At 72.3% G+C, this 113,360-nt stretch carries 81 protein-coding genes and 1 pseudogene; 46 read left to right on the top strand and 36 right to left on the bottom strand.

Going from position 1 to position 113,360, the window contains the following annotated elements:
- From A4V12_RS38440 to A4V12_RS09530, 4 genes and pseudogenes are all read right to left on the bottom strand, one after another.
- A pseudogene (locus tag A4V12_RS38440) lies at positions 1 to 183 on the bottom strand (hypothetical protein); the annotation flags it as partial.
- Positions 184 to 936: 753 nt separating this feature from the next.
- Complete coding sequence (locus tag A4V12_RS09540) at positions 937 to 1,740, bottom strand: carbohydrate ABC transporter permease (protein ID WP_064068816.1); 804 nt, start codon at positions 1,738 to 1,740, stop codon at positions 937 to 939.
- The gene (locus A4V12_RS09535) at positions 1,740 to 2,927 is read right to left on the bottom strand and encodes a carbohydrate ABC transporter permease (RefSeq protein WP_350498005.1); all 1,188 of its coding nucleotides are present in this window, start codon (positions 2,925 to 2,927) and stop codon (positions 1,740 to 1,742) included. The genes A4V12_RS09540 and A4V12_RS09535 overlap by 1 nt, the downstream gene beginning before the upstream one ends.
- The gene (locus A4V12_RS09530; protein WP_064068815.1) at positions 2,924 to 4,189 is read right to left on the bottom strand and encodes an ABC transporter substrate-binding protein; all 1,266 of its coding nucleotides are present in this window, start codon (positions 4,187 to 4,189) and stop codon (positions 2,924 to 2,926) included. Before A4V12_RS09530 ends, A4V12_RS09535 begins: the two co-directional genes overlap by 4 nt.
- Before the next feature lie 330 nt (positions 4,190 to 4,519).
- On the opposite strand from A4V12_RS09530, the gene A4V12_RS09525 reads away from it, so the two are divergent.
- From A4V12_RS09525 to A4V12_RS09510, 4 genes are all read left to right on the top strand, one after another.
- Positions 4,520 to 4,918, top strand: coding sequence for a cell division protein SepF (locus A4V12_RS09525; protein WP_064068814.1), 399 nt, complete (start codon positions 4,520 to 4,522; stop codon positions 4,916 to 4,918).
- Positions 4,919 to 4,993: 75 nt separating this feature from the next.
- Positions 4,994 to 6,160, top strand: a complete 1,167-nt coding sequence (locus A4V12_RS09520; protein WP_064068813.1) for an AAA family ATPase — start codon at positions 4,994 to 4,996, stop codon at positions 6,158 to 6,160.
- Positions 6,157 to 6,537 carry a nucleotide pyrophosphohydrolase gene (locus A4V12_RS09515; protein ID WP_064068812.1) on the top strand — a complete coding sequence of 127 codons (381 nt, stop codon included), beginning with the start codon at positions 6,157 to 6,159 and terminating at the stop codon, positions 6,535 to 6,537. The genes A4V12_RS09520 and A4V12_RS09515 overlap by 4 nt, the downstream gene beginning before the upstream one ends.
- A 125-nt stretch (positions 6,538 to 6,662) precedes the next feature.
- A complete protein-coding gene (locus A4V12_RS09510) occupies positions 6,663 to 7,133 on the top strand; it encodes a DUF6099 family protein (protein WP_064068811.1) in 471 nt (156 codons plus the stop codon).
- Positions 7,134 to 7,295: 162 nt separating this feature from the next.
- Here A4V12_RS09510 and A4V12_RS09505 read toward each other — a convergent pair whose 3' ends face one another.
- A complete protein-coding gene (locus tag A4V12_RS09505) occupies positions 7,296 to 7,499 on the bottom strand; it encodes a hypothetical protein (RefSeq protein WP_064068810.1) in 204 nt (67 codons plus the stop codon).
- Between the two features lie 227 nt (positions 7,500 to 7,726).
- Here A4V12_RS09505 and A4V12_RS09500 point away from each other — a divergent pair, with 227 nt between their 5' ends.
- The 6 genes from A4V12_RS09500 to A4V12_RS09475 all read left to right on the top strand — a co-directional run bounded on the left by A4V12_RS09500 (position 7,727) and on the right by A4V12_RS09475 (position 17,059).
- The gene (locus tag A4V12_RS09500; protein WP_064068809.1) at positions 7,727 to 8,650 is read left to right on the top strand and encodes an LLM class F420-dependent oxidoreductase; all 924 of its coding nucleotides are present in this window, start codon (positions 7,727 to 7,729) and stop codon (positions 8,648 to 8,650) included.
- A gap of 66 nt (positions 8,651 to 8,716) precedes the next feature.
- Positions 8,717 to 10,180, top strand: a complete 1,464-nt coding sequence (locus tag A4V12_RS09495) for a 3' terminal RNA ribose 2'-O-methyltransferase Hen1 (RefSeq protein ID WP_064068808.1) — start codon at positions 8,717 to 8,719, stop codon at positions 10,178 to 10,180.
- The gene (locus A4V12_RS09490) at positions 10,177 to 12,783 is read left to right on the top strand and encodes a polynucleotide kinase-phosphatase (protein WP_064068807.1); all 2,607 of its coding nucleotides are present in this window, start codon (positions 10,177 to 10,179) and stop codon (positions 12,781 to 12,783) included. Before A4V12_RS09495 ends, A4V12_RS09490 begins: the two co-directional genes overlap by 4 nt.
- Before the next feature lie 193 nt (positions 12,784 to 12,976).
- Positions 12,977 to 14,215: an arginine deiminase gene (locus A4V12_RS09485; protein WP_064068806.1), complete on the top strand. Its 1,239-nt coding sequence runs from the start codon at positions 12,977 to 12,979 to the stop codon at positions 14,213 to 14,215.
- Between the two features lie 199 nt (positions 14,216 to 14,414).
- Positions 14,415 to 15,419, top strand: coding sequence for an ornithine carbamoyltransferase (gene argF / locus A4V12_RS09480; RefSeq protein WP_064068805.1), 1,005 nt, complete (start codon positions 14,415 to 14,417; stop codon positions 15,417 to 15,419).
- A gap of 158 nt (positions 15,420 to 15,577) precedes the next feature.
- Positions 15,578 to 17,059 carry an amino acid permease gene (locus A4V12_RS09475; RefSeq protein WP_064068804.1) on the top strand — a complete coding sequence of 494 codons (1,482 nt, stop codon included), beginning with the start codon at positions 15,578 to 15,580 and terminating at the stop codon, positions 17,057 to 17,059.
- Here the strand turns inward: A4V12_RS09475 and A4V12_RS09470 are convergent.
- Positions 17,031 to 17,453 carry an ATP-binding protein gene (locus tag A4V12_RS09470; RefSeq protein WP_064068803.1) on the bottom strand — a complete coding sequence of 141 codons (423 nt, stop codon included), beginning with the start codon at positions 17,451 to 17,453 and terminating at the stop codon, positions 17,031 to 17,033. The two genes, A4V12_RS09475 and A4V12_RS09470, sit on opposite strands and share 29 nt — an antisense overlap.
- Before the next feature lie 465 nt (positions 17,454 to 17,918).
- Here A4V12_RS09470 and A4V12_RS09465 point away from each other — a divergent pair, with 465 nt between their 5' ends.
- Together A4V12_RS09465 and A4V12_RS09460 are read left to right on the top strand one after the other, a co-directional pair.
- Complete coding sequence (locus A4V12_RS09465) at positions 17,919 to 18,746, top strand: enoyl-CoA hydratase family protein (protein ID WP_064068802.1); 828 nt, start codon at positions 17,919 to 17,921, stop codon at positions 18,744 to 18,746.
- A gap of 6 nt (positions 18,747 to 18,752) precedes the next feature.
- The gene (locus A4V12_RS09460; RefSeq protein WP_064068801.1) at positions 18,753 to 21,047 is read left to right on the top strand and encodes a bifunctional salicylyl-CoA 5-hydroxylase/oxidoreductase; all 2,295 of its coding nucleotides are present in this window, start codon (positions 18,753 to 18,755) and stop codon (positions 21,045 to 21,047) included.
- Here the strand turns inward: A4V12_RS09460 and A4V12_RS09455 are convergent.
- On the bottom strand, positions 21,025 to 21,843 hold the full coding sequence (locus A4V12_RS09455) for a PaaX family transcriptional regulator (protein WP_064068800.1): 819 nt from the start codon (positions 21,841 to 21,843) through the stop codon (positions 21,025 to 21,027). The two genes, A4V12_RS09460 and A4V12_RS09455, sit on opposite strands and share 23 nt — an antisense overlap.
- A gap of 4 nt (positions 21,844 to 21,847) precedes the next feature.
- The gene (locus A4V12_RS09450) at positions 21,848 to 23,485 is read right to left on the bottom strand and encodes an AMP-binding protein (protein ID WP_079136928.1); all 1,638 of its coding nucleotides are present in this window, start codon (positions 23,483 to 23,485) and stop codon (positions 21,848 to 21,850) included.
- Between the two features lie 97 nt (positions 23,486 to 23,582).
- Between A4V12_RS09450 and A4V12_RS09445 the strand changes: the two genes are divergently transcribed.
- The 10 genes from A4V12_RS09445 to A4V12_RS09400 all read left to right on the top strand — a co-directional run bounded on the left by A4V12_RS09445 (position 23,583) and on the right by A4V12_RS09400 (position 33,824).
- Positions 23,583 to 24,695 (top strand): acyl-CoA dehydrogenase family protein, encoded by a 1,113-nt coding sequence (locus A4V12_RS09445; protein WP_064068798.1) that lies wholly within the window; start codon positions 23,583 to 23,585, stop codon positions 24,693 to 24,695.
- The gene (locus A4V12_RS09440; protein WP_064068797.1) at positions 24,692 to 25,090 is read left to right on the top strand and encodes a RidA family protein; all 399 of its coding nucleotides are present in this window, start codon (positions 24,692 to 24,694) and stop codon (positions 25,088 to 25,090) included. The genes A4V12_RS09445 and A4V12_RS09440 overlap by 4 nt, the downstream gene beginning before the upstream one ends.
- A 29-nt stretch (positions 25,091 to 25,119) precedes the next feature.
- A complete protein-coding gene (locus A4V12_RS09435; RefSeq protein ID WP_064068796.1) occupies positions 25,120 to 25,779 on the top strand; it encodes a class I SAM-dependent methyltransferase in 660 nt (219 codons plus the stop codon).
- Between the two features lie 69 nt (positions 25,780 to 25,848).
- Positions 25,849 to 28,296: a collagenase gene (locus A4V12_RS09430; RefSeq protein WP_079136927.1), complete on the top strand. Its 2,448-nt coding sequence runs from the start codon at positions 25,849 to 25,851 to the stop codon at positions 28,294 to 28,296.
- Positions 28,297 to 28,370: 74 nt separating this feature from the next.
- Entirely contained in the window at positions 28,371 to 29,543 is a 1,173-nt protein-coding gene (locus A4V12_RS09425; RefSeq protein WP_064068795.1) for an NAD(P)/FAD-dependent oxidoreductase, read from the top strand.
- Positions 29,540 to 29,863 (top strand): (2Fe-2S)-binding protein, encoded by a 324-nt coding sequence (locus A4V12_RS09420; RefSeq protein WP_064068794.1) that lies wholly within the window; start codon positions 29,540 to 29,542, stop codon positions 29,861 to 29,863. The genes A4V12_RS09425 and A4V12_RS09420 overlap by 4 nt, the downstream gene beginning before the upstream one ends.
- Positions 29,853 to 31,220, top strand: coding sequence for an FAD-dependent oxidoreductase (locus tag A4V12_RS09415; protein WP_064068793.1), 1,368 nt, complete (start codon positions 29,853 to 29,855; stop codon positions 31,218 to 31,220). The genes A4V12_RS09420 and A4V12_RS09415 overlap by 11 nt, the downstream gene beginning before the upstream one ends.
- Complete coding sequence (locus A4V12_RS09410; RefSeq protein WP_064068792.1) at positions 31,217 to 32,113, top strand: dihydrodipicolinate synthase family protein; 897 nt, start codon at positions 31,217 to 31,219, stop codon at positions 32,111 to 32,113. Before A4V12_RS09415 ends, A4V12_RS09410 begins: the two co-directional genes overlap by 4 nt.
- Before the next feature lie 2 nt (positions 32,114 to 32,115).
- Positions 32,116 to 33,117, top strand: a complete 1,002-nt coding sequence (locus A4V12_RS09405) for a proline racemase family protein (RefSeq protein ID WP_064068791.1) — start codon at positions 32,116 to 32,118, stop codon at positions 33,115 to 33,117.
- 38 nt (positions 33,118 to 33,155) lie between these two features.
- Positions 33,156 to 33,824 (top strand): GntR family transcriptional regulator, encoded by a 669-nt coding sequence (locus A4V12_RS09400; RefSeq protein WP_064068790.1) that lies wholly within the window; start codon positions 33,156 to 33,158, stop codon positions 33,822 to 33,824.
- Between the two features lie 328 nt (positions 33,825 to 34,152).
- On the opposite strand, the gene A4V12_RS09395 is transcribed toward A4V12_RS09400, so the two are convergent.
- The 4 genes from A4V12_RS09395 to A4V12_RS09380 all read right to left on the bottom strand — a co-directional run bounded on the left by A4V12_RS09395 (position 34,153) and on the right by A4V12_RS09380 (position 45,326).
- A complete protein-coding gene (locus A4V12_RS09395) occupies positions 34,153 to 36,426 on the bottom strand; it encodes a UvrD-helicase domain-containing protein (RefSeq protein WP_064068789.1) in 2,274 nt (757 codons plus the stop codon).
- A complete protein-coding gene (locus tag A4V12_RS09390; protein WP_064068788.1) occupies positions 36,423 to 43,391 on the bottom strand; it encodes a DEAD/DEAH box helicase in 6,969 nt (2,322 codons plus the stop codon). The genes A4V12_RS09395 and A4V12_RS09390 overlap by 4 nt, the downstream gene beginning before the upstream one ends.
- A 79-nt stretch (positions 43,392 to 43,470) precedes the next feature.
- Positions 43,471 to 44,121, bottom strand: a complete 651-nt coding sequence (locus tag A4V12_RS09385; RefSeq protein WP_234372118.1) for a hypothetical protein — start codon at positions 44,119 to 44,121, stop codon at positions 43,471 to 43,473.
- Positions 44,118 to 45,326, bottom strand: a complete 1,209-nt coding sequence (locus A4V12_RS09380; RefSeq protein WP_064068787.1) for an AAA family ATPase — start codon at positions 45,324 to 45,326, stop codon at positions 44,118 to 44,120. Before A4V12_RS09380 ends, A4V12_RS09385 begins: the two co-directional genes overlap by 4 nt.
- A gap of 291 nt (positions 45,327 to 45,617) precedes the next feature.
- Here A4V12_RS09380 and A4V12_RS09375 point away from each other — a divergent pair, with 291 nt between their 5' ends.
- Positions 45,618 to 46,664 carry a beta family protein gene (locus A4V12_RS09375; protein ID WP_064068786.1) on the top strand — a complete coding sequence of 349 codons (1,047 nt, stop codon included), beginning with the start codon at positions 45,618 to 45,620 and terminating at the stop codon, positions 46,662 to 46,664.
- Between the two features lie 18 nt (positions 46,665 to 46,682).
- Here the strand turns inward: A4V12_RS09375 and A4V12_RS09370 are convergent, their stop codons facing one another.
- The 3 genes from A4V12_RS09370 to A4V12_RS09360 form a co-directional block, all read right to left on the bottom strand.
- Positions 46,683 to 50,558, bottom strand: coding sequence for a caspase, EACC1-associated type (locus A4V12_RS09370; RefSeq protein ID WP_064068785.1), 3,876 nt, complete (start codon positions 50,556 to 50,558; stop codon positions 46,683 to 46,685).
- Positions 50,555 to 50,980: an effector-associated constant component EACC1 gene (locus A4V12_RS09365; protein WP_064068784.1), complete on the bottom strand. Its 426-nt coding sequence runs from the start codon at positions 50,978 to 50,980 to the stop codon at positions 50,555 to 50,557. Before A4V12_RS09365 ends, A4V12_RS09370 begins: the two co-directional genes overlap by 4 nt.
- Before the next feature lie 104 nt (positions 50,981 to 51,084).
- Complete coding sequence (locus tag A4V12_RS09360; protein ID WP_064068783.1) at positions 51,085 to 51,525, bottom strand: ATP-binding protein; 441 nt, start codon at positions 51,523 to 51,525, stop codon at positions 51,085 to 51,087.
- A gap of 150 nt (positions 51,526 to 51,675) precedes the next feature.
- On the opposite strand from A4V12_RS09360, the gene A4V12_RS09355 reads away from it, so the two are divergent.
- Entirely contained in the window at positions 51,676 to 52,536 is an 861-nt protein-coding gene (locus A4V12_RS09355; protein WP_064068782.1) for a helix-turn-helix domain-containing protein, read from the top strand.
- Positions 52,533 to 52,736: a DUF397 domain-containing protein gene (locus A4V12_RS09350; RefSeq protein WP_064068781.1), complete on the top strand. Its 204-nt coding sequence runs from the start codon at positions 52,533 to 52,535 to the stop codon at positions 52,734 to 52,736. The genes A4V12_RS09355 and A4V12_RS09350 overlap by 4 nt, the downstream gene beginning before the upstream one ends.
- A 50-nt stretch (positions 52,737 to 52,786) precedes the next feature.
- Here the strand turns inward: A4V12_RS09350 and A4V12_RS09345 are convergent, their stop codons facing one another.
- From A4V12_RS09345 to A4V12_RS09330, 4 genes are all read right to left on the bottom strand, one after another.
- Positions 52,787 to 57,967, bottom strand: a complete 5,181-nt coding sequence (locus A4V12_RS09345) for a hypothetical protein (RefSeq protein WP_064068780.1) — start codon at positions 57,965 to 57,967, stop codon at positions 52,787 to 52,789.
- 13 nt (positions 57,968 to 57,980) lie between these two features.
- Positions 57,981 to 60,941 (bottom strand): DEAD/DEAH box helicase, encoded by a 2,961-nt coding sequence (locus A4V12_RS09340; RefSeq protein WP_064068779.1) that lies wholly within the window; start codon positions 60,939 to 60,941, stop codon positions 57,981 to 57,983.
- A gap of 83 nt (positions 60,942 to 61,024) precedes the next feature.
- Positions 61,025 to 62,314, bottom strand: a complete 1,290-nt coding sequence (locus tag A4V12_RS09335) for a serine/threonine-protein kinase (protein WP_064068778.1) — start codon at positions 62,312 to 62,314, stop codon at positions 61,025 to 61,027.
- 108 nt (positions 62,315 to 62,422) lie between these two features.
- Entirely contained in the window at positions 62,423 to 63,112 is a 690-nt protein-coding gene (locus tag A4V12_RS09330) for a hypothetical protein (RefSeq protein ID WP_064068777.1), read from the bottom strand.
- A 188-nt stretch (positions 63,113 to 63,300) separates the two neighbouring features.
- Here A4V12_RS09330 and A4V12_RS09325 point away from each other — a divergent pair, with 188 nt between their 5' ends.
- Together A4V12_RS09325 and A4V12_RS09320 are read left to right on the top strand one after the other, a co-directional pair.
- Complete coding sequence (locus tag A4V12_RS09325; protein ID WP_064068776.1) at positions 63,301 to 65,154, top strand: DUF4357 domain-containing protein; 1,854 nt, start codon at positions 63,301 to 63,303, stop codon at positions 65,152 to 65,154.
- On the top strand, positions 65,151 to 66,503 hold the full coding sequence (locus A4V12_RS09320) for an McrC family protein (protein ID WP_064068775.1): 1,353 nt from the start codon (positions 65,151 to 65,153) through the stop codon (positions 66,501 to 66,503). The genes A4V12_RS09325 and A4V12_RS09320 overlap by 4 nt, the downstream gene beginning before the upstream one ends.
- A 12-nt stretch (positions 66,504 to 66,515) precedes the next feature.
- On the opposite strand, the gene A4V12_RS09315 is transcribed toward A4V12_RS09320, so the two are convergent.
- Positions 66,516 to 68,045, bottom strand: coding sequence for a helix-turn-helix domain-containing protein (locus A4V12_RS09315; RefSeq protein ID WP_064068774.1), 1,530 nt, complete (start codon positions 68,043 to 68,045; stop codon positions 66,516 to 66,518).
- Positions 68,046 to 68,095: 50 nt separating this feature from the next.
- Entirely contained in the window at positions 68,096 to 68,452 is a 357-nt protein-coding gene (locus A4V12_RS09310; protein ID WP_064068773.1) for a VOC family protein, read from the bottom strand.
- 82 nt (positions 68,453 to 68,534) lie between these two features.
- Between A4V12_RS09310 and A4V12_RS09305 the strand changes: the two genes are divergently transcribed.
- Positions 68,535 to 68,966, top strand: coding sequence for a protein-tyrosine phosphatase family protein (locus A4V12_RS09305; protein WP_064068772.1), 432 nt, complete (start codon positions 68,535 to 68,537; stop codon positions 68,964 to 68,966).
- On the opposite strand, the gene A4V12_RS09300 is transcribed toward A4V12_RS09305, so the two are convergent.
- Positions 68,903 to 69,652, bottom strand: a complete 750-nt coding sequence (locus tag A4V12_RS09300; RefSeq protein WP_423563933.1) for a class I SAM-dependent methyltransferase — start codon at positions 69,650 to 69,652, stop codon at positions 68,903 to 68,905. The two genes, A4V12_RS09305 and A4V12_RS09300, sit on opposite strands and share 64 nt — an antisense overlap.
- 463 nt (positions 69,653 to 70,115) lie before the next feature.
- On the opposite strand from A4V12_RS09300, the gene acnA reads away from it, so the two are divergent.
- Positions 70,116 to 72,830 (top strand): aconitate hydratase AcnA, encoded by a 2,715-nt coding sequence (acnA, locus tag A4V12_RS09295; protein WP_064068771.1) that lies wholly within the window; start codon positions 70,116 to 70,118, stop codon positions 72,828 to 72,830.
- Between the two features lie 89 nt (positions 72,831 to 72,919).
- Here the strand turns inward: acnA and A4V12_RS09290 are convergent, their stop codons facing one another.
- Positions 72,920 to 76,756 (bottom strand): GH92 family glycosyl hydrolase, encoded by a 3,837-nt coding sequence (locus tag A4V12_RS09290; protein ID WP_064068770.1) that lies wholly within the window; start codon positions 76,754 to 76,756, stop codon positions 72,920 to 72,922.
- 418 nt (positions 76,757 to 77,174) lie between these two features.
- Between A4V12_RS09290 and ngcE the strand changes: the two genes are divergently transcribed.
- The 10 genes from ngcE (at position 77,175) to recQ (ending at position 91,514) form a co-directional block, all read left to right on the top strand.
- Positions 77,175 to 78,659 carry an N-acetylglucosamine/diacetylchitobiose ABC transporter substrate-binding protein gene (gene ngcE / locus A4V12_RS09285; protein WP_064068769.1) on the top strand — a complete coding sequence of 495 codons (1,485 nt, stop codon included), beginning with the start codon at positions 77,175 to 77,177 and terminating at the stop codon, positions 78,657 to 78,659.
- Positions 78,660 to 78,988: 329 nt separating this feature from the next.
- Entirely contained in the window at positions 78,989 to 79,912 is a 924-nt protein-coding gene (locus tag A4V12_RS09280; RefSeq protein ID WP_064068768.1) for a carbohydrate ABC transporter permease, read from the top strand.
- A gap of 13 nt (positions 79,913 to 79,925) precedes the next feature.
- Entirely contained in the window at positions 79,926 to 80,855 is a 930-nt protein-coding gene (locus tag A4V12_RS09275) for a carbohydrate ABC transporter permease (protein WP_064068767.1), read from the top strand.
- Between the two features lie 205 nt (positions 80,856 to 81,060).
- Entirely contained in the window at positions 81,061 to 82,260 is a 1,200-nt protein-coding gene (locus tag A4V12_RS09270) for an ROK family transcriptional regulator (protein WP_064068766.1), read from the top strand.
- 121 nt (positions 82,261 to 82,381) lie between these two features.
- Positions 82,382 to 83,482, top strand: a complete 1,101-nt coding sequence (locus A4V12_RS09265; protein ID WP_064068765.1) for a substrate-binding domain-containing protein — start codon at positions 82,382 to 82,384, stop codon at positions 83,480 to 83,482.
- 269 nt (positions 83,483 to 83,751) lie between these two features.
- Positions 83,752 to 84,546: an ATP-binding cassette domain-containing protein gene (locus tag A4V12_RS09260; protein WP_079136924.1), complete on the top strand. Its 795-nt coding sequence runs from the start codon at positions 83,752 to 83,754 to the stop codon at positions 84,544 to 84,546.
- Positions 84,543 to 85,826 (top strand): sugar ABC transporter permease, encoded by a 1,284-nt coding sequence (locus A4V12_RS09255; protein ID WP_064068763.1) that lies wholly within the window; start codon positions 84,543 to 84,545, stop codon positions 85,824 to 85,826. The genes A4V12_RS09260 and A4V12_RS09255 overlap by 4 nt, the downstream gene beginning before the upstream one ends.
- A 184-nt stretch (positions 85,827 to 86,010) precedes the next feature.
- Entirely contained in the window at positions 86,011 to 87,924 is a 1,914-nt protein-coding gene (gene dxs / locus A4V12_RS09250) for a 1-deoxy-D-xylulose-5-phosphate synthase (RefSeq protein WP_064068762.1), read from the top strand.
- 160 nt (positions 87,925 to 88,084) lie between these two features.
- Positions 88,085 to 89,596, top strand: coding sequence for an amino acid permease (locus A4V12_RS09245; protein ID WP_064068761.1), 1,512 nt, complete (start codon positions 88,085 to 88,087; stop codon positions 89,594 to 89,596).
- A 70-nt stretch (positions 89,597 to 89,666) separates the two neighbouring features.
- A complete protein-coding gene (gene recQ / locus A4V12_RS09240; protein ID WP_064068760.1) occupies positions 89,667 to 91,514 on the top strand; it encodes a DNA helicase RecQ in 1,848 nt (615 codons plus the stop codon).
- Between the two features lie 403 nt (positions 91,515 to 91,917).
- Here recQ and A4V12_RS09235 read toward each other — a convergent pair whose 3' ends face one another.
- The 5 genes from A4V12_RS09235 to A4V12_RS09215 all read right to left on the bottom strand — a co-directional run bounded on the left by A4V12_RS09235 (position 91,918) and on the right by A4V12_RS09215 (position 98,713).
- Positions 91,918 to 94,047, bottom strand: a complete 2,130-nt coding sequence (locus A4V12_RS09235) for a 3-hydroxyacyl-CoA dehydrogenase NAD-binding domain-containing protein (RefSeq protein WP_064068759.1) — start codon at positions 94,045 to 94,047, stop codon at positions 91,918 to 91,920.
- Entirely contained in the window at positions 94,044 to 95,258 is a 1,215-nt protein-coding gene (locus A4V12_RS09230) for a thiolase family protein (protein WP_064068758.1), read from the bottom strand. The genes A4V12_RS09235 and A4V12_RS09230 overlap by 4 nt, the downstream gene beginning before the upstream one ends.
- Before the next feature lie 297 nt (positions 95,259 to 95,555).
- On the bottom strand, positions 95,556 to 96,851 hold the full coding sequence (locus tag A4V12_RS09225) for an HRDC domain-containing protein (RefSeq protein WP_064068757.1): 1,296 nt from the start codon (positions 96,849 to 96,851) through the stop codon (positions 95,556 to 95,558).
- Between the two features lie 79 nt (positions 96,852 to 96,930).
- Positions 96,931 to 97,596, bottom strand: a complete 666-nt coding sequence (locus tag A4V12_RS09220; RefSeq protein ID WP_064068756.1) for a response regulator transcription factor — start codon at positions 97,594 to 97,596, stop codon at positions 96,931 to 96,933.
- Between the two features lie 442 nt (positions 97,597 to 98,038).
- Positions 98,039 to 98,713 carry a DUF3000 domain-containing protein gene (locus A4V12_RS09215; protein ID WP_064068755.1) on the bottom strand — a complete coding sequence of 225 codons (675 nt, stop codon included), beginning with the start codon at positions 98,711 to 98,713 and terminating at the stop codon, positions 98,039 to 98,041.
- A 91-nt stretch (positions 98,714 to 98,804) separates the two neighbouring features.
- On the opposite strand from A4V12_RS09215, the gene hemE reads away from it, so the two are divergent.
- A complete protein-coding gene (gene hemE / locus A4V12_RS09210; RefSeq protein WP_064068833.1) occupies positions 98,805 to 99,869 on the top strand; it encodes a uroporphyrinogen decarboxylase in 1,065 nt (354 codons plus the stop codon).
- A 107-nt stretch (positions 99,870 to 99,976) separates the two neighbouring features.
- Here the strand turns inward: hemE and A4V12_RS09205 are convergent, their stop codons facing one another.
- Both A4V12_RS09205 and A4V12_RS09200 read right to left on the bottom strand, forming a co-directional pair.
- Positions 99,977 to 101,374 (bottom strand): FAD-dependent oxidoreductase, encoded by a 1,398-nt coding sequence (locus A4V12_RS09205; RefSeq protein ID WP_064068832.1) that lies wholly within the window; start codon positions 101,372 to 101,374, stop codon positions 99,977 to 99,979.
- Between the two features lie 10 nt (positions 101,375 to 101,384).
- Positions 101,385 to 102,374 carry a DUF4349 domain-containing protein gene (locus A4V12_RS09200; protein ID WP_064068754.1) on the bottom strand — a complete coding sequence of 330 codons (990 nt, stop codon included), beginning with the start codon at positions 102,372 to 102,374 and terminating at the stop codon, positions 101,385 to 101,387.
- A 125-nt stretch (positions 102,375 to 102,499) separates the two neighbouring features.
- Between A4V12_RS09200 and hemG the strand changes: the two genes are divergently transcribed.
- Both hemG and hemQ read left to right on the top strand, forming a co-directional pair.
- On the top strand, positions 102,500 to 103,948 hold the full coding sequence (hemG, locus tag A4V12_RS09195) for a protoporphyrinogen oxidase (RefSeq protein ID WP_064068753.1): 1,449 nt from the start codon (positions 102,500 to 102,502) through the stop codon (positions 103,946 to 103,948).
- A 4-nt stretch (positions 103,949 to 103,952) separates the two neighbouring features.
- On the top strand, positions 103,953 to 104,666 hold the full coding sequence (gene hemQ / locus A4V12_RS09190) for a hydrogen peroxide-dependent heme synthase (protein WP_064068752.1): 714 nt from the start codon (positions 103,953 to 103,955) through the stop codon (positions 104,664 to 104,666).
- A gap of 177 nt (positions 104,667 to 104,843) precedes the next feature.
- Here hemQ and A4V12_RS09185 read toward each other — a convergent pair whose 3' ends face one another.
- The 5 genes from A4V12_RS09185 to A4V12_RS09165 all read right to left on the bottom strand — a co-directional run bounded on the left by A4V12_RS09185 (position 104,844) and on the right by A4V12_RS09165 (position 109,748).
- A complete protein-coding gene (locus tag A4V12_RS09185) occupies positions 104,844 to 105,620 on the bottom strand; it encodes a TIGR04222 domain-containing membrane protein (protein ID WP_064068751.1) in 777 nt (258 codons plus the stop codon).
- 80 nt (positions 105,621 to 105,700) lie between these two features.
- Positions 105,701 to 106,687, bottom strand: a complete 987-nt coding sequence (locus tag A4V12_RS09180) for a TIGR04222 domain-containing membrane protein (RefSeq protein WP_079136923.1) — start codon at positions 106,685 to 106,687, stop codon at positions 105,701 to 105,703.
- Positions 106,684 to 108,030 (bottom strand): DUF692 domain-containing protein, encoded by a 1,347-nt coding sequence (locus A4V12_RS09175; RefSeq protein ID WP_064068750.1) that lies wholly within the window; start codon positions 108,028 to 108,030, stop codon positions 106,684 to 106,686. Before A4V12_RS09175 ends, A4V12_RS09180 begins: the two co-directional genes overlap by 4 nt.
- 90 nt (positions 108,031 to 108,120) lie before the next feature.
- Positions 108,121 to 108,885: a DUF4142 domain-containing protein gene (locus A4V12_RS09170; protein WP_199831247.1), complete on the bottom strand. Its 765-nt coding sequence runs from the start codon at positions 108,883 to 108,885 to the stop codon at positions 108,121 to 108,123.
- Positions 108,886 to 109,007: 122 nt separating this feature from the next.
- Positions 109,008 to 109,748 (bottom strand): aminoacyl-tRNA hydrolase, encoded by a 741-nt coding sequence (locus tag A4V12_RS09165; protein ID WP_064068748.1) that lies wholly within the window; start codon positions 109,746 to 109,748, stop codon positions 109,008 to 109,010.
- Here A4V12_RS09165 and A4V12_RS09160 point away from each other — a divergent pair.
- Genes A4V12_RS09160 through A4V12_RS09145 form a run of 4 tightly spaced genes read left to right on the top strand, consistent with a single transcriptional unit; the run spans position 109,747 to position 112,230 of the window.
- Positions 109,747 to 110,424 (top strand): AIM24 family protein, encoded by a 678-nt coding sequence (locus tag A4V12_RS09160; protein WP_064068747.1) that lies wholly within the window; start codon positions 109,747 to 109,749, stop codon positions 110,422 to 110,424. The genes A4V12_RS09165 and A4V12_RS09160 overlap by 2 nt on opposite strands.
- Positions 110,421 to 111,359: an ATP-binding cassette domain-containing protein gene (locus tag A4V12_RS09155; RefSeq protein ID WP_064068830.1), complete on the top strand. Its 939-nt coding sequence runs from the start codon at positions 110,421 to 110,423 to the stop codon at positions 111,357 to 111,359. The genes A4V12_RS09160 and A4V12_RS09155 overlap by 4 nt, the downstream gene beginning before the upstream one ends.
- On the top strand, positions 111,356 to 112,024 hold the full coding sequence (locus tag A4V12_RS09150; protein WP_064068746.1) for a hypothetical protein: 669 nt from the start codon (positions 111,356 to 111,358) through the stop codon (positions 112,022 to 112,024). Before A4V12_RS09155 ends, A4V12_RS09150 begins: the two co-directional genes overlap by 4 nt.
- A 14-nt stretch (positions 112,025 to 112,038) precedes the next feature.
- Positions 112,039 to 112,230, top strand: coding sequence for a hypothetical protein (locus tag A4V12_RS09145; protein ID WP_064068745.1), 192 nt, complete (start codon positions 112,039 to 112,041; stop codon positions 112,228 to 112,230).
- On the opposite strand, the gene A4V12_RS09140 is transcribed toward A4V12_RS09145, so the two are convergent.
- Positions 112,227 to 113,258 (bottom strand): aldo/keto reductase, encoded by a 1,032-nt coding sequence (locus tag A4V12_RS09140; protein WP_064068744.1) that lies wholly within the window; start codon positions 113,256 to 113,258, stop codon positions 112,227 to 112,229. The two genes, A4V12_RS09145 and A4V12_RS09140, sit on opposite strands and share 4 nt — an antisense overlap.
- Between the last annotated feature and the right edge of the window lie 102 nt (positions 113,259 to 113,360).

Here is a 113,360-nt window from a genome sequence, read left to right as displayed (position 1 = left end):
GGCGTCGACACGCTGCGTGTCGGTCGTGCCGATCCCGGCCGCCGCGGCCGGTGCGGCCGGCGGAGCCGCCACGGCCGCATGCGGCGCGGCAACCGCCGTGACGGAAGCGAGCGCCGTCGCGGTCACAAACCCCCGGGTGACAGCCCTCCGCACACGAGCGGAGTTCACGTTGCTGATCTTCATGCTGCTTTCGGTCCCCCTGTTGGATCCCGCACGCGGTTCCCCACACGTGTCGGGTGGTCGGAGGCGCAGTCTTGGAGGTCGCTAAGGGGGAGTCAAAGTGGAATTGACACCTCCGTCCGCTGACTTGCTGGTTTGCCCGGTTCACGGGTGACATGGCGCCAATTTTTGACGGAAAGATCGCTTGCGACGCCGACGGAGATACTTGGGAGTAACTCGGAGGCTTGTATTCCGGATGGTGTCCGGCCAGGGGATGCGGCTTCGCGGGATGTGCCCGAGGGCTCGTGGGGCCGGGTTTCACGGGGGTTGTCGCGGCCTGCCGGCCGGTCGGGGTGCGCCGACAGGCGTCGGTGGGGGAGGTGTGAGGAAAAAATGTGGGCCGGTACACATCAATATCGGCCGCTCCGCGAGTGACGTATCATCCCGCGCTCTCGTCGGCCGTGAAACGCCCCCGAGTGCACGGCGACGAACCGGCGGGACGACGCACCGTCCGGCCGGCAGGGCGTCCCGTACCCATACGCGGACGGAGTCGGGGCGACCAGCCATCCGGGACGATGCCGTCCGGGGCGATGCCCTCCGGGCGCCGAGCGTCGTGGCCGGCGCGCTCGGGGAACGGCGGCCGGTCCGGCCCCGGACCGACCGCTGCCCCGGCCCGGTCCGGCCGCGCGCCCGGGCCCGTGCGGTGACGGGTCACCGGGCGGGCGGGCGTGCGGGCCGGTCGCGGCGCGGGGCGGCCGGTGGTGACGGTGCTGGTGGTCAGGACTTCAGGCCGCTGGTGGCGATGGAGTCGGTCAAGTAGCGCTGGAGCAGCCCGAAGACCAGCAGGCACGGGATGACGGTGATCGTGGCGCCGGCCATGATCTGGTTGATCGTCACGTTCTCGCCCTCCAGTGTGGCCAGCCCGACCGTGAGCGTCCGCATCGCCTCGGACTGGCCGATGACCAGGGGCCACAGGAAGTCGTTCCAGTGCCAGAGGAAGACGAACACCCCGAGAGTGGCGAGCACCGGCCGGATCAGCGGCAGCACCACCGTGGTGAAGACGCGCCACTCCGACGCCCCGTCGATCTTCGCCGCCTCGAACAGCTCGTCGGGCAGCTGGACGATGAACTGCCGCATCAGGAAGACCGCCTGCGAGTTCGCCAGCGTCGGCACGATCAGACCCCAGTACGTGTCCACGCCACCCATCTCGGAGACGAGGATGTAGTACGGGATGAGGGTGGCCTGGAACGGCACCATCAGGGTCGCCAGGAACGCCCAGAACAGCACCTCGCGCCCGGGGAAGCGCTTCTTGGCGAACGCGTACCCGGCCATCGACGCGAACAGCAGGATGAGCAGCACCGACACCAGCGAGTAGACGAGCGAGTTGAGCGCCCAGCGGGTGATGTCCGCGCTCTGCAGGACGTCGGTGAAGTTGCGCAGGGACGCCCGGGTGACGTCGAAGGCGCCCGGCAGCGTACGGCCGCCGGGTGGCGCGAACGCCACCAGCACCATGACCACGAAGGGGGTGACGGTCACGAACGCGACCAGGACCAGCAGGACCGGCAGCCTCAGCCGCGCCATCAGTCCTCCTCCCTTCCGATGAGCCGCCGCTGGATGAGCGAGAAGACGAGGACGATCAGGAAGAGCACCAGACCCAGCGCGCTCGCGTAGCCGAAGTCGAAGAACTTGAAGCCCGAGTCGTAGAGGAAGTACACGAGCGAGTAGCTGGCCCGCACCGGGCCGCCGGCCGTCATCACGTACATCGCGTCGAACACCTGGAAGGCCTGGATGGCCTCGATGACGAGGACGAAGAACAGGACGGGCCGCAACAGGGGCAGCGTCACCCAGCGGAAGCGCTGCCAGGCGCTCGCGCCGTCGATGGTGGCCGCTTCGGCGACCTCGCGCGGGATGGACTGGAGCCCGGCGAGGAGGATCAGCATCGAGTACCCGAAGCCCTTCCAGGCGGAGGCCGCGGCGATGGACGGCAGGACGAGGGACTCGTCGCCGAGGAAGTCGACCGGGCCGGCGCCGAGGACACCGAGGGCCGCGTTGATCAGTCCGTCCTCCACCTCGTAGATCCACTTCCAGATGACCGCGGCCAGCACGATGCTCGTGACGTACGGGAGGAAGAACAGGCCGCGGAAGAAGCCGCGCAGCCAGAGCGTGCGGTGCAGCAGCACGGCCGTGCCGAGGGCGAGCAGCACGGTCATCGGCACGTACAGCGCGGTGTAGACGGCGGTGACGCCGAGGCTCTCCCAGAACAGGTCGTCCTGGAGGAGCCGGGTGTAGTTGCCCGCGCCGATGAACGTCCACTCGCCGCTGAGCCGGTAGTCGGTGAGGGACAGGAACGCGGCACCCAGCGTGGGACCGAACCGGAACACCAGGAACAGCACGAGCATCGGCGCCACGAACGCCAGCCCCACCAGGGCCTCCCGCCGCCGCACGGGACTGCGCCGGCCACCCCCTCGCGCCCCGCCCGCCGGGCGGGCACCCGCGCCCGGCGGGGCACCGGGGCCGGCGACACCGCCGGGCGGGGCGCCCGGACGGGGGCGGCCGTCCACCGCGCCGGTGCCCGGCGGCGTCCCCGCCAGGGCGCCCGGCGCGGCCTCCGGCGCGGCGCCCGCCAGGGCTGCGGGTGCCGCGCCCGTGCCCGGCGGGGAACCGTCCGGCGTCGGGGGGCGCGCCGTGGCGCCCCGCCACGTGGGGGTGCCGGCCTTCGAGGGCTCCGGCTCGTCGGGGGACGCCTCGCGCGGCTCGACCTTGCTCAACGCTGCCGCGCCAGCAGGTCGTCGCCCTCCTTGGCCGCTGCCTCCAGCGCCTGCTCAGGAGTCTTCTTGCCGGTCAGCGCGGCCTGGATCTCCGGTGTGACGAGCGCCATCAGCTGGCGCGCCGCGGGGTGCGGCTCTCCTGGGAACGTGTGGGCCAGGGCCGCCTCGTACTCCTTCGCGAAGGCACTCTCGTGGGGGACCGAGACGTCCGTGCGCGGGGAGAAGAACCCGCCCGCCCTGCCCATGGACGCGATCTGCGCGGGCTCGGTCATGTAGGCGACGAACTTCTCCGCCCCCGCCAGGTTCTTCGTCCGCGCGTTGATCCCCAGGCCGCCCGGCATGCCGAAGCAGACCTGCTTCTTGGGCCCGGCGAGGGCGGGGCCGACGATCACATTGCCCTTGCCCCAGGTCTTCTCGGCGAGCGCCGCGTCGGAGGGCGTGTTGGTGTAACCCATCGCCACCTGCTCCTTGCCCAGCGCGTGGTCGGTGAACAGGTTGGCGTTGGTCAGCGCGGACCGGGGCACGGAGCCGCTCTTGTAGAGGTCGACGAGGAAGGTGAGCGCCTCGACGCCCTCCGGGCTGTTGAACGCGGTCTTCTTGCCGCTCTCGTCGAAGACCCGGCCCCCCGCCTGCCACAGCAGCGGATAGAAGCTCATGTTGAGGGAGGCCTCGTTGCTCGCCGAGTAGTCGAGGGTGGCGACGCCTGCCTGCTTCAGCTTCGGGGCTGCGGCCCTCAGGGCGTCCCAGGTGGTGGGAGGCTCCTTTATCCCCGCCTTGTCCAGCAGCTTCTTGTTGTAGAGCGTGCTGGTCACCGTGTGGTAGATCGGAGCCGCGTAGACCTTGCCGTCCTGGGTCATCGCCTCCAGGGCGGCGGGGCGGAACGCGCTCCGCGACTTCTCGATGGCCCGGTCGACCGGCTGCACGGCGCCGTTCGCCTGGAACTGGGGGATCTGGTCCGGGCCGAGCAGCACCACGTCGGGGCCCTTGCCGCTGCCGAAGGCGGTGGCCAGCTTCTGGTCCCGGTTCTCCCAGGGCAGCTGCTCGATGGTGAGATCGAGGTTCTTCTGGGCCGCTTCGAAGCCCTTCTCGATGCCGTCCCAGTACGCGGCATTGGCCTTCGGATCCATGATCACCGGATACATCCAGACGGTGACCTTGTTCGCTGCCGAACCGCTGTCGCCGCTGTTGCAGCCGGCCGCGGTGAGCGCGGTGAGAGTGAGGAGAGCGAGAGGAACGGTGGCGCGCTTGAACCCTGTCTTCATGCTGGGCCTCCGGAAGGCCTGTCAAAACCTGGACAGTTTCGGCCTGGGCCGAAAGTAGCTGGGCTGTTTTGCACTGTCAATGCTGCGCGGCCGCGCCGCCCATGGCCACCCGGCAGGCCACCGTGACGGCCCTGGGGAGAGCCACCCACTCGTTCGGACGACACGTCAGCTCGTTTGCACGTGACCGGAGAGGACGGAGCGTCAGATCGGGTACGCGCACCTCGCCGGTGCGTGCTCCCGGCGCCCCGTCCGGTCCGCGGCCGGCCGGTCGGCGCAGGTGGCGCCGTGTCGCAGTTGGGCCGAACGGGTGAGGGAGGCGAGGATAGGCGTATGAGTAGGTACGAGAGGTACGACGTCACCGACGAACAGTGGGAGGGCCTGGCGCAGGTCGTCCCGCTGCGGGGGCGCAACGAGTGGCCGTCCAGGGTCGACCACAGCACGATCCCCCAGGACTACGAGGCCGCCGAGCAGCGCCGCATGGTCGTCCTGCGGGTGCAGGTCTTCGCCGACGCCCGGGAGGTCGCCGAGTACCTGATCGCGCAGATCCCGGTACTGCTGGACCTGACCGCGGCCGACGCGGACGTCGCCAAGCGGATCCTGGACTTCAGCAGCGGTGTCGTCTTCGGTCTCGGCAGCGGGATGCACCGCGTCGACCGGAACGTCTTCCTGCTGGCCCCGGCCGGTACGGAGGTCGAGGGCGCCGCCGCCGCGGCGGTTCCGCATTCCTAGACGGGTTCCCTCATTCGTAGGAAGGCTGTTCGGGCGGAACGGTTCAGCACAAAACCGTCCTCATACGGTCCGAGCATGCACGCAACCCGCCCCGCCCCCGCCGCGGCGCCCACCCTCCCGCCCACCCGTCCCACCGTCACGGAACTGCGGCTGTCCGCATTCAAGGCACATCGCGGCGCCGCCTTCCGGCTCGCGCCGGTGACGCTCTTCGCGGGGGCGAGCGGCACCGGCAAATCGAGCGCGTTACAGGCGTACGAAGCACTCGCCCTGCTCGGCGCGGGCGCCACGCTCGACAGCGCCTTCCCCGATCCCGCCGGCTGCGTACCGGTACGCGCGGAGGCCGACGCGGAGGGGCGGCGCGGCTTCCGGATCGGCTGCACGGTGGACGGCCCGGCCGGGCCCGTGCGCCTCGACCTGGCCGTCCAGGCCGAGCCGGACCTGAGGGTCGTCGGCGAGCGGCTGACCGGCGGCGACGGGCGGACACTGCTCACCACGGCGCTGCGCGACCCCGGCCGCGGCACCGTGCAGGCCGAGTGGCACACCGCCGGCTCGGTGCCGGTCACCCGCGCCCCGCTCCCCGGCGACCGGCTCGGCACCGCGCTGCTGCCGCTGCGCGTGGCGGGCAAGACGGAGGGACAGCGCCATGTGCTGGCCGCCGCCGAGCAGGTCGTGGTGGCCCTGCGGTCCGTGTTCCCCTGCGACCCGCAGCCGCAGCGGATGCGGGCCCCCGTGGCCCCGGGCGACGGACGGCTGCGCCGCGGCTGCGACAACCTCGCCGAGGTCCTCCACCGCACGCGCACCGGCTGCCCGCGCCGCCACGCCCGGCTGGCCGCCGTCGCCCGAGCGGGCTGCGCGGGCCCGGTCAAGGACCTGGACGTCGAGGAGCTCGCCGACGGGACGGTCCGGGCGGTCCTCGGGCGCGGCACGGAAGCGGGGATGCCTGTCGGCGCGCTCGGCGAGGGCGAGCTGCGCTACCTGGCGCTCGCACTGGTGCTGCTCACCGGCCCCGGCGTGCTGGCCATGGACCCGGCGGCCGAGGTGCCCCACGCCATGCAGACGCTCACCGTGCTCGCCGACGGCCTCGACCGGGGCCTGGACCGGCGCCAGATCCGCGAACTGGCCGGTCTGGCGGCGCAGATCTGCGCCGACGGGCACATCCGGCTGGTGGGGACGGTCGGCGAGGCGGGAGCGAGGGCCGCCCGCGGGCGGGCCGGCGTGACGGTGGTAGACCTGAACCCGTGACGGAACCGGATGTGCAGGGATTGCAGCGCAGGCTCGCCGAGTTCGCGGCCTCGCGGGAGTGGCAGCCGTACCACACGCCGAAGAACCTGGCGGCGGCGCTGAGCGTGGAGGCGGCCGAACTGCTGGAGATCTTCCAGTGGTTGACGCCCGAGGAGGCCGCCCGGGTGATGGACGACCCGGACACGGCGCACCGGGTGGCGGACGAGGTGGCCGACGTCCTGGCCTATCTCCTCCAGTTCTGCGGCGCGCTGGGCGTCGATCCGCTGGCGGCGCTGTCCGCGAAGATCGACCGAAACGAGGCCCGGTTCCCCGTCGGACGCCCGCCGGGGCGGGCCGCCAGGGCGTCGAAGGAGCCCGATCGTCACTCTACGGAGTGATCGACTTATTCACACTGAGCTTCCTGTCCACAGATTTCCGAATTCCCCTGGCTTTTGGGTCGGTTCACCTTCACTCTGGGTAGTGAGTATATGGGCGGACAGTCGTACGAACGGGGGCGGCGTACATGGAAGCGGAGCGGCTCATCGCGACCGGCCGGCGCACCCTGGCGGACAGCCGGGTGGCGTCGGACATCGTGGAGGAGGCCTGGCAGGCGCAGATGCTCGCACAGGCGATCGGAAACCACCTGGCACTGACCGGACCGGCCGAGCTGAGGGGCGAGGCGCGGGAGCTCGCCGAGACGGGCAGCCGGGGCGGTGCGTGCCCGGCCCACCCGGCACGCGCACTGCGGCTCTCCGGCATCGGGAACGTGCGGGGCGCATTACTGGGCCTCGGGGCGCTGCTGGGGGAGGTCGGCATCGCCCTCGTCGGCGTCGCCTGCGCCACCGACGAGGAGGGCCTGTACTGGCAGTGCATCGAGGCCATCGACGCTGCGGACGAGGCCGGGGACCGGGTGCGCGTGATGCTCCGCCGCCTCGTGATCCGTGAACACGCCAGACCCCCCGACCCGGCGGACTCGGCAGCGGGCTCCTTCTGACCGTGGCACACGCGGGACCACGGGACCGGGACGGGACGGCACGGGCCGCGCGCCGCACCCCCGTGCCCTCGCGGCCCGCTCCACCGTGAGCCGCCCGCCGCCGCACCGGCCGCACCGGCCGCACCGGACGGCCCCACAGGGCGGCGGCAGGGGGAGCGGGGGTCAGAGGGCGGTGGGGCCGGGGCTCGGGACGGGGGGCGCGGGGGCGACCGGGTCGCAGGACGGGAGGCGGTCGGCCGAGGACTGCAGGTCGGCGTCGAGCTGGGTCAGGTCGGCCGAGAGCGCCGCCATCAACTCCTCCATCCGCCGCAGCAGGCCCTTCGGGTGCTCCGGTGCGGCCCCTTCGGGCACGGCTTCCTGGGACATGGCGGCCTCCTCGGCCCGGGCCCTTCCCGACGGGACAGGGCGACACGTGAGAACGACGCGCCGGCATCCGCCGCCGGCGCGCGGGCCGGGCGGTCCGGCTCCGCCCGAGCCAACGACGCGTGCGGGCCGGGAGTCACTGGCGGCGACGGCCCGAGGCGCCGGTTCCCCCAGGTTCACCCGGCCGGTGAGGAGAGGTTGACGATCACCCGACGGTGCAGGATGGAGGTATGGATCTTCGAATCTTCACCGAGCCCCAGCAAGGGGCCGACTACGACACCCTGCTGGCCGTCGCCAAGGCCACCGAGGACCTCGGCTTCGACGCCTTCTTCCGGTCGGACCACTACGTGCGGATGGGGTCGGGCGACGGGCTGCCCGGGCCGACGGACGCCTGGATCACCCTGGCCGGGCTCGCCCGGGAGACCAAGCGGATCCGGCTCGGCACCCTGATGACCGCCGCGACTTTCCGGCTGCCCGGGGTGCTGGCCATCCAGGTCGCCCAGGTCGACCGGATGTCCGGCGGGCGCGTCGAACTCGGTCTCGGTGCCGGCTGGTTCGAGGAGGAGCACAAGGCGTACGGCATCCCCTTCCCCGAGGAGAAGTTCGCCCGCCTGGAGGAGCAACTGGAGATCATCACGGGCCTGTGGGGCACGGAGACCGGGCGGACGTTCTCGTACGACGGGACGTTCTACCAGCTCACCGACTCACCCGCGCTGCCCAAGCCCGCCCGGGCCAAGGTGCCGGTCCTCATCGGCGGGCACGGGGCGAAGCGCACCCCGCGGCTGGCGGCACGGTACGCGGACGAGTTCAACATCCCGTTCGCCTCGCTGGAGGACAGCGAGCGGCAGTTCGGCCGGGTGCGGGCGGCCGCGGAGGCGGCCGGGCGCCGGGCGGACGACCTGGTGTACTCCAACGCGCTCGTCGTCTGCGTGGGCAAGGACGACACCGAGGTGGCCCGCCGCGCGGCGGCCATCGGACGGGAGGTGGAGGAACTCAAGGCGAACGGTCTGGCCGGCTCGCCCGGTGAAGTCGTCGACAAGATCGGCAGGTACGGGGCGCTCGGGTCCTCCCGCATCTACCTCCAGGTGCTCGACCTGGACGACCTCGACCACCTGGAGCTGATCTCCTCCCAGGTCATGTCCCAGCTCGGCTGAACCGGACCCCCGACCGGCGGGGAAAACCGCTGGTCGGGCCATGCCCGGCAGGCAATACTCGGACGTGTGTTCCTGACGATCAGTACGACCGGTAGCCCGCGACGTCCCGCCACCGACCTCGGATTCCTGCTGCACAAGCATCCCGACAAGGCGCAGGCGTTCTCCACCTCGCACGGCACGGCGCACGTCTTCTACCCGGAGGCGTCCGCCGAGCGCTGCACCGCGGCGCTGCTGCTGGAGGTGGACCCCGTCGCGCTGGTCCGGCGCGGCCGGGGCAAGGGCCGCGGCGGCGCACCCGACGCGGCGCTCGCCCAGTACGTCAACGACCGGCCGTACGCCGCCTCGTCGCTGCTGTCCGTCGCGATGAGCACGGTCTTCAAGAGCGCGCTGCGCGGCGTCTGCGCCGCCCTGCCCGAGCGGGCGGCAGAGCCGCTGCCGCTGCGGATCGAGATCCCGGCGCTGCCCGCGCGGGGCGGTGCCGACCTGGTGCGCGCGCTCTTCGGGCCGCTGGGCTGGACGACGGTCGACGCGGAGCCGGTGGTGCTGGACGAGCGGTTCCCGCAGTGGGGCGACTCGCGTTACGTACGGCTGGTGCTGGAGGGGGAGCTGCGGCTCGCCGACGCCCTGCGGCACCTGTACGTCCTGCTGCCCGTCCTCGACGACGCCAAGCACTACTGGGTGGCGCCCGACGAGGTCGACAAGCTGCTGCGGGCCGGCGAGGGCTGGCTGGCCGACCACCCCGAGCACAAGCTGATCACCAGCCGCTACCTGTCGCGCCGCTGGGGCCTGACCCGTGCGGCGATGGAGCGCCTGGAACTGGTCCGGCTCGCCGAGGCCGACGACCTGGACGTCGAGGACGTCGACAACGCCGTCGACGAGACCACCGACACGGACGACCGGCCGGTGCCGCTCGCCGAGCAGCGCCGTGAGGCGATCCTGCGGGTGCTGCGCGAGGCGGGGGCGAGCAGGGTGCTCGACCTGGGCTGTGGCCAGGGCCAGCTGGTGCAGGCGCTGCTGAAGGACGTCCGCTTCACCGACGTCGTGGGTGTCGACGTGTCCGTACGGGCGCTGACCGTCGCCGCGCGGCGGCTGCGGCTGGAGCGTATGGGGGAGCGGCAGGCCGGCCGGGTGAACCTGCTCCAGAGCTCCCTCACGTACACCGACAAGCGTCTGAAGGGCTATGACGCGGCCGTGCTCAGCGAGGTCGTCGAGCACCTCGACCTGCCGCGCCTGCCGGCACTGGAGTACGCGGTGTTCGGCTCGGCCCGGCCGGGGACGGTGGTCGTGACGACGCCGAACGTCGAGTACAACGTGCGCTGGGAGACGCTGCCCGCCGGGCACGTCCGCCACGGCGACCACCGCTTCGAGTGGACGCGCGAGGAGTTCTGCCGCTGGGCGCGGCAGGTGGGCGAGCGCCACGGGTACGGCGTGGAGTTCGTGCCCGTCGGGCCGGACGACCCGGAGGTCGGACCGCCCACGCAGATGGCCGTGTTCACCCTGGCCGCCGCAGACGAGGAGAAGGCCGCATGACCGAGACCGCGACCACGGGCAGCCGCAGGCTGCCGGTCACCGACCTGTCCCTCGTCGTCCTCATCGGCGCCACCGGCTCCGGCAAGTCGACGTTCGCGCGCAAGCACTTCAAGCCGACCGAGATCATCTCCTCGGACTTCTGCCGGGGGCTGGTCGCCGACGACGAGAACGACCAGAGCGCGAGCGGTGACGCCTTCGACGTCCTGCACTACATCGCCGGCAAGCGCCTGGCCGCCGGCCGGCTGACCGTCGTCGACGCGACCAGCGTCCAGCAGGAGAGCCGGCGGCAGCTGGTGCGGCTGGCCCGCGAGCACGACGTCCTGCCCATCGCGATCGTCCTCGACCTGCCCGAGGAGGTGTGCGCCGAGCGCAACGCCGCCCGGCCCGACCGGGCGCACCTGCCCCGCCACGTCATCCAGCGCCACCGCCGCGAGCTGCGGCGCTCGCTGCGCGGTCTGGAGCGGGAGGGCTTCCGCAAGGTGCACGTCCTGCGGAGCGTGGCGGAGGTGGAGTCCGCCGAGGTGGTCCTGGAGAAGCGGTTCAACGACCTGCGCCACCTCACCGGCCCCTTCGACATCATCGGTGACATCCACGGGTGCAGTCGTGAGCTGGAGGCCCTGCTCGCCAAGCTCGGTTACGTGGACGGGACGCACCCCGAGGGGCGTACGGCGGTCTTCGTCGGTGACCTCGTCGACCGGGGCCCGGACAGCCCCGGCGTCCTGCGCCGCGTCATGGGCATGGTCGCGTCCGGCGACGCGCTCTGCGTGCCCGGCAACCACGAGAACAAGCTGGGGCGCTGGCTCGCGGGCCGCAAGGTCCAGCCGACGCACGGGCTCGCCGAGACGATCGAGCAGCTGGAGGGCGAGAGCGAGGAGTTCCGCGCCCGGGTGCGGGAGTTCATCGACGGGCTCGTCAGCCACTACGTCCTCGACGGGGGCCGGCTCGTCGTCTGCCACGCCGGGCTCCCGGAGAAGTACCACGGCCGTACGTCCGGGCGGGTGCGGTCGCACGCCCTGTACGGCGACACCACCGGTGAGACCGACGAGTTCGGGCTGCCGGTGCGCTACCCGTGGGCTGAGGACTACCGGGGCCGCGCGGCGGTGGTGTACGGCCACACCCCGGTGCCGAACACCTCATGGATCAACAACACCATCTGCCTGGACACCGGCGCGGTGTTCGGCGGGAAGATGACCGCGCTGCGCTGGCCGGAGCGCGAACTCGTCGACGTACCCGCCGAGAAGGTCTGGTACGAGCCGGTCAGGCCGCTGGTCACGGAGGCGCCCGGCGGGCACCAGGGCCGGCCGCTCGATCTGGCGGACGTGCACGGGCGCCGGGTCGTCGAGACGCGGTACGCGGGCAACATCGGCGTGCGCGAGGAGAACGCGGCCGCCGCGCTGGAGGTCATGAGCCGGTTCGCGGTGGACCCGCGGATGCTGGCGTACCTGCCGCCGACGATGGCCCCCACGGCCACGTCCAGGGAGGACGGCTTCCTGGAGCACCCGGCGGAGGCGTTCGCGCAGTACCGCTCCGACGGGATCGAGCGGGTCGTGTGCGAGGAGAAGCACATGGGCTCGCGGGCGGTGGCGCTGGTGTGCCGGGACGCGGACGCGGCGCGGGAGCGGTTCGGGACGGACGGTCCGACGGGTGTCATCCACACGCGTACCGGGCGGCCGTTCTTCGACGACCCGGCGATGACGGAGCAGGTCCTGGACCGGCTGCGGGCGGCCATCGGGGCCGCCGGGCTCTGGGACGAGCCGGCGGCTTCCGGCGGTTCCTCCGACAGCGCCTCCACCAGCGCTTCCGGCAGCGCGTCGGGCACGGCCGACTGGCTGCTGCTGGACGGTGAGCTGATGCCGTGGTCGTTCAAGTCGTCCGGCCTGCTGCGCTCGCAGTACGCGGCGGTCGGCGCCGCCTCGGGCGCGGTGTTCCCGGGCGCGGTCGCGGCGCTGGAGGCGGCGGTGGGCCGGGGCGTCGACGTGGCCGGGCTGCTGGGGCGGCAGCGGGAGCGCGCGGCGGACGCGGCGGCGTTCACCGAGGCGTACCGGCGCTACTGCTGGGACACGGACGGGCTCGCGGGCGTGCGGTTCGCGCCGTTCCAGATCCTCGCCGCGCAGGGCCGCCTCCTGGCGGGCGTCCCGCACGACGAGCAGCTGGCGTGGCTGGACCGGCTGGTGGAGCACGATCCGACCGGGCTGCTCCAGGCCACGCGCCGGCTCGTCGTCGAGACGGGCGACGAGGCGTCGGTCCGTGCCGGTGTCGACTGGTGGCTGGAGCTGACGGGCGCGGGCGGCGAGGGCATGGTCGTCAAGCCGCTCCGGGCCCTGGCGCGCGACGGCAAGGGGCGGCTGGTGCAGCCGGGCATCAAGGTGCGCGGCCGGGAGTACCTGCGGATCATCTACGGTCCGGAGTACACGCGTCCGGAGAACCTGGTCCGGCTGCGCGAGCGCCACCTCGGCCACAAGCGGTCGCTCGCCCTGCGCGAGTACGCCCTCGGCCTGGAAGCCCTCGCCCGGCTCGCCGACGGCGAACCGCTGTGGCGCGTCCACGAGGCGGTCTTCGCCGTGCTGGCCCTGGAGTCGGAGCCGGTCGACCCGCGCCTCTGACGCCCCGAGGTGCCCCCGGTGGGGGCGCCCCGGCGTGGCCCGGCCGGTGCGCACCGGCCGGGCGCCGGCGCGTCCGTCCCCTTCGTCCGCTGCGCCCGGTTCGCGGGTCGGTGGCCGGGCGGGGGAGGCGGGAGTCGCGGGATGTCCGGTCGGTTCGTGGGTGAAGTGGGGCTTACGCGGTGAGGATGGAGGCATGGGATTCCATGTCGATTCCGAGACCGGGCGGCTCCGCCGCGTCATCCTGCACCGGCCGGATCTGGAGCTGAAGCGGCTGACGCCCACCAACAAGGACGCGCTGCTCTTCGACGACGTGCTCTGGGTACGGCGGGCCCGGCAGGAGCACGACGGGTTCGCCGACGTGCTGCGCGACCGGGGCGTGGAGGTGCACCTCGTCGGCGACCTGCTGCGCGAGGCGCTGGAGATCCCGGCGGCCAGGAAGCTCGTCCTGGACCGGGTCTTCGACGAGAAGGAGTACGGCCCGCTCGCCACCGACCACATAAGGGCGGTGTTCGACGGCATGGACACCGGAGCGCTGGTGGAGGCGCTGATCGGCGGGATGACGAAGCGTGACTTCCTGGCCGGTCACTCCGAGCCGACGTCCGTCCGGTTCCATGTGATGGACCTGGACGACTTCCTGCTGCCGCCGCTGCCGAACCACCTCTTCACCCGCGACACCTCGGCCTGGATCTACGACGGCGTGTCCATCAACGCCATGCGCTGGCCCGCCAGGCAGCGCGAGACCGTCCACTTCGAGGCCATCTACAAGCACCATCCCCTCTTCACCGGCCCCGACGCCGGAACGTTCCACCACTGGTCGGAGGGGCAGGACGACTACCCGTCCACCATCGAGGGCGGTGACGTGCTGGTCATCGGCAACGGCGCGGTGCTGATCGGGATGAGCGAGCGCACCACGCCCCAGGCGGTGGAGATGCTGGCCCGCGGGCTGTTCGCCGCCGGCTCCGCCCACACCATCGTGGCGCTGGACATGCCGAAGAGCCGGGCGTTCATGCACCTGGACACGGTCATGACGATGGTCGCGCACGACACGTTCACCCAGTACGCGGGACTCGGCATGCTCCGCTCGTACACCATCGAACCGGGCGACGGGCACCGTGCGCTGAAGGTCACCGACCACCCGCCGCAGCACATGCACAGCGCCATCGCCGCGGCGCTCGGCCTCCCGGCGATCCGGGTGCTGACCGCGACGCAGGACGTGCACGCGGCGGAGCGCGAGCAGTGGGACGACGGGTGCAACGTCCTGGCGGTGGAGCCGGGCGTGGTCGTCGCGTACGAGCGCAACGTCACCACCAACACCCACCTGCGCAGGGAGGGCATCGAGGTGATCGAGATCCCGGGCAGCGAGCTGGGGCGGGGGCGCGGCGGCCCCCGCTGCATGAGCTGTCCGGTCGTGCGCGACGCCGCCCCCCGGTAGGCCGGGCCCGGGCGGGGTGGCGCCCGCCCGGGCGGCCCGCCTCGCGGACCACCGGCACTCCGACGGAGACTGGTCCCCCGGAGACGGGAGGCCGCTCGGGCGTCCCCCGGGCGGGAGGTCGCACAGGCGTCCGCATACAAATGTGGGTGCTCGTATAGACTTCCACGAGTCCCCGTATCCGGAACCCAGGAGCGCCCCCATGGCCACCGACCTCACCGGCCGCCACTTCCTCAAGGAGCTGGACTTCACCGCCGAGGAGTTCCGCAGCCTGATCGACCTGGCCGCCGAACTCAAGGCGGCCAAGAAGGCGGGCGCGGAGGTCCAGCGGCTGCGCGGCAGGAACATCGCCCTGATCTTCGAGAAGTCGTCGACCCGTACGCGCTGCGCGTTCGAGGTGGCCGCGGCCGACCAGGGGGCGTCCACCACCTACCTCGACGCCGCCGGGTCCCACATCGGCAAGAAGGAGTCCGCCAAGGACACCGCCCGCGTCCTCGGCCGGATGTTCGACGCCATCGAGTTCCGGGGGGACGCCCAGGCCACCGTGGAGGAGCTGGCTGCCCACGCCGGCGTGCCCGTGTACAACGGCCTCACCGACGACTGGCACCCCACCCAGATGCTCGCCGACGTGCTCACGATGACGGAGCACACCGACAAGCCGCTGGAGACGGTCGCGTTCGCCTACCTCGGCGACGGCCGCTACAACATGGGCAACTCCTACCTGGTCACCGGCGCGCTGCTCGGGATGGACGTCCGGATCGTGGCGCCGAGGGCCTACTGGCCGGCCGACGACGTCGTGGCGCGCGCCCGCGAGCTGGCCGCCACCAGTGGCGCACGGGTGACGCTCACCGAGGACATCGCCGAGGGCGTGCGGGGGGCCGACTTCGTCGCCACCGACGTGTGGGTCTCCATGGGCGAGCCGGCGGAGGTCTGGGACGAGCGCATCGCCGCCCTCGCCCCGTACGCCGTGACCATGGACGTGCTGCGCGCCACCGGGAACCCGGGGGTGAGGTTCCTGCACTGCCTGCCGGCCTTCCACGACCTGGGCACCGCCGTCGGCCGCGAGATCCACGAGCGCCACGGGCTGACCGAGCTGGAGGTCACGGACGAGGTCTTCGAGTCGGAGCACTCGGTCGTCTTCGACGAGGCCGAGAACCGGATGCACACGATCAAGGCCGTCATGGTCGCCACGCTCGGCGGCGCCTGACCCGCCGGGGATCCGCGGTGCGGCATGGCAATACGCCCGATGGGGTGAATATGCGGTGTGGCGGTTAATATCGGGACACATGGTGGGGTTCGGGCTCGCACGCTCGAACCCCGCTTCGTTTGTGCCCGCCCACCCGGCCCAGAGAAGAGAACCACCCCATGCGTCCCACCGGACCGCCGCGCCTCAAGAGCCCCGCCCAGCTGATCGCCGACTCCGGCTCGGACCTCGAGGGGCACGGCCTCAAGCGCACCATGGGCCTCTTCCAGCTCGTGTGCTTCGGCGTCGGCGCCATCGTCGGCACCGGCATCTTCGTCGGCCTGTCCGACAGCGTGGCCGAGGCCGGCCCCGCGGTCGTCATCTCGTTCCTGCTCGCCGCGATCACCTGTGTCTTCACGGCCTTCTCCTTCGCCGAGCTGGGCAGCGCGATCCCCGTCTCCGGCAGCTCGTACTCCTTCGCGTACGCCACGCTCGGCGAGCGGATCGCCTTCCTCGTCGGCTGGTGTCTGCTGCTGGAGTACGGCGTCTCCGTCTCGGCCGTCGCCGTCGGCTGGGGCGAGTACCTCAACGAACTCCTCGACAGCCTGGTCGGGTGGCAACTGCCCGCCGCGCTGTCCAGCCCGCCCGGCGACGGCGGCGTGGTCAACATCCCGGCCGTGGTCGTGATCGGCCTCGCCGCGGTGCTCCTGGTGCGGGGCATCCGGGAGAGCGCCCGTGCCACCGCCGTCATGGCCGTCGTGAAGATCGCCATCCTGGTCCTCTTCTGCGCCATCGCCCTGCGCGCCTACGACGGCGGCAACCTCGCGCCCTTCGCCACCCACGGCCTGGCCGGGGTCACCTCGGGAGCCTCGGTCGCGTTCTTCTCGTACATCGGCTTCGACGCGATCACCACGGCCGGTGAAGAGGTCAAGAACCCCCGCAGGAACATCCCCCTGGCGATCATGATCTGCATCGGCATCGTGACGCTGCTGTACTGCCTCGTCGCCGTCGCCGCCATCGGCGCGCTTTCCGCCGACGAGGTCGCCGACCAGCCGGCCGCGCTCTCGCTGATCGTCGACCGGGTGACCGAGTCGGCCGTGGGCGGCGGTGTCATCGCCTTCGGTGCCGTGGTCGCCATCGCCTCCGTCGTCCTGGCGGTGATGTACGGCCAGACCCGCATCCTGATGTCGATGTCCCGCGACGGACTGATCCCGCACGTCTTCGAGAAGGTGTCGCCGAAGACGGCCACCCCCGTGGCGAACACCTGGATCGTCGCCGCCGTCTTCGCCGTCCCGGCGGCCGTCGTCCCCCTCGACGTGGTGCTGAACCTGACCACCATCGGCACGCTCGCCGTCATGGTCGTGGTCAACATCGCGGTCGTCGCCCTGCGCCGCCGCTACCCGGGCACCCCGGGCGGCTTCCGGGTGCCGCTCTACCCGCTCAGCCCGGTGCTGGGCGTCGCCATGTGCCTGTACCTCATGTGGGGGACCGGCTGGACGACGTGGGTGCAGTTCGCCGTCTTCCTGGTCGTCGGTGCCCTGGTCTACGCGCTGTACGGACGCCGCAACTCGCGGCTGGCGGCCGGCCGTGGCGGCCCCGGCGGCCCCGGCGGTCCGGATGGGCCCGACGGGCCGGTCACGGGGTCTGCAGCCCCGGGAGCGTGAACCAGACCGCCTTGCCCCGGTCCGTCCGCCGGTGACCGCACGCCCCGCTGAGCGTACGGATCAGCAGCAGGCCCCGCCCGTGCTCCTGCCAGGGGTCGGGCGGGGTGTCGTGCTCCGGCACCAGGTCGCCGGGCGGCTCGGGATCCCGGTCGTGGACCTCGACCCGGCACCCGCTCGGCAGCCGGCGGACCACCAGCTCTATCGGACCCTTGCCCGCGGTGTGCTCCACCGCGTTGGCCACCAGCTCGGCCGTGAGCAGCTCGGCCGTGTCCCGGTACGCCGAGGCGTCCAGATCCGCGAGCGCCGTGCGTATCAGGGCACGGGCGATGGGCACCGCGGCCGTGGTGTGCGGCAGCGCGATGCGCCAGGAGGAGGGGCCGGATGCTTCGAGCAAGGCGGGGTCCGTTCGGGGAAGCCGGTTCCATTCGGGAGCAGGGAGGGGCGGGCGGGGGACGGGTGGCCGGCGGCGGCTCGCGGTCGCGGTACGGGTGAGCGGCCGGTCGGGGCGGGGGAGCGGTGGCCCGGCGCCACGGCCGGGCGCGGAGACCGGGAGGGTGACGGCGGGGGGGGGGGTACGGGGAGGAGCGGCCGGGGGGCGGGGGGGGGCGGGGAGCGGTGGAACGGGGAGGGCCCGGAGGGCTGCCCTCCACCTTACGTAGGGCCGCCCGCCGCACCAGAGGCCCCCACCCACCCTTCGGGAGACCTGTGCCACAGCTGGTACGGGACCCGCACCGGTCACGGACAGCTGTGACACGGTCACACTCGTCAGCGTATCGCGTCTGCGTGACGGAAGTCACGTACAAGTGATAGCTTCGGAGAGCAGGCATCTGCGCAGGCAGACCGAGGGAGGCCGCACCTCATGAGCCCGTTCTCCAGCTCCGCGTCCCGCACCGAGGAGTGGCGCCATGTGCGGCTCGCCCTCGACGACGGGGTCGCCACCGTCACCCTGGCCCGCCCCGCCAAGCTGAACGCCCTGACCTTCGGCGCCTACGCCGACCTGCGGGACCTGCTCGCGGAACTGTCCCGGGAGCGCGCCGTGCGCGCCCTGGTCCTCGCCGGCGAGGGGCGGGGGTTCTGCTCCGGCGGCGACGTCGACGACATCATCGGCGCCACCCTCGCCATGGACACCGCCGAGCTGCTCGACTTCAACCGGATGACCGGGCAGGTCGTCCGGGCGCTGCGCGAGGCGCCCTTCCCCGTGGTCGCCGCCGTGCACGGGGTGGCCGCCGGGGCCGGCGCGGTGCTCGCGCTCGCCGCCGACTTCCGGGTGGCCGACCCCTCCGCCCGCTTCGCGTTCCTCTTCACCAAGGTCGGCCTCTCCGGCGGCGACATGGGCGCCGCGTACCTCCTGCCGCGCGTCGTGGGTCTCGGCCACGCCACCCGGCTGCTGATGCTGGGCGAGCCCGTCCGCGCCCCCGAGGCCGAGCGCATCGGCCTGATCAGCGAACTGACCGAGGAGGGCGCCGCCGACGCCCGGGCCGCCGCGCTCGCCCGCCGGCTCGCCGACGGCCCGGCCCTCGCGTACGCGCAGACGAAGGCGCTGCTGACGGCGGAGCTGGACATGCCGCTCGCCGCCTCCGTCGAGCTCGACGCCGCCACCCAGGCCCTGCTCATGAACGGCGAGGACTACGCCGAGTTCCACGCCGCGTTCACCGAGAAGCGGCCGCCCAAGTGGCAGGGGCGGTGAGCCGCCGTGGGTGCTCCGCGTTCGCTCCGCGTGGCGGTCGTCGGGGGAGGGCCCGGCGGGCTGTACGCCGCCGCCCTGCTCAAGCGTCTCGACCCCACCCGTGAGGTCACCGTCTGGGAGCGCAACGCCCCCGACGACACCTTCGGCTTCGGCGTCGTCCTCTCCGACGAGACCCTCGGCGGCATCGAGCACGCCGACCCCGCGGTGTACGCCGCCCTCCAGGAGGAGTTCGTCCGCTGGGACGACATCGACATCGTCCACCGAGGCCGTGTCCTCACCTCCGGCGGGCACGGTTTCGCCGCGCTCGGCCGCCGCCGGCTGCTGGAGATCCTCCACGCCCGGTGCGCCGAGCTCGGCGTGACGCTCCGCTTCCGCACCGCGGCGCCGCCCGCCGCCGAACTGGCCGGCTCGTACGACCTGGTCGTCGCCGCCGACGGCGTGCACAGCGCGACCCGCGAGGCGCACGCCGACGTGTTCGCGCCCCACCTCACCACCCACCGCTGCCGCTACATCTGGCTCGCCGCCGACTTCGCCTTCGACGCGTTCCGCTTCGAGATCGCCGAGACGGAGCACGGCGTGATGCAGCTGCACGGCTACCCCTACGCGCAGGACGCCTCCACCGTCATCGTCGAGATGCGCGAGGAGGTCTGGCGGGCGGCCGGTTTCGACGAGACCGACGAGCAGGAGTCCGTCGCCCGCTGCGCCAAGATCTTCTCCGAGGCGCTCCGGGGCAGGCCGCTGGCCTCCAACCGCTCGTCGTGGACCGCCTTCCGTACCGTCGTCACCGACCGCTGGTCGCACGGGAACATCGTGCTCCTCGGCGACGCCGCCCACACCGCGCACTTCTCCATCGGGTCCGGCACCAAACTCGCCGTCGAGGACGCCCTGGCGCTCGCCGCCTGCGTCGAGGAGCAGCCCGGCCTCGGCCGCGCGCTCGCCGCGTACGAGGCCGAGCGCCGCCCCGTCGTGGAGTCCACCCAGCGGGCCGCCGCCGCCAGCCTGCGCTGGTTCGAGGACCTGGCGGACCACCTCGACCAGCCGCCCCGGCGGTTCGCCTTCAACCTGCTCACCCGCAGCCGCCGCGTCACCCACGACAACCTGCGGCTGCGCGACGCCCGCTTCACCGACGCCGTCGAACGGGACTTCGGCTGCCCGCCCGGCACGCCGCCGATGTTCACGCCCTTCCGGCTGCGCGGCCTGACCCTGCGCAACCGGGTCGTCGTCAGCCCCATGGACATGTACTCGGCCGTCGACGGCGTACCCGGCGACTTCCACCTCGTCCACCTCGGAGCCCGTGCCCTCGGCGGCGCCGGACTGGTCATGACCGAGATGGTCTGCGTCAGCCCCCGGGGCCGCATCACCCCGGGCTGCGCCGGCCTGTGGTCCCCCGCCCAGACGGCGGCCTGGCGCCGCGTCACCGACTTCGTCCACCAGCAGTCGCCGGGCACCGCCATCGGCGTCCAGCTCGGCCACTCCGGCCGCAAGGGCTCCACCAAGCGCATGTGGGAGGGCATCGACCAGCCCCTCGACTCCGGCAACTGGCCCCTGGTCGCCGCCTCACCGATCCCCTACCGCCCCGGCGTCAACCAGGTCCCGCACGAACTGCACCGGGCCGCGCTCACCGACATAAGGGAGCAGTTCGCCGCCGCCGCCCGGCGCGCCGCCCGCGCCGGCTTCGACCTGCTGGAACTGCACTGCGCCCACGGCTACCTGCTGTCCGGCTTCCTCTCCCCGCTCACCAACCGGCGCACCGACGCCTACGGGGGCTCCCTGACCGGACGGCTCCGCTTCCCGCTGGAGGTCTTCGACGCGGTACGGGCCGCCTGGCCCGGCGAGCGGCCCATGACCGTGCGCATCTCCGCCACCGACTGGGCGCCCGGCGGCACCACCCCCGACGAGGCCGTCGAGATCGCGCGCGCCTTCGCCGAGCACGGCGCCGACGCCATCGACGTCTCCACGGGCCAGGTCGTGCCCGGCGAACGGCCCGAGTACGGCCGCTCGTACCAGACGCCGTACGCCGACCGGATCCGCAACGCCCTCAAGGTGCCGGTCATCGCGGTCGGCGCGATCTCCTCCTGGGACGACGTGAACTCGCTGCTGCTGGCGGGCCGCGCCGACCTGTGCGCCCTGGGCCGCCCCCACCTGTACGACCCGCACTGGACCCTGCACGCCGCCGCCGAACAGGGCTACGAAGGACCCGGCGCCCCCTGGCCGGCCCCCTACCGGGCGGGCAGCAGGAAACCCCCCACGGGCCGCACCGACGCGCCCAGACCGCGCCTCAGCCTGGCGCCCCGCTCCTGACGAACGCCTCGCCCCTGTCCCGCAGCAGCCCGTGCAGGCCGCCGAAGACGGCCGCCGCCCGGCCGCCCGGCCAGCCCGCCGGGAGCAGGGCGGCCGGCAGGCCCGGGTCCGCGTAGGGCAGGCGGCGCCAGGAGTCCAGGGCCAGCAGGTAGTCGCGGTAGGCCTCCTCGGGGGACGGCTCGCGGGCCGCCCGGGCGCGCAGGACCGGCTCGTGCAGGTCGAGGAACTCCTCGTACAGCTTGGCGATCGCCGCCAGGTCCCACCACCGGCCCACCGCCTCCGCCGTCGCCGCGAAGCCGAGGTGCTCGCCCCGGAACAGGTCCACGTACGGGTCGAGCTGGAGCCGTTCGAGGGTGTGCCGGGTCTCCTCGTACAGCGTGCCGGGTGCGATCCACACCCCCGGCGCCGCCGTCCCGAAGCCCAGCCGGCCCAGCCGCGAGCGCAGCAGGTGCCGCTTGTGCCGCTCGGCCTCCGGCACCGAGAAGACGGCGAGCACCCAGCCGTCGTCCTCGTGCGGCTCGCCGGCCGCGTAGATCCGCCGGTCGCCGTCGTCGAGGAGCTGCCGGGCGTCCTCCGAGAGGGCGTACCCGGCGGCCCCGTCCGCCGTGCGGCGAGGCTCCAGCAGCCCGCGCCGCTTGAGCCGGGACACCGAGGAGCGCACGGACGGCGCGTCCACGCCCAGCACCGCCAGCAGCCGGATCAGCTCGGCCACCGGCAGCGGGGCGTTGTCGGCCGTCCGCCCGTACGCGCCGTACAGGGAGACGATCAGGGAACGCGGGGTGTGCTGCTCGGCCACGTGATCACTTTACGGGCGTGTCCCCGGGCGTGTCCTGGTCGCGCAGCCGGAACCGTTGCAGCTTGCCGGTGGCCGTGCGCGGGAGCGCGTCCAGGAACACGATCCGGCGCGGGCACTTGTATGGGACGAGACGGCCCTTCACGAAGGCGCGCAGGGCCTCGGCCGTGGTGTCGTCGCGGGGCAGGCCGTCCCGGAGCACCGCGTACGCCACGACCACCTGGCCGCGGACGTCGTCGGGGTGGCCCACCACCGCCGCCTCCAGCACGTCGGGGTGGGCGAGGAGGGCCTCCTCCACCTGGGGGCCGGCGATGTTGTAGCCGGCGGAGATGATCATGTCGTCCGCGCGGGCGACGTAGCGCAGGTGGCCGTCCGGTTCGCGTACGTAGGTGTCGCCCGTGATGTTCCAGCCGTGCCGGACGTACTCGCGCTGCCGCGGATCGGCCAGGTAGCGGCACCCGACCGGACCGCGCACCGCCAGGTACCCCTCCTGCCCGTCGGGGACGGGGGCACCGGAACCGTCCACCACGCGCGCGTGCCACCCGGGGACCGGCACCCCGGTGGTGCCGGGGCGGGCGGCGCCGTCGGCCGCCGAGACGAAGATGTGCAGCAGCTCGGTCGCGCCGATGCCGTTGATCAGGCGCAGTCCGGTCCGCTCGTACCAGGCCCGCCAGGTGGCGGCGGGCAGGTTCTCGCCCGCCGACACGCAGCGGCGCAGCGAGCCGGTGTCGTGCCCGTCGAGCTCGTCGAGCATCAGCCGGTAGGCGGTCGGGGCGGTGAACAGCACGGTCACCCGGTGCTCGGCCACGGCGGGCAGGAGCTGCGCGGGCCCGGCCTGCTCCAGGAGCAGCGCCGAGGCGCCCGCCCGCATCGGGAAGATCACCAGGCCGCCCAGCCCGAAGGTGAAGCCCAGGGGCGGGCTGCCCGCGAACAGGTCGTCCGGCCCGGGCCGCAGCACGTGCGCGGAGAACGTGTCGGCGACGGCCAGCACGTCGCGGTGGAAGTGCATGCACCCCTTGGGCCGCCCGGTGGTGCCGGAGGTGAACGCGATCAGCGCCACGTCGTCGGCCGCCGTGGCGACCGCCTCGTACGCGCCGGGGCGCCGGGCCGCGAGGCGCAGCAGGTCGTCGGGCGCGTCCCCGCCGTACGCGGTGACCCGCAGCCCCGGTACCTCCGCCTTCACCAGGTCGTCCACCGCCCGGACGTCGCACAGGGCGTGGCCGACGCGGGCCATCTCGCACATGACGGCCAGTTCCGGAGCGCGCGCCCCGGCCAGGACGGTGACCGCGACCCCGCCCGCCTTCATCACCGCCAGCCAGCAGGCGGCCAGCCACGGCGTGGTGGGACCGCGCAGCAGCACCCGGTTGCCGGGGACGACGCCCAGGTCCCGGGTGAGCGCGTGGGCGATCCCGTCGACGCGGGTGCGCAGCTCGCCGTACGTCCAGACGCGCCCGGCGCCGTCGCGGAAGACCGGCCGGTCCGCGCCGAACCGGTCCACCGTGCGGTCCAGCAGTTCCGCCCCGCAGTTGAGCCGGTCGGGGTAGCGCAGTTCCGGCAGGTCGAAGAGGAGTTCCGGCCACTGCTCGCGCGGTGGCAGGTGGTCCCGGGCGAAGGTGTCACGATGCGCCGATGGCGTGAGCTCCATGGTTCGCCCCCTTGTCGTGGTGGGAACGCTCATCGAGCGTATCGTTCATGTGACGACAGTCAACGGCCCGCGATAGATGACTTCCGAGGGGGCATGAATGCCCGTATTCTCACTCGATCCGGCCCAGACCGCCTGGTGTGCCGAGCTGCGCGCCCTGGGCGCCGAACGGCTGCGGCCGCTCGCCGAGAAGGGCGCGCCGGGGCACGTCGACCGGCCGCTCGTCGCCGCTCTCGGCGAACTCGGCCTGATCGGGCGGCTCTTCGGCGCGGGCGCCCTCGACCTGTGCCTGATGCGCGAGTCCCTCGCCCAGACCTGTACGGAGGCGGAGACGGCCCTCGCCCTCCAGGGGCTCGGCGCCCACCCGGTCGCCGCGTTCGGGACCGCGGGGCAGCGGGCGCGCTGGCTCCCGGAGGTGACGGAGGGACGGGCGGTCGCCGCCTTCGCGCTCAGCGAGCCGGACGCGGGCTCGGACGCGGCGGCGCTCGCCCTGGAGGCGGTGCCGGACGGCGAGGGCTGGCTGCTGGCCGGGGAGAAGCGCTGGATCTCCAACGCCCCCGAGGCCGACTTCTACACCGTCTTCGCCCGCACCACCCCGGGCGCCGGGGCGCGGGGCGTCACGGCCTTCCTGGTCCCGGCCGACCGGCCGGGCCTGACCGGCAGCCCCCTGGACATGCTGTCCCCGCACCCGATCGGCAGCCTGCTGTTCGACGGCGTCCCGGTCGGCCCGGCCGACGTCCTCGGGGAGGTGGACCGGGGCTTCCGCGTGGCGATGACCACCCTCAACCTCTTCCGGCCCAGTGTCGGCGCGTTCGCGGTGGGCATGGCCCAGGCGGCCCTGGAGGCCACGCTCGCCCACACGGCCGGCCGGGCCGCCTTCGGCGGCGTGCTCAAGGACCTCCAGGCCGTATCGCACCGGGTCGCCGAGATGGCGACCCGCACGGAGGCCGCCCGCCTGCTGGTGTACGCGGCGGCGGCGGCGTACGACGCGGGCGCCACCGACGTGCCCAAGCGGGCGGCCATGGCCAAGCTGCTCGCCACCGAGACCGCCCAGTACGTCGTGGACGCCGCCGTCCAGCTCCACGGCGCCCGGGCCCTGCAGCGCGGACACCTGCTGGAGCACCTCTACCGGGAGGTGCGCGCGCCCCGCATCTACGAGGGCGCGACCGAGGTCCAGCGCACCGTCATCGCGAAGGAGCTGTACGCCTCATGAGCCTCGAACGCCTCAATCCGGCCGAACTGTCCCCGCCCTCGGGGTTCTCGCACGCCGTCACCGCCACCGGTTCCCGCTTCGTCTTCCTCGCCGGGCAGACCGCCCTGGACGGTGACGGGCGGGTGGTGGGGGAGACCCTGCCGGACCAGTTCGAGACGGCGCTCGGCAACCTGCTGACCGCGCTCAAGGCCGCCGGCGGCACCCCCGCCGACCTCGCCCGCGTCACCGTGTACGCCACGGACGTCGGCGACTACCGGGCGCACGCCGCCGAACTGGGCCGGGTCTGGCGCCGGCTGGCGGGCCGCGCCTACCCGGCGATGGCGGTGATCGGCGCCGCCCGCCTCTGGGACGAACGGGCGCTGGTGGAGCTGGACGGGTTCGCCGTCCTGGACTGACTGTCAGTGCCCCCTGGCAGCATCGGGGCATGACCGACGACCGCACGCCGATCGCCGCCTACTGGGACGCCGCCGCCGCGTCCTTCGACGACGAGCCCGACCATGGCCTGCGCGCCGCCCCGACGCGGGCCGCCTGGGCCGCGGCTCTGCGGTCGTGGCTGCCGGCCGGGCCGCTCGACGTCCTCGACGTGGGCTGCGGCACCGGGTCGCTGTCCCTGCTGCTCGCCGAGGAGGGGCACCGGGTGACCGGTGTGGACCTGGCCCCGCGGATGGTCGGGCGGGCCCGCGCCAAGCTCGCGGCCGCCGGGCGGGCGGGGCGGTTCCTGGTCGGCGACGCCATGGAACCGCCGACGGGGGAGACGCGGTTCGGAGCGGTGCTCTGCCGCCACCTGGTGTGGACGCTGCCCGACCCGGAGGCCGCCCTGCGCGGCTGGGTGGCACGGCTGCGCCCGGGCGGCCGGCTGGTGATGGTCGAGGGGCGGTGGCGCGAGGCCGGGGAGCGGGGCGTGCCGTACGCGGCCGGTGCGGAGGCCCTGCCGTGGAGTGGTGGCGTCGGGGCCGGGGAGCTGGCGGCGGCGGTGCGTCCGCTGGTCGGCGGTGAGGTGCGCGTCGAACGGCTGGACGGCCGGGCGGAGTTGTGGGGCGCTCCGGTCGGCGACGAGCGGTACGTCCTGACGGCCGACGTGTGAGGCGCTGAGGAGGGCGGCACTCCGGTTCCCACGGGGACTGAAGGGTTGTCAGTGCAATGTCACATTACTATGTTGCACGTCACACGGCAGTGGCATGCACCCAACAAAAGCGCCGATCGTGCGCGCACCACTGGCCGTCCGTACCGCTGCAAGGACCATCCCCCACCTCCGACACAGGAGCCGCAGGTGTCCCAGCGATCCCCGGGCCGTCCCCGACGCCCCGTCCGCAGAGCCCTCCTCGCCGCAGCCGTCGCCACCGCCACCCTGCTCGGGGCGGGCGTGTGCGCCGCGCCCGCCGCCGAGGCGTACGTGCCGCAGCAGCGCCCCGCCCCGGCCGGCACCACCACCGGCACCGGCGGGAGCACCCCGCACGACGAGGTCGAACGCCTCGCCACCGCACCGCGGTCCGCCCCGCGGGCCGCCCCCGCCCCCGGAGCGCTGAGCGGCCCCCGCGTCCCCGGCCCCCGGACGCCGACCGCCCCGGCGTCCGCGGCCGCGTGCGTCCTCGACGACGTCACCCGCCTCGGCCCGGAGCCGTTCGCCGACTTCCTCGCCGACCCGGCCGTCACCGCCGACGGCTGCCTGCGCGGCCTCATCTGGACCTGGGACGCCCGCCTCGCCCCCGTGATGTCCGACGCGCACGTCCAGGCCGTCTCCCGCCGCATATCCGCCCTCGCCGCCGGCCACGACGGCAGGAACGGCAGCCACCTGCTGGAGATGCTCACCTACTTGCACGCGGTGGCGTACCACGACTTCTCCCGCGGCGAGATCGACGTCACCGACCCGCCCACCACCGAGGCCATGCGCCGCGCCGTCCACGCCTTCGGCACCGCCCGCCGCTCCTTCGACGCGACCCGCACCAACGCCGAGTCCCTGCGCGAGGCCCTCTACGCGGGCAGCGCCCCGGGACTGCGCCACTCCCAGCTCGACCTCGTGCGCCGGGTGCTGGCCACCATGGACCGGTACCACACCACCACGTACAAGGACCCCGCCTGGGGAGGGGCCGCCCTCGCCGCGCTGTCCGTGAACTACCTGGGCGTCTACCCGGGCAACAAGGACACCGCCTTCCACACGCTCGTCGCCCGCAACACCGCGTACCGCGACGCCTTCCGGAAGTTCGCCGGGTACACCCACCTCAAGGGCACGCCCAACGAGTGGGTCGTGCGCGACGCCCTCGCCGAGTACGGGCGCTTCGGCCAGATCGCGCCCCTCACGTCCACGATCGTGCCCGACCTCGGCGCCCTGCTCGCCCCCGTCGTCCGCGACTTCGGCCGCGGCAGCGCGCCCTGGGCACGGCTCGCGTCCTGGCTGGACTTCTACGGGGCCTGCGAGCCGTACGCGGTCTGCAAGGACGACATCGTGCGGGAGATCTTCCCGCACGCGTACCGCTACGACAACGGGGCCATCAAGGTCCGCACCGGCCTCGACCGCGCCACCGTCGACCAGCTCTACTACGCGAGCAAGCAGGTCAGGGCCCAGTTCCACCGGGTGCTCGGCACCGAGCGGCCGCTCGCCGGCGACACCAACACCAGCCTGAACATCGTCCTGTACGCCTCCCGCGCGGACTACGAGAACTACCACCCGCTGCTGACCGGCATGGACACCGACAACGGCGGCATCTACATCGAGCGCGGCGCGACCTTCTACACCTACCAGCGCCGCGTCCCCCAGGACTCCTCGCTCACCCTGGAGGAGCTGTTCCGGCACGAGTACGTCCACTACCTCAACGGCCGGTTCGCGGTGCCCGGTTTCTTCGGCGAAGGGCCCTGGTACGAGCGCGACCGCACCACCGCCATGGACGAGGGCACGGCCGAGTTCTTCGACGGGGCCACCCGCGACGACGGGGTCGCCGCCCGCAGGTCGCTCGTCCGCAGCGTCATCGCCGACACCGCGAACGGCCGCCCGAGGATGAGCGTGGACCGGCTGCTGCACGCCACCTACGACGGGGACGGCTTCCGCTTCTACGCGTACGCGGGCACCTTCTTCACCTACCTGTGGGCCGAACGGCCCGCGCAGCTGCGGGAGATGTACCGGCACCTGAGGGCCGACGACCCGGCCGCCTTCGACGCCTGGCGCGACCGGCTCGGCTCGGACCCGGCCGTCCAGCGGGCCTACGACGCCTACCTGGACGCGCGCATCGCCGAGGTCGACGACCTGTTCGTACCGAACACCCGGTACACGCCCAACGACCGGCTGCGGGACGCCACCGCCGAGGCGGTGCGCTCCTCCTTCGCGGCCGCCACGGGGTCCGCCCCGGCCTGCGCCGACAACGGCGACACCTCCATGCGGCGGTTCGTCTGCACCGGCCGCGTCACCGCCCGCCTCACCGACGCCGCGAACCCCGACCGGGTCTTCCAGGACATGTCCGGGACGGTCGACCACTTCCTCCTCGACCGGTCCGCCCCCGCCTCCACCAACCTCGCCGACATGAACTGCTCCTTCGGTGAGGTGGAGATCTGGGCCGACCGGACCGCCGGCACCTCGGACTACACGTGCGAGGGTCCGCTGCGCAGCTGAACGGCCCCTGGAAGCGCGGGCATTGAGCTGACCGCGACCTGTACAGCGTCAGTAACATGTGAAATATTACTGACGTGCCCACGAGACACGTGAGTGATGTGCCGGACGCCGTGATCGTCGGAGCCGGAGTGGTCGGAGCGGCCTGCGCCTACTACGCGAGCCGCGCCGGCCTCACCGTCACCGTCGTCGACCGCGGCCCCGTCGCGGCCGGCACCACCGGTGCCGGAGAAGGCAACCTGCTCGTCTCCGACAAGGAGGCGGGCCCCGAGCTCGACCTCGCGCTGCTGTCCACCCGACTGTGGCGCGAGCTGGCCGGAACACTCCCACCGGAGACCGAGTACGAGCGCAAGGGCGGTCTCGTCGTCGCAACCGACGGGGCCGCCCTGACCGCACTGCGCGCCTTCGCCGAAGGCCAGACGAAGGCGGGCGTCGAGGCGTACGAGATCCCCGCCGACGGCCTCGGCGACCTCGAACCCCACCTCGCGCCCGGCCTCGCCGGCGCCTTCCACTACCCCGAGGACGCCCAGGTCCAGCCCGCCATGGCCGCCGCCCAACTCCTGCGCGCCGCACGGGCCGACGTCAGGCTCGGCCAGGAGGTCACGGCCGTGCTCACCGACCGGGGCGGCGCCGTCCGCGGCGTACGCACCAGCCACGGAGACCTCCACGCCCCCGCCGTCGTCAACGCCACCGGCACCTGGGGCAAGGCCCTCGCCCGACTGGCCGGCGTCCACCTGCCCGTGCTGCCCCGGCGCGGCTTCGTCCTCGTCACCGAACCCCTGCCGCCCCGCCTGGTGCGCCACAAGGTGTACGCGGCGGACTACATCGCCGGCGTCGCCAGCGGCTCGGCCGGCCTGCGGTCCTCCGCCGTCGTCGAGGGCACCCCCGCCGGGACCGTCCTGATCGGCGCCACCCGCGAGCGCGTCGGCTTCGACCGGACGCTGTCCACCGAGGCGCTGCGCCGGCTCGCGGCCCGGGCCGTCGACCTCTTCCCGGTCCTCGCCGGCGTACGGGCCATCCGTGCCTACCACGGCTTCCGCCCCTACCTGCCCGACCACCTCCCGGCCATCGGCCCCGACCCGCGCGTCCCGGGCCTGTACCACGCGTGCGGCCACGAGGGCGCGGGCATCGGCCTCGCCCCGGCGACCGGACTGCTCGTCGCCGCCGCGCTGTGCGACGACCCCCCGCCCCTGGACCCGGAACCGTTCCGCCCCGACCGCTTCGACGACACGGAAGGAGCCGCCTCGTGAGCAGCCGCACGCCCCGCGCCCGTCGCACGCCCCGCGCACCCCGTACGCCCGCCCCGGTACCGTTCACGTTCACCTTCGACGGCCGGCCCGTCACCGCCCTGCCGGGCCAGTCCGTCGCCGCCGCCCTGTGGAGCGCCGGCATCCTCGCCTGGCGCACCACCCGGCACGGCGGCGCCCCGCGCGGCGCGTTCTGCGGCATCGGCACCTGCTACGACTGCCTGGCCACCGTCAACGGCCGCCCCAACCGGCGCGCCTGCCTGCTGCCCGCCCGGCCCGGCGACGCGGTCACCACCCAGGAGGGCACCGGCCATGACCGCTGACCTCGCCGTCGTGGGCGCCGGGCCCGCCGGGCTCACGGCCGCCGCGACCGCCGCCCGGCTCGGGCTGGACGTCACGCTGCTGGACGCGGCACAGCGGCCCGGCGGCCAGCTGTACCGGCACCCGGCGGGCGGCCCCGTGCCGCGACCGGTCCGCCGCCTGGTCCGCCGGCTGGACCGCGTCACGCACCTGCCCCACCACCACGTCTGGACCGTCGTCCGGGACGGCGACACCTGGCTCCTGCACGCCGTCGCGGGCCCCGACGAGGCCCCCGCCGCCGTCCGCGCCCGCGCGGTGCTCCTCGCCACCGGCGCGTACGAACGCCAACTGCCCTTCCCCGGCTGGACGCTGCCCGGAGTCGTCGGGGCGGGCGGCGCCCAGGCCATGCTCAAGGGCGGGCTCGCCCTCCCCGGCACCGGAGCGCCGCCGGCCGGGACGGGGCCCGGGGCCGGGGGCCGGATCGTCGTCGCCGGCAGCGGACCCCTGCTCCTCGCCGTCGCCACCACCCTCGCCGCCGCCGGCGCCCGTGTCCCCGTCCTCGTCGAGGCGTCCGGCCCCGCCGCGTACGCCCGCCACGCCGCCGCCCTCGCCCGCAACCCGGCCAAGCTCTTCCAGGGCGCCCTGTACGGCGGCGCCCTGCTGCACCGCACCACCCGCCTCCTCACCCGCCACGCCGTCACCGCCGCCCACGGCACCACCCGCCTGGAGGCCGTCACCGTCACCCGCCTCGACCCCGACTGGCGCCCCGTCCCCGGCACCGGCCGCCGCGTCCCCTGCGACGCCCTCGCGGTCGGCCACGGCCTCGTCCCGCAACTGGAACTCGCCACCGGACTGGGCTGCGCCACCCGCCGCACCCCCGACGGCACCCCCGCCGTGGAGGTCGACGCCGAGCAGCGCACCTCCGTACCGGGCCTCTGGGCGGCCGGCGAGACCTGCGGTGTCGGCGGCGCCGAACTCGCCTCCGCAGAGGGGGAGATCGCCGCCCTCTCCGTCGCCGGGCGCCGCCCACCCGCGGCCGCCGCCCGCCGCCGCGCCCGCCTGCGGGCCTTCGCCGACGCCCTGGCCGCCGCCCACCGGCCCGGCCCCGGCTGGACCGACTGGCTGGACGGTGCCACCGAGGTGTGCCGCTGCGAGGAGGTCACCGCCGCCCGGATCCGCGCAGCCGTCACCGACCTGGGCGCCCGGGACGCCCGGAGCGTCAAACTGCTCACCCGCGCCGGAATGGGGTGGTGCCAGGGCCGCACGTGCGGCCCCGCCGTCGCCCGCCTCGCGGGCCGGGACCCGGCGCCCGACCGGCGCCCGCTGTCCTGCCCCGTACCGCTCAGTCAGCTGGCACAACCACCGGGAGCCGAGAAATGAACCAGCGTCCCCACCCCTGGCACGGCGTCATGGTCGCCACCGCCCTGCCGCTGCGCGACGACCTCACCGTCGACTACGACGCGTACGCCGAGCACGTCGCCCGGCTCGTCGCGGCGGGCTGCGACGGAGTCGTCCCCAACGGCTCGCTCGGCGAGTACCAGACCCTCACCGACGACGAGCGCGCCCGCGTCGTGCGCGTCGCCGTCGAAGCGGCGGGCGACGGGGCCCGGGTGATGCCCGGCGTCGCCGCGTACGGCAGCGCCGAGGCCCGCCGGTGGGCCGAGCAGGCCGCGGAGGCCGGCTGCGGGTCCGTCCTGCTGCTGCCGCCCAACGCGTACCGCGCCGACGCCGCCGCCGTCCGCGCCCACTACGCCGAGGCGGCCCGCGCGGGCCTGCCGGTCGTCGCGTACAACAACCCTTTCGACACCAAGGTCGACCTGCTCCCCGAACTGCTCGCCCAGCTGCACGCGGACGGCAGCGTCGTGGCCGTCAAGGAGTTCAGCGGGGACGTGCGCCGCGCGTACGAGATCGCCGAACTCGCCCCGGACCTCGACCTGCTGATCGGCGCCGACGACGTGCTGCTGGAGCTCGCCCTGGCCGGCGCCGCCGGCTGGATCGCCGGCTACCCCAACGCCCTGCCCGCCGCCTCCGTCGCCCTCTACCGGGCCGCGGTCGCCCACGACCTGGACACCGCCCTGCCCCTCTACCGGGCCCTGCACCCGCTGCTGCGGTGGGACTCCAGGCCCGAGTTCGTGCAGGCGATCAAACTCTCCATGGACATCGCGGGTTTCCGCGGCGGGCCGTGCCGCCCGCCCCGTACGCCCCTCACCGACGCGCGGGCCGCCGCCGTCCGCGCCGCCACGGAGAAGGCGCTCGCGGAGGGGCTCGCCTGACCATGCGCACCCGCCACGTCCACCACGCCGTCGACTCGCACACGGAAGGCATGCCGACCCGCGTCATCACCGGCGGGATCGGCACCGTCCCGGGCGCCACCATGGCCGAACGGCGCCGCCACTTCGCCGACCACCTCGACCACGTACGCACCCTGCTGATGTACGAGCCGCGCGGCCACGCCGCCATGAGCGGCGCCATCCTGCAGCCGCCGACCCGGCCCGACGCCGACTTCGGCGTCCTGTTCATCGAGGTGTCCGGACTGCTGCCGATGTGCGGGCACGGCACCATCGGCGTCGCCACCGTCCTGGTCGAGACCGGCATGGTGCCCGTCACCGAGCCGGTCACCACCGTCCGCCTGGACACCCCGGCCGGACTGGTCCGCGCCGACGTCCGGGTGATGGACGGCGCGGCGACGTCCGTCACCCTCACCAACGTGCCCGCCTTCGCCGTCGCCCTCGACCGCACCGCCGACGTCCCGGGCCTCGGCGAGGTCGCCTACGACCTGGCGTACGGCGGGAACTTCTACGCCTTCGTCGAACTGGACGCCCTCGGGCTGCCCTTCGACCGGTCGCGCAAGGACGACCTGCTGGCGGCGGGGCTCGCCGTCATGGACGCCATCAACGCCACCGACCGCCCCGTCCACCCCGAGGACCCCGGCATCGGGGGCGTCAAACACGTCTACCTCGCCGCCCCCGGATCAGACGCCACCCGCTCCCGGCACGCCATGGCCATCCACCCCGGCTGGTTCGACCGCTCGCCGTGCGGCACCGGCACCTCGGCCCGCATGGCCCAGCTCCACGCCCGCGGACTGCTGCCGCTCGACCGCGACTTCGTCAACGAGTCCTTCATCGGTACGCGGTTCACGGGCCGCCTCACCGGCACGACGACGGTCGGCGGCCTGCCCGCCGTCGTCCCCGCCATCACCGGCCGCGCCTGGATCACCGGGACCGCGCAGTACTTCCTCGACCCGGACGACCCCTTCCCCGCGGGCTTCCTCCTCTGATCCCCTACGATCCCTGACGACCCCCGGGAGGCAGCGCCATGGCCGGCCAGCACCTGAAGAACCTCATCACCAGCCAGGAACGCCTGCGCGACCAGGTGGCGCACGCCCTGCGCGCCGCGCTGATCGCGGGGGAGCTGCAGCCCGGCACGGTCTACTCCGCCCCGGCCCTCGCCGCCGATTTCGGCATCTCCGCGACGCCCGTACGGGAGGCGATGCTCGACCTGGCGGGCGAGGGCCTGGTCGAGCCGGTGCGCAACAAGGGCTTCCGGATCACCGAGGTCAGCGAGCGGGACCTCGACCAGTACACCGAACTGCGCGCGCTCATCGAGGTGCCCACCATCGGCGCCATCACCGCCTCGGCCGACCGGGAGCGGCTGGAGGAACTGCGGCCGGTCGCCGAGGAGATCGTCACCAGCGCGCGCGAGCACGACCTCATCCGCTACCTCGACGCCGACCGGCGCTTCCACCTCACCCTGCTGGCCCTCTCCGGCAACGACCGGCTGGTGGAGACGGTCGGCGACCTCCGCAAGCGCGCCCGCCTGTACGGCCTGACGGCCCTGGCCGAGCGGGGCCTGCTCGTCGCCTCCGCACAGGAGCACCACGAACTGCTCGACCTGATGATCGCGGGCGACGCACCGGCGGCCGAGGCCTGCATGGCCCGCCACCTCGGCCACGTGCGCTCGCTGTGGGCGGACAGGAGCGAGTGAGCGCTCCGTCCGCCGGCCCCGGACCCGGGCGGCGGCCGGAGAACGCCACCGGCGACCCCGCCGTCCCGGACCCGTGACCGCCCCAGCGGCCGGCGCCCCGGAACGACGAGTGCCGGTCCGTACCGTTCCGTACCGGTTCCGGCTCAGATGTCGCGGAAAGGACTTGACAGTTCTTTGACCTGCCACGATCCATCTCCCTGAATGACTGACCTGGGCAGATCGTCTTTCGGCTGTTTCACGGTCGTGCCCGTTGAGGCGGCCGAAAGTCCCAGAGAAGTCCCAGAGGGCTTCCATCGGGCGTGTTCGTGGGCTCTCGCTCAGCCCCGCTCTACTTCCGTTGCGTCAGCCCGGGGCCCAGGAACGGACTGGGGTTGCCATGCCAGAAGACATCCACGCTGTCCCGAGCCCTGGTGGCCGCCACGAACAGCAGCGACCGGGCCCGCTGCATCTCGTGGCGGTACCGCACCGGATCGCTCGCCCGCAGCCGGCTCACCGCCTCGCGCGGCACCAGGCCGTCCGATACGCCCGCGATGATCATCCGCTGGTATTCAAGCCCCTTGAACCGGAACATCGTGCCGACGTGCACGCCGCCGTCGCCCTGCGGGCCGTCGGCACGGATCTCCACCGGCCGGATGCCGTGCGTGCCGAGCGTGTAGCCGATCTCGGCGGCCATCTGGTTCGTCGGCACGCAGATGGCGATCTGCTCGTGCGGAATGGCCAGATCGGGGTCGGCGTCCCAGTCCGCGATGAGGGCCGCGATGCCTTCCCGCTCGGCGGCCCAGTCCGGGTAGGAGTGCCCGGACGGCTGCCGTCCGCTGAGCACGGACCGGTAGCCCGCCAGTGTCTCCTTGTCGCCGTCGAGGTCGTCGTAGTCCGTCTCACCGAGCACGTCGAGCGCCGAGCGGAGGATCTGCCGCGTCGTGCGGTAGCTCAGGCTCAGCTTCGACGACCGGCCCCGGATGTTGACACCCAGGCTGCCCAGCGTCACCTGGTTCTTGTAGATGCGCTGATGGGTGTCACCGACCAGGAACAGGTCGTCCGCCTCCCGGGGGGTCATCGCGCGCAGCATCTTCCAGTGCGCCGGGCGCAGGTCCTGGGCCTCGTCCACCACGACGTGCCGGTACCGGTAGCGCAGCCAGCCGCCGGAGCCGTCCGCGACGTGGATGTTGTCAAGGCCGCCGGCCTCTTCCCGCTGCCGTGCGAGGGAGAGGATCCGCTGTTCACGGCCCATTTCCAGCCGGGCGGCGCGCTCGGCGACCTGGTCCCAGGTCTGGCGTCCGAGCCGGTCCAGGCGCTGGGTGAAGCGTTCCGCGAGCTGCCAGATCTCGGCGCGCTCCCCCCGGGTGACGTTCCGGCCGCGGCCGGCCCGCCGGGCGCGGAAGTAGTCGGTGCGCGTGGCGACGGCCTGCCCCAGGATCACCTGGGTCCATTCATCGTGCAGGAACTCGGGGTCCCAGCCTTCCTCGCCCAGCTCGTCGAGCAGCGCCCGCCATTCCCGTACGGCCTGGCTGTCGTCCATCACTTGCTTGCCGCTGCCCGGTTCGGCCTCGCGTACGATGCGCAGCGCCAGTTGGTCGACGTGGCTGACCTCGACCCGGGCCAGCAGTTCCTCGCCGCCCAGTTCCAGCAGACGCGAGCGCAGGTCCGCGGCGAGGTTCTTGTTGTACGTGGTGAGGAGGACCGGCTTGTCGCGTCCGGGCGGCAGCTGCCGCACCAGATGACGCACCCGGTGCAGGGCGACGATGGTCTTGCCCGTGCCGGGACCGCCGCCGACCCGGGCCGGACCCGAGTAGCGCCGTTCCACGAGCTTGGCCTGGGTGGGGTGGAGGAAGACCTTCCAGCGGCTGAAGTCGCCGCCCTCCAGGGCCTCGCGGAGGGCCTCGTCGGAGGTGGTGACGACCGTGGCCGGGCGCTGCGCCGCGGCCTGGAAGTCATCGGGGTCGACCGGTGCGGCGACGGCGACGGGCGTCGTCACCTGGTCGAGGACCTCGTCGTACGACTTGCCGTCGACGAGGGCGAGCAGGACCTCGCCGGTGAGCTGGGGCGCGTACTCGACGAGGCCGAGGAGCTGGTCCTCGGTGGTGAGCGTCCGGATGACCGGGAGCAGCGGCTCGGCGACGCCGAGCTCCGACAGCTGGGCGTCGGTCCAGGCCGCGAAGAGCTCCTGCGGCTGGGCCGCTTCGGGCGCGGGAGCCTCGGGCGCGGTGGCTTCGGGTACGGCCGGCGCCGGGGCGGGCGGGGCGGGAAGCCGGCGGAGGACGCTCTCCTCCACGACCTCCAGGTCGACGTACTCGATACCACCCGTGACCTGGTTGACCTGCGCCGACAGCCGGTCGTGGACGTCCTTGCGGTGCTTGACGGAGACGATCAGCCAGTCGTCCTCGGCGAGCCGGATCAGCAGCGCCCGGTAGTCGTCGCTGACGCGCGCCGACCACAGCCGGCTGTCTCCCTTGAGCTGCTGGAGCTTGAGGCCGGTGGTGTGCGGGTTCGTCTTGAACTTGTGCTGGAAGTCGAAGAAGGCGCCCTTGACCGTACGGGGGAGCTTGAGGATCTCCTTGTCGGCCTTGTCGAGCAGGCGCAGCGTCACGCCCGAGGCGGTCATCGTGTGTGCTCCCCGTCACTGGTGCTGTCGTGGTTCGTGTCCAGGCCCCGCCCGAGCAGCCGGGCGGCGAGTTCGGCGGCGTCCCAGGCCGTCGCCGTACGGATGTCCCAGTCGGCCGCCGCGAAGGCCTTGTCCCGGTCAGCGGCCTCGTGGTCGGGTTCCGGGCCGTCGTCGCGGGCGGCGAGGACCACGCCGACGCGGGCTGCGGGCCAGGCAAGTTCGGCCTGCCAGCCCCGCTCGTCGAGCTCGTAACCGTCCTCGGGCGCCGGCACCCCGGCCTCCGCCAGGGCCAGGGCCAGCTCGGCCAGGCCCGCCTCGTCGGGATCGAGAAATTCGAGCACCGGGTCCCAGCCCGGGTCCCGTCCGGTCGCCGTCGCCGCGACCGGCTCGGCGGCCGCTGCTGTCACTCCGGCGGAGGCTCCGTCTGCGGCGACCGCGGCCGCCGGTGTGCCGTCCCGGACGGCGCCGACCTCGACCGCCGCCGCCTCGGCCGCGACCGGTGCCGACTCCTCCCGGGGGATCTCGGTCCGGGCGGACTGCAGCCATCCCTCGCCGCCGGTCACGGTCAGCGCTTCGGTGGCGAAGCCGTCGACGAGGCTCGTGGTGAGCTGGGCGCTGTCGCCGCCCGCGTGGTCCAGGAACTGCAGCACGTTGCTCCAGTACAACCAGGCCCGCCAGCGCCTCCGGTGGGCCCGCGCGTCGGCCATGGCTTCGGCACTGTCGTCGAGCACCGTCAGGCCCGTCCATACGGGCGGGGTGCGCCGGCCGTCCGCGGCGAGGACGAGGCGGCAGCCGGAGGCGTCGGTCCCGTACACCAGCCGGACCGGTCCCGCCGGACCCGTGACCGTCCCGCCGCCCAGCGCCGACAGCAGGGCCGGCCCGAGGCCGACCGTCCCGAGGGCGGCGGCGCGGACGCCGGCCGCGCCGACGAGTCCCGCGGCGGCGGCTTCGGCCCGCCGCTGCCAACGTGCGGCGTCGGGCGTCCGCAGATAGGCGAGCAGGAACCGGGCGGGGTTGACCCAGACGGCGTCGGACAGTTCGCCGGGCAGTCCTCCGCCGATGCGGCTGTAGTAGTCGCGTGCCCGGTTCTGCGCGTCCGCCGGGTAGGGCTGCCAGACCGGGTCGGCCGGGCCCGCCGCCGCGTATCCGGTGTCCCGTACGCGCTCTCGCCATTCCTTGACGTCGTCGTACGACAGCTGGAACACCCGCAGTCCCTCGCTGCGCAGACCGGTCCGCTTGGTGGCGTCGTCGGCCAGCCGGTTGTGCTCGGGGGTCGCGTGGTAGGCGTAGCCGTCGAGGTACACGGCGACGCGGGGGCCGGGCGCGTCGAGGCGTTCGAGGAGTATGTCGGGCCGGGTGCCGTCCAGCGCGCGCTGCTGCGAGACCCGCCAGCTCACGGTCGCCCCGTCGTCACCTGTCAGCCGCAGGTCGAGCGCGTACGTGCCGGCCGACGTGGTGTACGCGTCGGCGGTGGCGGCGGACTCGGCGAGCCTCGCCCACTCCTGGAGCGTCTCGATGAACAGGATCTCCAGATCGCTCTCGGCCTGCCGCTCCAGCGGGATGTGCCGGGTCGTCGCGACGGGTGAGGTCCGCCAGCGCGAACCGTCCTCGCCGAGGAGGTCCTCCAGCATCTGCCGCACCTCGTTGCGGCTGACCTTGTCGTAGTCGGCCGCCGGCACGCGCCGCAGCAGGCACTGGTGGCAGCCGTCGAGACCCTTCTCGCGGCACCCGCAGTCCTCGATGACGTCCCGCGCCTTGAGCAGCACGTCCCGGAAGCCGTCGGCGGACGCGAGCCGGTGCAGATAGCCGGTGCCTCCGGGGAGGCGGTCGTAGACCACGAGGAAGCGCCGCGGCCAGTCGGAGCCGTCGGCGCCCAGGTGGTCGGGCATCGTCGCCTCGGCGATGTCGATGTGATCGGGATCGCCGCCGTACTGGGCCGCGATGCCCGCGAACAGCGCCGCCGTGAACGACGCGAGGCGCTCCTTGGCGCGGGCCACGGACGCGGGCAGCAGGATGCGCACCGCCTCCGTGGTGAGCTCGTGCGCGAGCAGCAGCGGCACGTCCTCACCCTTGCCCTGCTGCTCGGCCGGTCCGGCCGCCGGGGTTTCCCTGGTCCGGCGGCGCGGACACCACAGCAGGTGGTGGGCGGCGGTCGCGGTGCTCGCCGCGCCGGAGTCCGTCAGCGCGTGCTGGGGCACGTCCACGACCGGACGGCCCTCGGCCGTCGCACCACCGCAACTGGTGCACACGTAGAAGGGGTTGAGCCGCACGTCCGCGCCGGCGAGCGGCACGGTGCTGCTGCCCTCCTCCCGGTCGAGCCCCAGGTTGAGCGTGCGGATCTTCGCGTGCCGGGTGAAGTCCACGCCGAAGACGGCCGTCTCGTGCCGCCACGACCCGGGGGTGATCCGCTCCGGGTCGACGTCGACCGTCGTCAGCACCGCGTAGTGCCGGCGGTCCCGCTCGTCGCGGTCGTCCCGCACCCGGGCGTCGTCCCGCTTGTCACGGGAGACGACGCGCCGCGGCTGGAGCACGTACTGCACGCAGCCCGCGTCGGCGATCTCCCGCCCCCCGCAGCGGGGACACGGGCTGGTGTCCTTCCTGGCGTCGTGCGTACGGACGTACCCGCACGCCGGGCAGAGCCGCCACTCGGCCCAGGCGCGGCGGTCCGGGGTGCCGACGTCGAGCGCGCGCACCACGTGCCGGTAGCCGTTGACGTAGAAGCTGTTCCCGGGGGCCAGTTCGGTCAGGGCGAGCTTACGGGAGCGTTCGTAGTCCCGCGTCTCGCTGCGGTACACCCGCTTGGCCGGGTCCCCCACGGGGTTCTCCGACCGGGTGTCCTCCTCGTCGTCCGGGGTCTCCGTCCAGTACAGCGTCGCTTCCAGCTGCGTGGTGGTGTCGGTGAGGCTGTAGTTCGGCAGCAGTCCGAGCTCCACCAGGGTGCCGTGCGCGCTCGACTGGCTGAGTTCCCGCAGCAGGTCCCCGGCGCTGCGCCGTTCGGCGAGCAGTTCCCGGCGTTCGCGGTCCTGGACGACGTCCGTGCGGACCAGGTGTTCGGCGGCCTCGTCGATCGCGGCGATCCTGCGCCGGAGCTCCTCGCGCCGGCCGGTCCAGTCCTCCTCCGCCTCCTGCAGCGCCCGGACGATGCCGCCGGTGGCGTACGCCCTGAGCTCGTCCGCCGCGTACGGCGACACACCACCGTCGGCATCGTCGCCACCCGGGAACAGGGCGAGGAACTCCTCGACCAGCGTGGCGCCGTGGGTCTGCGCGGCGTCCGCCAGATCCTGGCACCAGCCCGTGGTGCCGAACAACGCGGAGGACAACCGGGGCACGGGCGGCAGGAGTTCGCCGTCGGAGGTCCGCAGCCCGCCGCTCGCCGCGAGATCGAGGAGCCGGGCCGTGTACTGGCGGCGCAGGATCTCCACGGCCGACAGGTAACAGCCGGGAGGCAGGATTGTCCCCGCGATCATCTCCGACGGCTCGTCCAGGTAGTACAGGTCACGGGCGCGGCGCCCGCCGAAGGCGACCACCAGCGCGTTGCCCGTACGGCGTCCCGCACGGCCGGCCCGCTGCACGTAGTTGGCGGGACCCTTGGGCAGGGACCCGAGCAGCACGGCGGACAACTCGCCGATGTCGATGCCGAGTTCCAGAGTGGGCGTGCACGACAGCACGTTCGGGTCGGTGTAGTGCGTGCCCGCCTTGAAGCTGCGCTCGACGCGCTCGCGCTCGGGCCTGGTGAGCATGCCCGTGTGCTCCGCGGTGACCACGCGGAACGTCCCGCCGGTCAGGTAGAGCCGGCGGTAGTAGTCGCCGGTGTAGTCCCGCTCGCGGACCGCCGAGCCGAACCCGGATGCGCTGGACCCGCTGCGCGGCATGCCCGGCTGGGGCGGGGTCAGCAGTCCCTTGCACCGGTAGCGCGGGCACGGGTGCCCGTACCAGCGCGTGCGGCGCTCCGGCGCCACGACCTGCTGCCAGCCGCAGTCCTCGCAGCTGACGAACGCCTTGTTGACGACGGCGTCGTCGAGCAGTCGCGCCTCGATGTGCCCCGGCTGCAGTCCGTAGAGCCGCGTCTGCCGGTCCCGGGCGGTGCGCACCGCGACCACCCGTTCGTCGGCGAGGGCGGGCAGCAACCGCCGCAGGTACTCGGTGGCACCGGCGGCGTCCAGGCCGAGACAGCGGCGGGTCCAGTCCTGGTACCAGCCCAGCCGGCCGGTGATCGCGTCGAACTCCGACCTGTCCTTCTGCCCGTCCAGCAGGAAGCGGGGCGGCGCCACGCCTTCGGGGAACGCGGGCATGCCTTCAGGCCTGCGGCCGGAGATGAGGTACCGGTTGGTGCCGGCTTCCTTCATCCAGGTGTCGAGCCACCGGTGGTGCACCGCGCCCCGCAGCCGCAGGCGCTCCAGCAGGCCGCGGACGTAGGCGAGGTAGCGGTCGGGCGTGGGCAGTCCGCCGGTGACGAGGAGCTGGCCCGGGAGGGACAGGTGGATGTCGCGGGCGAGCGCCGTGACGCGCTCGGGCTCCGCGATGACCACTTCGGCCGCGGCGGTCCGCGTGAGCTCCAGGGTGCGGCCCATGCGGCTGCGCAGCCCGAACTCCATGACGGTGGCGAAGGCGAGACGCTCGCCGATCAGCTTCCACGTCCGCGCGTCACCGGTGCCGCGTCCCGACAGGAGCCGGTCGACGCCGGGCTCGTCGTGCAGGTCGGGCGGCACGACGGCGGCCAGCGCCTCGGGGTCGTCCACCGACTCCAGGACGTGCCCGATCAGGTCGTTGAGCGCGGTCGGCGCACCCGACTCGTCCAGGTTGTGGGCGAGCAGCGAGCGCAGCGAGAACTTGTACGAGGCGTTCGCGACGTATCCGGCCCGGTGGGCGGCGTCCTGCGTGGAGTCGTTGAAGAGCAGCGTCTTGCGCTCCTCCGGTACGAGCGCGATGTCGCCGCCCGTGAACAGCTGGGTGACGGTCGCCGAGGCGAGCGCCGCCTGCGCGGTGCCGAGGAAGCGGATGCTGTTGTCGGTGTGGCAGGCCGGGCAACGGTCGTCCTTGGCGGCCCGGTCGGCCGACTTCTTGTCGAGCACGGCAAGGGCGAACCAGGCGTCGATCAGGTCGCCCGCGTCCGACGGCGTCGGCAGCCGGTACGTGCCCTGCCCGCCGTCGAGGACCACCACCGACAGCGGGTCGACGCCGCCGCCGTCCGACGGCCGCGCACCGGTCAGCGCGTCCAGCGTCTGCTGCCGCTCGCCCTGTGTGGCGGCGATGAAGTAGCGCAGGCGCCGCTTGTCCCGGCCCACGGATGCCCGCCAGATCCGGTCCTGGGCCATGACCAGTCGCTGCGGGTCCGCCTCGGGGGACAGCGCGGCCCAGCCGGAACGGCCGCAGTTGCGGCAGTACACCGCGGGCAGATGCACCTCGGCGGGCCGGACCGCGGTGTCGGCCCCGGGCAGCGGCTGCGGCCGCGCGGAGGGCGACGGCCAGCCGGCGGACGAGCCGTCGGACTCCTCGTCGGTGACCGGAGCGGCGTGCAGCGCGGCCCGGCGCGCCGCGGTGCGGTCGTCCTCGTACCAGCGGAACTCCGGGGCCGCCCCCACGCCCCGCAGTACCCGGGTGACGGGCCGGACCCACAGGTGGGCCTCGATGTGCAGCAGCGGCCGGGGCCGGCGTTCGTCGGACTCCGGGTCGCGCGCTGCCGACAGCAGGGCGACGAACCGTGACAGCGCCTGGAGCACGAGCTGGGGGTTCTCCCGCGCGGTGCGCCCCCACGCGTACCCGAAGCGGGCCAGCCGGTCCCGCAGTCCCCACTCGTCCAGCGGCTCCCCGCCGAGCAGCGACAGCACGCCGTGGGTGAAGTCGTGGCGCTTGAGCAGCCGCCCGGTGCGGAAGGCGTCGAGGCCGGCGCGGCCGAGCAGCCGCTGCGCCAGCCCGTCCAGGTCCAGCAGATCGGGCTGGGCCTCCACACCGGGACCGCCCGAACAGGCGATGACCTCCTGCGGTGTCGGCGGCTCGGGCAGCTCGTAGTCCACGGCACCCGTGAACTCCTCGGCCGTCATCCGCTCCTCGCCGACCACCGCGTCCGCCGGGAACGGCATCCCGAACACCCGCGACGCCACGTCGAGGATGCCGCCCGCCTCCTTACCCGCGGTGTCCGCCGGGCCCTCGCCCAGGGTCGCCGAGGTCGCGACCGGGCAGATCGACCCGAGCGGCCGGCCCGGCCGTGCCGCACCGGTCGCCGCGGCCAGCCGCCGCAGCAGCATCGCCACGTCGGTGCCCTGCGCCCCGTCGTACGTGTGGAACTCGTCCAGCACGACGTACGTCAGGTCGGCGCCCTCCCACAGGGAACGGTCCTCGCCGCGCTGGAGCAGCAGGTCGAGCATCTTGTAGTTGGTGATCAGCACGTCCGGCGGCGACACGCGCATCTCCTCACGCCGGGTCATCACCCGGCGGAAGTCCGTGTCGGGCCGGTCGCCGATGTACAGACCGGCCGTCACCTGTGCCAGCTCGGGCCGCGCCAGGTAGTCGCCGATGCGGCCGGCCTGGTCGGTGGCGAGCGCGTTCATCGGGTACAGCAGGACGGCCTTGACGCCCCGGTTGCCGCGCGCCCGCTCGCGCCGGCAGTGGTCGAGCACCGGGATCAGGAACGACTCCGTCTTGCCGGAGCCCGTCCCGGTGGTCACCAGGGTCGGCCGGGCCGGACCATGCAGCGTGGACAGCCGCGCCCACGCCCGGGCCTGGTGCCGGTACGGGACGAAGCCGGGGAACCCGGTCGTCCACTCCAGCTCCCGCTGCCAGCCGCCGTCGGCCACATGGAACGGCGTCCGGATCCGGAGGTAGGGCCCCCGGAAGATCCCCGTCTCGGGATGCCCGAGGAAACGCTCCAGGGCACGCCGGGTGCCCTCGTCGGCGAGGGCGTACGTCGTCGTGAGGTACTGCGTCAGACTGCCGCGCAACTGGGCGGCGGCCATGGTGGGCTTCACGACGGTCCCCTCTGTCTTGCCGATGCCACGGTGATCCGTACCACCGTATAGAGCTTCCTGCGTTCCCGGTGAGCTGGGACTATGCCGCCTTGCGCCAGGCCGCGATGTCCTTCGCGAAGTCCAGGAAGGAGCGGTTGTTGCCGGGGGGCGTTTGAGACACGTGGCCGCCCTCGACGGCCTTCTCCATGATCTTGGGCGCGTGTGATTCCAGGTAGCCGGGCTTCGTGAGCTGCTTCTTGAGGTGTTCCTTGGTCTTCTCCAGTCTGGCGAGGTCGCGGCGACAGTCCGCCTCCCGGAGCTTCCAGCCGGGATGGAGTGCGGTGAAGGCCTTGGGAAACAGCATGAGCCAGGCCTCGATCTCGTAGGCGGCCAGGGCCAGAGCCGAGGGAGTGCCCTTGAAGACGCCGTCCATCTCCTCGCGGAGGCGACGGCGCAGAGTGTCGTAGGTGTCGTCGGCGACGCCGTCGAGGTCGGCATGTATCACGATGCCGGCGAGTTCCGCCGTGTCGGCGATACCCGCGGCGTGCTTCTTGATCTCCTGGAGTCGGGGGTGGAGCGTGGCATGGGCCCGAGCTAGGCGGATGGGCTTCTTCAGCATGCGCACTTCGGGGCACTCGCCCGGGTGCAGGGCGGGTACCAGGTGCTGGAGTACCTTGCGGTCGTAGTCTCCTTCTCCGGCCACCACGATGACCGAGCGGCGTCGACGGGACGGCTTGGAGCCGCGGCTCACAGGCCACCTCCCAGGGCCCCGGAGTACCAGAGCTCACCGATCGGTTCCCACTCGGCCTTCTCGATGATCCGCTGGATGTCCTTGGGGCGGCGCGCGGGGATGACCGAGGCGCCGCTGTCGCGGCGCTCGCAGACCACGAGCTCCTCCGGCTCCAGGTCGTTGAGGACGACGAGCGAATGGGTGGTCACCAGGAACTGGCCGCGGGTGCTCGCCTCGCGGAGCCGCCCGACGAGAAGACTCAGGGCGTGCGGGTGGATGCCGTGGTCGATTTCCTCGATACAGGTCAGCAGCGGCGGCTCCGGATCGTGGAAGATCGCCAACAGGCACAGGATGCGGACGGTGCCCCAGGACGCCTCGGCCAGGCGTGTGCGTCCGCGGAGGCCTTCTTCTTCCAGCTCAACCGCAATGCGGCCCGCTTCGCCCGGCACGTCCACGAGGTGGATGTCGCTGATCTGCGGTACCACCGTGCGGACATCCTCCAGGAGCATGTCCCAGGCTTCCCCGTGATCCTTGAGCGTCTTAAGGAAGTCGGCGAGGTTGGAGGCGTCGTTTTCCAGGCGGCGGCCGGATTCGGTGATCCCCCAAGGTTTGCGAGCGGCACGGACGTCGGGATCGAAGACGCGGATCTGCCGGATGTGACGAGTCAGAGCGCCGGCAGCTGCTGCGGAGGAGAGGAAGCCAGAAACTTCGCGAGGCTGGTGCAAGCCGGATGCCATGCGTCCGACACCCAGCGACAGGGGCGAGTTCTCGGGCCCCGACGGGTTTGTGAGGGTCACGCGGTCGCCCGCGTACTCAATCGAGGTGGGTGCTCCGGCCTCGGGGTGCTGGGTGAACCGCTCGCGCCGGTACATGGTATGGCTCTGACGGGACCTTTCCGGGAGCCGGGGCCGGTCGATCCTCAGCTCGTACCGGTCCGGCTCGTCTTCCGAGGCGAAGTCCGACCAGACACCCTCGATGGCGACCGATATCCGGGACACCGGCTTAGGTCCACCACGAAATGCCAGCACATCGAACCCGCCCTGGGCATTCAGCGCTGCTTCGATCCCCTCACGGGACACGTCACTGAGGAAATTCAATGCGTGCAGGACGTTCGACTTTCCCGCAGCATTGGGGCCGACCATGACGGTCAAGGGGCCCAGCGGAAGCTTCACGTCCGTCAGGGTGCGGAAGTTTCGGACCGTCAGTCCGAGAATCCGATGGTTCACAACGCGGGCCCAATCGTGGTGCAGCCGGGCGCAGCACGGCCGAGGTCGACAAGCGGTGCTACGGCAGACGCACGGTCATGAACGTGCAGACGCGATGGGGTTCGGCTGCCGAGCTTCACGAACAGTACCTCCCTGGTCACAGCGCTACCAGGTACTTGAGCGTTCCAGCCAGGAAGGCTGAAAAGGCGTCATTACGTGCGGCAGCGATGCGGCGGATCCTGAAGCACGAGCCGGAACAACGAAGAAAGGCGCGAGAGGAAGAGGACACGGGCAGAGCCGGAAGGAGCCGCCATGTCCGGACTGCTGTACGTTCCCGTCCTGCCGGCCAAGCAGCACGCCTGCCAGGCGTACCGGCAACTGATCCCGGCGGTGCACGCGGCCGTCGTGCCGCTGTGGAACCTTCCGCCCCGCGCGGGCACACATCCCGACGCACTCGCCGTGGGCGTACGGGACGACCTGTGGCGCGTGCGGAAGGCCCATCGCCATCATCCGGCCTGGGTCGACTGCCCGTTCGCCGACGAGGCGCAACAGTCGGCGCTGGCCGGGGCGCTGTCCGCGGACGCCGACGTGAGTCCGCTGCGCCCGGTGACGGGCCCCGACCGCTCTGAGACTCATCATGCCGCGATGCTGGAGCACGCCCGGTCCACGGGGAGCGGACTGGGCATCCGCCTCATGATGCCCGGCCACTGGGACGACGTGCCCCTTCCTGCCGTCCGCGACCTCATCGCCCGTGTCGACCCCGCCGTAGAGGCGGACCTCCTGCTCGACCTGGGCGCCGTCCCCGCCGACCGCACCGACGCCGCGAAGGAGACACGGCGCGCGCTCGACGCCCTGCTGCCGCTGTTCCCCTGGCGCACGGCGGCCGTCCTGGGCGGTGCCTTCCCCGACGTCACCGCCCGGCTCCTGGAGCCCGGCAGCGCGGTCGTACCACGCTTGGACTGGCGCGTGTGGACGGAAGTGCGAAGCAGCAGACGGGAGTTCGACTCCATCCTCGCGTACGGCGACTACGGCGCCGACTCCACGCGGGGCATCGCCCGCCCGCCCTCCACCGGCAAGGGAGGTCCGCCCTGGGGCGTGCTGCGGTACACCACCGACGAGTCGTACGTCCTTGTGAAGGTGCCGACGCGAGGCCCCGACCGGGCCGCCTCCGTCCGGGCTGCCGCGCGGGACATTCTTGCCCTGGCGGACTTCCGCGGTCCGGCGGCGAGCGCGGGCGAGACCTGGCTGCGCGACTGCGCACACGGGCACGGCCCCCAGGGCACCGGAAACGCCGGAGTCTGGCTGCGCGTCGGCAACATCCAGCACATGACGCACGTCGTCCGGAGCCTGCGGCCCTGACCCCGCCGGGGTGCGCGCTCAGGCGAAGAGCGGCTCCAGCGTCACGTCACCGGCCAGGATCCGCCACGCCGGCACCCGGACCGTCCGCGCCACCGGTCCGGGCTTCGCGCCGGAACCGCCGGACGGCAGCCCGGGCAGCAGGTCGCCGCGCGCGTGCGTCAGACGCAGATGGCGGGCCGGGTCCTGCCCGCGCTCGGGCCCGGTGTCGACGAGGACGGCGGTGTTGGCGCCGTCCACCGTGAACAGCAGGTCGACGACGTGCCCGCCGACCACCGCCTCGCGCTCCAGATCGGTCACACCACAGCGCCCGAGGAAGTCCTGGAGCCGGTCCGTGAGCTCCTCACGGACGGCGCTCCGGGGCCTCGCGCCGAAGCCCGCGCCGGGCCCGTCCGCCGACGCTCCCGTCCCCAGCACCTCCGACCGCCCCGCAAGGAGCGCCGGAAGCCCCGACTGCCCCTGCCAGAAGGCATGGCTGCCCACCGTGATCAGCTGCGACTTCGCGCGGGTGACGGCCACGTTCCACAGGTTGACCTGGCTCGACACCCAGTGCGTCGTACGGGGCGGGGTGTTGCCGGTGGCCACCGGGCTGAGGACCATGACGTCCCGCTGCCCACCCTGGAAGGCGTGCACCGTGCCGACCCGCACGCGGTCGTCCTCCGCCCACACCCGCGCCAGGGCGTCCTTCTGCGCGCGGAACGGCGTCACCACGCCCACCGTCGCGTCCTCGGGAAGCCGTGCGAGCAGCTCGTCCACCGTCTCCCGCACCCGGGCGGCCTCCGCCGCGTTCCGCGAGGACCGGCCGCCCGCGCCCAGCGCGGACGCGCCGTCCGGCACGTCGACCCAGCCGAGGGCAGGAGCAGGACCGCCTGACCCGACCGGATCGAGCGCCGGAACCTGCCTCCTGACGTCGGTGAGGACCTGCAACTGCCCCGCGTAGCAATGACCGTTGACGACATCGGCGATCGCCGGATGGCACCGGTAGTGCTCGTCGAGCAGCAGCGTCTCCTCGCCGTGCTGCGCCGCGGCGTGGTAAGCGGAGTACACGTGGTAAGCGAGCCGGTGATCCTCCAGCTGCGCCGCGCTCAGCCCGGCCCGCACGCGGGCCTGCCGCTCCTGCTGCGCCGTGATCCCGGGAATGTGCCCGAGCTGCATCGGGTCGCCGATGACCAGCGCCCGCTTGGCCCGGAACAGCAGCGGCAACACCGCCGGGATCGAGCACTGGCTGGCCTCGTCGATCACGACGAGGTCGAAGAGCTCCGGGACCAGTTCGAGCTGGCGCACCGAGTGCGTGCTGATGGCCCAGCCCTTCAGGTGCGCCATCAGATTGCGCTGGCTCTTCCAGAAGCCGGAGCGCCGGCGCAGGGCCTGGAGCCGCTGAGCCATCAGCGACCGCCCCCGGGCCATCGCCTCGGCGGACACGGCCCGGGCCAGCTCGCCCGAGACCTCCGACAGACCCGCCCGGCTCTCCAGCCGCGCCTGCTTCAGCGCCTCCTCGTCAAGGGCGAGATGCCCCGGTACGAGGCTCCTGAGCGCGCTTTCCACTCCGGCGGCCTCGGCGAGGGCGAGCAGCAGCTCGGGCGGTACGGGCCGTTCCGCGGCCCAGTCCGGCCACGCGCCCGTACCGCCCTCCCCGGCGGAGGCGACGAACGCGGACAGCGCCCGCCCCCTGCGCCACCGGCCGAAGGAGTACCAGCGGGCGACGACGGCCCTCCGCGCCCGGTCCTCCCAGGCGGCGAGCGCCGCGCTCCCGCCCTCGGACCACGCCCGCTCCAGCAGCTCCACCGGCAGCCCGAGCTCGTCCGCACGGCGCTCACGCTCCCGCAGCAGTTCCAGCAGCCGCGCCTCCTCGCCGACCAGCCGCGCCGCCTCGGCCTCGTGCACGGCGGCCCGAGCGTGCCGGTTCCTGAGGTCACCCGCCACGGTCGCCGCACCCCGTGCCGGGGCCTCGACCGGCTCGGCGAGCAGCCGCTCCAGCTTCGCGGCCTCGGCCTCCAGAGCCTCGGAGTTCCCCGTCCGCATGAGCAGCCCGGGGGAGATGGCGTCGCAGCGCTCGGCCACCACGTTCACGGCCTCGTTATTCGTGGAAGCGACGAGGACGGACTGCCCGGCGGCCACCGCGGTGGCGACCACCGCCGCCACCACCTCGCTCTTCCCGGTGCCGGGCGGCCCGGTGGAGACGGTGAGCGGCCGGGTCATCGCCGACGTGATCACCAGAGCCTGGCTCTCGTTGCACGGTCCGGGGGAGACCAGGACGGGCGGCGCGTCGCTCCCGCCCGGCCCGCCGTCGCCACCCCCGGTGAGGAGCGCGTCCAGGGCGGTGCCGGGGATCCGGTCGGCGCGCGTGGACATCTGGAGCAGGTTCTCCACGAGCCCTTCGGACGCGGCCCGCTCCAGACCCGAGGGCGTGAGGAGGACGGCGGCGTTGTGGGCGCCGGATCGCAGCGAGTCCATGACGGACCGCTCGCTGAGCGCGGACAGGTCGAGCGGTTCCAGCTCCGGGAGTTCGAGTCGCGTGAGGAGCTCACGCACCGCCTTCACCATCTGGGCGGCGTTGCCCTCCTGCCAGGCCGGCTGCCAGCGGCCGAGCAACTCGGCCGCCTCCTCGTCCTCCAGCAGCTCCGTCAGCACACCGCTGTGCAGCGTCGGCACCCCGCTCGGCCGCAGCCGGTCCCGCCCGTTCTCGTCAGGTGTCAGCTCCATCGGCTGGACCAGCAGCGGCGCGATGCGCACGGCGGCCCGCCGGCCGCCGTTACCGCCGCGCTCAGTCAGGGTCACGGCCGGGTACCCGTACCAGTACTCCTGCAGCCCGGCCTCGTCGACCTTCGCCCCGGTGCTCTTCGCCCTGGGCAGCCCACCGGGCGCGGGAAGACCGGACCCCAGTCCCGACTGGATCGTCTCCGCCCCCTGCCCCAGCAGGAAGTAGTCGGAGCCCCGGCCACTGTCCCGGTCGGGCAGCATCTTCGACTCGGCCTGCGCCCGCAGGCAGTGCGCGTAGTAGCGCAGCAGACGCTCCCGGTCGACGCCGTCCCGCGCGTCCTGCGCGACAAGGCCCCGGGCCTTCGACAGCGCCGAGGAGACCGGCAGACCGCCACCGCCTTCCGGCGCCGGCTCGGGGAGCCGGACGGACCGCGCCACCGAACGGGCCAGCGGCAGGGAATGCGTCGCACGGATGGTGGACTTCGTGGGCCGCTGCTCCTCGGGCACGCCGATGCGGACCATCTGCGCGGTCAGGTACTCGAACAGGTCGTCCGGCGTGATCCAGCCGCTGTCCTTGATCCGTCCGCTGCGCAGCCCCTCGACGATCTCCCCGGTGAACCGCGACGTGCCGAGCGAGGAACCGGCCGGAGCCAGTGCCGAGGCGGCCTGGAGGGCGTCCGAGGCGGTGATGAAGTACACACCGGTCGGCCGCAGCAGCGTGCTGGGCGCGGGCCGTTCGCCGCCGTCCGCCGCTCCCTTGGCCGTCCACCCCTGGACGACGGAACCGCTGGAGCAGCAGTCGAGCAGCACGACCTTCGAGGAGGCCCGGCACGACGTGAGCATCCGCTCCAGGAACTCGGCCGGCACGGCCGTACCCGGCAGGTCGTCCGGATCGGCGTCCCGGGTCAGGAAGTACAGCTGTCCGTCCGCCTCGCAGAACTCCCCGTGCCCGCTGAAGTAGAGCAGCGCCGTCTCGCTGGCCTGCCGTTCCTCCAGGAACGTCTCGACGGCGTGCAGCATCTCGGCGCGCGTCGGCTCCGCGACCATCGCGCAGTCGTTGTACATGCCGATCTCGGTGCTCTCCAGCACCGCCTGCATGTAGTGCAGGTCCGCCCGCACCGCGGGCAGGTCGTGGTACCGGGCGCTGTCGTACGTGGATACGCCGATGAGCATGGCGTACCGGTCGTTGTCACTCACGCCGCGCCCGGCCCGCCCTGCGCGCCGTCGCCCTCCGTGGGGCCGGAGTCTCCGTTGAGGAACCGCTCGATCTGCGCGTCGTCCGCGCGGGCCTGCTTCCCGGAGATCGTCAGCGTCGCCCCGTCGGGCCGCGTCACGACGATCGTCCGCTGCGGCACGCGCGCCAGCCACAGCTGAAGGGCGGCGGCGACCAGGGAGCCGCCGCCGAACACCAGACCGAGGAGCTCCGCGACCGGTCCGCCCTTGTCGGTGGTGGTGCCGGTGGCCGCGGGTCCGGCCGGAACGTCGAGCGCGGCCTGCGGGTCCGCCTCGGCGAGGGCGGCGAGCAACTCGCGGGCCTCGCGCCGCGCGCGCAGCGGATCTTCGTCGACGATGGAGATGCGGTAACCGGCGGCCGGGTCGGTGTGATGGGTGCTGCTCACGTGCGCTGTTCCCCCTTGGGCTCCCCCGTGCAGTGCACACACGGACGCACGACCCTAGCGACATGCACGGACAGACCGTCGGCCAATTTCCGAAAACCCGCTGGTCATTGGCGTGAAAGGTGCAGTTCGGCCCACACGGTCTTCCCCGGAGCGCCCACGCGCGGCGCCACCGCCCACCGACTCGCCAGCCGCGCCACCACGAGCAGCCCGCGCCCCGACTCGGCGTCCCCGGGCGGCTCGTGGGAGGACAGCAGCGGTACGCGCTCGGTACGGGTGTCGGTGACCTCGATACGCAGGGTGGCCGCCGAGTCGGTGAGCCGGAGATGGAAGTCCCGCCCGGGCACGTGCCCGTGACGTACGGCGTTGCCGGTCAGCTCGGCGGCGATCAGCGTCATCGTCTCGTTGGCGGTCGAGGTGTACGGGTGCCCCCAGCAGTCCAGACGGTGGGAGACGAACCGCCGGGCGAGGCGGGCACCGCGAGGTGAGGACGTGAAGCGCATCGCGAACTCAAGGGCGGTGGATGCGGGCGAAGTTTCGCTGTTCATGGGACACAGGCTGACGTCTGTCGCTTACGCTGAGTAAGGCCCGGCGTGCGTACAGGGGGCAGCGGTAGGCGCGGTGTCGGTGCCTGTAGGCGGCGCGGAGCGTGACGGCCGACGCGGAGCGGCGTTGGCCGGTGGAGGTGATGGCGGGCAATGAACGAATCCACCCGGCCGGCAGAGGACGAGGACCCGGTCGGCGACGCCGCCGCACCGGACCCGGGCTCGGGCATCCTGCGCGTCTTCGGCCGCCAGTTGAAACGGTTCCGGGTACGGGCCGGGGTGGAGCGGTCCGAGTTCGGGGCGCGGCTGGGGTACTCGGCGTCGACGATCGCGGCGTACGAACAGGGGCGGAGGGTCCCGCCGCCGCGCTTCATCGACCAGGCGGACGAGTTGCTCGACGCGGGCGAGGTCCTCAAGGAGATGAAGGAGGAGGTCGCGCGGGCGCAGTACCCGGCGTTCTTCCGGGACGCGGCGAAGTTGGAGGCGGAGGCGGTTGAGCTTCATGTGTACGACACGCATGTAGTCAACGGCCTCTTGCAGACCGAGGAGTGCGCCAGGGCGGTGTTCGGCATGTGGCGGCCGCTCCTCGACGAGTCGGTCATCACGGAGCGGATCGCAGCCCGATTGGCCAGGCAGCAGATCTTCTCCAGGCGCCCACACCCACATGTGAGCTTCGTGATCGAGGAGGCTGTGCTTCGCAAGCGGCTCGGCGGACGGGACGTTTGGCGAGGTCAGCTGGAGCACATCCTGCTGGTCAGCCAGTCGCGCAACATCGAGGTCCAAGTGATGCCGCTCGATCGCGAGGAACATGCGGGCCTCGCAGGGCCTTTCACCTTGATGGAGATGAAGGACGGACGCAGGATTGCCTACGCAGAAGTGCAGAGCGACAGCCGTCTGCACACCGAGCGGGGCAAGGTCCGTGAGCTGGAGGCTACGTATGGCAGCCTGCGTGCTCAGGCCCTCACACCGTGGGATTCGCAGGCCCTGATCGAGAAGTTGCTGGGAGACCAATGAACGCGAATAAGCCCGGGCATGAGAACGACACGCTTGCCTGGTTCAAGAGCAGCTACAGCGCCGGTGACGGTGGCCAGTGCGTCGAGGTGGCCGGGTGCCGGAGCTGTGTCCACGTCCGCGACTCGAAGGACACGGGCCGCCCTGGGCTCGTGGTCGGAACGTCCGCCTGGACGGCGTTCGTCGGCTTCGCACGCCGGTAGGACGACAACGTGGCTGCCCCGGACCTCGAAGGGTCCGGGGCAGCCGCATGTCATGCTGCGCTCTCCACGGCCGCCTTGCGCGCCGGAGGCGTCCAACGCCCGAGCTTGATCTCCTTGTCCAGCCGCGCCTGGAAGTGCGCGTGGGCGGCCCGCATCTCGGCTTCACGATCGGCCTTGCAGAAGGGCCCGACGTAGCCGGCGGGGGGCGGGGTGTTAGTGGGGTCGGCGAGGTGGGCTTCGAAGTCGAGCCAGTCCTGCTTGGTTTGACCGTGGCCGTAGGTGTTGTGGTTTTCGGCGATCTTGCGGCCGAGAGCGTCAAAGAAGGTGGCCGACTCGAAGTCGTAAAGCTGAGGGTAACGGGATTTGAAGATCGCAACGAGCTGGTCGGCGTTGATCCCAAGCCAGACGGCCACTAGCGCGTCCAGTTCAACGAGCGCGGCACGGCGTTCGTGCTCCGTGCGAAGTGGAGTGGTGTACTCCCAGGTCGGCCCAAGACCTGCGGAAAGGGGCTTAAGGCCCGACCACGCGGGGTTGGCCCAATCCTCGTAGCCTGCCCACCGAGGATCGAAGAGTTCCTCCCAGAGAGGAGCGTAGTGGGCGGTGATGACGTTGAGTCGGAGCGTACGGAGGAGTAGGGCGGAGGCCAGCGGATGGTGAATGGTGGGCGCGGGCATCTTTCGAGCCTCGCCGCTGTGCAGGTTCGAGCGACTTGTGATACGCAGCACGTAGTCAAGAGGCAGTGCGGCCCAGAAACCCGCATTGAGGGTGGTTAGAAGATTGCTGCCCAAAGTAGTTGAGTTGACTGCGTCAATGTGGGCAGGGCCGGGCGGCAGAATGGCCGCCTGCAAGCTGCGGCTTGTATTGAACGGGATCATGCGACGCCAAGCCAATCGGTAGTACGACGTGGAAGGTCTACCTCCCCAGGAGTCCTGGGCGTTGAGGTAAGCTTCCTCGCTCACATTCCGGACGAAGTTGGTTACCGGGATGTAGTCTTCGGGCGTCTCCGTTGGCACAACCAGATCCCAGTCCCTGTTGCTTCGGCATGGGATTCGCGGCTGTTTGTAGAACGGTAGCGCGGCGGCGAAGTGCGGTCCTTGGAGGATGACGTCCGAGATGGATGGCACGGTTCGATTCTCCCAGCGAATCAGACCATCCTTCTTCGCTCCAGACTCGTGATATCCACTCGTGATCAGAGGCTGGTGGTCGCCGAGGCTGTTGCTATAGCCAGCCAAGGCCTCGATGGCCCCTTGTTCACTACGCAACACGGGGTACAGCAGCGGAGTTTCTGCAGCTTGTCCCGCCGAGTCGGAAAGAGACCTCCAAGTGGCAAGCAGCTCCGTGTCGACATGAACCACACGCTCTCGATGCGGACGGATGTCCCATGAGCCCTTGTGCTTGATTCCTGGCGCCTCGCCGCTTCCGTCATGTGACAGTGAATCGGGAAGGATGTCGGCATCGCGCAGTTCACTCAGATGGAGGAAGTCGGGCTCACGGGAAGGGCCGTACACATGCATCGCGAATTCCTGAGACCGGGTGAGGTCATCGAACGCCCAGTTTGCGGAATTAACGAAATGAGCGTGCACGCGCAGATGCCGGTAAGCCGCCGCCCGGATAGCTCCTTCGCGCACCCCTCCGAAGTGGGTGTCTGGGTGGATCATCCCCGCGCTGCCGATGTGGGCGAGGTGTTGCCACACCCGCGCCATGAACGCGCGATACAGGTCACCCTGGGTTCCCACCAGCAGCGGATATGTAGCTGGACTGCCCAGCGTGGCGACGGTCCCAGCGTGAGCTGCCAACTCACCCAAAATGTACGCCTGGTTCTCTGCTGCGGCGCGTAGAACGTCGTCCTTACGCAGACGCCACTCGGCTGCTCCCGAGTTCTGCGTCAGCATGAACCAAGGCTCCAGCTCTGCCAGAGTCAAATCTTCCTGCCACTGTGGTCGAACCCACGGTGGATTCCCGACCTGCAAGTCAAACCCGCCCCGCCCCCCAAACACCTGGGCAAACTCCAACTCCCAATGGAAGAAGCCCTGCCGCTTGGCCACATCCCCCGCAACCCCCACCCACGGGAACCGCCCCTCCAGCCAATACGACCAGTCCATGCCCATCCAGCCGGGCAGCTCGTCCTCGTACCGCTCCAGTACGTCGAGCGAGTCGAAGGTGGGAACCAGCGACTCCGTCGGCACGTCGTGCGTCCCCAGCAGCGCCTCCGCGAAGTCCAGCCAGTCGTCCAGGTTCGCCAGCGGGATGACCTCGCGGCGCTGGCCCCCGAAGGACTGCTCGCCCTTCCGCGTACCCTTCCGCCGCTTGTCGATGTCGCCGCGCTTGACCTCCTTCACGGTGACGTTCCCGAGAAGGTCGACCTCCTCGTACGTACGGATCACGTCCGACGCCCCGGACTCCGCAACGGCCCCGCCCTGCCGTGCGGGCGGGACCTCCGCCCGCTGGTACCGCGCGTCGGTCCCGTCCAGCAGCCCAGCCTCCTGCACCGGCCAGAACCACAGCGCGCACCACGTGTCCATGAGCTTCTTCAGCCGCCAGTACGGGGTGTCCACCGCCGTGAGGTCGGCCAGCACCTTCTCCCGGGGCACGGCCTCCTTAGGCCGGCGCAGCCAACCCGGCTCCGCCTCCCACACGTCCACACGCCGCGAGATCTCCCGCTCGGAGATCGTCAGCCGCTGCACGACCAGGTCCCACAGGTACTCGGCCCGCCGAGCCAGGCCCTGGAGGCGGGCCGTCTGCTTGGCCGTCGGGGACTTCGTGACCGCCTTGCGCCACGCGCCGAGCGCCTTCGCGGCCTCCGGCGCCAGCGCCTTCGCCTCCTTCTCGGCGGCGACAGCGCCCCACTCCTTCGCCGGGAGGAGGAAGTGGTGCACCGCGCCCTCCGGCAGCGGGACGCCCGCCTGCGCGTCCGCCAGCGGGTAGCGTTCCGGCGTCGTGCCCAGCCAGCCGCCCTTCTTCAGGCGCTCGGGGCTGTACACCTCGCGTCGGCCGCCGATGAGGGAGTTGCCGCGCCGCAGGTGGAGGCCGAACCAGGGGGCCTCCATGCCGGGGTGCATGGTGTTGAGCCACAACGACACCTCGGCCAGCTCGACCGCCGTCTCGTTGAGGTCGACGCCGTACGAGTTGTGGAGGGCGATGTACGCCTTGGCCTTCTGGAGCTCGACGGCGTACTGCTCGGTGTCGATGGAGCGGCCGAGTTCCTTCTGCCGGCGCCGCAGGTACTCGGCGGCTACCTGGTTGATCGCCTCGTTGAGGAACGCGCCCGAGCCGAGGGCCGGTTCGCAGATCTTCCAGTCGAGCAGCTCGCGCGCCTTGGTCTCCGTGCCGTCTTGGTCCAGGCGGTGCTGGAGGGCCAGCTCCACCGTGACCTTGGTGAGGGACTCCGGGGTGTAGTAGGAGGCCGAGGTCTGGCGGTCGCGGCCGGAGAGCCGGTAGACGAACGAGCCGGGGGCGTACCGGACGCGCAGCTCCTCGCCCGTGTCGCGGTCCGGCCGCCGGACGAAGACCGTGTCCGGGTACTCGTCGGCCTTCGACTTGGGCACCAGCCAGGAGCCGTCCTTAGGGTCGCCGCCCTTGGCGACCTCGTACAGCTCCTCGCCCGCGATGAAGCCGGAGTACGACATCAGGCCCTCGTACACGGCGCCGAGCTGGTTGATGCCCAGCTGGGCGTACGAGATGAAGCCGCCGCGCTCGCCCTTCTTGCCCTTGGTGAGCATGAGCTTGTGCAGGACCTCGTACAGGGTGGCGTTGCGGAGCCGGGTGTCGAGGTAGCGGACGCGTTCGCCGCGGGCGAGGGCCTCGTCGGCGTCGTGACGGGGGTCGACGACGGCGTCCGCGCCGATCAGCTTGATCGAGTCCCGCTCGAAGAGCGTGGAGTGCAGGGGCTCGAAGCGCAGGCCCAGGTCCTCGCTGGTCTTCGCGCCGACCGAGCCGACGGCCTCGGCGCTCTCCGCCGCCTCCGCCGTCTCGCCGTGGGTGCGGCGCGGCCGGTAGCCGTCCTGGACCTTGCGGAACAGCAGGTCGAGCGATTCGTACAGGTAGAAGCCGCGGCGGGACTTCTCGTCGACGAGGTCGCGCTCCGCGACGAGTTCGCCGAGCCGGCCGAGGCCGTAGCCGAGCTGGTACTCGGGATAGTCGGACGGCAGGATGCCGAGCTCGGGGCGGGCCTCGGCGTACAGCAGGAACAGGATGCGGTACAGGTAGCGCAGCGACTCGCGGGTCAGCTGGCGGCCGAGCTCGGGGAGTTCGCCGATGTCCTGCGGCTGCACGCCCTGCTCGCGGAGGCGTTCCAGAACCTCGTTGGCGATCAGCTCGACGCTCAGGCGCAGGCCGTCGCGCAGGTCGCTGGAGACCCCCACCGCGTGCTTGGTGGACTTGCCGACGAGTTCGGCGAGCGGGTTCTCGCCGCCCTCCTCGGGGGTGCGGAGCGAGTCGGCGCCGAACAGCGCCGCGACGGTGTCGAGTTCGCCGCCCGGACGAGTGTCGTTGCGCTGGAGTGCGATGTCGAGGGAGACGGCGAGGTAGCGGCCCTCGCCCCACACCATCCGGTCGGCGAGGACGACGACGCCGCCGACGAGCAGCAGCACGTAGCGCGGGGCCTCGTCGCAGGCGAACAGGAACGAGGCCAGCTTGGAGCCGGTGGTCAGGCTGTTCGAGCCGTCGAGGACGACGGGGTCGAGCAGACGGCCCGGGCCGTCGGGGTCCAGGGCGGCGTCCGCCTCGGCGGCCCAGCCGCAGTCGACGGCGACGAGGCCCTTCTCGACGTGCGCGACGGTGATCTCGTGGCTCTGGCCCGCCCGCCAGACGGTGAGGTTGCCGGGCTTCGCGTCGTAGCCCAGTGCGCGCAGGACCTCGGCGTTCAGCGCGTGTACCCGCTCCCGCCAGGCGGGGGCGCCGTACGTCAGCGCGTCGTCTCCCGCGTCGGGCACGGAGGCGGTGCCCTCGGCGTCCTCAGGGAGGGCGAAGAAGGAGCGGGCACGGAAGTAGTTGCGGCGCAGTGCCCGGAGACCGGCCCGCGGAGTGACGGGCAGGGCCTGCTTGGTGTCCTCGCGCAGCATGTCGGGGCCCTCGGAGGGCGCCGCCTCTCCCGTACCGGCCGGGGGCTTCGCAGCCTCCTCCCGCTCCTTCCAGGTCTGGAGCAGGCCCGTCTTGAGGTCCTTGGGCAGTACCTCGGCGAGGTAGTGGGCCGAGAAGTAGTCGCCGCGGTTGACCAGGGAGTCGTACGTCATGACAGTGGCTCTCTCAGAGGGCGGCGGGCGTGGCGGACAGGGGCGCGGACGCGGCCGGTGGTGCGTCGGGGTCGGGCAGCAGCACCGCGAGCACGCGCAGCATCGGGCGCTGCCCGGTGGTCAGCAGGTCATCGGCGAGGTCGGTGAGCCGCCGCTTGGTGTGCTCGCCCGCCAGCGTGGGCTGCTCCCAGTCGCCGAGGCGCAGCTTGTGGCGCTCGATCGACTCGCGCAGCGGCCGGTCCCAGGCGTCCCGGTGCCGCTCCATGAAGGCCTCGGCGGCCTCCAGTACGGCGGGGATGGCGGCGGCCAACGGGGCGGGGTCCCGGTGACGGAGCTTGTTCGCCATCGTCGGGCCGACCCCGGAGCGGCGCAGCAGCGACACCATGTCGTCGTCCACGGCCCCGCTGCGCGTCACGCCCATCCACTTGACGACCGTCGGCCGGCCCAGGGCGTTCGAGTACACGCCCTGGACGAGATAGGTGGGCTCCGCCACCTCCGCCGTGATCATCGGCGCCTCCTGGCGCCCGAGCCGGACGAGGACCTTGTCCGTCAGCCACTCGACGACCGGGTGCAGGTCGGTCAGCAGCGAGATCTCCGGCCAGCTGGAGGTGGAACCCGCCTCGCGGGCCCGCTGGAGCGAGTGCTGGGCGAGCCGCCGATTGAAGGTGACCAACAGCCGCTCGCGCAACCGCTGTTCGCGCAGGTAGTCCACGGGCAGCGCCTTGAGGCGGTGGAGGAGGTCGGCCGGGGGACGGAAGGACAGCAGGCCCGACTGCTCGTCACGGTCGAGGTCCAGGCGGTCGCGGGCGTCCGGGTACACCTCGCGCAGCGCCTCGTCCAGGAAGTGGGCGGTTGAGTCGAAGAGGCGGGGGAGGACGGAGCCCGTGGCCACTTCCGTGCCGGTGGCGCCTCCGGCCGTCTCGGGGGCGGACTGCCCGTCGGTCTCCGCGTCCTCCGCCTTCGGCTCGTCACCGACCGAGCCGAAGAAGTCCGCCAGGAAGTCGTCCATGGCGTCCGTGCCGGCGTCCTCGCCGGACCGGCGCCTGTCGAGGGACTCGTCCACGGTCCTGCCGCGCAGCAGATCCTGGATGAGGGACTTCTCCTCGGCCTCCGCGCGGTAGAGGCCGGTGACGGCCTCCGCCGTGCCGAGCGAACGGTGCGCCTGGTCCTCGCGCTCAAGGAGCCGCTCGGAGACCAGGGTGTCGTCCTTCGCGCCCTCGGTGCCGCTGGTGAGGATCAGGGCGCGGAACTGCGGCGGGTGGGCCTGACCGTAGCGGTCGATGCGGCCGTTGCGCTGCTCGATGCGGATCAGCGACCACGGTACGTCGTAGTGGACCAGCTGGTGGCACTGGCGGTGCAGGTTGACGCCCTCGGAGGCCACGTCGCCCGTCAGCAGGATCCGTACCGGAGCGCCGGCCAGCCCGAACTCCTCCACGACCCGCATCTGCTGCTCGTCGGACAGGCCGCCGTGCATCACGCGCAGGCAGTCCTTCGCGGTCCGGCCCCGGAAGCCGAGGGCGGCGGGCAGGATGGTCGCCAGCCACTCCAGGGTCTGGACGCGCTCCGAGAAGACCACGACGCGGGTGTCGGAGGACGGGCCGACGCCGATGCCCTTCAGCTGTTCCACCAGCGCGGCGAACTTCGCCGAGTCCGCCTCCGTCAGGTCCGCGGCCAGTTCCGCGAGCCGGCGCAGGGCGGCGAGCTCCGCCGCCGTGGCGAGGGGGTCGTCCTTCTTCTCCAGGGTCTTGATACGGGCGCTCACGGTGGCCTTGAGCGCCGCGTGCGAGGAGAGGAAGGACTTGAGGAGCGTGTACGGGAAGAGCGGGACGGGGCTCACGGACGGGCTGCCGTCGCGCGGCAGCCAGACGGCCGCCAGCTCCTCGAAGATCCGCTCCTCGGCCGGGGTGGCCGGGCAGTGTACGGCCTGGGACGGGCCGCGGTCCGCCCACTGGCCCTTCATCTGCTCGCGGACCTCGGTGCTGACCTTCGTACGGCGGATGAAGAGATGCTCGATGTCCTCCGCCCGGTAGTTCTCCGGGTCGCGGATAGCCGCCGGGTCCAGCAGGGCGATCAGCTCGGCGAACGACCTCGCGTCGCCGTTGTGCGGCGTGGCGGAGGCGAGGATCAGGGCGTCGGTGCGCGGCGCCAGGGTCTGGGCGAGCTGGTTGCGCAGGGAGCCGCGGTTGATCAGGTTGTGCGACTCGTCGATGACGACCGCGTCCCAGCGGATCTGCTCCAGGTGGTGGCGGTACTGATCGGTGTTCTTCAACGTGTCGATCGAGACGATCACGCGCTTGAAGAACGTGAACGGATTCCGTCCCGCGGGGATCTCGCGCTGGATCCGCTCGATGCCCACCGAGTCCAGCCGGACCAGCGGAATGGCGAACCGTGTCCACAGCTCGTGCTGGAACTGCTCCAGGACGTGCTGCGGCGTGACGACGAGGATGCGCTCACCCCGGCCGCGCCGGATGAGCTCGGCGAGCGTCAGGCCGATCTCCAGCGTCTTGCCCAGGCCCACGACGTCCGCGATCAGCAGCCGGGGGCGCAGATTGGCGCCGGAGAGCGCGAGTTCGGCGGGGCGGCGCTGGTAGGGGAGCGGGTCCAGGAGGAAGGAGTCGGCGAGCGCGAGCCGCCGCTCGGACTGGGGCAGGGCCGTGCGGCGCAGCACGGCCTCCAGGAACAGCCGGGAGCGCCGGTAGGTGGGAGAGTCGTCCGCGATCAGGCGGGTGTCGCGCGGGTCGATGAGCTCGACGGTGTCCAGGCCGGTGAAGAACACGGCCTCCTGGTCCCGCACGAAGTCGGACACCCCGACCACCTCGACCCGGGTGCCGTCGTCGGTGGTCGGCACTGCGTTCCTGACCAGCCACACCTCGTCGCGTACGAGCACCTGCGCGCCCGCGGGGAACTGCTGCTCCTGCCCCGCCGCGACCGACGCGTCGCCGTGCTGCTCGGGGCTGGTCTGGACGGCGGTCACCCGTGTCCTCCTGTGGTGTTTCGTGACGGTTGTGGCAGGCCCCTCAGTATCGCGGGTCCGCCCGCATCGGGAGCCCGCCGGTGTCAGAACGCGGCCTGGGCCGCGTACACCTCGCGGAGCCGCTGTGCGGTGATCCGGGCCTGGGCGGAATGCAGCCGCTGCCCGGAGCGGCCGCGGGGGGCGCGGGGAGCGGCCGGCGGCGTGGACGACGGGCTGTCCGTGCCCGAGGCGGGTTCCGGGGCGGCGGGTGCGGACGAGGGCGCATCGCTTCCGGACGGCGGCGCGGGACGGTCGACGAGCGTAGGGGTCGGCTCGGGGACGGCCTGCTCGTCGGCGTCAGGAGCGGGGGCGGCCGGCGGGGTGGCGTCCGGGGAGAGCACCACGGTCGGCCCTGTCGACGGCGGCGTGCTCGGCCCGGGAACCGCCGGGGCCGCCGGGACGGTGGGCGGCAACGGGAGGGCGACCGTGGGCGGCAGGTTGTCCAGCGGATGCGAGGGAGCCGCCGTGTGCGTCGTGAGCCGGCGCCGTGCCTGGGCGACCTTGAAGCCCTGCGCCTCGATGACCGCCCGGCACTGCTGGACGACGTCGCTCAGCGCCGGCCGGTCCTCGGCCCGGTGCGCGAGCATCGCCGTCAGCAGGGGCACCAGCTCGTCGGGGACCCCCGACAGGTCGGGAGCCGTCCCCGGGTCGGTGACCTGATGGAAGAGGACGTGGATGTTCGCGGCCTGGTACGGCAGGTGCCCGGAGACGGCGAACAGCATCACGGCGCCGAGCGCGTGCACGTCGACCGCTGGCGTCAGCGGCCGGTCGCCCCTCGCCTGTTCGGGCGCCATGCACGCAGGTGTGCCGACCACGGTGTTGGGCGCGGTCAGGGACACGCTCGACTCGGCGAACACCGCGAGACCGAAGTCGATGACCTTCGGCCCGTTGGGGCCGAGCAGCACGTTCGCGGGCTTGAGGTCACGGTGCAGCAGACCCTGCTTGTGTACGGTGGCGAGCGCTTCGGCGAGCGTCGCCCCGAGGGAGGCGGCGAGCAGCGAGGGCAGCGGGCCGTGCAAGGCCACGTGCCGGCTCAGGTCGGGGCCCTCAACGTACTCGGTGGCCAGCCACGGCGGATCGGCCTCCGCGTCGGCGTCGAGCAGCGCCGCGATCCGCGCACCCCAGATCGTCTTGAGGATCTCCACTTCCTGGGCGAAGCGCTGCCGGGTCTCGGAGTCCACGACGGACGGCTTGATCACCTTGACGGCTGCGGGCTCCCCGCCGGGTGACTCGCCCAGGTACACCTGCCCCATGCCGCCGTGCCCGATGCGGCCGAGCAGCTCGTAGCCGCCCAGCTCGACGGGGTCATGCGGGCTGAGGGGAGCGATGTGCACGAGGGGCCTTTCTGCTCGTGAGCGTGAGGACGGAGCTGACATGTCCGGTCGCACCGCACACGTTATCCGGCCGGAGACCCGGTGCCGTACGGGCGCGGAGGCGGCCGGCTATCCGAGGTCCCGCCTGCGCTCCGCGAGGCACCGGACCCATAGTGCGTGGGCCCGGCGGGCCTCTTGCGCCGATTCCCGGGCGAAGGCCTCGTCGGCGAAACCCACGGCCGCGACCTTCTCCACCACGTGGACGAGGTGCGCGGCCACCTCACGCAGGCGCTCGGCGTGTGCCGCGCGCAGCCGTGGCGCCAGCTCCTCCTCGCGGGCGGCCAACGCCATCAGGTCGTCGAAACCCGCGTCGTCCGCATAGGCGGAAGGCAGAGCGGGCAGATCCGCTCCGGTGAGACGGCGCACCGCCGGCAGGGCGCGCTCGGCCGCCTCCTCCCGTCCGAGGACACGATGCAGCAGCTCTCGGGCCTGGTCGGTGCCGCGGACGCGAGCGGAGACCGCGTCCAGGGCGTCCAGCTCCGGGCCGATGCTCTGCTCGTCCTCCGCCGCGAGCAGGGCGCCCAGCCGAGCGGCGATTGCCTGGCCCGTGGCCGACGCGTCGTCGATGACGTCGTAGCAGGCGTCGAGCTCCTCGAAGGCGCGCTCCGCCGTGCGGATCGCGGCCGTCACCATGGCCAGGGTGTCACCGTCGAACCGGCCGACCGCCTGGGCGAGCTGCGCGGACGTCATGGACACCGCCGCCAGCAGGTCCTCGGTGTGCCGCTGCCTGGGCGGCCCGCTCGTCGTTCCGGTGCCCACCGTTCCCCTCTCGCCGTCCCGGTGCTCCGCTCCCGATCATGGGCTTCGGCCGCCGCGCACGGCAACGTGCGGCCGGATCTGTGCCGGTCAAGGCGTCGGAGTTGGCCGGAAATACGCGAAGCGCCGCCGAAACGAATCACGAGCGCCCCACAATGCACCCGGCCGTACCCTCCGACCCAAGGACACCGATGCTCGATTCGTACCCGGAGTTCCAGCTGCGCCTGCCGTACGGCGGCCCCGTGGCCAGAGGCCGGCTGCTCTCCGAGAGCGGGACCAACGGCAGCCAGAAGATGGTGGTGCTCGCGGGCTCCCCGGCGCGACCCGACGTCGTCCCGTCGTTCCCGGAGAAGACGCCTTCCTCGCACCGGCTGCGCGAACGGCTCGTCGCGGAAGGGGTGATACGCGAGACGTCCACGTGGCCGGGCAGGCTCGAAGTGGTCGAGGACGTGGAGTGCAATTCGCCCTCCGCGGCGGCGGAGATCCTCGTGGGCCGCAGCTCCAACGGGTGGATGGAGTGGAAGACCGAGGACGGCCGGCCGCTCGCCGACTTCCTCGGCCAGGTGTGGTCGGGTCCGAGCCGCGCCTGGCTGGTGCGGGGGCCGCACTCGGCCGGCCCCGACCTGTTCCGGCGCGCGTGGCTCCCCGAAGGCAGGGTGTTCCTGACCGCCGCCCACCTGCGTCCCGCCGCCACCCAGGGCATCAGCAAGGAACAGTTGCGCACCTTCGTCGACGAGGACTACGGGTCGACGGCGACGTACACCGAGAAGCCGCAGCTCGTCGAGGAGCTGCACGCCTTCCTCTCCCGGATGCGGCCGGGCGACACGGTGTGCGCACTCGCCGACGGTCGGCTCCACACCGGGGAGATCACCGGCAACGTCGAGCACCTCGTCGCCGACGACGGAAGCCACGTCCTCTGGCGCCCCGTGGAGTGGGGAGGCGACGGCTTCCCCCTGGACGAACTGCCGCAGGAACTGCGTCAGAAGCTCTCGTCGCGCCACGACGTGGTCGACCTCACCACCGTCAAGGCCGTCGTCGACGGCCTCGGGGTCAGCGACGAGGAGCTGGTGGAGGAGGCCCTGGCCGACGGCACCGGGATCAGCGCCGAGCCCCTGGCCGTCACCGCCCGCCGCGACGTGGAGCTGCCCGAGCCCACCGAGGAGCTGCGGAAGGAGCTCCACGTGCACCACCTCGAATGGCTGCAGGAGATCAGGCAACTGCTCCACGACGAGAAGCAGCTGATCTTCTACGGCCCTCCCGGGACGGGCAAGACTTTCCTCGCGCAGAGGCTCGCCGCGTTCTTCGGCGGCGGACCGGAACAGGTCGAACTGGTCCAGTTCCACCCGTCGTACTCCTACGAGGACTTCTTCGAGGGCTTCCGTCCCCGCGAGGACCCCGGCACGCGCGAGGTCGCCTTCCGGCTCACGGCCGGCCCCCTGCGCGAGTTCGCCGAGCTGGCCCGCAGGGAGGGCAACCGGCACATCCCGCACTTCCTGGTCATCGACGAGATCAACCGGGCCAACCTCGCCAAGGTCTTCGGCGAGCTGTACTTTCTCCTCGAATACCGCGACCGGTCAGTGCGGCTGACCTACTCGGACGAGGACTTCTTCCTGCCCCGCAACCTCTTCGTCATCGGCACCATGAACACGGCCGACCGCTCGATCGCCCTCGTCGACGCTGCGATGCGCCGGCGCTTCGCGTTCGTCGAGCTCTCCCCGCGCATCGATCCGACCCGAGGGATGCTGCGTTCCTGGCTGGAGTCAAAGGACAAGGACGCCGAACCCGCGGACCTGCTCGACGCCCTCAACGCCCGCATCGACGAACCCGACTTCAAGATCGGACCGTCGTACCTGATGAAGCCCGGCGTCTACCGCGAGGGCGGACTGGAACGGACCTGGCGGACCAAGATCCTCCCGCTCCTGGAGGAGCACCACTACGGCGAAGGCGTGGACATCGAGGACCGCTACGGCCTGCCGGCACTCCGCAGGGCGCTCGCCTCACGCACCACCTCGCCCGAACCGGGCGACGGGACCGACGCGCAGTGACCTCCGACGTCCCCCTCGTCGAACACGGACCCGCGCGTTCGGTTCGGCTCCCCGACGCCGTGGGCCGCGCACTGGCCGCGTCCAGGATCCTTGAAGAGGCCGGTCCGGACCCCTACGCCCCGGGCGCCTGGCGACTACGTGCCGGCAGCAGGGTAGGCGCCGTCACGCTCACCGTGCCCGGCGGCGAAGGCGTCACGGTGCGGATCACCCCCAAGGTGCCGATCGCCCGCCTGCTCTTCCTGCTCGGCTACAGCAGCGACCCCCGGGGCTGGCGGGACGGCGCCGTGGACCTTGCCGCGCACGACGACCTCCTCCCGGCGTTCGCGCACGCCGTCGAGCGCCAGATCGACCGCGCACTGCGGCAGGGCCTGCTCCAGGGCTACCGGACGGCCGAGGAGTCGTCCCCCGTCGTACGCGGCCGGCTCCGCGAGTCCGAACAGATCCGCCGCCGGTTCGGCATGCCCGTGCCTGCGGAGGTGACGTACGACGAATTCACCACGGACATCATCGAGAACCGCATCCTCCGCGCGGCTGTCGACCGGCTTCTGCGCCTCCCCGGTGTCCCCCGGACCGTACGTACGCGCCTGATGCACCAGCGGTCCCGGCTGGTGGACATCACACCGCTCACCCGGGGGCAGACACCACTCGGCTGGCATCCGACGCGGCTCAACACCCGCTATCACCCGGCACTCCACCTTTCCGAGGCGGTGCTGAGGGGATGGTCGGCCGAGCACCTGCCCGGGCAGCTGCGCATGAACGGCTTCCTGTTCGACATGAACGGCATCTACGAGGACTTCGTCTGTACGGCACTACGTGAGGCCATGCGCCCCTACGGTGGCAGAAGTGTCCTCCAGGCCCGGAACATCCACATGGACGAAGGGGATGCGATCCACCTGCGACCCGATTTTGTCTGGTACGGAGAGTCCGGCACCCCACTGATCGTCGCGGACGCCAAGTACAAGGCCCGCAGAAAACGCGGCTTTCCGAATGAGGACCTGTACCAAATGCTGGCCTACTGCACTGCCCTGGGGCTGCCGGAGGGGCACCTGGTGTACGCGAAGGGCAACGCTCCACGCATCAGCCACCGTGTGCGACATGCCGGTACGGTCCTCCACCAGCACGCCATTGACTTGGAACAGCATCCCGCGGGGTTGCTTGCCGAGATCGACGCGCTGGCTCGGCGCATGCTTCACGGCTCAGCAATGTCACGTCAGGGCAGCGCACCCTCTGAGATTTCCTTGAATACCCGAGCCCATCCCGAGCCAAAGCCCCAGACAAGTCCCACAGAAGCCGACGAATCCCCTCCTGGCTCGCATACATGCAGGTCGAGAGGGGATTGGTGGCGCTGAATCTGAGGCTGCTCAGATGTCGCGGAAGATCTCGATCTGCGCGCCCACCGAGTTGAGGCGCTCCGCCAGGTCCTCGTATCCGCGGTTGATGACGTAGACGTTGCGCAGCACGGACGTGCCCTCGGCGGCCATCATGGCGAGCAGGACGACCACCGCGGGCCGCAGCGCCGGCGGGCACATCATCTCGGCGGCGCGCCAGCGGGTGGGGCCCTCCACCAGGACGCGGTGCGGGTCCAGGAGCTGGAGCCGGCCGCCCAGGCGGTTGAGGTCGGTGAGGTAGATGGCGCGGTTGTCGTAGACCCAGTCGTGGATGAGGGTCTGTCCCTGGGCGGACGCGGCGATGGCCGCGAAGAACGGCACGTTGTCGATGTTCAGGCCGGGGAACGGCATCGGGTGGATCTTGTCGATCGGCGCCTCCAGCTTGGAGGGGCGGACGGTCAGGTCCACCAGCCGCGTGCGGCCGTTGTCCGCGGGGTACTCCGCGGTGCGGTCGTGGTCGAGGCCCATCTCCTCCAGGACCGCGAGCTCGATCTCCAGGAACTCGATCGGCACCCGGCGGATCGTCAGCTCCGACTCCGTGACGACCGCGGCGGCCAGCAGGCTCATGGCCTCGACCGGGTCCTCGGAGGGGGAGTAGTCGACGTCCACGTCGATGGAGGGGATGCCGTGCACGGTCAGCGTCGTCGTGCCGATGCCCTCCACCCGTACGCCCAGGGCCTCCAGGAAGAAGCACAGGTCCTGGACCATGTAGTTGGAGGAGGCGTTGCGGATGACGGTGACGCCGTCGTGGCGGGCGGCGGCCAGCAGCGCGTTCTCGGTCACGGTGTCGCCGCGCTCGGTCAGCACGATCGGCCGGTCCGGGGAGACCCGGCGGTCCACCTCGGCGTGGTAGAGCCCCTCGGTGGCCGTGATGTCCAGGCCGAAGCGGCGCAGCGCGATCATGTGCGGCTCGATCGTGCGCGTACCGAGGTCGCAGCCGCCCGCGTACGGGAGCTTGAACTGCCGCAGCCGGTGCAGCAGCGGGCCGAGGAACATGATGATGGACCGGGTGCGGCGGGCGGCGTCCGCGTCGATGGCGGCCATGTCGAGGTGCGCGGGCGGGACGATCTCCAGGTCCATCCCGTCGTTGATCCAACGGGTGCGCACCCCGATGGAGTTGAGGACCTCCAGGAGCCGGTACACCTCCTCGATCCGGGCGACCCGGCGCAGCGTCGTGCGACCCTTGTTGAGGAGGGACGCGCACAGCAGTGCCACGCACGCGTTCTTGCTCGTCTTGACGTCGATGGAGCCGGACAACCGGCGCCCGCCCACTACGCGGAGGTGCATGGGACCCGCGTACCCGAGTGACACGATTTCACTGTCGAGCGCCTCGCCGATCCGAGCGATCATCTCAAGGCTGATGTTCTGATTGCCGCGCTCGATGCGGTTGACCGCGCTCTGGCTGGTGGCCAGCGCTTCGGCGAGCTGCGTCTGCGTCCAGCCGCGGTGCTGCCGGGCGTCACGGATGAGCTTGCCGATGCGTACGAGGTAGTCGTCTGCCATGGGGGCAGGCTATCTCAGATATGAGATGCCCCACCGGGTGGGGTCCGCCGTCAGGGTGACAGCCCGTGCGCCGTGGGGTGGCGCGGCTCGTAGAGCGGCAGTTCACCACCGCTCGGCAGCCGCAGCGCCGCGAGGAGCCCCCACCCCTGATCGCTCACCGGCCGGGAGACCTCCGCCCCGCGCTCCGTCAACTTCCGCAGGGTGCCCTTGATGTCGTCGCACATCAGGAAGAACTCGTGGTGCGGCTCGCCGGACGTCGGGTGCACGGCGACCTCGGCGGGCGGCAGCCGGAAGACCAGCCAGCCCCGTCCGGCGTCGACGTGGTCGAAGCCCAGCACGTCCCTGACGAAGGCCCGGTCGGCCTCGGCGTCCTTGGTGTAGAGGATGACGTGCGCGCCACTGAACATGCTCCGATGCTCGGCGGCCCCGCCGGGCCCCGCAACACCGGTTCCGCCACCCGGGTGCGAGGGCGGCGGCTACCGTGGCCGGATGACCCCGACCTGGAGTGCTGACGCCCCGGGCGTGCTGACGTTCCCCTCCGGCCGCACGGTTCGCGGGCGCGGACTGCGGCGGCCGCTGCCCGCCGGTGAGGCGCCCGACTACGCGGTGTACCTGCTGGGCAGGAGGCCGCCGGAGGCGCCGTGGGAGTCCCGCTGGCTGCGCTGGCCGGACTTCCGGCTGCCCGCCGACCCCGAGGAGGCCCGGGCCGTGCTGCGCGAGGTGTGGGAGCGGGCCGGGGCCGAACGCGTCGAGGTCGCCTGCGGCGGCGGCCGCGGCAGGACCGGTACGGCCCTGGCGTGCCTGGCCGTCCTCGACGGCGTGCCGGCGGACGAGGCGGTGGGCTTCGTCCGGCGCCACTACGACCGCCGTGCCGTCGAGACGCCCTGGCAGCGCCGCTTCGTCCGCCGCTTCACCGGCTGACGCGCCGTCGGGCGTGGGCCGTCCGGCGGATGGTGCCACACCAGGGTCCAGCGCCAGAAGAGCCGGCGCCGCACCACGGCGCCGGGCAGGACCTCCCGCGCGCCGTGCGCGATCTCCCGGAAGGTCATGGTCGCCGGCCGGGTGGGGGCGGTCATCGCGACCGGCCGGGGCCTGGTGCGGCCCCTGCTCGGCACCAGGCCGACGGCGGCGTTGAGCGGCACGGCGAGGGCGCCGAGCAGGTGGTCCCCCGCGGTCCGCGCCCGGTGGAGGCCGACGACCACCAGGGTCCCGCCCGGGGCGAGGTGCCCGCGCAGGACGGTGAGAGCGTCGGTGAACGGCAGGTGGTGCAGGGTGGCGACGCAGGTGATGACGTCGTACGTGCCGGCCGGGACGCCGGTCAGGGCGTCCGCGACCGTGAACGTCACGGGCGCCGCCCCGGGCGCGGGGGCCTGCTCGCGCGCTCGGGCGGTGATTCCCGGGTCGGCGTCGATGCCGTGCACCCGTTCGGCGCGGGTGGCCAGCAGCCGGGCCAGGTCCCCGGCGCCGGAACCGACGTCCAGGGCGCTGCCGAAACGCCGGGGCAGCTGCCGCAGGATCCAGCGGTGGTAGTGGGCGTTGTGGTCCCAGGGGTGGGCGGCGTTGAAGCGGTCGAGGGCCGCCGACAGGCGGCGCGGGAGGGTCATCATGCCCGCAGCCCATCACTCCGGTGGCGGGGTCGTCATGCCCTCAGTCGTCACCCCGGTCACACATGCGCCATGCCCGCAGCCCATCACCCCCGCGGCGCGGTCGTCACGCGCCCAGCCCCTCACCCGCCGACCGGCCCCCTCCGGCCCGCCGCCCGGTCCGCTCCGGCCCAGCGTCCAGCCCCCTCGGGCCCCCGCCCCCCGGTTCTCCCCCCGGCCCGGCGCCCGCGCCCCCCGGCGTTTCCGCGGGCCGCGCCGCGCCCGGGCGGCGTACCGCCGGGCGTGCCTCGTCGCCGGGCGCGGTCATGTACTAGAGTTATCTCGACATCGAGATATCTGCCGAAAGACGCACCGCAGCCGCGCCAGCCGGTAAGGGTTACCTAACTAAGTCTTACCTTAGCGGATCGGCGAGGAGCCCACGCGGCAGGATGCGGTAAGAACGCGCACATTGATGAAGGAGACTGTCGTGTCGGCGAACAGCTTCGACGCCCGCAGCACGCTGCGCGTGGGCGACGAGTCGTACGAGATCTTCAGGCTGGACAAGGTCGAGGGCTCCGCGCGCCTCCCCTACAGCCTCAAGGTCCTCCTGGAGAACCTGCTCCGTACCGAGGACGGCGCGAACATCACCGCCGACCACATCCGGGCCCTGGGCGGCTGGGACTCCCAGGCCCAGCCGAGCCAGGAGATCCAGTTCACGCCCGCCCGCGTGATCATGCAGGACTTCACCGGTGTGCCGTGTGTCGTCGACCTCGCCACCATGCGCGAGGCCGTCAAGGAGCTCGGCGGCGACCCGGCGAAGATCAACCCGCTGGCCCCGGCCGAGCTGGTCATCGACCACTCCGTCATCGCCGACAAGTTCGGCACGGCGGAAGCCTTCGGCCAGAACGTCGAGCTGGAGTACGGCCGCAACAAGGAGCGCTACCAGTTCCTGCGCTGGGGCCAGACCGCCTTCGACGAGTTCAAGGTCGTCCCCCCGGGCACCGGCATCGTCCACCAGGTGAACATCGAGCACCTGGCCCGCACCGTCATGGTCCGGGGCGGCCAGGCGTACCCCGACACCCTCGTCGGCACCGACTCCCACACCACCATGGTCAACGGCCTCGGTGTGCTCGGCTGGGGCGTCGGCGGCATCGAGGCCGAGGCCGCCATGCTCGGCCAGCCGGTCTCCATGCTGATCCCGCGCGTCGTCGGCTTCAAGCTCACCGGCGAGCTGCCCACCGGCACCACCGCCACCGACCTGGTGCTCACCATCACCGAGATGCTGCGCAAGCACGGCGTCGTCGGCAAGTTCGTCGAGTTCTACGGTGAGGGCGTCGCCGCCACCTCCCTCGCGAACCGCGCCACCATCGGCAACATGTCGCCCGAGTTCGGCTCCACCGCCGCGATCTTCCCGATCGACGGCGAGACGCTGAACTACCTCAAGCTCACCGGCCGCTCCGAGCAGCAGGTCGCGCTCGTCGAGGCGTACGCCAAGGAGCAGGGCCTCTGGCTGGACCCGGCCGCCGAGCCGGACTTCTCCGAGAAGCTGGAGCTGGACCTCTCCACGGTCGTCCCCTCCATCGCCGGCCCCAAGCGCCCGCAGGACCGCATCGTCCTCGCCAACGCCGCCGAGCAGTTCAAGCAGGACGTCCGCAACTACGTCGACATGGTCGACGAGGCGGGCCAGGAGTCCTTCCCGGCCTCCGACGCCCCCGCCGTCACCGACGGCGTGCCGTCCAACCCGGTCACCGTCACCGCCGCCGACGGCTCCACGTACGAGATCGACCACGGCGCCGTCACCGTCGCCGCGATCACCTCCTGCACCAACACCTCGAACCCGTACGTCATGGTCGCCGCCGCGCTGGTGGCCAAGAAGGCGGTCGAGAAGGGCCTGACCCGCAAGCCGTGGGTCAAGACCACCCTCGCCCCGGGCTCCAAGGTCGTCACCGACTACTTCGACAAGGCGGGCCTGACCCCGTACCTCGACAAGGTCGGCTTCAACCTCGTCGGCTACGGCTGCACCACCTGCATCGGCAACTCCGGCCCGCTGCCGGAGGAGGTCTCCAAGGCCGTCAACGACCACGACCTCGCCGTCACGTCGGTCCTCTCCGGCAACCGCAACTTCGAGGGCCGGATCAACCCCGACGTCAAGATGAACTACCTGGCCTCCCCGCCGCTGGTCGTCGCGTACGCCATCGCGGGCTCCATGAAGGTGGACATCACCAAGGACGCCCTGGGCATCGACCAGGACGGCAACCCGGTGTACCTGAAGGACATCTGGCCCTCCGAGGCCGAGGTGAACGAGGTCGTCGCCGGCGCCATCGGCGAGGACATGTTCAACAAGTCCTACCAGGACGTCTTCGCCGGCGACGCCCAGTGGCAGGCGCTGCCGATCCCGACCGGCAACACCTTCGAGTGGGACCCGCAGTCCACCTACGTCCGCAAGCCCCCCTACTTCGAGGGCATGCAGATGGAGACGACCCCGGTCACCGACATCACCGGCGCCCGCGTGCTCGCCAAGCTGGGCGACTCGGTCACCACCGACCACATCTCCCCGGCCGGCGCCATCAAGGCCGACACCCCGGCCGGCAAGTACCTCACGGAGCACGGCGTCGAGCGCCGCGACTTCAACAGCTACGGCTCGCGCCGCGGCAACCACGAGGTCATGATCCGCGGCACGTTCGCCAACATCCGCCTGCGCAACCAGATCGCGCCGGGCACCGAGGGCGGCTACACCCGCGACTTCACCCGGGACGGCGGTCCGGTGTCGTTCATCTACGACGCCTCCCGCAACTACATCGACCAGGGCATCCCGCTGGTCGTGCTGGCCGGCAAGGAGTACGGCTCCGGCTCGTCCCGCGACTGGGCCGCCAAGGGCACCGCGCTCCTCGGCGTCAAGGCCGTCATCGCCGAGTCCTACGAGCGCATCCACCGCTCGAACCTCATCGGCATGGGCGTCCTGCCGCTGCAGTTCCCCGAGGGCGCGTCCGCCCAGTCGCTCGGCCTGACCGGCGAGGAGACCTTCTCCATCTCCGGCGTCACCGAGCTGAACGAGGGCACCACGCCCCGCACGGTGAAGGTCACCACCGACACCGGTGTCGAGTTCGACGCGGTCGTCCGCATCGACACCCCCGGCGAGGCGGACTACTACCGCAACGGCGGCATCATGCAGTACGTGCTGCGCAACCTGATCCGCAGCTAGGGATCAGCCGCACGGCACAAGGGCCGCACCCCGTCCGGACGACGGGGTGCGGCCCTTCCGCGTACTCACGGACACGGCACGTGCACGGCTCAGCGCAGCAGCTCCACCTCCGCCAGCGTCGACACCGCACTCGGCACCAGCCGGTAGCGCTCGTACGTCCCGGGCCGCGCCACCGTGAACACCCGCGTCTGCCGGTCCCAGGCGAACACCTCGCCGGACCGCCGGTCGAGGTCCTTCCAGACGGTGCCGTCCCGCGACCCCTGGAGCACCCACCCCGCGGGGGCGGACCCCCGCCCCGCCGAGGTCAGCGTGTACTGCACCGCCCGCGTACCGCCCGCCGGGACCGGCAGCTCCACGGCCTCCACCGACGCGGACGTCGCCGACGTGTCGTCGAACAGCTCGCCCGCACCCGCCAGCACGTCCCGGCGCGGCGCGGGCACCGCGTCGTCCCGGGTGATGGAGACGGGCGCCGCGTGCCGGCCCGTGCCCCACGCCGACGGCTCCGGGCCCATGTCGAACTCCAGCGTCCCGCCGCGCGCCACCACCGCGTGCGGCAGCGCGGTCGACGTCCAGCGCTTGCCGTTGACCTTCAGGCCCTGCACGTACACGTTCCGCGCGCTGTTCTCCGGGGCCCTGACCACCAGCGTGCGGCCGTTGTCCATGCGTACCGTCGCCCTGGTGAACAGCGGCGAGCCGATGGCGTACTCCCCACTGCCCATCACCAGCGGGTAGAAGCCCAGCGCCGAGAAGAGCCACCAGGCCGACTGCTCGCCGTTGTCCTCGTCGCCGTGGTAGCCCTGCCCGATCTCGCTGCCCGTGTACAGCCTCGACAGCACCTCGCGGACCTTCTCCTGGGTCTTCCACGGCTGCCCGGCAGCGTTGTACATGTACGGCACGTGGTGGGCCACCTGGTTGGAGTGGCCGTACATGCCCATCCGCACGTCCCGTGCCTCCGTCATCTCGTGGATGACGGAGCCGTAGGAGCCGACGAACTCCGGTGAGGCCGTCTCCGGCGTCGAGAAGTACGTGTCGAGCTTCTTCGCCAGACCCGCCCGGCCCCCGTACAGGTTCGCCAGGCCCCGGCTGTCCTGGGGAGCGGTGAAGGCGTAGCCCCAGCCGTTGGTCTCCGTGTAGTCGTGGCCCCACACCCGCGGGTCGTACGACGCCGACGGCACCCGCCACCCGCCCTTCGCGTCCCGCCCCTGGAAGAAGCCGGCCTCCCGGTCGAAGAGCGTGACGTACTGCCGCGCCCGGTTGAGGAAGTAGGCCGACTCCTCCTTGTACCGGGGCTTCCCGGTCCTCTTGAAGAGCGCGTCCGCCATCCTCGACAGGCCGTAGTCGTTGACGTACCCCTCCAACGACCAGGACAGGCCCTCGTGCGTCGCGGTGGAGGCGTAGCCGAGGAACGGCGACGTCTCCATGCCCTTGCGGCCGACGCCGGACGAGGGCGGCACGACCGTCGCGTTCTTCAGCGCCGCCTCGTACGCCGCCTCCGCGTCGAAGCCGACGCCCTTGACGTACGCGTCGGCGAACGCGACGTCGGAGGACGTGCCGGTCATCAGGTCCGCGTACCCCGGCGAGGACCAGCGGGAGATCCAGCCGCCGTCCTTGTACTGCTGCACGAAACCGTCGACCAGGCCGCCCGCCGCGCGCGGGGTGAGGAAGGAGTACGCGGGCCAGGTCGTCCGGTAGGTGTCCCAGAAGCCGTTGTTGACGTACACCCGGCCGTCGACGATCCTCGCGCCCGTCCGGGTCGGCGTGTCCGGGCCGGTCTGCGGCGAGAACGGGCTGGCGTACCGGTCGCGTCCGTCGACCTTCTCGAAGCCCGAGTTGGGGTAGAGGTAGAGCCGGTAGAGGTTGGAGTACAGGGTGACCAGCTGGTCGCGGGTGGCGCCCTCCACCGTCACCCGGCCGAGGATCCGGTCCCACGCGGCCTGCGCCCGTGCCCGGACCCGTTCGAAGGACGCGTCTTCCGGGATCTCCGCCGCCAGGTTCAGCTTCGCCTGCTCCACGCCGATCAGCGACGTCGCCATGCGCAGCGTCACGGTCCGGTCCGCGCCCGCGTCGAAGCGCAGGTGCCCCTTCACGCCGACCGACGCGGAGCCGGTGACCGGCGCGTCGAAGACGCCGTACACGAACATCCGGGTCGCGCCCGTCGACAGACCGCTCTTGACGTCCGAGAAGCCGGTGAAGGACCGGGTCGCCGGGTCGAGCGTGAGGCCGCCCTCGTCGGTGACGTTGTCGAAGACGACCGAGGCGTCCGCGCCCGGGTAGGTGAACCGCATGATCGCCGCGTGGTCGGTCGGGGTGATCTCGGCCCTGACGCCGCTCTCGAAGGTGACGCCGTAGTAGTGCGGCCTGGCCGTCTCCTTCTCGTGCCGGAACGGCAGCGCGCGGCGCACCCGGTCGGTCTCCGGCGTTCCCGCCGCGGCCGAGGGCAGCAGCTGGAAGGTCTGCCGGTCGCCCATCCACGGGCTGGGCTCGTGGCTGGCGCTGAACGCCTGGATCGTGGGGAGGTTGTCCGCGTTGTTGCCGCGCGCGTACTCGTACAGCCAGCTCTTGGACGCCGCGTTGGTCACCGGCGTCCAGAAGTTGAACCCGTGCGGCACGGCGGTCGCGGGGAAGGCGTTGCCGCGCGAGAAGGAGCCGCTGGAGTGGGTGCCGCGCACGGTCGAGGCCAGGTCGGAGGGGCGTGCGTGCCGGTCCGCCGGCGCCGCGCGGCCGATGGTGATGTCGTCGATCCAGCCCTGGAACACGGCCGGGCCCTTGGGGGAGTCGTACGCGACGAGGATCCGGTCCACCGTCCGCCCGGCCGCGACCGTCCCTATCCCCGCGGTCACCTGGTTCCACTGGTTGACGTAGAGCCGTTTCGCCGCCCCCTGCCCGCGCGGGGTGAGCGCCCCGCCGTGGCTGTCGACGGCCCCCAGGTCGCTGAGGTAGGTGCCGTCGGTGAACGCCAGGTCCACGGCGACGTTCGTGGCGGGGTAGTTCAAGTCCGTCTCCGGCATGGAGGGGAAGAGGCGGTACGACAGCTCGGTGTCCCGGCGCACGGGTGTGTGCACGTCGAAGACCTTGTTGTACGAGTACGCCCGGCCCTCCGGCCGGTGCGTGCCCGCGTACCGCAGCGCGCGGACACCGGTGAACCCGGCGTTCGCCCTGGCCGTGGGGGAGCCGCCGGGTCCGCGGTCGACGTGGGTGCGCATGTCGGGCGGGACGGGGGTGGAGGCGTCACCGTTCGAGAACTGGACGTCGGCGAGCTGGGTGATGCCCGGGGCGCCGTTGTTCCCGGTGATCTCCAGCCGGTAATGCGCGTACTCCGTTGAATTGTTGAAGTCGTACGTACGGGTTTCGAAGCGCTTTTCGAATGTCTGGCCCTCCCGGGTGTCCAGGACCGTCCACTCCGCACCGTCGGCCGAGCCCTTGAGCGTCCAGTTCCGGGGGTCGCGGGGGGCGTGGTCGTTCGCGGAAGTCAGCGCGTACGTCACGACCTTGACGGGTTCGTCCAGATCGAATTCGACCCAGGCGGTCGGGGTGAAAGTGAGCCATTTCGTGCTCGGCTGGAGGTCGACCAGGTTCTCCTTGGTCTCGCCCGCGCCGCCGTTCTCGCCGCTGGCGCGCACCGCGGTGACCTTGTCGGTGACGTTCCCCGGTATGCCCGCCGAGAAGGCGCCGTCGACGCCGGACGCCCGGCGCCGGCCGTCGGCGGTGACGTCGACGGTGCTGCGCCAGTCCGGTGGGCGCTCGTCCGGCTCGAACGACGACCGGAACTCCTGCTCGGCCGCGTCCGGTTGGCCGGGGCGGGCGAGTGCGGCGGCGGCCGGGGGCGCGGCCGCCGCGATCAGCGAGGCGGCCGCCACGAGGGCGGCCGTCCGGGGGAATCGTCGACGGGTTCCGGGTCGGGACGTTCTGGGCTGTCTGGGCTGCATCCCGCGTCCTGCCTCCTGCCGAAAGCGCGTTGGACAACGTTGTCAGGCAAAGTGCGCAGGAACCAGTAGGGAGGTAAGTGGCGTGCGGTGTCAAGGGTGTTGACGGTGCGGTAAGAGGCGATTCAGCCGTTCTGGCGAACGGTGTGGCCGGTGAATGCGCACCAGGGCTCATGGCATTTCCCCGAGGTCTCAACTCGGGAAAGACTGCTGACCAAAGTTGCTTTCGATCTTGCTCATGTGACGCGAAGTGGACTATACCTGTCGGCGTCCGAGTGGCATTCCGCCAGCCGGCGCCGCACGATCACCCAGCACCTGCACGACCCAGCAAATGACCGCGGTGGCGGGGCCCTTCGTCTCAGGCGAGCAGGACGGGCGACCGGTACACCGCCTGAGTCCTGGAGAAGGCGAGGACTTGAGCATGGGATCCACCTCCGCCCGCACCAACGAGGGCCCCGGCCGCGAGGGCCGCGAGGGCCACGACGAGGGCCTCGGTCGTCGCGACCTGATCAGGCGGTCCGCCGCGATCGGTCTGATCACCGTGCCGGCCATGGGGCTGCTGTCCGCCTGCGCCACCGGCGGTGGCGGCGGCAACGACAAGGAGACCAAGGCCCCCGGCGGCCCCAAGTCGGAGAAGAACCCGCTCGGTGTGGCCAAGGGCGCCGCGCTGGAGGCGTTCATCTTCAAGGGCGGCCTCGGCGACCAGTACGCCAAGGACGCCGAGGCCGACTACAAGGCCACCTACGGCGCCGACGTCAAGCACACCGGCACCCAGCAGGTCGGGCCCAAGCTCACCCCGCGCTTCGCGGGCGGCAACCCGCCGGACGTCATCGACAACTCCGGCGCCGACCACCTCGACATGAACAAGCTCTCCACCCAGGGCCAGCTCCAGGACCTCGCCGCGCTCCTCGACGCGCCCTCGCTGGACGACCCGGCGAAGAAGGTCCGCGACACGATCCACCCCAGCACCGTCGAGAAGGGCAAGCACGGCGACACCTTCGACGTGCTCTACTACGCCTTCACCATCTACGGCACCTGGTACTCGCAGAAGCTCCTCGCCGACAAGGGCTGGGCGTACCCCAAGACCCTCTCGGAGATGGTCACCCTCTGCGGCGAGATCAAGAAGGCCGGCATCGCCCCCTGGACGTACGCGGGCAAGTTCCCCTACTACGTGCACTTCAACCTCTTCGCCCAGATCGCCAAGATCGGCGGCATGGAGAAGTGGATCGCGATCGACAACCTGGAGCCGAACGCCTGGACCTCCAACGACGCGGTCAAGGAGGTCGTCGAGCACTACGAGGAGCTCGCCGCCAAGAAGTACTTCCTGGAGGGCAGCCAGGGCCTCACCCACATCCAGTCCCAGACCGCCTGGAACAAGGGCAAGGCCGTCTTCATCCCCAACGGCTCCTGGGTCGAGAACGAGGCGGCCCCCACCACGCCCGCCGACTTCGGCATGGCGGTCGGGGCCCTCTTCGACGGCACCGGCGACAAGATGCCGCACGGCACGCTGCGCGGTGAGCCGAGCGAGCCCTACATCGTCGCGAGCAAGGGCCGCAACCCGGCCGGCGGCATGGAGCTGCTGCGCATCATGCTCTCCAAGAAGCACGCGCAGAACTTCGCGACCAAGGTGAAGTCCCTGACCTGTGTCATGAACGCCACCGAGGGAATGACCCTCTCACCCGGTCTCGCCTCCGCCAGCAAGGCCTTCAAGGAGGCGGGGGACAACCTGATCAGCCTCCAGCTCCAGGAGTGGTACCCGGCGCTCACCGACGAGAAGATCGGCGGTCTGACCGGCCAGCTCCTCGCCGGCGAGCTGAAGGCCGCCGACTGGATCAGGAAGACCCAGGCCGAATGCGACAAGGTGGCCAAGGACGACGCGGTCACCAAGTTCAAGCGCACGATGTAGTCGCGTGACCGCGTGACCGCGTGACCGCGTGACCGCGTGACCGCGTGACCGCGGGACGGGTGACCGGTCGCCGCGTCACCGGTCACCGGGTGACAGGTGACCGCGCGGGACGGGTGGCCGCGCGGCACCCCGCCCCTCCCGCGGCAAGCCGTCGCGCGCCGGGCGACCGGGCGGGCACGGCCGCCCGACGGACGACCGGGCGACACGCGGCCGCGGGAGCCGTGACCGTACGACGTCCCACCGCACGATGCCTCATGGCACGGCGCACGCCGTGCCGGAACGCCTGACCTGACAGTTTCGCCGAACGAGGGGAAGGGCCGGGGAGCACCATGCAACACGGCAAATACCGATTCATCGTGGGCTTCCTGGCCCTGCCTCTGCTCATCTACGGCGTTTTCGTCATCTCGCCGTTCGTCCAGGCGTTCCAGATCTCGATGACCGACTGGTCCGGCCTGGTGGGGACCGCGGAGTTCGTCGGCCTCGACAACTTCGGCAAGCTCTGGGAGAGCGACGACTTCTGGAACGCGCTGCGCCACAACGTCTACATGCTGGCGTTCGTGCCGCTGGTGACCCTGGCGCTCGGGCTCTTCTTCGCCTTCATGCTCAATGTGGGCGGCCGCCGCCGGAAGAACGAAGTGGTCACCGGTGTCGCCGGCTCGAAGTTCTACAAGTTCGTGTTCTTCTTCCCCCAGGTCATCTCCATCACGATCATCGCCGTCATCTGGTTCAACATCTACAACCCGGACCCGGACGACGGCATGCTCAACAGCCTGCTGGGCGCGGTCGGGCTGGATTTCCTGCAGAACGCCTGGCTGGGGGAGAAGAGCCTCGCCCTGTGGTGCATCAGCGCGGTGATGGTCTGGGGGCACGTCGGCTTCTACGTGGTGCTGTTCTCCGCCGCGATGGCCTCCGTCCCGAGGGACATCTACGAGGCGGCCCTGCTGGACGGCGCCGGCCGCTTCCACACGTTCTTCCGGATCACCCTCCCGCTGCTGTGGGACACCGTCCAGACCGGCTGGGTGTACATGGGCATCATCGCCCTGGACGCCTTCGCGCTGGTCCAGATCATGTCGGTGAACATGGGCGGTCCGGACGGCGCGACCGACGTCATGCCGCTGCGGCTGTACCTGACGGCGTTCCGGGACAGCCAGTTCGGCTACGCCGCCGCCATGGGCGTCGCGATGCTCATCGTCACCATGACCTTCGCCGTGCTCACGATGCGCTTCGCGCGCCGTGAGCGGATCGAGTACTAGGGAGTCGGGCCGGATGACGACCGAAGAGATCGAGAAGGTCACCGAGCGGGGGCCCGCCGCGTCCGCCGGGGTCACCCGACGGCTCGGCCCGGCGACCGGCCGCCCCTCCGAGGCGAGCGTGCTCAACGTCTTCTCCCACGGCATCCTCGTGGTGTGGGCGCTGATGGTGGGCGTGCCGCTGCTGTGGGTGCTGTGGAGCGCCTTCAAGGACAGCAACGGCATCCTGACCGACCCGTGGGGCCTGCCGACCGTCCTGCACTGGGAGAACTGGTCGAACGCGTGGAACGACGCGAACATGGGCCAGTACTTCGTCAACACCGCCATCGTGGTCGGCGGGTCCGTCGTCGGCACGATGGTGCTGGGGTCGATGGCCGCGTACGTCCTGGCCCGGTTCACCTTCCCCGGCAACCGGTTCATCTACTACCTGTTCGTGGCCGGCATGTCCTTCCCCGTCTTCATGCTGGTCATTCCGCTCTTCTTCGTCCTGCGGGACTTCCCCGGCAGCTCGCTGCTGGCGACGTACCACGGGCTGATCCTCGTCTACATCGCGTACTCGCTGCCGTTCACCGTCTTCTTCATGACGGCGTTCTTCCGTACGCTGCCGACCTCCGTCGCCGAGGCGGCGATGATCGACGGCGCCTCGCACACGCGGACCTTCTTCCAGGTGATGGTGCCGATGGCCAAGCCGGGACTGATCAGCATCGGGATCTTCAACTTCCTGGGGCAGTGGAACCAGTACCTGCTGCCGATGGTGCTCAATCAGCAGGAGGACAAATACGTCCTCACCCAGGGGCTGGCGATGATCGCGCTGCAGCAGGGTTATGAGAACGACTGGGGTGCGCTGATGGCCGGCATGATGATCGCCATGCTGCCGGTGCTGATCGTGTACTCGATCTTCCAGCGGCAGGTGCAGTCCGGTCTGACGGCCGGGGCGCTGAAGTAATTCACATCACGAAACGAAACGGCCCGCCGGTGGAGCACCCGCTCCCGGCGGGCCGTTTCCTTGGGACTGGAGGCAAATATCCGATTCATCCGCATCTCATTCGCTCATCGGAGGCCTACAACGCTCAAGGTCTTGACGGGGGCCAACCCAAAAGGCTCAGCTTAGAGTTCACATGTTGGAGAAAACGGCAGGAGTGAGTGAGTCGATGGAGACTCCGGGGTCGCAGACATCTCTGCATCGGGCCAATCTCGAGCGGGTCGTGCGCGCGGTGCGCATGGCGGGTTCGCTCACCCAGGCGGAGATCGCCAGGAGCACCGGCCTGTCCGCCGCCACGGTCTCCAACATCGTCCGTGAGCTCAAGGACGGCGGCACCGTCGAGGTGACGCCCACCTCGGCGGGCGGCCGCCGGGCCCGCAGCGTCTCGCTCAGCGGGGACGCCGGGATCGTCATCGGGGTCGACTTCGGTCACACCCACCTGCGCGTCGCCGTCGGCAACCTGGCCCATCAGGTCCTCGCCGAGGAGTCGGAGCCGCTCGACGTCGACGCCTCGTCCGAGGAGGGCTTCGATCGGGCGGAAGCGCTGGTCAAACGGTTGATCGCGGCCACCGGGATCAGCCAGGACAAGGTCGTCGGCGTGGGGCTCGGTGTGCCGGGGCCCATCGACGTCTCCTCCGGGACCCTGGGCTCCACCGCGATCCTGCCGGGCTGGACGGGCATCAACCCCAGCGAGGAGCTCGCCGGCCGCCTCGGCGTCCCCGTGTACGTCGACAACGACGCCAACCTCGGCGCGCTCGGCGAGCTGGTCTGGGGCGGCGGGCGCGGGGTCCGGGACCTCGCGTACATCAAGGTCGCCAGCGGTGTCGGCGCCGGTCTGGTGATCGACGGGCAGATCTACCGGGGCCCGGGCGGCACCGCCGGGGAGATCGGGCACATCACGCTGGACGAGTCCGGTCCCGTCTGCCGCTGCGGCAACCGCGGCTGCCTGGAGACGTTCACCGCCGCCCGCTACGTCCTGCCGCTGCTCCAGCCCAGCCACGGGCCGGACCTGACCATGGAGCGCGTCGTCCAGCTGGCGCGCGAGGGCGACCCGGGCTGCCGCCGGGTGATCGGGGACGTGGGGCGGCACATCGGCAGCGGTGTGGCCAACCTGTGCAATCTCCTCAACCCCAGCCGCGTGGTCCTGGGCGGCGACCTGGCGGAGGCCGGGGAACTGGTCCTGGGGCCCATCCGCGACTCGGTCTCCCGGTACGCCATCCCCAGCGCCGCCCGCCAGCTGTCGGTGGCTCCCGGCGCCCTGGGGGGCCGTGCCGAGGTGCTCGGCGCCCTCGCGCTCGTGCTGAGTGAAATGGGGGATTCGACCCTGTTGGAGAGTGCCCTCACGCCGGTCACTCCTGCGTTCACTTAGATAACGGATGGCACCGTTGTCATCTCGTTGTCAATTTACTCCTTGACGACGACCCGGCGGCCGAGTTGACTTCCAGCCACCTCGGCCGCAACGTCGCGGCCTCGTCAGGGAGGCAACCCACATGAACGCAATGACGCGACGCATCGTCATAGGCACGGCAGCGGTGACGATGGCCGCTTCCCTCGCCGCTTGTGGCAAGGCGGGCGACGGTGACACCGCCGGCGGCGGCGGAGGCGACAGCAAGACCATCGGTCTGCTGCTGCCGGAGAACAAGACGACCCGCTACGAGACGTTCGACCGCCCGATCATCGAGGCGAAGATCAAGGAACTGTGCGGCGACTGCGAGGTCAAGTACAACAACGCCGCGCAGGACACCGAGACCCAGAAGAAGCAGTTCGACGCCCTCGTCACCCAGGGCGTCAAGGTCATCATCCTCGACTCGGTCGACTACAAGGCCACCAAGTCCTGGGTGCAGCAGGCCGAGAAGAAGGGCGTGAAGGTGGTCGCGTACGACCGCCTGGCCGAGGGCCCCATCGCCGCCTACGTCAGCTACGACAACGAGAAGATCGGCCGCCTTCAGGGCGAGGGCCTGGTCAAGGCGCTCGGCGCCAAGGCCAAGGACAGCAACGTCGTGATGATCAACGGCTCGCCGACCGACCCCAACGCCCCGCTGTTCAAGAAGGGCGCCCACAGCGTCCTGGACACCGGTGTCAAGAAGGTCGTCTACGAGCAGGACATCCCGGACTGGTCCCCGGACGAGGCCAACAAGAAGATGGGTGCCGCCATCGACTCCCTGGGCAAGGACGGCTTCCAGGGCGTCTACTCCGCCAACGACGGCATGGCCGGCGGCATCATCACCGCCCTGAAGAAGCAGGGCGTCAAGGTCCCGGTCGGCGGCCAGGACGCCGAGCTCGCCGGTCTCCAGCGCATCCTGACGGGCGACCAGGCCTTCACGATCTACAAGCAGATCAAGCCCGAGGCCGAGACCACCGCCGAGATCGCGGTCAAGCTCCTCAAGGGGGAGGACATCGCCTCCCTCACGCCGACCAAGGTCACCAGCCTCACCGGTGAGTTCAAGGACATCCCGGCCAAGCTGTACGACGCGCAGATCGTGACCAAGGAGAACATCGCCTCCACGATCATCGCCGACAAGGTCTACAAGGCCGCGGACATCTGCACGGCCGAGTACAAGGCCGCCTGCGCCGCCGCCGGCATCAAGTAACCCCCGGCCCCGGCCCACGGCCCCCGCGGCCACCCCGGACCGGTCCGGCGCCCGCCCCTCCACGCCCCGCAAGCGCGGGCGGGCGCCGGACTCACCACCCGGACCCCACCGGACCCACCGGACCCCCGGCCGCCGCGCCGGGCCCGCCCCGCGGGCACGCGCCCCGGCCCCGGTCCCGTCCGTGCCGGGTGGGCACCCGGCCCGGCCGGACCGGTCCCCCTCTTCTCGCTCCACGTACCACCATCCCCGCCGGACAGGCGGCGAAGGAGATGATTCACGTGTTCGCTACGCCCGTGTTGGCGTTGCGCGGAGTCTCCAAGCGGTTCGGCGCCGTCCAAGCGCTCACCGACGTAGACCTGGAGATCCACGCCGGTGAGGTCGTCGCCCTGGTCGGCGACAACGGCGCCGGCAAGTCGACGCTCGTCAAGACCATCTCGGGGGTTCACCCCATCGATGAAGGCGCCATCGAGTGGGAGGGCAACGAGGTCAGGATCCAGCGGCCGAACGACGCCCAGGACCTCGGAGTGGCGACCGTCTACCAGGACCTCGCCCTCTGCGACAACCTCGACGTCGTCGCCAACCTCTTCCTCGGCAGCGAGCTGAAGAGCCTCTCCGTCCTCGACGAGATCGCGATGGAGAAGCGCGCCAAGGAGCTGCTGGACACCCTGTCCATCCGCATCCCCAGCGTCCGCATCCCGGTCGCCGCCCTCTCCGGCGGTCAGCGCCAGGTCGTCGCCATCGCCCGCGCCCTCATCGGCGACCCCAAGATCGTCATCCTGGACGAGCCGACCGCCGCCCTCGGCGTCGAGCAGACTGCCCAGGTCCTCGACCTGGTCGAGCGGCTGCGCGAGCGCGGCCACGGCGTCATCCTCATCAGCCACAACATGGCCGACGTGCGCGCCGTCGCCGACAAGGTCGCCGTCCTGCGCCTGGGCCGCAACAACGGTGTCTTCAACGTCGCGGACACCAGCCACGAAGAGATCATCGCCGCGATCACCGGCGCCACGGACAACGCCGTGACCCGCCGCCAGGCGCGTACGGCCACGAAGGAGGACGCGAAGTGAGCGACCTCACCAAGACCCCCGCCCCGGACGCGGAGCAGTCCGCCGCCCCCATTCCGGCCGTCGACCCGCGCCTCCTCGTCCGCGAGGAGGGCCTCAAGGGCTACTGGACCGAGTTCACCCGCAAGGTGCGCGGCGGCGAGCTGGGCTCCCTGCCGGTGTTCATCGGCCTGATCGTCATCGCGATCGTCTTCCAGTCGCAGAACAGCAACTTCCTCTCCGCCAGCTCCGTCGCCAACATCGCCGTCTACACCTCCGGCCTCGGCATCATGGCGGTCGGCATCGTGTTCGTGCTGATCCTCGGCGAGATCGACCTGTCGGTCGGCTCCGTCGCCGGCGTCGGCGCCGCCGTGTGGGCGGTGCTCAACGTCAGCAACGGCATGAACGACTGGCTCGCCGTCGCCATCGCCGTCCTGTCCGGCCTCGCCCTCGGTCTCCTCCACGGCTTCTTCTTCGCCAAGATCGGCGTACCGGCGTTCGTCGTCACCCTCGCCGGCTTCCTCGGCTGGAGCGGCCTGCAGATCTGGCTCATGGGCCAGGAGGGCTCGATCAACGCCCCCACCGGCAGCGTCGTCGAGCACCTGACCGGCTACTACTTCGAGGACAAGGCCGCCGCGTACGGCCTCGCCCTGGTCGCCGTCCTCGCCTACGCGGCCTCGCTCCTGCTGGACAGCAAGCGCCGCAAGGCCGCCGCGCTCCCGGCCCGCCCGGTCAGCGAGATCGTGCTGCGCGCCGGCTTCGTCGCCGTCCTGTGCTTCGTCGTCGCCTACGTCCTCAACGAGCCGGCCGGCGCCCGTGGCCTGCCGCTCGCGCTGGTGCTCTTCCTCGCCGTCCTGGTCGTCGCCGACTTCGTCGCCCGCCGCACCACCTTCGGCCGGCAGGTCTTCGCGGTCGGCGGCAACGCCGAGGCGGCCCGCCGCGCCGGCATCAACGTCGACCGGGTCCGCATCCTGGTCTTCGGCCTCTCGGGCCTGCTCGCCGCCTTCGGCGGCCTCTTCGTGGCCAGCCTCTCCGGCGGCGCCACCAAGAGCCTGGGCGGCGGCAACACCCTGATGCTCGTCATCGCGGCGGCCGTCATCGGCGGCACCAGCCTCTTCGGCGGCCGCGGCAAGGTCTGGTCCGCGCTGCTGGGCATGATCGTGATCCAGTCGATCCAGCAGGGCCTCAACATGCTGGGCATGGCGTCCGAGATCCAGTACATGATCACCGGCGCGGTGCTCCTCGCCGCCGTGGTGATCGACTCGGTCTCCCGCCGTACCCAGAAGACCGCAGGCCGCGCGTAGGGTGAACCCCCGCGTGGTCATGTGACCACCGCAATGCCCGGCGCCCTCAACCGGCGCCGGGCATTGCTGCGTCTGAGCCAACGGCACGACGCGTTACGGACCGCCCGATGACCACCGTCGGGGGCGGAACATTAGACTCGACAAAATCGGCAGCTCGACCAGCTCAACACGCAAGGAGGCACGGGTGGCTCTGCTGACCCGTATCACGGGCCCGCGCGATCTCGACCGGCTCTCCCCGGAGCAGCTGGACCAGCTGGCCGCGGAGATCCGGTCCTTCCTGGTGGACGCCGTCTCCAAGACCGGCGGCCACCTCGGTCCCAACCTGGGCGTGGTCGAGCTGACCATCGCCCTGCACCGGGTCTTCGAGTCCCCCAAGGACAAGATCCTCTGGGACACCGGTCACCAGTCGTACGTCCACAAGCTGCTCACCGGCCGCCAGGACTTCTCGCGGCTCAAGATGAAGGGCGGCCTGTCCGGCTACCCGGCGCGGGCCGAGTCCGAGCACGACGTCATCGAGAACAGCCACGCCTCCACCGTCCTCGGCTGGGCCGACGGCCTGGCCAAGGCCAACGAGGTCCTCCGGCGCGACGACCACGTCGTCGCCGTCATCGGTGACGGCGCCCTCACCGGCGGCATGGCCTGGGAGGCGCTCAACAACATCGCCGAGGCCAAGGACCGGCCGCTCGTCATCGTCGTCAACGACAACGAGCGCTCCTACGCCCCGACGATCGGCGGCCTCGCCAACCACCTCGCCACGCTGCGCACCACCGACGGCTACGAGCGCTTCCTCGCCCGCACCAAGGAGATCCTCGACCGCACCCCGGTCGTCGGCAAGCCGCTGTACGAGACCCTGCACGGCGCCAAGAAGGGCCTGAAGGACTTCATCGCGCCGCAGGGCATGTTCGAGGACCTCGGCCTGAAGTACGTCGGCCCCATCGACGGCCACGACATCGAGGCCCTGGAGTCCGCGCTGACCCGCGCCAAGCGGTTCGGCGGACCGGTCATCGTGCACTGCCTCACCGAGAAGGGCCGCGGTTACCAGCCCGCCCTGGCCGACGAGGCCGACCGCTTCCACGCCGTCGGCAAGATCCACCCCGACACCGGCCTGCCGATCTCCTCCTCCGGCGCCGACTGGACCGGCGTCTTCGCCGACGAGATGGTCGAGCTCGGCCGTGAGCGCGAGGACATCGTCGCCATCACCGCCGCCATGCTCCAGCCGGTCGGCCTCGACAAGTTCGCCAAGGCCTTCCCCGACCGGGTGTACGACGTCGGCATCGCCGAGCAGCACGGCGCCGTCTCCGCGGCCGGCCTCGCCACCGGCGGCCTCCACCCCGTCTTCGCGGTGTACGCCACGTTCCTCAACCGCGCCTTCGACCAGGTCCTCATGGACGTCGCCCTGCACAAGTGCGGGGTGACCTTCGTCCTGGACCGGGCGGGCGTCACCGGCACCGACGGCGCCTCCCACAACGGCATGTGGGACATGTCGATCCTCCAGGTCGTCCCCGGCCTGCGGATCGCCGCCCCGCGCGACGCCGACCAGGTCCGCGCCCAGCTGCGCGAGGCCGTCGAGGTCGACGACGCGCCGACCGTCGTGCGCTACTCCAAGGGCGCGGTCGGCCCGGCCGTCGAGGCCGTGGGCCGCGTCGGCGGCATGGACGTCCTGCGCGAGGCGGGCACGGACACGCCCGACGTGCTGCTGGTCTCCGTCGGCGCGCTGGCACCCATGTGCCTGGAGATCGCCGGCCTGCTCGACCAGCAGGGCATCTCCACCACGGTCGTCGACCCGCGCTGGGTCAAGCCGGTCGACGAGGCCATGGCGCCGCTCGCCGACCGCCACCGCGTCGTCGTCACCGTCGAGGACAACGGCCGCGTCGGCGGCGTCGGCTGCGCCGTCGCCCAGGCCCTGCGCGACGCCGGCGTCGACGTACCGCTGCGCGACTTCGGCATCCCGCCGCGCTTCCTGGACCACGCCTCCCGCAAGGAGGTCCTGGCCGAGATCGGGCTGACCGCCCCGGACATCGCCCGCCAGGTCACCGGCCTCGTCTCCAAGCTGGACGGCCGGTACGAGCAGGCCGAGGTGCGGGCCGCCCGCGACTGACGCCACCGCCGCCACCCCGCGCATTGGGCCGGTCGGAGCACCCCGAGGGGTTTCCGGCCGGTCCTTTCGTGTGAATGGGCCTCCCTGGGCGGGCGCCGTCGCGCAGCCCTCTCGATCATGGGCGGTAGAGGCCGATGGCTACGGAGGTACGCCGGTGAGTATGGGCCAGCAGTCACGCGACACCGGGATGTTCCGGACAAAGAGCGTCGAGCAATCGATCCAGGACACCGAGGAGCCCGAACACGCACTCAAGAAGTCGCTCTCCGCCTGGGACCTGACGGTCTTCGGCGTCGGCGTCATCATCGGCACGGGCATCTTCGTCCTCACGGGCAAGGTCGCCAAGGAGAACGCCGGACCGGCGACCGCGCTGGCGTTCGTCGCCGCCGGCATCGTCTGCGCGCTGGCCGCCCTGTGCTACGCCGAATTCGCCTCCACGGTCCCCGTGGCCGGGTCGGCGTACACCTTCGCGTACGCCTCGCTCGGCGAGCTGCCGGCGTGGATCATCGGCTGGGACCTCGTCCTGGAGTTCGCCCTCGGCACCGCGGTCGTCGCCGTCGGCTGGTCCGGCTACGTACGGTCGCTGATGGACAACGTCGACTGGCACCTACCGGCGTGGCTCCAAGGACCGGACGCGGAGGGCGGCACCTTCGACATCCTCGCCTTCATCCTGGTCCTGGTGCTCACCGCCGTCCTCGTCGTCGGCATGAAGCTGTCGGCCCGCATCACCGCGCTCGTGGTGGCGATCAAGGTGACGGTCGTCATGATCGTGATCGTCGCGGGCCTGTTCTTCGTCGTGGGAGACAACTACTCGCCCTTCATCCCCAAGGCGGTGACCCCGGAGAGCTCCTCCGGCTGGGACGCCGCTCTGGTCTCGACGATCTTCGGATACGAGCCCACCAACTTCGGCGTCATGGGCATCTTCACCGCCGCGTCCGTCGTCTTCTTCGCCTTCATCGGCTTCGACGTCGTCGCCACCGCCGCCGAGGAGACCAAGCTGCCGCAACGCGACATGCCGCGCGGCATCCTCGGCTCGCTCCTCATCTGCACCGTGCTGTACGTGGCCGTCGCGCTGGTCGTGACCGGTATGCAGCACTACACCGAGCTGTCGACCAGCGCCCCGCTCGCCGACGCGTTCAAATCCGTCGGGCACCCCTTCTACGCCGGTGTCATCAGCTTCGGCGCGGCGGTCGGCCTCACCACCGTGTGCCTCATCCTGCTCCTCGGCCAGACCCGGGTGTTCTTCGCGATGAGCCGCGACGGGCTGCTGCCGCGGTTCTTCTCCGTCACGCACCCGAGGTTCCGCACCCCGTACCGCCCCACCATCCTGCTCGGCGTGATCATCGCCTTCGTCTCCGGCTTCACCAGCATCGACGAGCTGGCGACCCTGGTGAACATCGGCACCCTCTTCGCCTTCGTGGTCGTCGCGATCGGCGTGATCATCCTGCGCCGCACCCGCCCCGACCTGCACCGGGCCTTCCGCACCCCCTGGGTGCCGTTCGTCCCGATCCTGTCGGTCGCCGCCTCGCTGTGGCTGATGCTCAACCTGCCGAACGAGACGTGGTTCCGCTTCGCCGTCTGGATGGCGATCGGCATCGTCGTGTACTTCCTGTACGGGCGCTCCCACAGCCGCCTGGGCCGCCGCACGCGCTCCCTCGGCACCGAGGCCCCGTAGCCGTACCGCACCGCAGGCCGCCCCGTCCGCCGTTTGGGCCGTTCGGGGCGGCCGCTCGTAGAATCGGCGGATGACTTCCCCCGGCGACCACCTCGAGACCGACGACGCCCTGCGGGTGCTGGGCAAGGTCTTCGGCTACGACTCCTTCCGAGGACAGCAGCGGGAGATCATCGACCACGTGGTGGACGGCGGTGACGCCCTGGTCCTCATGCCGACCGGTGGCGGCAAGTCGCTCTGCTACCAGATCCCCGCGCTGGTGCGCCCGGGCGTCGGGGTCGTCATCTCCCCGCTGATCGCCCTCATGCAGGACCAGGTCGACGCGCTGCGGGCGGTCGGGGTGCGCGCCGGGTTCCTCAACTCCACCCAGGACCTGGACGAGCGCAGGATGGTGGAGGCCGAGTTCGCCGCCGGCGAGCTGGACCTGCTGTACCTGGCGCCGGAGCGGCTGCGGGTCGAGTCCACGCTCCAGCTGCTGGGGCGCGGCAGCATCTCGCTGTTCGCCATCGACGAGGCGCACTGCGTGGCCCAGTGGGGCCACGACTTCCGGCCGGACTACCTCCAGCTGTCCACGCTCCACGAGCGGTGGCCGGACGTGCCGCGCATCGCCCTGACGGCGACCGCCACGCGCGCCACCCACGCCGAGATCGCCTCCCGGCTGAACCTCGACGGCGCCCGGCACTTCGTGGCGAGCTTCGACCGCCCCAACATCCAGTACCGCATCGCCCCCAAGAACGAGCCCAAGCGGCAGCTGCTGGAGCTGATCCGCGGCGAGCACCCGGGCGACGCCGGCATCGTGTACTGCCTGTCGCGGGCGTCCGTCGAGAAGACGGCCGCGTTCCTGGTGGAGAACGGCGTCGACGCCGTCCCGTACCACGCGGGTCTCGACGCGGCGACTCGCGCCGCGAACCAGGCCCGGTTCCTGCGCGAGGACGGGCTCGTGGTGGTCGCGACGATCGCCTTCGGCATGGGCATCGACAAGCCCGACGTACGCTTCGTCGCCCACCTCGACCTGCCGAAGTCGGTGGAGGGCTACTACCAGGAGACCGGCCGCGCGGGGCGCGACGGGCTGCCGTCCACGGCGTGGCTGGCGTACGGGCTCCAGGACGTCGTCCAGCAGCGGAAGATGATCGACGGCTCGGAGGGCGACGCCGAGCACCGCCGCCGGCTCGCCGCCCACCTCGACGCCATGCTGGCGCTGTGCGAGACGGTCGAGTGCCGCCGGGTGCGGCTGCTGGCGTACTTCGGCCAGGAGTCCACCGCGTGCGGGAACTGCGACACCTGCCTGTCGCCGCCCAAGTCGTGGGACGGCACCATCGCCGCGCAGAAGCTGCTGTCGGCGATCGTCCGGCTGAAGCGGGAGCGCAACCAGAAGTTCGGCGCGGGCCAGATCATCGACATCCTGCTGGGCCGCAGGACCGCGAAGGTCATCCAGTTCGACCACGACGCGCTGAGCGTCTTCGGCATCGGCACCGAGCTGAACGAGTCGCAGTGGCGCGGTGTCGTGCGCCAGCTCCTCGCCCAAGGGCTCCTCGCGGTCGAGGGCGAGTACGGCACGCTCGTGCTGACCGACGCCGCCGCCGACGTCCTGGGCGGCCGCCGCGAGGTGCACCTGCGCAGCGAACCGGAGCGTGCGGCGCGGGCCGGCAGGTCCGGCACCGCCGCCAAGCGCGCCGCCGTCGCCGACCTGCCGGAGGAGGCCCTGCCGGTCTTCGAGCGGCTGCGTGCCTGGCGGGCGGCGACCGCCAAGGAGCAGGGCGTCCCGGCGTACGTCATCTTCCACGACGCGACGCTCCGCCAGATCGCCGCGGAACCGCCCGCGAGCCTCGCGGAGCTGGGCGGCGTCAGCGGCGTGGGCGAGAACAAGCTCGCCAAGTACGGCGAGTCCCTCCTCGCCGCCCTCGCGGAAGCCGAGGCCTGACCGTCTCGCGCCCACTCCCGTCGTGGGCAGTCGTCCCGCTGGGGCGGGACGGGTGGGCACAACGGGACAGGGGCGGCGCCCTTGCCCCGTTCACCCGCGGGGCGGTGCCTGTTCCCGGTTCGCGCCGGGTGCGGTTCGGTGGGCTGCCGGTGGGTGGGGGCGGTGCCCCTCCGGGCTCGCCTCCTCCGGGCCGGCGGCCTCGGGTTACGAGTGAGGGAGCCCCGCTGAAGCCGCCAACCCCTGCGGGGGCGACCCTGCACGGCCCCGCCCCGGCCGGACGCCGACTGCGGGTGGGGGTAGCGGCACGGGCCTGCTCCGGGCCGTCGTCCGGGTGCGGACCGTGGGCCCGGAAACGGCGGACGGGCCGCAGGGGGTGTCCCCCGCGGCCCGTCGCCCTGTGTGGTTACGCCGGGACGCTCGCCACGCCCTGCGCCAGGAAACGCTTGCCGTTCACGCGCTCCGACACGCCCTCGCGGTCCAGGTACGGCGTGATGCCGCCCAGGTGGAAGGGCCAGCCGGCGCCCGTGATCAGGCACAGGTCGATGTCCTGGGCCTCGGCGACGACGCCCTCGTCCAGCATCAGGCCGATCTCCTGCGCCACCGCGTCCAGGACACGGTCCCGCACCTGCTGCTCGGTCAGGACGGTGTCGCCCTGCTTCAGCAGCGCCGCGACCTCGGGGTCCAGCTCGGGCTTGCCCGAGTCGTAGACGTAGAAGCCGCGCTTGCCCGCCTTGACCACGGCGGCCAGGTTCGGGGAGACCGTGAAGCGGTCCGGGAAGGCGCGGTTCAGGGTCTCGGAGACGTGCAGACCGATCGCCGGGCCGACCAGCTCCAGCAGCACCAGCGGGGACATCGGCAGACCGAGCGGCTCGATGGCCTTCTCCGCGGTCTCGACCGGGGTGCCCTCGTCGATGACGTTCTGGATCTCGCCCATGAAGCGGGTGAGGATGCGGTTCACGACGAACGCCGGGGCGTCCTTCGTCAGAACGGCCGTCTTCTTCAGCTTCTTCGCCACGCCGAACGCGGTCGCCAGCGACGCGTCGTCGGTCTGCTCACCGCGGACGATCTCCAGCAGCGGCAGGATCGCGACCGGGTTGAAGAAGTGGAAGCCGACCACGCGCTCCGGGTGCTGGAGCTTGGAGGCCATCTCCGACACCGACAGCGAGGAGGTGTTGGTGGCGAGGATCGCGTGCGCCGGGGCGACCGCCTCGACCTCCGCGAACACCTTCTGCTTGACGCTCATCTCCTCGAACACGGCCTCGATGATGAAGTCCGCGTCCGCGAAGCCCTCGGCCTTGTCCAGGACGCCCGACACCAGGCCCTTGAGACGGTTGGCCTTGTCCTGGTTGATACGGCCCTTGCCGAGCAGCTTGTCGATCTCGCCGTGGACGTAGCCCACGCCCTTGTCGACGCGCTCCTGGTCGATGTCCGTCAGGACGACCGGCACCTCCAGGCGGCGCAGGAACAGCAGCGCCAGCTGCGAGGCCATCAGACCGGCGCCGACGACGCCGACCTTGGTGACCGGGCGGGCCAGGCTCTTGTCCGGCGCGCCGGCCGGGCGCTTGGCGCGCTTCTGCACCAGGTTGAAGGCGTAGATGCCGGACCGCAGCTCGCCGCCCATGATCAGGTCGGCGAGCGCCGTGTCCTCGGCGTCGAAGCCCTTCTGGAGGTCGCCGTCCTTGGCCGCCTCGATGATGTCCAGGGCGCGGTACGCGGCCGGGGCCGCACCGTGCACCTTGGAGTCGGCGATGAACCGGCCGCGGGCCACGGCCGCGTCCCAGCCCTCGCCGCGGTCGACCTCGGCGCGCTCGACCACGATCTCGCCCTTGAGGACGGACGCGGTCCACAGCAGCGACTGCTCCAGGAAGTCCGCGCCCTCGAAGATCGCGTCGGCGATCCCGAGCTCGTAGACCTGCTTGCCCTTGAGCTGCTTGTTCTGGTTGAGCGAGTTCTCGATGATCACCGTCACCGCGCGGTCGGCACCGATCAGGTTCGGCAGGACGGTGCAGCCGCCCCAGCCCGGGACCAGACCGAGGAAGACCTCGGGCAGCGAGAACGCCGGCAGGGCCGACGACACGGTGCGGTAGGTGCAGTGCAGACCGACCTCGACACCGCCGCCCATCGCCGCGCCGTTGTAGTACGCGAAGGTCGGCACGCCCAGCGACGACAGCCGCTTGAAGACGTCGTGGCCGCCCTTGCCGATGGCGAGCGCGTCCTCGTGGCGCTTCAGCAGCTCGACGCCCTTGAGGTCGGCGCCGACGGCGAAGATGAACGGCTTGCCGGTGATGCCGGCACCGACGATCGTGCCCTCGGCCGCCTCCTTCTCGACCTGGTCGATGGCGGTGTTGAGGTTCGCCAGGGACTGCGGGCCGAAGGTGGTCGGCTTGGTGTGGTCGAAGCCGTTGTCCAGCGTGATCAGCGCGAACCGGCCGGCCCCGAAGGGCAGGTCGAAGTGCCGTACGTGGGCGGTGGTGACGACCTCGTCCGGGAACAGCTCGGCCGCACCCTTCAGAAGCTCAGCGGTGGTGCTCACTTGCCCTCCCAGTGGGGGTTTTCCCAGATGACCGTGGCGCCCATGCCGAAGCCGACGCACATGGTGGTGAGGCCGTAACGGACCTCCGGCTGCTCCTCGAACTGCCGCGCCAGCTGCGTCATCAGACGGACGCCGGAGGAGGCGAGCGGGTGGCCGAAGGCGATGGCGCCGCCGTACTGGTTGACGCGCGCGTCGTCGTCGGCGATGCCGTAGTGGTCGAGGAAGGCCAGCACCTGGACGGCGAAGGCCTCGTTGATCTCGAAGAGGTTGATGTCCTCGATCGACAGGCCGGCCTTGGCGAGGGCCTTCTCGGTCGCGGGGATCGGGCCGTAGCCCATGACCTCCGGCTCGACGCCGGCGAAGGCGTACGAGACGAGGCGCATCTTGACCGGCAGGCCGTTCTCGCGGGCGAAGTCCTCGGACGCGATGATCGACGCGGTGGCGCCGTCGTTGAGGCCCGCGGCGTTGCCGGCGGTGACGTTGCCGTGGACGCGGAAGGGCGTCTTCAGGTTGGCCAGCGACTCCAGGGTCGTGCCCGGGCGCATCGGCTCGTCGGCGGTGACCAGGCCCCAGCCGGTCTCGCCGGCCTCCGGGTTGGTGCGGCGCACCGACACGGGCACCAGGTCGGCCTGGATCTTGCCGTTGGCGTACGCCTTGGCGGCCTTCTCCTGGGAGCGCACGGCGTACTCGTCGGCGCGCTGCTTGGTGATGTGCGGGTAGCGGTCGTGCAGGTTCTCGGCGGTCATGCCCATGAACAGGGCGGACTCGTCGACCAGCTTCTCGCTGACGAACCGCGGGTTCGGGTCGACGCCCTCACCCATGGGGTGGCGGCCCATGTGCTCGACGCCACCGGCGATGACGGCGTCGTACGCGCCGAAGGCGATGGAGCCGGCGACCGAGGTCACGGCGGTCAGCGCGCCCGCGCACATGCGGTCGATGGAGTAGCCGGGCACCGACTGCGGCAGGCCCGCCAGGATGCCGGCGGTGCGGCCGATGGTCAGGCCCTGGTCACCGATCTGCGTGGTCGCGGCGATGGCGACCTCGTCGATCTGCGCCGGGTCCAGACCGGGGTTGCGGCGCAGCAGCTCCCGGATGGCCTTCACGACGAGGTCGTCGGCGCGGGTCTCGTGGTAGATGCCCTTCGGGCCCGCCTTGCCGAACGGGGTGCGGACGCCGTCGACGAAGACGACGTCCCTGACGGTACGAGGCACGATGGCTCTCCTCCAGGTGCGGGATGGCACTGCACTGCTGCTGCACGCGGCTAAGCGCGCGCTTGTACGCCCCATGCTACTTACGGGTAACCAGACTGCACAGTCCCCCCGCCCGGAGCGTCGAACGTCACACCCCCGGTCGCCCCGCGTGGCGTACCCCGCCGCGGGCGCCCGGCCCGGCCCGGCCGGGACATGACGCCCCGGACCGCGCCGGCAGAACGGATCCCGATGCCCGGCCCCATAGGCCCCGGGTACGCGAGAGCCCCCGGCCGGGAACGGCCGGGGGCTTCCGGTGCGTCAGGCCTTGGCGGACGCCAGTGCCGCCAGCAGCACCGGGGTGACCTGCTCGATCTGCCAGGGCCGCGCCCCGTACCCGGCGAGCGCGCCCGTCACCGTGTGGGCCGTGAGGTCGGCGGGCGGCTCCCAGCACACCCGCCGCACCGTGTCCGGTGTGATCAGGTTCTCCGGCGGGAGGTTCAGCGACTCGGCGAGCGCCGAGATCGCCGAGCGTGCCGCGGAGAGCCGTGCGGCGGCGACCGGGTCCTTGTCCGCCCAGGCGCGCGGCGGCGGCGGGCCCTGCACCTGCTGGCCCGGCTGCGGCAGCTCTGCGTCCGGCAGCGCCTTGGCCCGGTCCACCGCGGCCTGCCACTGCTCCAGCTGGCGACGGCCCATGCGGTGCCCGAAGCCGGGCAGCGCGGTGAGCGCCTGCACGTCGGCCGGGAGCGCCAGGGCGGCCTCGACGATCGCCGCGTCGCTGAGCACCTTGCCCGGCGACACGTCGCGCCGCTGGGCGATCCGGTCGCGGGCGGTCCACAGCTCCCGCACGACCGCCATCTGGCGGCGCCGGCGGACCTTGTGCATGCCGGAGGTCCGGCGCCAGGGGTCCTTGCGCGGCGGGGGCGGCGGAGCGGCGGCGATCGCGTCGAACTCCTGGTACGCCCACTCCAGCTTGCCCTGCCGGTCCAGCTCCTTCTCCAGCGCGTCCCGCAGGTCGACGAGGAGCTCCACGTCCAGCGCGGCGTACCGGAGCCAGGGCTCGGGCAGCGGGCGGGTGGACCAGTCCACCGCGGAGTGGCCCTTCTCCAGGGCGTACCCCAGCACCGACTCGACCATCGCGCCGAGACCGACGCGCGGGAAGCCCGCGAGGCGGCCGGCCAGCTCGGTGTCGAACAGCCGGGTCGGCACCATGCCTATTTCGCGCAGGCACGGCAGGTCCTGGGTGGCGGCGTGCAGGATCCACTCGGCTCCCGCCAGGGCCGCGCCGAGCCCGGACAGGTCGGGGCAGCCCACGGGGTCGATCAGCGCGCTGCCCGCGCCCTCGCGGCGCAGCTGCACCAGGTAGGCCCGCTGGCCGTAGCGGTAGCCCGAGGCGCGCTCGGCGTCGACGGCGACGGGGCCGGTGCCGCTCGCGAAGGCGGCGATCACCTCGGCCAGGGCGTGCTCGTCGGCCACCACGGGCGGGATGCCCTCACGGGGCTCCAGCAGGGGGATGGGCGTCTCTTCGGTCACGCCGTCTGCGACGCCGTCGTCCGGAGGGCCGCCCCCGGTGGTGCGCAGTGCTGTCTTCGCTGCGGTCTCTTGGGCGTCGGTCACCTGTCAAGGGTATCCGTGAACGGCGGGCGCCCGTCGACGGAACGTTCCGTCGACGGGCGCGGGGGCGGAGTGGACAGGGTCAGTGGATGATTCCGGTGCGCAGCGCCACGGCGACCATCCCGGCGCGGTCGCCGGTGCCGAGCTTGCGGGCGATGCGCGCCAGGTGGCTCTTGACGGTCAGCGCGGACAGGCCCATCGACACGCCGATGGCCTTGTTGGACTGGCCCTCGGCGACGAGCCGGAGCACCTCGACCTCGCGGCCGGAGAGCTCCCGGTAGCCGCCCGGGTGGCTCGGGGCACCCGGGGGGCGGCGGTGGCCGAGCCGCGCGGCCGCGGCGCCGATGGGGGCGGCGCCGGGCCGGGTGGGGTGGCCGATGTTCGTGCGGGTACCGGTGACGACGTAGCCCTTGACGCCCCCGGCGAGGGCGTTGCGCACGGCGCCGATGTCGTCGGCCGCCGAGAGGGCGAGCCCGTTGGGCCAGCCGGCGGCACGGGTCTCGGACAGCAGGGTGAGCCCGGAGCCGTCGGGCAGGTGGACGTCGGCAACGCAGATGTCGCGCGGGCTGCCGACGCGGGGACGAGCCTCCGCGATGGACGACGCCTCGATGACGTCACGCACTCCGAGAGCCCACAGGTGGCGGGTGACGGTGGAACGGACGCGCGGGTCGGCCACGACGACCATGGCCGTCGGCTTGTTCGGGCGGTAGGCGACCAGGCTTGCGGGCTGCTCGAGGAGAACGGACACCAGGCCTCCTGGGAAGGTGGGGGACACAGCCGGCTCGGGGAAGTAGCCGGGCGAACCGTGTTTGAAGGGTCACAGACCTCTTCGGCAGCCCAGGGGCCCGCCTTTAGGGGAAGATCACGATTTAGTGAGTAACAATTGGGGCAATTCGGACGGGCGATCGATCATCCTACGAGCGCCCCGTTCCGCGCGGGGCGCCTACCGATCATCGGAACGCGCCCCCCGGGCACCGCTCGCCCGCACGAGGGACACCGGGGCCGGGGCGGAATTCCCGGGCGTACGGCGACCGGGGCCGCGGCGGAGGACCCCCGGGGTACCGGCCGCGGCGCTGACCCGGCACGGAGCACCGCGCCCCGGGCGGGTCACCACGGCGGGCGACCGGCCCGGGGCGGGCGGAGAGGGCGGGGAGCCCGGGAAAGCGGGGAAGGACGGGGAGGACAGAGCGCTACGGGTGCTGCGGACCGCGGCGCTGGGGGAGCGAGACCACGGCCGCCGAACCGGCGTCCAGAGGCCCCGGCCCGGACGGCGGAAGGCCGCCGATCTGGCACAGCAGGTCGCACCAGGCGGCCAGGTGCGCACCCGTGTCCGGCACCCCGCCCCGGCCCTCGCGCGGCGTCCAGGACGCCCGGATCTCGATCTGCGTCGCCGGGCGGCGGTCCGAGAGTCCACCGAAGTAGTGAGACCCCGCACGGGTGACGGTGCCCGAAGCCTCCTCGAACGGAAGGCCCCGCGCCTCCAGCGCGCCCGTCAGCCACGACCAGGACACCTCGGGCAGCAGCGGATCCGCCGCCATCTCCGGCTCCAGCTCCGCGCGCACCAGCGTCACCAGGCGGAAGGTGCCCTTCCAGGCCTCGTGGCCGGCCGGGTCGTGCAGCAGCACCAGGCGACCGTCCGCCAGGTCCTCGTCGTCCTCGACCACCGCCGCCTCCAGGGCGTACGCGTACGGGGCCAGCCGCTGCGGAGGCCGGGACGGTTCCACCTCGAGCTCCGGCCGCAACCGCGCCCCGCGCAGCGCGTCCACCGCCAGCCGGAAGGCGGGCGGGACGGACGTACCCTCCCTGTCGGTCGTTCCTTCGGCGTCGTCGGAGTGATCGGAGAACTGTCCCTGAGCCGCAGCCATGCGGGGAAGAGTAGGCGGAAGGACGCCCCCGTGCAGGGAGAGACACCCGCACCACGCCAGCCGCTTGGCCGTACATGCGAAGATTCTGGGCGTGAGTGCCATTGACAGCCCTTCGGGCCAGCAGACGAAGACCTACGACTCCGCGTTCCTGAAGGCGTGCCGGCGCGAGCCCGTGCCGCACACTCCCGTGTGGTTCATGCGGCAGGCGGGACGGTCGCTGCCCGAGTACCTGAAGGTCCGTGAAGGCATCCCCATGCTGGAGTCGTGCATGCGGCCCGAGCTGGTCACGGAGATCACCCTCCAGCCGGTACGGCGGCACAAGGTCGACGCCGCGATCTTCTTCAGCGACATCGTCGTCCCCCTCAAGGCCATCGGCGTCGACCTCGACATCAAGCCGGGCGTCGGGCCCGTCGTCGCCGAGCCCATCCGCTCCCGCGCCGACCTCGACCGGCTGCGCGCCCTGACGCCCGACGACGTCCGCTACGTCACCGAGGCCATCGGGATGCTCACCGGCGAGCTGGGCACCACCCCGCTGATCGGCTTCGCGGGCGCGCCCTTCACCCTGGCGAGCTACCTCGTCGAGGGCGGCCCGTCGCGCAACCACGAGCACACCAAGGCCCTCATGTACGGCGACCCCGAGCTGTGGGCCGACCTGCTGGACCGGCTCGCCGACATCACCTCCGCCTTCCTGAAGGTGCAGATCGAGGCCGGCGCCTCCGCCGTCCAGCTCTTCGACTCCTGGGTCGGCGCCCTCGCCCCCGCCGACTACCGCCGCTCGGTGATGCCCGCCTCCGCGAAGGTGTTCCGCGAGGTGGAGCGGTACGGCGTGCCGCGCATCCACTTCGGCGTCGGTACGGGCGAGCTGCTCGGCCTCATGGGCGAGGCGGGCGCCGACGTCGTCGGCGTCGACTGGCGCGTCCCGCTCGACGAGGCCGCCCGGCGCGTCGGCCCCGGCAAGGCGCTCCAGGGCAACCTCGACCCGGCCGTGCTCTTCTCCACCCCCGAGGCGGTCGAGGCCAAGACCCGCGAGGTGCTGGACGCCGCCGCCGGGCTGGAGGGACACATCTTCAACCTCGGCCACGGCGTCCTGCCGACCACCGACCCCGACGCCCTGACCCGCCTGGTCGACCACGTCCACACCCGCACCGCGCGCTGACCCCGCCCCACCGGACGGCGGCGCCCCCGACGCGATCCGGCCCGCCCCGCCGAACGGCACCCCCAGCGGTGACCCGTCCGGCGGGCCGGCGCCGGCCGCGCCGCCCCCTAGGCGCCCGCCCTGCGGACCGCCGCCACCGCCTTGCGCGCCGCGACCTGGACCGGGTCCCAGACCGGGGAGAACGGCGGGGCGTAGCCCAGGTCCAGGGCGGTGATCTGCTCGACCGTCATCCCGGCGGTCAGCGCCACCGCCGCGATGTCCACCCGCTTCGCGGCGCCCTCGCGGCCCACGATCTGACAGCCCAGCAGCCGGCCCGTCCGGCGCTCGGCCAGCATCTTGACCGTCATCGGCGCCGCCCCCGGGTAGTAGCCGGCCCGGCTGGTCGACTCGACCGTCACCGTCACGAACCGCAGCCCCACCGCCTCCGCGTCCTTCTCCCGCAGTCCCGTGCGGGCGATCTCCAGCGAGCACACCTTGCTGACCGCCGTCCCCACGACACCGGGGAACGTGCCGTACCCCCCGGCCACGTTGGAGCCGATGACCTGACCGTGCTTGTTGGCGTGCGTGCCCAGCGGTATGTGCCGCTCCCGGCCCGAGACCAGGTCCAGCACCTCGACGCAGTCGCCGCCCGCCCAGATCTCCTCGCGGCCGCGCACCCGCATCGACAGGTCGGTGAGCAGACCGCCGTACGTGCCGAGCGGCAGCCCGGCCTCACGCGCCAGCGTGGTCTCCGGTTCCACGCCCATGCCCAGCACCACGACGTCCGCCGGGTACTCCGCGTCCCGCGTGGCCACCGCCCGCACCCGGCCCTCGCCGTCCGTCCGGAACGCCGTCACCTCCGCGCCGCCGACCGTGGTGATGCCCAGGCCGTCCATGGCCTCCCGCACCAGCCGCCCCATGTCCGCGTCGAGCGTGGACATCGGCTCCTCGCCACGGTTCAGCACGGTCACCTCGTACCCGCGGGTGAGCAGCGCCTCCGCCATCTCCACCCCGATGTACCCGGCGCCCACCACGACCGCGCGCCGCCCGGGGGTGCCGTTGAGGCCGCTCAGCGTGTCCAGCAGGGCCTGCCCGTCGTCCAGCGTCTGCACCCCGTGCACGCCCGCCGCGTCGACCCCCGGCAGGGACGGCCGCACCGGACGGGCGCCGGTCGCGATCACCAGCCGGTCGTAGCCCTCCCACGACTCGCCGCCCGACGCCACGTCCCGGACCCGCACCCGGCCGCGGTCCACGTCGATCCCGGTCACCTCGGTGCGCAGCCGCAGGTCGATGCCGCGCTCCCGGTGCTGCTCCGGGGTGCGGGCGACGAGCCGGTCCGGCCCGTCGACGTCACCGCCGACCCAGTACGGGATCCCGCACGCCGAGTACGAGGTGAAGTGCCCCCGCTCGAACGCGACGATCTCCAGCTCCTCCGGCCCCTTCAGCCGGCGCGCCTGGGACGCGGCGGACATGCCCGCCGCGTCCCCACCGATGATCAACAGTCGTTCTCGTCCCAGCTGTCCCATGCGGAACACGCTACGACGCGGCATCCCCCGAATCCGCCCGTTCCGCCGTCCGCCGCCGGGCCGTCCGCGGCCGGACCAGCCACCGCCACCCGGCGTACCCCACGAGGAGCACCGCCGCCCACGGCGCCACCGCCAGCAGCACGATCGCGGCCCACTTCGCCGTCGACACCAGCGCGTTCCAACCGCCGCTCAGCGCGTCACCGAAGCCGGGGCCGTCGTCCTCCGGCTCGGCGGCGGGCCTCTCGCGCTCGTTCAGGTGCAGCGTGATCGTCGCCAGCGCCGTACGGTCCTTCAGCGCCGCCTGCTTGGCCAGCAGCGCCTCCAGGTCCGCCTGCCTACTGCTCAGCTGGCCCTCCAGGGTCACCACGTCGCTCAGCTTCGTCGCCCGGTCCATCAGCTCCCGCACCCGCGCGACGCTCGCCCGCTGGGTGGCGATCCGGCTCTCCACGTCGACCACCTGGTCGGTGACGTCCTCGGCCGCCGCCTTGCGTGACAGCAGCTTCCCGGCGCCCGCGAGCTCCTTCAGCGTCGCGTCGTACGCGGACTGCGGCACGCGCAGCACGATCTGCGAGGTGACGTGGTCGTCGTCGACGCGCTCCGTCGTCTCGTCGGCGACATGGCCGCCCGCCGCCTCCGTCACCGCCCGCGCCTTCGCCAGCGCCGCCGTGGCGTCCGCGACCTCCACGGACAGCACCGCCGTGCGGATCACGTGCTGCCGCTGCCGCTGTTCCGGCGCGGCGGTGGCCGCCGGGCCGGCCTTCGCGTCCGACCCGGTCCCGTCCGACCCGGTCCCGTCCGACCCGGTCCCGTCCGACCCGGTCCCGTCGGACGCCTTCCCGTCCGCGCCCGACCCGTCCGCCGCGTACCCCGGGCCCGGCCGGCCGTCGGCGGCCTTCTCGCTCCCCGCGGCCCGGTCGTCGTCCGACGCCCCGCACCCCGCGAGGGCGAGCGACGCGGCGAGCAGCACGACCGCGAGCCGATGATGACGAGATGTGCGCATGATCCCCCCGGTTTCCCTGGCACTGTGTGCCTGTTGGACGTGCGGAGCACCCGGCCGGTTGCCGGTCCACGGCTCACGAACCGGTCACGGTCGGGACTCGGAACGGGGTTTGAGAGAGTGGGGACATGAACGCGGACACAGGCGCCACCTCCAGCAGCGGCCACGTCGTCGTCATCGGCGGCGGGATCGCCGGCCTCGCCGCCGCCCACCGGTTGGTCACCGCCGGGCGGCGCGTGACCCTGCTGGAGGCCACCACCCGGCTCGGCGGCAAACTGCACACCGGCGAGATCGCGGGCGCGCCCGTGGACCTCGGCGCCGAGTCCATGCTGGCCCGCCGCCCCGAGGCGACCGACCTGGCCCGCGAGGTCGGCCTCGGCGACCGCCTCCAGCCGCCCGCCACCACCAGCGCCGCCGTCTGGACCCGGGGCGCGCTCCGCCCGATGCCCAAGGGGCACGTCATGGGCGTCCCCGGCGACGCCGCCGCCCTCGGCTCACTGCTGTCCCCCGAGGGCCTGGCCCGCATCGAGCGCGAGCGGGACCTGCCCCCCATCGACCCGGCGGCCCTCGGCGACGACGTGGCCGTCGGCCGCCACGTCGCCGACCGGCTCGGCCGCGAGGTCGTCGACCGGCTCGTCGAACCGCTCCTGGGCGGGGTGTACGCGGGCGACGCCTACGCCATCTCGATGCGCGCCGCCGTACCGAAACTCTTCGAGGCCGCCCGCGCCCACGCCACCCTCACCGACGCCGTCCGCTCCCTCCAGCGGGCGGGCGCGCAGCAGACCGGCCCCGCCTTCATGGGTATCGCGGGCGGCATCGGCACGCTCCCCGGCGCGGTCGCCGCCGCCATCACCGCGCGGGGCGGCGAGATCCTCACCGACGCGCCCGTCCACGCCCTCACCCGGACCGCGGGGCGCGGCTGGGACGTCCGCACCGGGACGCGCGTCCTGCACGCCGACGCCGTGATCGTCGCGACCCCGGCCTGGTCCGCCTCCGAACTGCTCGCCGCCGAGTCCCCGGCCGCCGCCGCCGAACTGGCCGCCGTCGAGTACGCGTCCATGGCCCTGGTCACCCTCGCCTTCCGCCGCACGGAGGCCGAGGGGGTACTGCCCGCCGGCTCCGGCTTCCTGGTCCCGCCCGTCGACGGCCGCACCATCAAGGCGTCCACCTTCTCTACCCGCAAGTGGAGGTGGACCGACGAGGCCGCGGGCGACCTCGTCGTCCTGCGCACCTCCGTCGGCCGGTACGGCGAGGAGGAGCACCTGCACCGCGAGGACGCCGACCTCGTCTCGGTGTCCCTGACCGACCTCCGGGAGGCCGTCGGACTGACCGCCCGCCCCGTCGCCACCGAGGTCACCCGCTGGATCGGCGGCCTGCCGCAGTACCCCGTCGGCCACCTCGCCAGGGTCGCCCGCATCCGGGACGCCGTCGCCAAGCTGCCCGGTCTGCGGGTCTGCGGGGCCGCCTACGACGGCGTCGGCATCCCCGCGACCATCGCCGACGCACGGCGCGCCGCCGACGAGATCATCGCCACGCCCACCCTGGCGCAAGGCACCCAGAGCGACGAGCGAGAATAGCCCTATGAGTGCGCCCGAAAAGATCCCGAACGCCGGTAAGAAGGCGAAGGACCTCAACGAGGTCATCCGCTACACCCTGTGGTCCGTCTTCAAGCTGCGCGACGTCCTGCCCGAGGACCGGACCGGCTGTGCCGACGAGGTCCAGGAACTCTTCGACCAGCTCGCCGCCAAGGACGTCACCGTCCGCGGCACGTACGACGTGTCCGGCCTGCGCGCCGACGCCGACCTGATGATCTGGTGGCACGCCGAGACCTCGGACGCGCTCCAGGAGGCGTACAACCTCTTCCGCCGCACGAGGCTGGGCCGCGCTCTGGAGCCGGTGTGGTCGAACATGGCGCTGCACCGCCCGGCCGAGTTCAACCGGTCGCACATCCCGGCGTTCCTCGCCGACGAGACGCCGCGGGACTACGTCTCGGTGTACCCCTTCGTGCGCTCCTACGACTGGTACCTGCTGCCCGACGAGGACCGGCGCCGGATGCTCGCCGACCACGGCAAGATGGCCCGCGGCTTCCCGGACGTGCGCGCCAACACGGTCGCCTCCTTCTCCCTGGGCGACTACGAGTGGATCCTCGCCTTCGAGGCGGACGAGCTGTACCGGATCGTCGACCTGATGCGTCACCTGCGCGCCTCCGAGGCGCGGATGCACGTACGGGAAGAGGTCCCCTTCTACACCGGCCGGCGCAAGTCGGTCGCGGATCTGGTCGCGGGTCTCGCCTGAGGGCCCTGACCTGACCGACCTGGTGACGGACGGGCGCGGCGTCCTCGACGACCGCCGCCCGCACGTCGCCCACCGACCCGGAAGATCAGACGGCGGGCCCGCGCGCCCGCCGCTCCAGCGACACCGGGTCAGGCTCCGGGTGCGGCGCGCCGAACGGCGCGCCGCACCCGTGTCCGTTCACCGGCCCCCGCGCTGCCCCGGCATGAGCGCCGCCCGCAGCGCCGGGTCGTCCAGGGCGCGCACCCCGCCGATCGCGACGGCGGCGAGCGGGTCGCGCCGGCTCACCTTCGTCAGCAGGCTCTGCCCGGCGGGAGAGGCCCAGCGGGTGTAGGGGTGCACCTCGACGCGCGCGATGACCAGGCACCCGAGCGTCAGGACCAGCGGCAGCGCGAACCACGTCAGGGCGCGGGCGTCCGGCGCGTGCCCGGCCGGGAGCAGCAGCGCGGTGGCCGCCGCGAGCACGACGGTCAGCACCGCCGCGCGGCGCACGCCCCGCAGCGCGGCCGTGATCGCGGACCGGGAGCACTCGGGGACGGCGAGCCCCGACGCGACGAGCCGGTCGGCGAGCGCCCGTACGGCGTCGGCGGCCGACGCACCGGCCCGTACCGCCGCTATCCGCGACTGCCCGCCCGGCCCGATGGCACCGATCACGGAACGCTCCACGTCGTCGGCGCCCTCCGGGTCGTCGTCCACGACGGTCGCCCAGCCGGTGTGCGCCAGCCACAGCCGCCGCCGGCGGTGCATCGACACCAGCGCCAGGTCGGTCACCCGCTGCGGGCCGCCGGCCAGGAAGGCCGCCTCGTACAGGCTCAGTTCACGGTCACGGTCACGCTCGCGGTCCGCGGCGGATCCGCCCGCCGGCGGCTGGGCGGCCTCCACGGCGGCGAGGCAGAGCCGGGCGCAGCTGACGGCCGCCGCGGCCCACGTCACCAGCAGGAAGGGGACCCAGAGCATGCCGGAGTTCTACGCGAAGCGGTGGGCCCGGCGCCACGGGTTTCTCACCATGCGGACGAGTTCCGGCCACGGCGGCCCGGTCAGTCGCCGCCGCCTCCGCCCCCGCCGCCGCAACTCGACCCGCCGCCGCAGCTCGACCCGCCGCCGCCACCACCTCCGCCGCTTCCGCAGCTCGAACCGCCGCTGCACGCGGAACCGCCACCGCCGCCACCGCCTCCGCAGCCGCCACCGCAGCTCGACCCGCCCGTGTCGGCGCTCGCGCACCACACCACCACCGTGGCGGTGCTCAGGTCGTCCGTACCGCCTCCGCCGCGCCTCCGGTCGTACATCCGTGCCGCGGCCACCAGTTGCTCCCGCAGGACCGGGTCGGGCAGGGCGCGCAGGCCGTGCAGCGCCACCAGGTCGCCCGGCTGGGTCAGATGGGAGTGGGATCCCCGGTACAGGGCAAGGGCCCGGCGGCCCGCTCCGGTGAGGCGGCGGTTGCCGGCGGCACCGCAGAACAGCGCGATCAGCAGACCGGCGAACAGGGCGGGCAGCACCTTGACGACGAACGGGAACGGCATGCCGTCCACAGGGTCGAGGGTGGCGTACTCGGCGACCGTCGCCGCGATGGAGGCGAAGAAGAGCAGGAAGCAGGCCACCGCCTGGGCGACGCTCCACCGGCGCCAGTAGCGCCCGGCGGCGCGCGGCACGATCAGCCCGCGCTCCGCGAGCCGGTCGCCGATCTCCTGGACGGCCGGGTCGCGCATGGCGGCGAGCCGCACCGTGTGCAGGGCGCCACTGGGGGCGGCGGCCAGTTCCCGCAACACGGCGCGCTCGACGGCGTCGTGGGCGACCGGGCGGACGACGTGCACGATGCCCGGCCCGCCGACGGCCACGCGGCCGTCCGAGGCGAGCGCGGCGAGGGCGGAGTCGACGACCCGCGCGGGTCCGCCGTTCAGGAACGCGGCCTCCATGCGGTAGTGGATGGAGCCGCCGGGTCCGCGGCGCGACGCAACCAGCCCGTTGACCAGCAGGGCCGAGGAGACGGCGACGGCGACGTAGAGGAGCAGTGCGACGACGTTCACGCGGCCCGCCTCCCCACCAGCGCGGCGCGGGCGGCACGCACCAGGCGCCCGGTCCGGCCCGGCGGCCGCGCCCCGGCGCGTTCCTGCCACCACGTGGTGAGCCGGCGGCGGGCGACCGGGTCCTCCGGCCGACCGGCGATCAGGAGGTGCTCCGCGAAGTCGAGCGCGTCCCGCCGGTAGCCGCCGCGCATGGGGCGGGACGCGGCGTAGGCGAGGAACGCGGGGCGGTACCCGCCGCCGAGGATCTCCGGCAGCTCGGGCGCGACCCTGGCGACCACCCCGGCCCGCTTGGCGGCCAGCGCGCGGGTCTGCACCCGCAGCCGCGCGCGGTCGAACCCCTCGGGCGCCGGAGTCCCGGCCACCAGCGCCGACAGCAGGGCGGCCTGCGCGATCCCCACCCGCTGCCGCACCCCCGCGTCCACGGCCCGTGTCCCCGGCGCCCCGACCGGACCGGCCTCCGGCGCGGGTGCGGGTGCGGGCGCCGCCACCGGGCCCGGCTCCGCCTTTGCCGGACGTATCGCCGCGCCCCGCACCGTCGCGCGGATCGCGGCGAGTTCGGCCGCCAGCTCCTCCGCGGGCGGGAAGTCGTCGTCCCGCTCCAGCAGCACGCCCGGCGGGGTGGCCCGGGAGGCGAGGTCGGACAGGATGTCGAGGACAGCCGGGGGCACCGGGTGGGCGTGGCTGTCGTGCCAGACGCCGTCCCGCTCGACGCCGCCGGCCACGTGGACGTACGCGATGGCCTCGACCGGCAGCTCCGCCAGGGCCTTCGCGGGGTCCTCGCCCCGGTTGACGTGGTTGGTGTGCAGGTTGGCCACGTCGATCAGGAGGCGGACGCCCGTGCGCTCCACCAGCTCGGCCAGGAACCGCCCCTCCGACAGTTCCTCGCCCGGCCAGGTGAACAGGGCCGCGATGTTCTCCAGCGCCAGCGGCACCGGCAGCGCCTCCTGCGCGATCCGCACGTTCTCGCACAGCACGTCCAGCGCGTCCCACGTGCGCGGGACCGGCAGCAGGTGACCCGCCTCCAGTGCGGGCGACGCGGTGAGCGGCCCCCCGGCCCGTACGAAGGCGATGTGCTCCGTCACCAGCGGCGCCCCCAGCGCCGTGGCCTTCGCGGCCAGCTCCGCGAGCCGCTCCTCGTCCGGCCGGTCCGCGCCGCCCAGACCCAGCGACACGCCGTGCGGGACCACCGTGACGCCCCGCTCGCGCAGCCGCAGCAGGGAGTCGGGGAGGTGGCCGGCGCAGATGTTCTCCGCGACCACCTCCACCCAGTCCACCCCGGCCAGCCCCTCCACCGCGTCCGCGATCTCCGGACGCCAGCCGATGCCGGTACCCAGTTCCCTCATGTCCCCCTCCTCCTGCTCGGTCGGAGGGGTAATGGCCCCGAGGCGGGCACCCCGAAACGGGAGAACCGCAGTTCAGAGCTTCATTTGAGGTTACGGGCGGTTCGTGTTGATGGCCGTGGGAGGGCCGGGCTGCGTCGAGGGGCGGGAGGTGAACGACTGGTCCGTCCCCGTCGGCACGGCCGGCGACGGAGCCGGCGGCAGGTTGCCGTTGGGCGCGGGCGGGCCGGACGGGCTCGCGGTCGCGTTGCCCGCCGCCTCGTTGGCGATCGCGTCGAAGTCGACCTTGCCCGTCGCCTCCAGCATGGTGATGTGGTCCAGCACCGTCTGGTTGGCGTCACTCGCGAGCTGCCGTATCAGCGCGTTGCGCGTGGTGTGCCGCACCTGGGCGACGAGCGCGAACACCTTGCCGTGCGCGTTGCGCAGCAGGTTGGCGAACTTCCGCTCGTACTCCTCGCCACTGGCCGCCGACAGCTCGCGCAGCCAGCCCTGCTGCTGCTCCGAGGGCTGGTTGGGCAGCTCCACCCCCAGCTTCGCCGCCACGTCCCGCGCCCGCTGGTCGAGGTCGGAGTGGCCGACGACCAGGTGGTCGCCCGCGTCCTTGATGGCCTGGCTGGGGGCCCGTTCGATGGCCTGCTGACCGGCCGGCAGCTCCCAGAGTCCCGCCAGCCGCACCTTCACCAGGAAATCGCGGTCGGTCGCCGACAGCGGCCCCCACTGGGTCGCCACGGTCGACGCGTTGAGGTTGGCCTGGCCGGTCCCCGAGCGGTCGGCGTACGACCAGACCGGGAACGCCAGCGCGCCGACGGTGACGACGAGGGCCGCGATGATGAGTGCCGAGCCGTTGATGCGTCGCAACAACAAGGTGGTGCCTCCCGAACCTGATGGCATTACTGGGAGGTACGTATACATGGAGGGGAACGTTCAGTTCGCGCCGCGTGGCAATTCCGGCCCCTCCCGACGTGCCGCGCGGGGGCCCGTCAGCGGTCGTCCCGCGGGAACGCGGCGACCACCGTGCAGGACCCGGGGGCGATCTCCGTGAAGCCCGCGTCCCGCACCAACGGCAGCCCGGAGGCGGTCAGTCGGGCCCACTCACCGGCATCGGCCGTGCGCACCGCGAGCGGGAATCCGGCGTCCCGCCAGGCCTTGCGGTCCTCCTCCGGCATGGCCCGCCACAGCAGTTGGGCGCCGTGGCCGACCTGAGCCATCTCCTTGCCGGTGGACATCCGCAGCTCCGGGTTGAGCCGGAGCAGCGCCTGCCCGGGGAGCGCCGCCGCCGGCTCGTCGGGGTCGTCCAGCTCGGTGCCCGAGACCTGGAGCTTGGCCAGCTCCTTGGGCCAGCCGTCCAGGGGGACGGGCGGGAAGACCCGTACCTCCGCCGAGGCGCCGGTGACCGTGATGCCCGGCAGCTGTTCCGCCCGGCGCCACTCCGCTCCCCGCGCGCGGCGCACCACCTTGCGGATCCGCGCGTCCTCCCAGGCGCGTACCGCCCCGGCCCACTCGCCGTCGCCGAGCGACCGGTCGTCCGAGAGCATCACCAGCACCGCCCGTGCGGCGGTCTCCAGCGCGTCGGTACGGGCCGGGGGCTGCGCGCGCTCGACGCGGACGACGAGGGGGAGGACGAACTGGGGGGCGTCGATGCTGGTCACCAGAACAGTCTGCCAGTCCCGCCGGGGCCCGTTCTTGGCGGAATGGGTAGTTCCGGGACACGATGCCCGCATGAAAAGCGATCTTTTCGCGTCCGAGAACATGGCGCAGCAGGCGACGGTGCCCGGTATGACCCTCCAGAACGCGAAGTCGGTCAAGTACGCCGTCAACGGTGAGATGCACGCCCGGCAGGGATCGATGATCGCCTATCGGGGCAACCTCCAGTTCGAGCGCAAGGGGCAGGGCCTGGGCGGCATGCTCAAGCGCGCCGTGACCGGCGAGGGCCTGGCGCTGATGGCCGTCCGCGGCCAGGGCGAGGCCTGGTTCGCGCACGAGGCCCAGAACTGCTTCATCGTCGACGTCGAGCAGGGCGACGCGCTCACCGTCAACGGCCGCAACGTCCTGTGCTTCGACGCGACCCTCTCCTACGAGATCAAGACCGTGAAGGGCGCCGGGATGACCGGCGGCGGCCTCTTCAACAGCGTCTTCACCGGTTACGGCAAGCTGGCCGTCATCTGCGACGGCAACCCGCTCGTCATCCCGGTCACCACCAACCAGCCGGTGTACGTGGACACCGACGCCGTCGTGGGCTGGAGCGCCCAGCTGAACACCTCGCTGCACCGGTCGCAGTCCCTCGGCTCGATGCTGCGGGGCGGGTCCGGCGAGGCGGTCCAACTGATGCTGCAGGGCGAGGGCTTCGTGATCGTACGGCCCAGCGAGCTGACCCCCGAGAAGGCGAAGCAGTCCTGAACCTGAGCGGTGTCGGCCGCCGTTACGGCCTGACCGGTCCCTGGGTGCTGCGGGACGTCGACCTCGACGTCCCCGCCGGCACCCTGGTCCGCGTCGTGGGCGCCAACGGCAGCGGCAAGTCCACCCTGTTGCGGCTGGTCGCCGGGATCGACGCCCCCTCCGCGGGGCGGATCACCGGCCGACCGCCGCGTACCGCGTACGTGCCCGAGCGCTTCCCGGCCGCGCTGCCGTTCACCGCGAGCGCCTACCTCCTGCACCTGGGCCGTGTCCACGGGCTCGGCCGGCGGGAGGCGGCGGCGCGGGCGGCGGCCTGGCTGGAGCGGTTCGGCGCCGGGGCGCACGCCCGCACGCCGCTGGCCGAGCTGTCCAAGGGCACCGGCCAGAAGGTCGCCGTCGCCCAGGCGCTGATGGCCGACCCGGACCTGCTCGTCCTGGACGAGGCGTGGACCGGCCTGGACGCGGCGGCCCGGGCGGAACTGGACCGCGCGGTGGGGGAGCGGGTCGCGGCGGGCGGCGCGGTGGTGTTCGTCGACCACGACCCGCGGCGGCTCGCGGGGGCGGCCGACGCCGTGCACGCGGTGAGCGGCGGCCGTCTCGGCCCCCGCCCCACCGGCCCGAACACCGTGCCCACCGGCCCGGACACCGTCCCCGCCGGCCTCACCGCCCCCGACGCCCCCGCCGACCCCACCGGACACACCGCCCGCTCGGACACCCCCGGCTCCGGGCCGTCGGTCCGCGTCACGGCGTCCGGCGGCCGGCTCCCTGACGGTCCGCTGCCGGGGCGGCCCGCCCGCGAGGACGGACCCGGCGGCAGCGTGACGTTCACCGTGCCGGCCACCCACTCGGACGCCCTGCTGCGGGAGCTGCTGACGTCCACCCCCGCGTGGCACATCCACCGGGTGGACCCCGCGACGACCACGAGCAGGACCCCGTGACGGCACTCCTCCGCTACCAGACCGCCCTGCTGCTGCGCTCCCAGCGGTGGCTCCCGCCGATCCTGCTGTACGCCGCGTTCCTCGTGATCGGCCTCCGCTTCGGCGAACCCGTCCTCGGCGCCCTGGGGTACGCCTCGGCGCCCCTGCTGCCGGTCACCGCCTGGCTGGTGCGGACCTGCCTCGACCAGGAGCCGCCGGCCGCCCGCGACGTCGCCGCGGCGGCGGCCGGCCGGACCCGGGTCCACCTCGCGGCGATCCTCGCCGGTGCCCTGGCCGCGGCGGTGCCGGGCGCGGCCGCCCTGGTGGCGGTCCTCGCCTCGGCCAGGCCGGTGGCGGCCGACGGGCGGGCCGCCGTCGCGCTGCCGTCCGCCGCCCTCGCCGGTCTGCTGACCGCGGTGGTCTGCGTCCTGCTGGGCGCGGCCGTCGGCGCGCTGCTGACCCGCCCGCTGGTGCCGTCACGCGGCTGGTCGGTCCTGGCCGTCACGGCGGCGGCGCTGCTCGCCCTGGTGACCACCGGGTCGCCCGCCCACCACGCGGTCTCCGCCCTGGTCTCCGGCAACCTCACCGGCACGGTCCCGCTGCCGCTGCTGCCCCTGGCCGGCGCGGTGGTGATCGCGGCGGCGGCCGTCGCCGGCGCCTGCCGTCTCACCGCCGTACGGGAGTGAGTACGCTCGTACGTATGGACGATTCGTACTGCGAGACGACGCCCTCCGGGGCGGCCGGGCCCGAGGACGGGCGGAAGGGCGGACCGCCGTACGCCGCCTGCGTCCAGTGCCAGGAACCGACCGAGTACCCGGAGTCGACGAAGGGCATCACCCTCTGCCCGGTCTGCGAATGGCGGGAGGCGGAGCGCACCGCCTGCTCCGGTTAGGGAGTGTCCGCACGGGACGCGCGCCACGTGCGGCGCTCGTCGACGTCCGCGCCCCGGTGGCCGTGCACGTTGCGCCGTACCCCGGGGTCCCGCAGGAAGTCGTGCGGGAAGCCCAGCGGCACCGCGCTCACCTCGTCGAGCCGTGCGACCGCCGCCGCGTCCAGGTCCACGTCGAGGCAGGCGAGGTTGTCGGCCAGCTGCGCGGGACGGGAGGCGCCGATGAGGGGCACGATGTTGCCTGGGCGCCCGCGCAGCCACGCCAGCGCCACCTGGGCGGGGCTCCAGCCGCCCTCCTCGGCGATCTCCAGGACGGCGGTGATGGTCCGTGCCTCCCGCTCGTCCTCCTGGACGCCCCCGGCGAGCCGGCCGGACTCGCCCCGCCGGTACTTCCCGGTGAGCTTCCCGGCCGCCAGAGGCGCCCACGCCATGACCGCCTGGTCGAAGGCGCGGGCCTGCGGCAGCAGCTCGCGCTCGGGCGTCCGTTCCAGCAGGTTGTAGCGCAGCTGCGACCCCGCGAAGGAGGTCCAGCCGCGCAGCTCGGCGACGGTGTTCGCCTGGGCGATCTCCCAGGCGGCCCAGTCCGACACCCCGAGGTAGAGCACCTTCCCGGAGCGTACGAGGTCGTCCAGGGCGCGCATGACCTCGTCGACCGGCGTGAACTCGTCCCGCGCGTGCACCCAGAGCACGTCGAGCCGGTCGGTGCGCAGCCGGCCGAGGCCGGCCTCCACCGACCGCACGAGGTTCTTGCGGTGGTTGCCGCCGGAGTTGGGATCGTCCGGGTCGGTCGCGCAGGTGTACTTGGAGGCCAGCACGAACCGGTCCCGGCGGCCCTCCAGCAGCTTGCCCAGGACGGTCTCCGAGGCACCGCCGCCGTAGATGTCGGCGGTGTCGACGAAGTTGCCGCCCGCGTCCGCGTAGGCGTCGAGGATGCGCCGGTCCACGCCCTCGTCGCCGCTCCCCATGGTCATGGCGCCCAGCGCCAGCTCGCTCACCCGCAGCCCGGTCCGGCCGAACAGTGTGCAGCGCACGGTGTGTCCCCTCGTCGCTCGGTCTCCTGACACACCGGACGCTAGGTCGTGTCCGCAAAGTCTCGCCTGGCCCGCGGCGCCCTGCACGCGCTCCCCCGGAGG

It is taken from the genome of Streptomyces noursei, from assembly GCF_001646665.1.
Taxonomy (GTDB): Bacteria; Actinomycetota; Actinomycetes; order Streptomycetales; family Streptomycetaceae; genus Streptomyces; species Streptomyces lavendulocolor.
This window is presented reverse-complemented; position numbering and strand designations above follow the sequence as displayed.

Bases quoted from the DNA above. Each gene is read 5' to 3' on its own strand.
- A4V12_RS09540 (WP_064068816.1), bottom strand. From the start codon at position 1,740: ATGGCGCGGCTGAGGCTGCCGGTCCTGCTGGTCCTGGTCGCGTTCGTG.
- A4V12_RS09530 (WP_064068815.1), bottom strand. From the start codon at position 4,189: ATGAAGACAGGGTTCAAGCGCGCCACCGTTCCTCTCGCTCTCCTCACT.
- A4V12_RS09525 (WP_064068814.1), top strand. From the start codon at position 4,520: ATGAGTAGGTACGAGAGGTACGACGTCACCGACGAACAGTGGGAGGGC.
- A4V12_RS09520 (WP_064068813.1), top strand. From the start codon at position 4,994: ATGCACGCAACCCGCCCCGCCCCCGCCGCGGCGCCCACCCTCCCGCCC.
- A4V12_RS09510 (WP_064068811.1), top strand. From the start codon at position 6,663: ATGGAAGCGGAGCGGCTCATCGCGACCGGCCGGCGCACCCTGGCGGAC.
- A4V12_RS09505 (WP_064068810.1), bottom strand. From the start codon at position 7,499: ATGTCCCAGGAAGCCGTGCCCGAAGGGGCCGCACCGGAGCACCCGAAG.
- A4V12_RS09500 (WP_064068809.1), top strand. From the start codon at position 7,727: ATGGATCTTCGAATCTTCACCGAGCCCCAGCAAGGGGCCGACTACGAC.
- A4V12_RS09490 (WP_064068807.1), top strand. From the start codon at position 10,177: ATGACCGAGACCGCGACCACGGGCAGCCGCAGGCTGCCGGTCACCGAC.
- A4V12_RS09485 (WP_064068806.1), top strand. From the start codon at position 12,977: ATGGGATTCCATGTCGATTCCGAGACCGGGCGGCTCCGCCGCGTCATC.
- argF (WP_064068805.1), top strand. From the start codon at position 14,415: ATGGCCACCGACCTCACCGGCCGCCACTTCCTCAAGGAGCTGGACTTC.
- A4V12_RS09475 (WP_064068804.1), top strand. From the start codon at position 15,578: ATGCGTCCCACCGGACCGCCGCGCCTCAAGAGCCCCGCCCAGCTGATC.
- A4V12_RS09465 (WP_064068802.1), top strand. From the start codon at position 17,919: ATGAGCCCGTTCTCCAGCTCCGCGTCCCGCACCGAGGAGTGGCGCCAT.
- A4V12_RS09450 (WP_079136928.1), bottom strand. From the start codon at position 23,485: ATGGAGCTCACGCCATCGGCGCATCGTGACACCTTCGCCCGGGACCAC.
- A4V12_RS09445 (WP_064068798.1), top strand. From the start codon at position 23,583: ATGCCCGTATTCTCACTCGATCCGGCCCAGACCGCCTGGTGTGCCGAG.
- A4V12_RS09440 (WP_064068797.1), top strand. From the start codon at position 24,692: ATGAGCCTCGAACGCCTCAATCCGGCCGAACTGTCCCCGCCCTCGGGG.
- A4V12_RS09435 (WP_064068796.1), top strand. From the start codon at position 25,120: ATGACCGACGACCGCACGCCGATCGCCGCCTACTGGGACGCCGCCGCC.
- A4V12_RS09430 (WP_079136927.1), top strand. From the start codon at position 25,849: ATGTTGCACGTCACACGGCAGTGGCATGCACCCAACAAAAGCGCCGAT.
- A4V12_RS09415 (WP_064068793.1), top strand. From the start codon at position 29,853: ATGACCGCTGACCTCGCCGTCGTGGGCGCCGGGCCCGCCGGGCTCACG.
- A4V12_RS09410 (WP_064068792.1), top strand. From the start codon at position 31,217: ATGAACCAGCGTCCCCACCCCTGGCACGGCGTCATGGTCGCCACCGCC.
- A4V12_RS09405 (WP_064068791.1), top strand. From the start codon at position 32,116: ATGCGCACCCGCCACGTCCACCACGCCGTCGACTCGCACACGGAAGGC.
- A4V12_RS09400 (WP_064068790.1), top strand. From the start codon at position 33,156: ATGGCCGGCCAGCACCTGAAGAACCTCATCACCAGCCAGGAACGCCTG.
- A4V12_RS09395 (WP_064068789.1), bottom strand. From the start codon at position 36,426: ATGACCGCCTCGGGCGTGACGCTGCGCCTGCTCGACAAGGCCGACAAG.
- A4V12_RS09375 (WP_064068786.1), top strand. From the start codon at position 45,618: ATGTCCGGACTGCTGTACGTTCCCGTCCTGCCGGCCAAGCAGCACGCC.
- A4V12_RS09360 (WP_064068783.1), bottom strand. From the start codon at position 51,525: ATGAACAGCGAAACTTCGCCCGCATCCACCGCCCTTGAGTTCGCGATG.
- A4V12_RS09355 (WP_064068782.1), top strand. From the start codon at position 51,676: ATGAACGAATCCACCCGGCCGGCAGAGGACGAGGACCCGGTCGGCGAC.
- A4V12_RS09350 (WP_064068781.1), top strand. From the start codon at position 52,533: ATGAACGCGAATAAGCCCGGGCATGAGAACGACACGCTTGCCTGGTTC.
- A4V12_RS09345 (WP_064068780.1), bottom strand. From the start codon at position 57,967: ATGACGTACGACTCCCTGGTCAACCGCGGCGACTACTTCTCGGCCCAC.
- A4V12_RS09325 (WP_064068776.1), top strand. From the start codon at position 63,301: ATGCTCGATTCGTACCCGGAGTTCCAGCTGCGCCTGCCGTACGGCGGC.
- A4V12_RS09315 (WP_064068774.1), bottom strand. From the start codon at position 68,045: ATGGCAGACGACTACCTCGTACGCATCGGCAAGCTCATCCGTGACGCC.
- A4V12_RS09310 (WP_064068773.1), bottom strand. From the start codon at position 68,452: ATGTTCAGTGGCGCGCACGTCATCCTCTACACCAAGGACGCCGAGGCC.
- A4V12_RS09305 (WP_064068772.1), top strand. From the start codon at position 68,535: ATGACCCCGACCTGGAGTGCTGACGCCCCGGGCGTGCTGACGTTCCCC.
- A4V12_RS09300 (WP_423563933.1), bottom strand. From the start codon at position 69,652: ATGATGACCCTCCCGCGCCGCCTGTCGGCGGCCCTCGACCGCTTCAAC.
- A4V12_RS09290 (WP_064068770.1), bottom strand. From the start codon at position 76,756: ATGCAGCCCAGACAGCCCAGAACGTCCCGACCCGGAACCCGTCGACGA.
- ngcE (WP_064068769.1), top strand. From the start codon at position 77,175: ATGGGATCCACCTCCGCCCGCACCAACGAGGGCCCCGGCCGCGAGGGC.
- A4V12_RS09280 (WP_064068768.1), top strand. From the start codon at position 78,989: ATGCAACACGGCAAATACCGATTCATCGTGGGCTTCCTGGCCCTGCCT.
- A4V12_RS09275 (WP_064068767.1), top strand. From the start codon at position 79,926: ATGACGACCGAAGAGATCGAGAAGGTCACCGAGCGGGGGCCCGCCGCG.
- A4V12_RS09270 (WP_064068766.1), top strand. From the start codon at position 81,061: ATGGAGACTCCGGGGTCGCAGACATCTCTGCATCGGGCCAATCTCGAG.
- A4V12_RS09265 (WP_064068765.1), top strand. From the start codon at position 82,382: ATGAACGCAATGACGCGACGCATCGTCATAGGCACGGCAGCGGTGACG.
- A4V12_RS09260 (WP_079136924.1), top strand. From the start codon at position 83,752: ATGATTCACGTGTTCGCTACGCCCGTGTTGGCGTTGCGCGGAGTCTCC.
- A4V12_RS09245 (WP_064068761.1), top strand. From the start codon at position 88,085: ATGGGCCAGCAGTCACGCGACACCGGGATGTTCCGGACAAAGAGCGTC.
- recQ (WP_064068760.1), top strand. From the start codon at position 89,667: ATGACTTCCCCCGGCGACCACCTCGAGACCGACGACGCCCTGCGGGTG.
- A4V12_RS09215 (WP_064068755.1), bottom strand. From the start codon at position 98,713: ATGGCTGCGGCTCAGGGACAGTTCTCCGATCACTCCGACGACGCCGAA.
- A4V12_RS09205 (WP_064068832.1), bottom strand. From the start codon at position 101,374: ATGGGACAGCTGGGACGAGAACGACTGTTGATCATCGGTGGGGACGCG.
- A4V12_RS09200 (WP_064068754.1), bottom strand. From the start codon at position 102,374: ATGCGCACATCTCGTCATCATCGGCTCGCGGTCGTGCTGCTCGCCGCG.
- hemG (WP_064068753.1), top strand. From the start codon at position 102,500: ATGAACGCGGACACAGGCGCCACCTCCAGCAGCGGCCACGTCGTCGTC.
- hemQ (WP_064068752.1), top strand. From the start codon at position 103,953: ATGAGTGCGCCCGAAAAGATCCCGAACGCCGGTAAGAAGGCGAAGGAC.
- A4V12_RS09185 (WP_064068751.1), bottom strand. From the start codon at position 105,620: ATGCTCTGGGTCCCCTTCCTGCTGGTGACGTGGGCCGCGGCGGCCGTC.
- A4V12_RS09175 (WP_064068750.1), bottom strand. From the start codon at position 108,030: ATGAGGGAACTGGGTACCGGCATCGGCTGGCGTCCGGAGATCGCGGAC.
- A4V12_RS09160 (WP_064068747.1), top strand. From the start codon at position 109,747: ATGAAAAGCGATCTTTTCGCGTCCGAGAACATGGCGCAGCAGGCGACG.
- A4V12_RS09165 (WP_064068748.1), bottom strand. From the start codon at position 109,748: ATGCGGGCATCGTGTCCCGGAACTACCCATTCCGCCAAGAACGGGCCC.
- A4V12_RS09145 (WP_064068745.1), top strand. From the start codon at position 112,039: ATGGACGATTCGTACTGCGAGACGACGCCCTCCGGGGCGGCCGGGCCC.